The 115,343-nt window shown below is 49.9% G+C and carries 108 protein-coding genes and 2 tRNA genes (2 of these 110 cut by a window edge); 42 read left to right on the top strand and 68 right to left on the bottom strand.

What is annotated here, in order from left to right:
- The 4 genes from SPIBUDDY_RS05145 to SPIBUDDY_RS05130 all read right to left on the bottom strand — a co-directional run.
- Window positions 1–147, bottom strand: the 5' end (the start) of a protein-coding gene (locus SPIBUDDY_RS05145; protein ID WP_013606698.1) for a Gfo/Idh/MocA family protein. 930 nt of this gene lie to the left of the window's left edge; 147 of the gene's 1,077 nt are visible here — the first part of the coding sequence; it begins with the start codon at window positions 145–147; its stop codon lies beyond the left edge, outside the window.
- 10 nt (window positions 148–157) lie between these two features.
- The gene (locus SPIBUDDY_RS05140; protein ID WP_013606697.1) at window positions 158–1,135 is read right to left on the bottom strand and encodes an ABC transporter permease; all 978 of its coding nucleotides are present in this window, start codon (window positions 1,133–1,135) and stop codon (window positions 158–160) included.
- On the bottom strand, window positions 1,132–2,622 hold the full coding sequence (locus SPIBUDDY_RS05135; RefSeq protein WP_245523814.1) for a sugar ABC transporter ATP-binding protein: 1,491 nt from the start codon (window positions 2,620–2,622) through the stop codon (window positions 1,132–1,134). Before SPIBUDDY_RS05135 ends, SPIBUDDY_RS05140 begins: the two co-directional genes overlap by 4 nt.
- A gap of 98 nt (window positions 2,623–2,720) precedes the next feature.
- Window positions 2,721–3,728, bottom strand: coding sequence for a substrate-binding domain-containing protein (locus tag SPIBUDDY_RS05130; RefSeq protein WP_013606695.1), 1,008 nt, complete (start codon window positions 3,726–3,728; stop codon window positions 2,721–2,723).
- Between the two features lie 394 nt (window positions 3,729–4,122).
- Between SPIBUDDY_RS05130 and SPIBUDDY_RS05120 the strand changes: the two genes are divergently transcribed.
- A complete protein-coding gene (locus tag SPIBUDDY_RS05120) occupies window positions 4,123–5,130 on the top strand; it encodes an IS1/IS1595 family N-terminal zinc-binding domain-containing protein (protein ID WP_013606063.1) in 1,008 nt (335 codons plus the stop codon).
- Between the two features lie 6 nt (window positions 5,131–5,136).
- A complete protein-coding gene (locus tag SPIBUDDY_RS05115; RefSeq protein WP_342626410.1) occupies window positions 5,137–6,198 on the top strand; it encodes a LacI family DNA-binding transcriptional regulator in 1,062 nt (353 codons plus the stop codon).
- Here SPIBUDDY_RS05115 and SPIBUDDY_RS05110 read toward each other — a convergent pair.
- From SPIBUDDY_RS05110 to SPIBUDDY_RS05085, 6 genes are all read right to left on the bottom strand, one after another.
- Entirely contained in the window at window positions 6,173–7,042 is an 870-nt protein-coding gene (locus SPIBUDDY_RS05110) for a carbohydrate ABC transporter permease (protein WP_013606692.1), read from the bottom strand. The two genes, SPIBUDDY_RS05115 and SPIBUDDY_RS05110, sit on opposite strands and share 26 nt — an antisense overlap.
- A 1-nt stretch (window position 7,043) precedes the next feature.
- Window positions 7,044–7,967, bottom strand: coding sequence for an ABC transporter permease (locus SPIBUDDY_RS05105; protein WP_013606691.1), 924 nt, complete (start codon window positions 7,965–7,967; stop codon window positions 7,044–7,046).
- A gap of 19 nt (window positions 7,968–7,986) precedes the next feature.
- On the bottom strand, window positions 7,987–9,525 hold the full coding sequence (locus tag SPIBUDDY_RS05100) for an extracellular solute-binding protein (RefSeq protein ID WP_013606690.1): 1,539 nt from the start codon (window positions 9,523–9,525) through the stop codon (window positions 7,987–7,989).
- Window positions 9,526–9,721: 196 nt separating this feature from the next.
- On the bottom strand, window positions 9,722–10,201 hold the full coding sequence (locus SPIBUDDY_RS05095) for a GNAT family N-acetyltransferase (RefSeq protein WP_013606689.1): 480 nt from the start codon (window positions 10,199–10,201) through the stop codon (window positions 9,722–9,724).
- Window positions 10,194–11,741: a beta-N-acetylhexosaminidase gene (gene nagZ / locus SPIBUDDY_RS05090; protein WP_013606688.1), complete on the bottom strand. Its 1,548-nt coding sequence runs from the start codon at window positions 11,739–11,741 to the stop codon at window positions 10,194–10,196. The genes SPIBUDDY_RS05095 and nagZ overlap by 8 nt, the downstream gene beginning before the upstream one ends.
- Window positions 11,731–12,846, bottom strand: a complete 1,116-nt coding sequence (locus SPIBUDDY_RS05085; protein WP_013606687.1) for a DUF1343 domain-containing protein — start codon at window positions 12,844–12,846, stop codon at window positions 11,731–11,733. Before SPIBUDDY_RS05085 ends, nagZ begins: the two co-directional genes overlap by 11 nt.
- A gap of 135 nt (window positions 12,847–12,981) precedes the next feature.
- Between SPIBUDDY_RS05085 and SPIBUDDY_RS05080 the strand changes: the two genes are divergently transcribed.
- Window positions 12,982–13,656, top strand: a complete 675-nt coding sequence (locus tag SPIBUDDY_RS05080; RefSeq protein ID WP_013606686.1) for a DUF4332 domain-containing protein — start codon at window positions 12,982–12,984, stop codon at window positions 13,654–13,656.
- Window positions 13,657–13,728: 72 nt separating this feature from the next.
- On the opposite strand, the gene SPIBUDDY_RS05075 is transcribed toward SPIBUDDY_RS05080, so the two are convergent.
- The 3 genes from SPIBUDDY_RS05075 to SPIBUDDY_RS05065 all read right to left on the bottom strand — a co-directional run bounded on the left by SPIBUDDY_RS05075 (window position 13,729) and on the right by SPIBUDDY_RS05065 (window position 15,860).
- Window positions 13,729–14,274, bottom strand: a complete 546-nt coding sequence (locus SPIBUDDY_RS05075; protein WP_013606685.1) for a glutathione peroxidase — start codon at window positions 14,272–14,274, stop codon at window positions 13,729–13,731.
- A 513-nt stretch (window positions 14,275–14,787) separates the two neighbouring features.
- Window positions 14,788–15,480, bottom strand: a complete 693-nt coding sequence (locus SPIBUDDY_RS05070; protein ID WP_155816065.1) for a transposase — start codon at window positions 15,478–15,480, stop codon at window positions 14,788–14,790.
- Entirely contained in the window at window positions 15,426–15,860 is a 435-nt protein-coding gene (locus SPIBUDDY_RS05065) for a transposase (protein WP_041380587.1), read from the bottom strand. Before SPIBUDDY_RS05065 ends, SPIBUDDY_RS05070 begins: the two co-directional genes overlap by 55 nt.
- 175 nt (window positions 15,861–16,035) lie before the next feature.
- Here SPIBUDDY_RS05065 and SPIBUDDY_RS05060 point away from each other — a divergent pair, with 175 nt between their 5' ends.
- Entirely contained in the window at window positions 16,036–17,451 is a 1,416-nt protein-coding gene (locus SPIBUDDY_RS05060; protein WP_013606684.1) for a Fic family protein, read from the top strand.
- A gap of 32 nt (window positions 17,452–17,483) precedes the next feature.
- Here SPIBUDDY_RS05060 and SPIBUDDY_RS05055 read toward each other — a convergent pair whose 3' ends face one another.
- The 5 genes from SPIBUDDY_RS05055 to SPIBUDDY_RS05035 all read right to left on the bottom strand — a co-directional run bounded on the left by SPIBUDDY_RS05055 (window position 17,484) and on the right by SPIBUDDY_RS05035 (window position 24,323).
- Window positions 17,484–18,029: a glutathione peroxidase gene (locus SPIBUDDY_RS05055; RefSeq protein ID WP_013606683.1), complete on the bottom strand. Its 546-nt coding sequence runs from the start codon at window positions 18,027–18,029 to the stop codon at window positions 17,484–17,486.
- Window positions 18,030–18,084: 55 nt separating this feature from the next.
- On the bottom strand, window positions 18,085–21,231 hold the full coding sequence (locus SPIBUDDY_RS05050) for a glycoside hydrolase family 2 TIM barrel-domain containing protein (RefSeq protein WP_013606682.1): 3,147 nt from the start codon (window positions 21,229–21,231) through the stop codon (window positions 18,085–18,087).
- A gap of 18 nt (window positions 21,232–21,249) precedes the next feature.
- Window positions 21,250–22,062 (bottom strand): carbohydrate ABC transporter permease, encoded by an 813-nt coding sequence (locus tag SPIBUDDY_RS05045; RefSeq protein WP_013606681.1) that lies wholly within the window; start codon window positions 22,060–22,062, stop codon window positions 21,250–21,252.
- A complete protein-coding gene (locus SPIBUDDY_RS05040; RefSeq protein ID WP_013606680.1) occupies window positions 22,059–22,937 on the bottom strand; it encodes a carbohydrate ABC transporter permease in 879 nt (292 codons plus the stop codon). The genes SPIBUDDY_RS05045 and SPIBUDDY_RS05040 overlap by 4 nt, the downstream gene beginning before the upstream one ends.
- A gap of 84 nt (window positions 22,938–23,021) precedes the next feature.
- Window positions 23,022–24,323 (bottom strand): ABC transporter substrate-binding protein, encoded by a 1,302-nt coding sequence (locus SPIBUDDY_RS05035; RefSeq protein ID WP_013606679.1) that lies wholly within the window; start codon window positions 24,321–24,323, stop codon window positions 23,022–23,024.
- A 186-nt stretch (window positions 24,324–24,509) separates the two neighbouring features.
- On the opposite strand from SPIBUDDY_RS05035, the gene SPIBUDDY_RS05030 reads away from it, so the two are divergent.
- From SPIBUDDY_RS05030 to SPIBUDDY_RS05015, 4 genes are all read left to right on the top strand, one after another.
- Window positions 24,510–25,778 carry a sensor histidine kinase gene (locus SPIBUDDY_RS05030; protein WP_013606678.1) on the top strand — a complete coding sequence of 423 codons (1,269 nt, stop codon included), beginning with the start codon at window positions 24,510–24,512 and terminating at the stop codon, window positions 25,776–25,778.
- Window positions 25,756–26,415 (top strand): response regulator transcription factor, encoded by a 660-nt coding sequence (locus SPIBUDDY_RS05025; RefSeq protein ID WP_013606677.1) that lies wholly within the window; start codon window positions 25,756–25,758, stop codon window positions 26,413–26,415. Before SPIBUDDY_RS05030 ends, SPIBUDDY_RS05025 begins: the two co-directional genes overlap by 23 nt.
- 67 nt (window positions 26,416–26,482) lie before the next feature.
- The gene (locus SPIBUDDY_RS05020; RefSeq protein ID WP_013606676.1) at window positions 26,483–27,016 is read left to right on the top strand and encodes a hypothetical protein; all 534 of its coding nucleotides are present in this window, start codon (window positions 26,483–26,485) and stop codon (window positions 27,014–27,016) included.
- 193 nt (window positions 27,017–27,209) lie between these two features.
- Complete coding sequence (locus SPIBUDDY_RS05015) at window positions 27,210–28,655, top strand: sodium:solute symporter family protein (protein ID WP_013606675.1); 1,446 nt, start codon at window positions 27,210–27,212, stop codon at window positions 28,653–28,655.
- A gap of 77 nt (window positions 28,656–28,732) precedes the next feature.
- Here SPIBUDDY_RS05015 and SPIBUDDY_RS05010 read toward each other — a convergent pair whose 3' ends face one another.
- The 7 genes from SPIBUDDY_RS05010 to SPIBUDDY_RS04980 all read right to left on the bottom strand — a co-directional run bounded on the left by SPIBUDDY_RS05010 (window position 28,733) and on the right by SPIBUDDY_RS04980 (window position 34,709).
- Window positions 28,733–29,977 (bottom strand): diaminopropionate ammonia-lyase, encoded by a 1,245-nt coding sequence (locus SPIBUDDY_RS05010; RefSeq protein WP_013606674.1) that lies wholly within the window; start codon window positions 29,975–29,977, stop codon window positions 28,733–28,735.
- Between the two features lie 147 nt (window positions 29,978–30,124).
- Entirely contained in the window at window positions 30,125–30,658 is a 534-nt protein-coding gene (locus tag SPIBUDDY_RS05005; RefSeq protein ID WP_041380585.1) for a hypothetical protein, read from the bottom strand.
- Between the two features lie 46 nt (window positions 30,659–30,704).
- Complete coding sequence (locus tag SPIBUDDY_RS05000) at window positions 30,705–31,751, bottom strand: FAD:protein FMN transferase (RefSeq protein ID WP_013606672.1); 1,047 nt, start codon at window positions 31,749–31,751, stop codon at window positions 30,705–30,707.
- A 102-nt stretch (window positions 31,752–31,853) separates the two neighbouring features.
- Window positions 31,854–32,240, bottom strand: coding sequence for a YegP family protein (locus SPIBUDDY_RS04995; protein WP_013606671.1), 387 nt, complete (start codon window positions 32,238–32,240; stop codon window positions 31,854–31,856).
- Window positions 32,241–32,394: 154 nt separating this feature from the next.
- On the bottom strand, window positions 32,395–33,663 hold the full coding sequence (locus SPIBUDDY_RS04990; RefSeq protein WP_013606670.1) for a condensation domain-containing protein: 1,269 nt from the start codon (window positions 33,661–33,663) through the stop codon (window positions 32,395–32,397).
- Window positions 33,641–34,084: a C-GCAxxG-C-C family protein gene (locus SPIBUDDY_RS04985; RefSeq protein WP_013606669.1), complete on the bottom strand. Its 444-nt coding sequence runs from the start codon at window positions 34,082–34,084 to the stop codon at window positions 33,641–33,643. Before SPIBUDDY_RS04985 ends, SPIBUDDY_RS04990 begins: the two co-directional genes overlap by 23 nt.
- A gap of 73 nt (window positions 34,085–34,157) precedes the next feature.
- Window positions 34,158–34,709, bottom strand: a complete 552-nt coding sequence (locus SPIBUDDY_RS04980; protein ID WP_013606668.1) for a thioredoxin-like domain-containing protein — start codon at window positions 34,707–34,709, stop codon at window positions 34,158–34,160.
- Between the two features lie 190 nt (window positions 34,710–34,899).
- On the opposite strand from SPIBUDDY_RS04980, the gene SPIBUDDY_RS04975 reads away from it, so the two are divergent.
- On the top strand, window positions 34,900–35,178 hold the full coding sequence (locus SPIBUDDY_RS04975; RefSeq protein ID WP_013606667.1) for a metal-sensitive transcriptional regulator: 279 nt from the start codon (window positions 34,900–34,902) through the stop codon (window positions 35,176–35,178).
- 32 nt (window positions 35,179–35,210) lie between these two features.
- On the opposite strand, the gene SPIBUDDY_RS04970 is transcribed toward SPIBUDDY_RS04975, so the two are convergent.
- Window positions 35,211–35,282 (bottom strand) — tRNA-Val (locus SPIBUDDY_RS04970).
- Window positions 35,283–35,381: 99 nt separating this feature from the next.
- Between SPIBUDDY_RS04970 and SPIBUDDY_RS04965 the strand changes: the two genes are divergently transcribed.
- The 3 genes from SPIBUDDY_RS04965 (at window position 35,382) to SPIBUDDY_RS04955 (ending at window position 38,569) form a co-directional block, all read left to right on the top strand.
- Window positions 35,382–35,585, top strand: a complete 204-nt coding sequence (locus SPIBUDDY_RS04965) for a heavy-metal-associated domain-containing protein (protein ID WP_013606666.1) — start codon at window positions 35,382–35,384, stop codon at window positions 35,583–35,585.
- A complete protein-coding gene (locus SPIBUDDY_RS04960; RefSeq protein ID WP_155816063.1) occupies window positions 35,582–37,780 on the top strand; it encodes a heavy metal translocating P-type ATPase in 2,199 nt (732 codons plus the stop codon). Before SPIBUDDY_RS04965 ends, SPIBUDDY_RS04960 begins: the two co-directional genes overlap by 4 nt.
- Before the next feature lie 366 nt (window positions 37,781–38,146).
- A complete protein-coding gene (locus SPIBUDDY_RS04955; protein WP_013606664.1) occupies window positions 38,147–38,569 on the top strand; it encodes a hypothetical protein in 423 nt (140 codons plus the stop codon).
- Between the two features lie 111 nt (window positions 38,570–38,680).
- Here the strand turns inward: SPIBUDDY_RS04955 and SPIBUDDY_RS04950 are convergent, their stop codons facing one another.
- The 4 genes from SPIBUDDY_RS04950 to rsgA form a co-directional block, all read right to left on the bottom strand.
- Window positions 38,681–38,947, bottom strand: a complete 267-nt coding sequence (locus SPIBUDDY_RS04950; protein WP_013606663.1) for an SHOCT domain-containing protein — start codon at window positions 38,945–38,947, stop codon at window positions 38,681–38,683.
- Window positions 38,948–38,958: 11 nt separating this feature from the next.
- A complete protein-coding gene (locus tag SPIBUDDY_RS16145) occupies window positions 38,959–39,132 on the bottom strand; it encodes an SHOCT domain-containing protein (RefSeq protein WP_013606662.1) in 174 nt (57 codons plus the stop codon).
- Window positions 39,133–39,262: 130 nt separating this feature from the next.
- A complete protein-coding gene (locus SPIBUDDY_RS04945; protein WP_013606661.1) occupies window positions 39,263–39,574 on the bottom strand; it encodes an RNHCP domain-containing protein in 312 nt (103 codons plus the stop codon).
- Complete coding sequence (gene rsgA, locus SPIBUDDY_RS04940) at window positions 39,561–40,658, bottom strand: ribosome small subunit-dependent GTPase A (protein ID WP_013606660.1); 1,098 nt, start codon at window positions 40,656–40,658, stop codon at window positions 39,561–39,563. The genes SPIBUDDY_RS04945 and rsgA overlap by 14 nt, the downstream gene beginning before the upstream one ends.
- A gap of 405 nt (window positions 40,659–41,063) precedes the next feature.
- Here rsgA and SPIBUDDY_RS04935 point away from each other — a divergent pair, with 405 nt between their 5' ends.
- Genes SPIBUDDY_RS04935 through SPIBUDDY_RS04910 form a run of 6 tightly spaced genes read left to right on the top strand, consistent with a single transcriptional unit; the run spans window position 41,064 to window position 46,836 of the window.
- A complete protein-coding gene (locus tag SPIBUDDY_RS04935) occupies window positions 41,064–42,323 on the top strand; it encodes an extracellular solute-binding protein (protein ID WP_013606659.1) in 1,260 nt (419 codons plus the stop codon).
- Window positions 42,323–43,198, top strand: a complete 876-nt coding sequence (locus tag SPIBUDDY_RS04930) for a carbohydrate ABC transporter permease (RefSeq protein ID WP_013606658.1) — start codon at window positions 42,323–42,325, stop codon at window positions 43,196–43,198. The genes SPIBUDDY_RS04935 and SPIBUDDY_RS04930 overlap by 1 nt, the downstream gene beginning before the upstream one ends.
- Before the next feature lies 1 nt (window position 43,199).
- Complete coding sequence (locus tag SPIBUDDY_RS04925; protein ID WP_013606657.1) at window positions 43,200–44,048, top strand: carbohydrate ABC transporter permease; 849 nt, start codon at window positions 43,200–43,202, stop codon at window positions 44,046–44,048.
- On the top strand, window positions 44,045–44,929 hold the full coding sequence (locus SPIBUDDY_RS04920) for an ROK family protein (protein ID WP_013606656.1): 885 nt from the start codon (window positions 44,045–44,047) through the stop codon (window positions 44,927–44,929). The genes SPIBUDDY_RS04925 and SPIBUDDY_RS04920 overlap by 4 nt, the downstream gene beginning before the upstream one ends.
- A gap of 2 nt (window positions 44,930–44,931) precedes the next feature.
- Window positions 44,932–45,978 (top strand): SIS domain-containing protein, encoded by a 1,047-nt coding sequence (locus SPIBUDDY_RS04915; RefSeq protein WP_013606655.1) that lies wholly within the window; start codon window positions 44,932–44,934, stop codon window positions 45,976–45,978.
- A gap of 42 nt (window positions 45,979–46,020) precedes the next feature.
- On the top strand, window positions 46,021–46,836 hold the full coding sequence (locus tag SPIBUDDY_RS04910) for a MurR/RpiR family transcriptional regulator (protein WP_013606654.1): 816 nt from the start codon (window positions 46,021–46,023) through the stop codon (window positions 46,834–46,836).
- A gap of 3 nt (window positions 46,837–46,839) precedes the next feature.
- Here the strand turns inward: SPIBUDDY_RS04910 and SPIBUDDY_RS04905 are convergent, their stop codons facing one another.
- From SPIBUDDY_RS04905 to SPIBUDDY_RS04895, 3 genes are all read right to left on the bottom strand, one after another.
- The gene (locus tag SPIBUDDY_RS04905) at window positions 46,840–47,280 is read right to left on the bottom strand and encodes a DUF1801 domain-containing protein (RefSeq protein WP_013606653.1); all 441 of its coding nucleotides are present in this window, start codon (window positions 47,278–47,280) and stop codon (window positions 46,840–46,842) included.
- A gap of 119 nt (window positions 47,281–47,399) precedes the next feature.
- Window positions 47,400–48,818 carry a group II intron reverse transcriptase/maturase gene (ltrA, locus tag SPIBUDDY_RS04900; RefSeq protein ID WP_013606652.1) on the bottom strand — a complete coding sequence of 473 codons (1,419 nt, stop codon included), beginning with the start codon at window positions 48,816–48,818 and terminating at the stop codon, window positions 47,400–47,402.
- 590 nt (window positions 48,819–49,408) lie between these two features.
- On the bottom strand, window positions 49,409–50,473 hold the full coding sequence (locus tag SPIBUDDY_RS04895; RefSeq protein ID WP_013606651.1) for a hypothetical protein: 1,065 nt from the start codon (window positions 50,471–50,473) through the stop codon (window positions 49,409–49,411).
- Between the two features lie 272 nt (window positions 50,474–50,745).
- Here SPIBUDDY_RS04895 and yfcE point away from each other — a divergent pair, with 272 nt between their 5' ends.
- A complete protein-coding gene (gene yfcE, locus SPIBUDDY_RS04890) occupies window positions 50,746–51,285 on the top strand; it encodes a phosphodiesterase (protein ID WP_013606650.1) in 540 nt (179 codons plus the stop codon).
- Here yfcE and SPIBUDDY_RS04885 read toward each other — a convergent pair.
- The 3 genes from SPIBUDDY_RS04885 to SPIBUDDY_RS04875 are packed head-to-tail and all read right to left on the bottom strand — an operon-like array spanning window position 51,275 to window position 54,220.
- On the bottom strand, window positions 51,275–52,768 hold the full coding sequence (locus SPIBUDDY_RS04885) for a sensor histidine kinase (RefSeq protein ID WP_013606649.1): 1,494 nt from the start codon (window positions 52,766–52,768) through the stop codon (window positions 51,275–51,277). The two genes, yfcE and SPIBUDDY_RS04885, sit on opposite strands and share 11 nt — an antisense overlap.
- 3 nt (window positions 52,769–52,771) lie before the next feature.
- Window positions 52,772–53,491: a response regulator transcription factor gene (locus SPIBUDDY_RS04880; protein ID WP_013606648.1), complete on the bottom strand. Its 720-nt coding sequence runs from the start codon at window positions 53,489–53,491 to the stop codon at window positions 52,772–52,774.
- 3 nt (window positions 53,492–53,494) lie between these two features.
- Window positions 53,495–54,220 carry a response regulator transcription factor gene (locus SPIBUDDY_RS04875; protein ID WP_013606647.1) on the bottom strand — a complete coding sequence of 242 codons (726 nt, stop codon included), beginning with the start codon at window positions 54,218–54,220 and terminating at the stop codon, window positions 53,495–53,497.
- A 225-nt stretch (window positions 54,221–54,445) separates the two neighbouring features.
- Between SPIBUDDY_RS04875 and SPIBUDDY_RS04870 the strand changes: the two genes are divergently transcribed.
- From SPIBUDDY_RS04870 to SPIBUDDY_RS04850, 5 genes are all read left to right on the top strand, one after another.
- Entirely contained in the window at window positions 54,446–54,823 is a 378-nt protein-coding gene (locus SPIBUDDY_RS04870) for a NusG domain II-containing protein (protein WP_013606646.1), read from the top strand.
- The gene (locus SPIBUDDY_RS04865) at window positions 54,810–55,919 is read left to right on the top strand and encodes a Gx transporter family protein (RefSeq protein WP_013606645.1); all 1,110 of its coding nucleotides are present in this window, start codon (window positions 54,810–54,812) and stop codon (window positions 55,917–55,919) included. The genes SPIBUDDY_RS04870 and SPIBUDDY_RS04865 overlap by 14 nt, the downstream gene beginning before the upstream one ends.
- A gap of 201 nt (window positions 55,920–56,120) precedes the next feature.
- Complete coding sequence (gene adhE / locus SPIBUDDY_RS04860) at window positions 56,121–58,784, top strand: bifunctional acetaldehyde-CoA/alcohol dehydrogenase (RefSeq protein ID WP_013606644.1); 2,664 nt, start codon at window positions 56,121–56,123, stop codon at window positions 58,782–58,784.
- Between the two features lie 383 nt (window positions 58,785–59,167).
- Entirely contained in the window at window positions 59,168–59,974 is an 807-nt protein-coding gene (locus SPIBUDDY_RS04855) for a Cof-type HAD-IIB family hydrolase (protein ID WP_041381088.1), read from the top strand.
- Window positions 59,971–61,194: an MFS transporter gene (locus tag SPIBUDDY_RS04850; RefSeq protein ID WP_013606642.1), complete on the top strand. Its 1,224-nt coding sequence runs from the start codon at window positions 59,971–59,973 to the stop codon at window positions 61,192–61,194. Before SPIBUDDY_RS04855 ends, SPIBUDDY_RS04850 begins: the two co-directional genes overlap by 4 nt.
- 19 nt (window positions 61,195–61,213) lie before the next feature.
- Here SPIBUDDY_RS04850 and SPIBUDDY_RS04845 read toward each other — a convergent pair whose 3' ends face one another.
- Window positions 61,214–61,699 carry a 4Fe-4S dicluster domain-containing protein gene (locus tag SPIBUDDY_RS04845; protein WP_013606641.1) on the bottom strand — a complete coding sequence of 162 codons (486 nt, stop codon included), beginning with the start codon at window positions 61,697–61,699 and terminating at the stop codon, window positions 61,214–61,216.
- Window positions 61,699–62,169 carry a rubredoxin-like domain-containing protein gene (locus tag SPIBUDDY_RS04840; protein WP_013606640.1) on the bottom strand — a complete coding sequence of 157 codons (471 nt, stop codon included), beginning with the start codon at window positions 62,167–62,169 and terminating at the stop codon, window positions 61,699–61,701. The genes SPIBUDDY_RS04845 and SPIBUDDY_RS04840 overlap by 1 nt, the downstream gene beginning before the upstream one ends.
- 239 nt (window positions 62,170–62,408) lie before the next feature.
- Here SPIBUDDY_RS04840 and SPIBUDDY_RS15995 point away from each other — a divergent pair, with 239 nt between their 5' ends.
- On the top strand, window positions 62,409–62,684 hold the full coding sequence (locus SPIBUDDY_RS15995) for a helix-turn-helix domain-containing protein (protein ID WP_013606639.1): 276 nt from the start codon (window positions 62,409–62,411) through the stop codon (window positions 62,682–62,684).
- Here the strand turns inward: SPIBUDDY_RS15995 and ilvB are convergent.
- The 10 genes from ilvB to SPIBUDDY_RS04785 form a co-directional block, all read right to left on the bottom strand.
- Entirely contained in the window at window positions 62,615–64,297 is a 1,683-nt protein-coding gene (gene ilvB / locus SPIBUDDY_RS04830; RefSeq protein ID WP_013606638.1) for a biosynthetic-type acetolactate synthase large subunit, read from the bottom strand. The two genes, SPIBUDDY_RS15995 and ilvB, sit on opposite strands and share 70 nt — an antisense overlap.
- Window positions 64,298–64,309: 12 nt before the next feature.
- The gene (ilvD, locus tag SPIBUDDY_RS04825) at window positions 64,310–65,995 is read right to left on the bottom strand and encodes a dihydroxy-acid dehydratase (RefSeq protein WP_013606637.1); all 1,686 of its coding nucleotides are present in this window, start codon (window positions 65,993–65,995) and stop codon (window positions 64,310–64,312) included.
- 16 nt (window positions 65,996–66,011) lie between these two features.
- Entirely contained in the window at window positions 66,012–67,070 is a 1,059-nt protein-coding gene (gene leuB / locus SPIBUDDY_RS04820) for a 3-isopropylmalate dehydrogenase (RefSeq protein ID WP_013606636.1), read from the bottom strand.
- A complete protein-coding gene (leuD, locus tag SPIBUDDY_RS04815; protein ID WP_013606635.1) occupies window positions 67,067–67,564 on the bottom strand; it encodes a 3-isopropylmalate dehydratase small subunit in 498 nt (165 codons plus the stop codon). The genes leuB and leuD overlap by 4 nt, the downstream gene beginning before the upstream one ends.
- A gap of 1 nt (window position 67,565) precedes the next feature.
- On the bottom strand, window positions 67,566–68,834 hold the full coding sequence (gene leuC, locus SPIBUDDY_RS04810) for a 3-isopropylmalate dehydratase large subunit (protein ID WP_013606634.1): 1,269 nt from the start codon (window positions 68,832–68,834) through the stop codon (window positions 67,566–67,568).
- Between the two features lie 19 nt (window positions 68,835–68,853).
- Window positions 68,854–70,446, bottom strand: a complete 1,593-nt coding sequence (gene cimA, locus SPIBUDDY_RS04805) for a citramalate synthase (protein ID WP_013606633.1) — start codon at window positions 70,444–70,446, stop codon at window positions 68,854–68,856.
- Window positions 70,439–72,052 carry a 2-isopropylmalate synthase gene (locus tag SPIBUDDY_RS04800; protein ID WP_013606632.1) on the bottom strand — a complete coding sequence of 538 codons (1,614 nt, stop codon included), beginning with the start codon at window positions 72,050–72,052 and terminating at the stop codon, window positions 70,439–70,441. The genes cimA and SPIBUDDY_RS04800 overlap by 8 nt, the downstream gene beginning before the upstream one ends.
- Window positions 72,053–72,084: 32 nt before the next feature.
- The gene (ilvC, locus tag SPIBUDDY_RS04795; protein WP_013606631.1) at window positions 72,085–73,077 is read right to left on the bottom strand and encodes a ketol-acid reductoisomerase; all 993 of its coding nucleotides are present in this window, start codon (window positions 73,075–73,077) and stop codon (window positions 72,085–72,087) included.
- Between the two features lie 59 nt (window positions 73,078–73,136).
- Window positions 73,137–73,667 (bottom strand): acetolactate synthase small subunit, encoded by a 531-nt coding sequence (ilvN, locus tag SPIBUDDY_RS04790; protein WP_013606630.1) that lies wholly within the window; start codon window positions 73,665–73,667, stop codon window positions 73,137–73,139.
- Window positions 73,668–73,778: 111 nt separating this feature from the next.
- Window positions 73,779–73,979, bottom strand: coding sequence for a hypothetical protein (locus SPIBUDDY_RS04785; protein ID WP_013606629.1), 201 nt, complete (start codon window positions 73,977–73,979; stop codon window positions 73,779–73,781).
- A 160-nt stretch (window positions 73,980–74,139) separates the two neighbouring features.
- Between SPIBUDDY_RS04785 and SPIBUDDY_RS04780 the strand changes: the two genes are divergently transcribed.
- Both SPIBUDDY_RS04780 and SPIBUDDY_RS04775 read left to right on the top strand, forming a co-directional pair.
- Entirely contained in the window at window positions 74,140–75,906 is a 1,767-nt protein-coding gene (locus SPIBUDDY_RS04780) for a cache domain-containing sensor histidine kinase (protein WP_041380580.1), read from the top strand.
- Between the two features lie 3 nt (window positions 75,907–75,909).
- Window positions 75,910–76,677, top strand: coding sequence for a response regulator transcription factor (locus SPIBUDDY_RS04775; protein ID WP_013606627.1), 768 nt, complete (start codon window positions 75,910–75,912; stop codon window positions 76,675–76,677).
- Here SPIBUDDY_RS04775 and SPIBUDDY_RS04770 read toward each other — a convergent pair.
- The 5 genes from SPIBUDDY_RS04770 to SPIBUDDY_RS04750 form a co-directional block, all read right to left on the bottom strand.
- On the bottom strand, window positions 76,672–77,523 hold the full coding sequence (locus tag SPIBUDDY_RS04770) for an HAD family hydrolase (protein ID WP_013606626.1): 852 nt from the start codon (window positions 77,521–77,523) through the stop codon (window positions 76,672–76,674). The two genes, SPIBUDDY_RS04775 and SPIBUDDY_RS04770, sit on opposite strands and share 6 nt — an antisense overlap.
- A gap of 2 nt (window positions 77,524–77,525) precedes the next feature.
- Complete coding sequence (locus tag SPIBUDDY_RS04765; RefSeq protein ID WP_013606625.1) at window positions 77,526–78,374, bottom strand: carbohydrate ABC transporter permease; 849 nt, start codon at window positions 78,372–78,374, stop codon at window positions 77,526–77,528.
- Between the two features lie 9 nt (window positions 78,375–78,383).
- A complete protein-coding gene (locus SPIBUDDY_RS04760; RefSeq protein ID WP_013606624.1) occupies window positions 78,384–79,316 on the bottom strand; it encodes a carbohydrate ABC transporter permease in 933 nt (310 codons plus the stop codon).
- 79 nt (window positions 79,317–79,395) lie between these two features.
- Window positions 79,396–80,706, bottom strand: coding sequence for an extracellular solute-binding protein (locus tag SPIBUDDY_RS04755; protein WP_013606623.1), 1,311 nt, complete (start codon window positions 80,704–80,706; stop codon window positions 79,396–79,398).
- Between the two features lie 147 nt (window positions 80,707–80,853).
- The gene (locus SPIBUDDY_RS04750; RefSeq protein ID WP_013606622.1) at window positions 80,854–81,231 is read right to left on the bottom strand and encodes a metal-dependent transcriptional regulator; all 378 of its coding nucleotides are present in this window, start codon (window positions 81,229–81,231) and stop codon (window positions 80,854–80,856) included.
- Window positions 81,232–81,330: 99 nt separating this feature from the next.
- On the opposite strand from SPIBUDDY_RS04750, the gene SPIBUDDY_RS04745 reads away from it, so the two are divergent.
- The 6 genes from SPIBUDDY_RS04745 to SPIBUDDY_RS04725 all read left to right on the top strand — a co-directional run bounded on the left by SPIBUDDY_RS04745 (window position 81,331) and on the right by SPIBUDDY_RS04725 (window position 86,116).
- Entirely contained in the window at window positions 81,331–81,558 is a 228-nt protein-coding gene (locus SPIBUDDY_RS04745) for a FeoA family protein (RefSeq protein ID WP_013606621.1), read from the top strand.
- A 3-nt stretch (window positions 81,559–81,561) separates the two neighbouring features.
- A complete protein-coding gene (gene feoB / locus SPIBUDDY_RS04740) occupies window positions 81,562–83,523 on the top strand; it encodes a ferrous iron transport protein B (protein WP_013606620.1) in 1,962 nt (653 codons plus the stop codon).
- Window positions 83,501–83,701 (top strand): FeoB-associated Cys-rich membrane protein, encoded by a 201-nt coding sequence (locus SPIBUDDY_RS16505; protein ID WP_155816059.1) that lies wholly within the window; start codon window positions 83,501–83,503, stop codon window positions 83,699–83,701. Before feoB ends, SPIBUDDY_RS16505 begins: the two co-directional genes overlap by 23 nt.
- Before the next feature lie 109 nt (window positions 83,702–83,810).
- Window positions 83,811–84,626, top strand: coding sequence for an amino acid ABC transporter substrate-binding protein (locus SPIBUDDY_RS04735; protein ID WP_013606618.1), 816 nt, complete (start codon window positions 83,811–83,813; stop codon window positions 84,624–84,626).
- A gap of 80 nt (window positions 84,627–84,706) precedes the next feature.
- Window positions 84,707–85,342: an amino acid ABC transporter permease gene (locus SPIBUDDY_RS04730; RefSeq protein WP_013606617.1), complete on the top strand. Its 636-nt coding sequence runs from the start codon at window positions 84,707–84,709 to the stop codon at window positions 85,340–85,342.
- Between the two features lie 9 nt (window positions 85,343–85,351).
- Complete coding sequence (locus SPIBUDDY_RS04725; protein WP_013606616.1) at window positions 85,352–86,116, top strand: amino acid ABC transporter ATP-binding protein; 765 nt, start codon at window positions 85,352–85,354, stop codon at window positions 86,114–86,116.
- Here SPIBUDDY_RS04725 and SPIBUDDY_RS04720 read toward each other — a convergent pair.
- Entirely contained in the window at window positions 86,113–87,681 is a 1,569-nt protein-coding gene (locus SPIBUDDY_RS04720) for an N-acyl-D-amino-acid deacylase family protein (RefSeq protein WP_013606615.1), read from the bottom strand. The genes SPIBUDDY_RS04725 and SPIBUDDY_RS04720 overlap by 4 nt on opposite strands.
- A 5-nt stretch (window positions 87,682–87,686) precedes the next feature.
- Complete coding sequence (locus SPIBUDDY_RS16370; protein ID WP_013606614.1) at window positions 87,687–88,580, bottom strand: Fic family protein; 894 nt, start codon at window positions 88,578–88,580, stop codon at window positions 87,687–87,689.
- A gap of 160 nt (window positions 88,581–88,740) precedes the next feature.
- Here SPIBUDDY_RS16370 and SPIBUDDY_RS04710 point away from each other — a divergent pair, with 160 nt between their 5' ends.
- Window positions 88,741–90,024 (top strand): FAD-dependent oxidoreductase, encoded by a 1,284-nt coding sequence (locus tag SPIBUDDY_RS04710; RefSeq protein WP_013606613.1) that lies wholly within the window; start codon window positions 88,741–88,743, stop codon window positions 90,022–90,024.
- Here SPIBUDDY_RS04710 and SPIBUDDY_RS04705 read toward each other — a convergent pair.
- A complete protein-coding gene (locus SPIBUDDY_RS04705; RefSeq protein ID WP_013606612.1) occupies window positions 90,019–90,819 on the bottom strand; it encodes an alpha/beta hydrolase in 801 nt (266 codons plus the stop codon). The genes SPIBUDDY_RS04710 and SPIBUDDY_RS04705 overlap by 6 nt on opposite strands.
- 193 nt (window positions 90,820–91,012) lie before the next feature.
- Here SPIBUDDY_RS04705 and SPIBUDDY_RS04700 point away from each other — a divergent pair, with 193 nt between their 5' ends.
- Window positions 91,013–91,930: a nucleoside hydrolase gene (locus tag SPIBUDDY_RS04700; RefSeq protein ID WP_013606611.1), complete on the top strand. Its 918-nt coding sequence runs from the start codon at window positions 91,013–91,015 to the stop codon at window positions 91,928–91,930.
- Between the two features lies 1 nt (window position 91,931).
- Here the strand turns inward: SPIBUDDY_RS04700 and SPIBUDDY_RS04695 are convergent, their stop codons facing one another.
- The 8 genes from SPIBUDDY_RS04695 to SPIBUDDY_RS04660 all read right to left on the bottom strand — a co-directional run bounded on the left by SPIBUDDY_RS04695 (window position 91,932) and on the right by SPIBUDDY_RS04660 (window position 99,026).
- The gene (locus SPIBUDDY_RS04695; protein ID WP_013606610.1) at window positions 91,932–92,543 is read right to left on the bottom strand and encodes a nitroreductase family protein; all 612 of its coding nucleotides are present in this window, start codon (window positions 92,541–92,543) and stop codon (window positions 91,932–91,934) included.
- 2 nt (window positions 92,544–92,545) lie between these two features.
- Complete coding sequence (gene deoD, locus SPIBUDDY_RS04690) at window positions 92,546–93,262, bottom strand: purine-nucleoside phosphorylase (RefSeq protein WP_013606609.1); 717 nt, start codon at window positions 93,260–93,262, stop codon at window positions 92,546–92,548.
- Window positions 93,262–94,173, bottom strand: a complete 912-nt coding sequence (locus SPIBUDDY_RS04685; RefSeq protein ID WP_013606608.1) for an ABC transporter permease — start codon at window positions 94,171–94,173, stop codon at window positions 93,262–93,264. The genes deoD and SPIBUDDY_RS04685 overlap by 1 nt, the downstream gene beginning before the upstream one ends.
- Window positions 94,170–95,270: an ABC transporter permease gene (locus SPIBUDDY_RS04680; protein WP_013606607.1), complete on the bottom strand. Its 1,101-nt coding sequence runs from the start codon at window positions 95,268–95,270 to the stop codon at window positions 94,170–94,172. Before SPIBUDDY_RS04680 ends, SPIBUDDY_RS04685 begins: the two co-directional genes overlap by 4 nt.
- On the bottom strand, window positions 95,267–96,796 hold the full coding sequence (locus SPIBUDDY_RS04675) for an ABC transporter ATP-binding protein (RefSeq protein ID WP_013606606.1): 1,530 nt from the start codon (window positions 96,794–96,796) through the stop codon (window positions 95,267–95,269). Before SPIBUDDY_RS04675 ends, SPIBUDDY_RS04680 begins: the two co-directional genes overlap by 4 nt.
- Before the next feature lie 90 nt (window positions 96,797–96,886).
- Window positions 96,887–97,987, bottom strand: coding sequence for a BMP family lipoprotein (locus SPIBUDDY_RS04670; RefSeq protein WP_013606605.1), 1,101 nt, complete (start codon window positions 97,985–97,987; stop codon window positions 96,887–96,889).
- Between the two features lie 86 nt (window positions 97,988–98,073).
- Window positions 98,074–98,883 carry a Cof-type HAD-IIB family hydrolase gene (locus SPIBUDDY_RS04665; RefSeq protein ID WP_013606604.1) on the bottom strand — a complete coding sequence of 270 codons (810 nt, stop codon included), beginning with the start codon at window positions 98,881–98,883 and terminating at the stop codon, window positions 98,074–98,076.
- A 70-nt stretch (window positions 98,884–98,953) separates the two neighbouring features.
- A tRNA-Pro gene (locus SPIBUDDY_RS04660) sits at window positions 98,954–99,026 on the bottom strand.
- A gap of 172 nt (window positions 99,027–99,198) precedes the next feature.
- Here SPIBUDDY_RS04660 and SPIBUDDY_RS04655 point away from each other — a divergent pair.
- The 5 genes from SPIBUDDY_RS04655 to SPIBUDDY_RS04635 all read left to right on the top strand — a co-directional run bounded on the left by SPIBUDDY_RS04655 (window position 99,199) and on the right by SPIBUDDY_RS04635 (window position 107,534).
- Window positions 99,199–100,776: a SurA N-terminal domain-containing protein gene (locus SPIBUDDY_RS04655; protein ID WP_245523812.1), complete on the top strand. Its 1,578-nt coding sequence runs from the start codon at window positions 99,199–99,201 to the stop codon at window positions 100,774–100,776.
- A gap of 90 nt (window positions 100,777–100,866) precedes the next feature.
- Window positions 100,867–101,940: a metallophosphoesterase gene (locus SPIBUDDY_RS04650; protein ID WP_013606602.1), complete on the top strand. Its 1,074-nt coding sequence runs from the start codon at window positions 100,867–100,869 to the stop codon at window positions 101,938–101,940.
- Between the two features lie 24 nt (window positions 101,941–101,964).
- Window positions 101,965–103,005, top strand: coding sequence for a DUF2804 domain-containing protein (locus SPIBUDDY_RS04645; RefSeq protein WP_013606601.1), 1,041 nt, complete (start codon window positions 101,965–101,967; stop codon window positions 103,003–103,005).
- A gap of 126 nt (window positions 103,006–103,131) precedes the next feature.
- Window positions 103,132–105,000 carry a DEAD/DEAH box helicase gene (locus SPIBUDDY_RS04640; RefSeq protein WP_013606600.1) on the top strand — a complete coding sequence of 623 codons (1,869 nt, stop codon included), beginning with the start codon at window positions 103,132–103,134 and terminating at the stop codon, window positions 104,998–105,000.
- A gap of 86 nt (window positions 105,001–105,086) precedes the next feature.
- On the top strand, window positions 105,087–107,534 hold the full coding sequence (locus SPIBUDDY_RS04635) for an efflux RND transporter permease subunit (RefSeq protein WP_013606599.1): 2,448 nt from the start codon (window positions 105,087–105,089) through the stop codon (window positions 107,532–107,534).
- Here SPIBUDDY_RS04635 and SPIBUDDY_RS04630 read toward each other — a convergent pair.
- Complete coding sequence (locus SPIBUDDY_RS04630; protein WP_013606598.1) at window positions 107,424–108,644, bottom strand: glycosyltransferase; 1,221 nt, start codon at window positions 108,642–108,644, stop codon at window positions 107,424–107,426. The genes SPIBUDDY_RS04635 and SPIBUDDY_RS04630 overlap by 111 nt on opposite strands.
- A 36-nt stretch (window positions 108,645–108,680) precedes the next feature.
- On the opposite strand from SPIBUDDY_RS04630, the gene SPIBUDDY_RS04625 reads away from it, so the two are divergent.
- Together SPIBUDDY_RS04625 and SPIBUDDY_RS04620 are read left to right on the top strand one after the other, a co-directional pair.
- Window positions 108,681–109,868 (top strand): MGDG synthase family glycosyltransferase, encoded by a 1,188-nt coding sequence (locus tag SPIBUDDY_RS04625; protein WP_245523811.1) that lies wholly within the window; start codon window positions 108,681–108,683, stop codon window positions 109,866–109,868.
- Between the two features lie 24 nt (window positions 109,869–109,892).
- Entirely contained in the window at window positions 109,893–111,041 is a 1,149-nt protein-coding gene (locus SPIBUDDY_RS04620; protein ID WP_013606596.1) for a glycosyltransferase family protein, read from the top strand.
- Between the two features lie 5 nt (window positions 111,042–111,046).
- On the opposite strand, the gene SPIBUDDY_RS04615 is transcribed toward SPIBUDDY_RS04620, so the two are convergent.
- The 3 genes from SPIBUDDY_RS04615 to SPIBUDDY_RS04605 all read right to left on the bottom strand — a co-directional run.
- A complete protein-coding gene (locus SPIBUDDY_RS04615; RefSeq protein WP_013606595.1) occupies window positions 111,047–112,852 on the bottom strand; it encodes a hypothetical protein in 1,806 nt (601 codons plus the stop codon).
- A gap of 189 nt (window positions 112,853–113,041) precedes the next feature.
- Window positions 113,042–115,066: a hypothetical protein gene (locus SPIBUDDY_RS04610; protein ID WP_013606594.1), complete on the bottom strand. Its 2,025-nt coding sequence runs from the start codon at window positions 115,064–115,066 to the stop codon at window positions 113,042–113,044.
- Between the two features lie 10 nt (window positions 115,067–115,076).
- On the bottom strand, window positions 115,077–115,343 hold the 3' portion of the coding sequence (locus tag SPIBUDDY_RS04605; protein ID WP_155816055.1) for a DUF6675 family protein. It continues 564 nt past the right edge of the window; the window shows 267 of its 831 coding nt (coding positions 565–831); the start codon falls outside the window, past its right edge — the gene reads right to left on this strand; the stop codon is at window positions 115,077–115,079.

Here is a 115,343-nt window from a genome sequence, read left to right as displayed (position 1 = left end):
GGTATGCGGTATTCCATACTGGTCTGCAAACCGTCGGGCACGCCCTTCATCGGAATCGGCGACAGCAACTACATCAGCTCCTGCAGCAATAAAACCCTTCACATGATAGGCGGCCATTCCACCGGCTCCAACTATTCCAATCTGCATGGCTCTTCTCCTATTTTCCCTTCTTGTTGCTCTGTGCAAGCACTGCGACAATGATGATGACACCGGTGACCAAACCGTTGAGGAATGGAGGCACATTGGCCATGATCAAGACTGTATTGATGATTCTCAACATCAACACTCCGAGGAACGTGCCGATGATTTTCCCCCGGCCGCCATCCATGCTCGTCCCTCCGATGGCAACGGCGGCAATGGCATCCATCTCATACCCCATTCCAGCACTTGCCGCTTGAATGGAGGTCAACCGGCTTGCAAGTAAGAAGGCCGCCAACCCATAGAGCAATCCTGCATAGGTAAAAATGAGGGTTTTGACACGATTCACATTGATACCACTCAAACGAGCTGCCTGCTGGTTCGAACCAACGGCATACACATAGGTACCGAATTTTGTCTTGGACATAATGAGACCGGTAAGTACGGTTATGAGAATCAGGAACACCATCAGATGAGGAATCGAAAGAATACGACCGGCGGCAATGGCACGGAACGGTGCATACATGTCCTTGTCAACGGTGAAAGGACCGCCCTGTCCCATCTGGTTGATCACGCTGCGCCAGGCACTCATAGTGGCAAGGGTTACAATAAAGGGGGCGATTCGTCCCTTGGTCACAAGCAGACCGTTGATTAAGCCAGCCAGGATTCCTGCTCCCAGACAGAAGAGAAATGCCAGAACAATGGAGTGGGTGGAATTAAGCACCATCACCCCGAATCCGCTGATCAGGGCAACGGTGGACCCAACTGACAAATCAATCATCCCCGCTGAGATGATCAGGCTCATACCCATTGCACAAATGCCAACGATAGTCCCTTGTACGAATTGGTTGGTGATATTGTTCCATGTCAAAAAGGAGGGACTGACAATGACAGCCACCAACAACAATAAAACAAAACTCAACCAATGGCTGTAGTTGCCGGTAATATTTCTCCAGGTGTCCCGCACCTGCTTCTTCGATAGCGTCAAACCATTCAATTGAGCTCCTCCTTTCTGGTTCCGGTCGAATATTCCATGATGGCGGCCTCGGAAATCTCATCACGGCTAAGCACAGCCGCTGTCGATCCCTTGTAGAGAACGAGACAGCGATCCGCCAGCTGGTGGATTTCCGGATATTCACTAGTGAAAACAATGACACCCTTTCCCTGGGCGGCCAATTCCACAATCAATGTGTAGATGGAGAATTTGGCACCTACATCAATGCCTTGGGTTGGATTATCCATGATGTAGACATCGGCATCGATCTCGAGCCATCGGCTGAGAATCACCTTCTGTTGATTCCCTCCCGAGAGGGAAGTGATGGCATCCAAATCACTGCCTACTTTTATTCCCAAGCGCTTTTGGCTTGCATCGAAGCGCTCCTTTTCCTCACGCATAGTGACAAACAAACCCTTATGCTTGGCAACATAGAAAGAAAGGGAGTTGTTGTTTCTGATACTCAAATCCGGCAGGATACCCCGCTCCTTTCGGTTGCGGGGAACCATGGCGATCCCCCGTTTCATCACAGCCTTGATATCATGCATTGCCAGCGGACCGTCGGGTCTTTCAAGCATGCCGGCTTCCAAGTTGGATGCTCCAAACAGAGAAGTAGCCAGTTCATCGGTTCCTGAACCTTGCAAACCGGTGCAGACCAGAATCTCACCACGGTGGAGGTCAAACGAGACATTGCGGAAACTTTGACCCGTCAAGCCTCTGGCTTTCAGCACCACTTCTTCGGTGATGCTTGCGGCAATACCATCCTTGATATGCGCCTGCACAAAGCTTTTTCCAATGAGCAGCTCAGTTGCCTGATGCTCATCAATATCCTTGATCAAACCGCTTTTGATGAATGTCCCATCGCGGAGAACAGTAAAACGGTCGCAAATACTGAAAATTTCCGGCATTTTATGAGAAATATAGATAAAAGAAACTCCCTCGGCCTTGAGGCGCTGCATAATGGAGAACAGCTTCTCTATTTCCCGGTTGTTCAAAGCGGTCGTCGGCTCATCCATAATGATGAGTTCACTGGAAAACAACAGCGCCCTGGCAATTTCGACCATTTGCTTTTGTGCGGTATCGAGCTCACAGACGATTGTGTGCGCATCGATGCCGCTGTTCATTGAATCGAGCACCTTCTGGGCGTGCTCCATCTCCCTCTTTTTGTCGACTTTCCACCGTTGTTTTGTATATTCTTCACCGAGGAACATATTCTGAAAAACCGTTAAGTCGTTGCACAGATTCAACTCCTGGTGAATAAAGCGAATCTTCAGTTCTGCAGCTTTTTTAGGGCTCATGCCCTCGACGATGTTCCCATCGATTTCAATCGTTCCTGCATCAGGACCGAATGTTCCGGCTAGGATGTTCATCAAAGTCGTTTTTCCGGCTCCATTCTCACCAAGCAGACCGTGGATCTCTTTGCTATGGACCGTGAAGGAGACATCCTTCAAGGCCTCAACCGCTCCAAACGACTTCGATATGTTCTTCATCTCAAGGATCATAACAGTCTCCCTACCTATACAAGAGATGCCCAGAGGAGACCGGAAATCCAGCCTCCAGAGGGCACATCCATTGAAAATTCAAACCCTTACAGGCTATAGCGTACCGTGTACAACTTACCCTGCATATAGGTCTTGTAGTTGGTCTTGTCGATCATCTCGGTAGGAACCTTGTAGTTCTTCTCGAGCTTCTCGCCCTGCAACACCTTCAGACCAAGGTCGATGGCATCGCGGACCATGGACGGGGAGAATGTGTAGGTCATGAAATCGACGCCGGCCAAACCGGAGTTCTCAAAGAGATTCATGAACCCTTCACCACCAGAGACGCCGTTAATCAGACGGATGTTGATCTTTGCATTTCCATGATAGTTCTTCAGAGCTTCGACAATACCGAAGACAATTTCATCATCGTGGGTCCAGATTGCCTTGATGGATTCGATTTCAGCCTTGCTCTTGGTATTCAGGAAGCTTTCCATCTGCTCCATGGCAGTCTGCTGACTCCAGTTGGTAACAAAGGATTGCACCAGATTGAAGTTGGGACTTGCAGTGGAGAGGAATCCATTGGTGCGTTCCATAGGAACGGTGGAGCTGTCACCCTTGAATTCGAGGTAGTTTACCTTGCCCTTGGCCAGGTCTTCCTTGAAATACTCATTGAAATATCGTCCAGCACCTTCACCGATAGCTACGTTGTCGCCGCTGATCTCGGCATCGGGAGCGAGGCCGGGGATGAAACGGTCGTAGACGATCAAGGGAACCTTACTGTCCATTACCGACTGGGCTACACTGCGCAGCTCATCACCGTTGACCGGCCAGAGGACCAGTACATCGGGTTTCATGCCGAGAATGGTTTCAACAGCATTGCTCTGTTCACTACTTTCGGCTGCCGTCATGAAGCGGTAGTCAAAACCGTACTGTGCTGAGAGTGCCTTGACCTGGGCTTCACTGTGGCGGATTGACTCTGCGGTGAATCCATGGTCAGCGCTGGGGGTTACAACTCCCATCAACTGCTTCTTTGCACCAGCTTCCTTGGAGCCCTGTGCAAACACGACGCTGGTTGCAACCAGCAGGACAAGAAGGAGTACCAATACCTTTTTCATTACAAACCTCCTACAGGCTCAAGATCTTCGATGCCTGTGTTGCACTTAGTATAAATCTTTCTGAAAATCTGTCAACTTTTTTCGTAATATTGTAAATATACCTACTATTTAGGCAATTTCTGTCCTACTACTGAGATTTTATTTCATAATCTGAAAATTTTTTCATGCTTTTTCAAATTTTGCTTGCTCCACCGCAAAACTGATTCTATAGTGGAAGTAGAGGTACATCCATGGCAGCAGCACCAAAAAAAATAAACCCTCTTTTGCACAGTGTTGGTAAACTGTTAGCAAAATATTGAAATTAGTGGTAAGGTAATAAGGCATTGAGAGGGCGATGGAGCAGAAGATGTGGTAGTCCCTGCCCATTGTTCTCCCAATGCTTAGGACTACCACAATGCCCAAGCATATCACTTCATCCAGGAAGGAGACACCCTGGACCGGCAAGGACGATGCGACCCCGTTGCAATCATTCATTGATGCAATCAATCTGTCCAACTACAAGAAGAAGCATCCCTCAATTTCGGACACCGAAGAAAGTGAGCTTCTCAACTCCTATGCACCCCAGGAGTGCCGGTATTGCCAGAGCCTCAAGATCCAGAAATACGGATTCACGAGCAACCATGTCAGACGTTACCGGTGTTCGGATTGCGAAAGGACTTTCACGGTCACAACGGGCACCATATTCGACAACCACAAGATACCCATAAGCGAATGGGTGGATTATCTGCTCGGCTTGTTCAGGATGCAGAGCTTCAACTCAGTATCGAAATCAAACAGAAACAGCGACACAACAACGAATTACTGGACATCCAAACTCTGCCTTACACTCAGGGGATACCAAGATACTATTGTTCTCAGGGGAAAAGCTTACATCGATGAGACCTTCTACAAGCTGAGGAAAGAAGATATCCAGATGAAGGAGGATGGGCTGCAGTATCGTGGTCTATCACGAAACCAGATCTGCATGGGGATAGGATGCGATCTCTCCGGCCATGTTTTCTGTACCATCGAGGGGAACGGAAAGACATCCTCCAAGAAAACGTTGGAGGCATTCCTTCATCATATCGAGCCAGGGACAACCCTTGTCCATGATAGAGAGAAAAGCCATGACAGTCTGGTGAAAGACCTGCACTTGGTGAGTGAAGCTCATAGCTCGAAGTCGCTCAAAGGCTTGCCTGACAAGGAAAATCCAATGAACGAAATCAACCAGCGCTGTCGACAGCTCAAGCAGTTCCTGAACTCGCATTCCGGTTTTGACAGAGCCAATCTCTCTGATTACTTGAACCTCTTTGCTTTTATTGTCAATCCTCCCAACGACCCGTACAAAAAGATTGAAACTCTACTCAACAGGGTTTTCGAAAACCCTATTTCGCTCAGTTACAGAGAGAAATACTCAAACTAACGCTCTATTTGCAGTTGGCGACCAACACTGTGCAAAAGAGGGTTTAAAAAAATAACCTACTCGGCCATCTCCGAACTCTCAGGCATCTCTATTGCCACCATCAGTAGAGTCATCAACAACAGCCCGAATGTTCGTGAGGAAACACGCAAGATGGTGATAGACGCGATGAAAGCCCTTGGATTCGATACCTCCAGCCTCGAGGCTATAGGCTCCAAATCCAACGACCTGATCATCTTCAACATCCCCAGCCTGGACAACCCTTTCTACAGCCTCATCATCCAAGGGGCAAAGGCTGCCGCCCAGCGCAACGGATACAACATGTTGGTCAATGAAGATCCAATCGATGAAAAATCCTATGACACTTTTACAGATTTGTTGAAAAAAACAAATGCTGCCGGTTTAATAACCACCAACTGCATCAATCGCACAACCCTACTCAAGCTCAGCGCCTTCATCCCGATGGTCCAATGTTGTGAATGCATCAGCAACATGGATATTCCCTTCGTTACCATCGACGATGTATCCGCAGCCCGTAATGCCGTGGAGTACCTTATTTCCCTAGGAAGAAAACGGATAGCCTTCATAAATGGACCCTTGGAGTATAAGTATGCACAGGACAGGCTTAAGGGCTATCTGCAAGCTCTTGAGCAGGCATCCATCAAGAAGGATCCTGAGATTATCATCCAACTCCAGGAGATAAGCTACGATATGGCGGTGTCTGCAGCGTTCCAGCTGCTCAACTCTGACCAGCGGCCCGATGCCTTCTTTGCCTCCAGCGATGTCTACGCTGCAGCTGCAATAAAGGCGGTCAGAAGATCTGGTTTGGAGGTTCCCAAGGATATCGCCATTGTCGGCTTCGACAATATCGAACTCTCCACCATGTGCACGCCTTCCATCACCACGGTAAACCAACCAAAGTTCCAACTGGGGCTCCTCAGTTGTGAAATGCTCATCAAGCGTATCAGCGGGGAGCTCATCCCCATCTCCAGCATGTACATGGATACCGAGCTTATCGTACGGGAGACTACCCAGAAACCCTCTTCTATCCTTTCACTGCCCCGATCATGACACCTTTGACGAAATAACGCTGAAGGAAGGGATAGAGAATAATAATGGGAAGCGTACTGGTAATAATCACTGCACTCTTTATTGAAATGGCAATCGTACTCTTGTCCCCCGATCCTGCAGCATCGCCGACCATGCTGGTGCCGGTCACAATATTGCGCAAAAAGAGCATGACCGGAAATTGGCTGCTTTTGAGGTAGATGAGACCGTGAAACCATTCGTTCCAAAAGAACACCGCTGTATACAGGCCGACGGTAGCCAGGGCGGCTGTGGAAAGCGGCAAGATGATGAGCACCAGGATGCCCTTGTAGTCGAGACCGTCGATAATCGCCGCTTCCTCCAAGTCCAGGGGAATCGACTTGAAAAAGTTGATCAGTAAAATCAGATTGAACTGATTGATGGCAAACGGAATAAGCATTGCCAGCCGTGTATTGGTCAACCCAAGGTACGATACTAGTAAGTAGTTGGGGATCAGCCCGCCTGAGAAAAACATCGAGAAAATGACCAGACGCATAACAAATTTCACACCCTTAAGGCGGGTCTTGCTCAATGGATAGGCGAACAAAATCATGAGCATCAGACTGATTGCCGTCCCTGCAAACGTATAGAAGAATGTATTGCCATAGGCCTTGAAGAAGTTGGGATAGGTAAAAATCTGGATGTAGGATTGCAGGTTCAACCCTTTTGGTATGAGAAAAACCTCATTGTTGATGATCGCTTTCGGACTCGATATGGAGAGGGAGAGCATATAGAGAAAGGGAATGAGGCAGACAGCCAGGGAGAGTACCATTACCAGGTACACCACAAACGAAAAGAAGAGCGAGGATGGGGTTCTATAGGTTTTCATCCTAGTAAATACCCTCCCCGGTAAGCTTTTTGCTCAAAGCATTGGAAGAAGAAACCAGAATGACTCCGATAATGCCGCTGAACAGCCCGATTGCAGTTGCATAGGAGTAGTTCTGATTGGCAAGCCCTGTTCGATAGACCAAGGTATCGATGATGTCACTTACCATGCTGTTGTCCGGAGTATACAATAAAAGGACCTTCTCAAAACCCAGGGAGAGAAGCCTTCCCACACTGATGATCAGCATTACCATGATGGTAGGCATAATGGAAGGGATGGTGACATAAAAAATTTGCTGGGTTCGGCTAGCTCCATCGATGGTGGCAGCCTCGTACAGTTCGGCCGGTATGGCCGTAATGGCGGCAAGGTATATGATGGCCGTCCAACCGGTATACTGCCAGGTGTCTACCAGGATGTAAATCACCCGAAAGAAGCGGGCCTCATTCATGAAATACAGTGCTTCCTTGGAGAACACCTGCTGACGCAGAATGTTGATGATTCCGCTCGAGGGGGAAAGCAGTTCCCCGAGGATGGCTATCACCACCACCGTCGAGATGAAGCGTGGCATGTAGGATACAGTCTGCACCACCTTCTTGAACGGGAGGATGTGCACTTCGTTGAGCAGGATGGCGAACAGAATGGGAATGGGAAAGTTCACCACCAGATTCAAAAGACTCAAGACCAGGGTGTTGCGAAACGCTCTCCAGAATGCAGGGTCCGACCAGAACCGAGAGAAGTAGGTTAACCCTACCCACTCGGTTCCAAACGGACCCATTCCCGGACGGTATCGCCGGAAGGCCAGGACGCTGCCAAGCATGGGAACATACTTGAACACCAAGAAATAGAGCAAGGGAAGCACCATCATGGCATACAGTTGCCAATACCGTGCAACATACGATCCCTTTTGCAGCTGTTTCCCTTGCTTCATCAAGACCCTCCAAAACTATTTACAGGTTGGCGTTGTACAATTCAGTGAACTTCTCAATGCCAAGATTCTTCATTTCCTTGACATAAGCGTCCCAATCCTTCTCAATGCTCTTGCTGCCGGTCAAGAAGGCTGAGTTCCACCGCTCAAAGGCATCAAAAAGCGGAGTTTGCAGCGTTCCTGCTTCCTCGGCCATCCGATCGTCGAACTTGGGAGTGGGAGGAATAGCCTGAATGACATCCCCCATCGCCTCAACCTCGGCATTGATGCGGGCATAGTTCTCGTCGTATTTGGTCATCTCACGGGCATTGACCCATACCATCTGTGTTACATCACTGCCGCAGCCGTACTTGACCTGCAGGCTCTTATAAATGCCTTCACTGGAGTTGCGAATCTCGTCGACAAAGACAACCTTGCCGTTCTGCGTGGTATAGGTGGTCCCTTCAACGCCCAGGCACCAGAGCTTGGCGTTCTCCTCGGAGAAGAACATCTCATCCACAGTCCTGACCAGCTGCTCGAAATCAGCGCGCTTGGCAGTCTTGATCGGGAACAGGATGCCCGACCCGGTCTTGCTCTTGGGCTGGTGGTGAGCACCCTCTGGGCCGGCGAGGGCCGGATACATCTGCAGCTTGAAGCCGTCGATGGTACTGTTAGCCGTCACTCCGCCGAGCTGGTCATAATACGCATAGCTGGCCATGGCCTTGCCGGTGGCAAGTTTTTGCGTCCAGCGATCCCCGTCGATGGGTTCGGCCATCTCCGGGTCGAGCAAGCCTTCAGCATAGAGCTTGTGCATATAGGTGATGTAGCTCTTGTACTGTTCGCTGATAGCACCTGCAAAGTACCGTTTGTTTGCATAATCCCAACTGAGGGTATTGCTTCCGCTTGCACCATTCTTGCCCAAGCTGATGCCCCAGGAAGGCATGGTCATGCGATAGAGCACACGCGGTCCTGCAAGAATTGTCAACGGATAGGAAGTTGGGTTGTGCTGCTTGAATACCTTCAGCACCTGATACAGGTCCTCAAATGTCTTCGGAGCAGAGAGGTTGTACTTCTTCAAAAGGTCTTCACGCAAAATCAAGCCGCCATCATAGAAAGGAACATCAAACAAAGCTGGCAGGAAATACCGTTTGCCATCCTTGAGCTTGAGTGATGCAACATCGTCCTCAAGACCGAATTCCTTGACGCGTGCATTGAAATTGGGAGTCCAAGCCTCGTAATCGCTGATGGGGACAACCGCGCCATTGAGTGAAAGGGCGGCATTCTCACCTTTTGTGGACTGGTAAAGAATTACATCGGGTGCATTGGTCCCGGTATTCAAGGCCAGTGAGACCTTCGTCTGATAATCCACGATCGGGATGATTTCGAACTCTACCTTGGCATTCACTCGTTTCTGAACTTCAGTGACTGTCAACCAATCGCCCTTGAACGGCAGGGTGGCATTGTCCGAATAAAAAACGGAAAATGCAATTGGGCCGCTTGAGGTTTCCTTTACTCCCGCCGCAAAAAGCGAGAACGACAGAAAGACCAACACCAACAGAGCAACCAACAGGGTTTTCTTCATAGTGCCCCTCCTTTTGTATTAGAAACAACCGTAAAACGGTGATTTCGAACTACCTAAGGTGCACAGGTCAACGAGGGTGCAAGTAACAGCAGGTGTACACCACTTGTATAGTATATGCACCAAACCAAGCAACTCGCAACAATATTTTTTACTGAAACTAGAAATCAAACTGAAAATATTTTTTAGTCTTATCCACTCAGCTGCGCGCACCCAAAAAGTGCCTGTAGATACCGGGTGTCGATCCTTCGATCAGGCTGGCATGCACGCACTTCTCATAGAAGGCTGCCGGCCCGACTCCCCCGATAATGGCATACGCATACCCTTCATCCCTGAGTGCTTCCAACGAACGCAGCAACAAAGCCTTCCCGAGGCCCTTGCCTTGCATGCTATCGAGGACCCTTGTCGGTCCAAAGAAGTCCAACGCGGTTGCGTTGTAGCAGGCATACCCGAGAATTTGCTTGTCCTGTACAGCCAGAAAGAGGGAGATGGGATTGCGGGAAAAGCAGACATCCGCCTCGCCTTGGGCTGCAAGGGAGGATTTCTCACCAATCCAGGTGAGAACGCGGACTTTATCCGGTGCCATTGCCCGTTGAATTGAAATCCCTTGCTCTGCCAAGTCAGAGATGACCTGCCGGCTAGAAGGAAGATCATAGAGTTTGACCAGCATATCAGGCATGAATACCTCCTAACGAAACGCTGAGTTTCCCCTGCAGTGTACGATTACCTATGAGCATGGTGGCCAACGCCTCGAACACATCCTTGGTATAGGCATAGGCAGCAATGCTGCGGACAGGAGACTTCACCAAGCCCAAGTCATACGGATTGCGTAGTGCAATACAGAGCACCGGCTTTGACTTGGCCAGGGAATCGACCAACTCGATTTGCCCCGCATAGATATGGCCATTGTAGGTTGCACAGACTACTGACGAAAAACTTTCGATCTGCCCTGAGATCCGCTTGATCTCTTCGCTGTCGGGATTCTCGGTGGTGACAATAGCCGCCCCTCCAAGCAATGCCGCCATTACAGGGGCGAAAAGCAAAGCCTCTTCATCGTTGGAAACATTGGTTGCCCGAAAACAGGGAGGTCCTATGAAGCAGGGATTGCTGCCCAGTTCGAAGGGAGCATCATGCACCAAGGTAAGGCTCCTCTGGTGCAATCTCGCATTCTTTTTCTGATGTTCCAAGCAGTTGACCACCGAAAGAGGAGGCCTCATTTCTTGGGCAAGCATGGCTTTGGCTAAAAGGATATTCTGTGTCGAGAGCTCCAGCTCTTCTTCACTCAACGTTCCGGCCTCCAAGGCTGCCTCCACCGCTTCTACAGCTTCACAACCAAGTCCGACATGGTGACTGATGCAGACCAGATCGACACCAGCCTGCAAAGCAGAAACAGCTCCCTTTACGGTTCCGTAGTGCTTGGCGATAGCATCCATTTCCATGCAATCACTGAAGATAAGGCCTTTGAATCCCAATTCTGTACGCAGCAAACCTGTTATGATGCTGTGACTCATGGTAGCCGGTACGTTGGAATTTTCAAGCCGGGGAAACAGGATGTGACTGGTCATGATTCCCATCACACCTCCAACCACTGCTTGCTTGAAGGGAGCGAGGTGCATTTCCAATTCCTCACGCGTCCGGTCAACAACAGGAAGTGCCACATGACTGTCCAAGTGGGTATCGCCATGGCCGGGAAAGTGTTTGGCTACGGCCATCACTCCCCCGCTTTGTAATCCTTCGATCATGGAAAGGCCAAAGGAGGAGACCACGTCACTGGTATCGCCATAACTTCTTACCCCGATCACCGGATTGCGAGGATTGCTATTCACATCCAGACAGGGAGCAAAATTTACAGTAACCCCGAGGGCTCTGAGTTCCTTTGCTGTAATCAGGCCGGCTTCAAAAGCCGACTGCGTTTTACCGGTGGCAGCAACAGCCATTGCAGACGGAACATTGGTACAATCGCTTGAGAGTCTGGTAACCATACCGCCCTCTTGGTCGATGGTAATGAAGGCAGGATGCCCACACTCTTTTTGTACCAAGTCTTCAATATCTCGGCATAGTTGGAAGAGCTGCTCCTTGTTCGCAATATTACGGGCAAAAAGTATGACATTACCAATTTTGTATCGTCGGACTGCTTCAATGAAGGGCTCATCCATCTCGATTCCGTCAAAGCCGCATACCAAATGCTGCCCGATCATACTGCGTCTCTCAATTCCCATATCGTTCAAAGCTCCTCTTCTGTTTCATGAAAGTTTGTGATTCTTGTTCCGCTTTCTGCAATACTGCAGCAAGCTTGTCGTCCCAAACCGCTTCCGATCCGAAGCCTGCAAGCTTAGAAAAATGTGCATTGAAGGTAAGCGCGTTTGGATACATCCTCTGGATTATGGAAAGCACCCGCAGACAGACACTGAAGGGGCGCAGCAGATGGTAATCCAGAATGTGTGCATACAGGCCGTGACAGAGTTGTCCTTGATACTTGCTTTGGCTGGGGACGAATGAAACCGGAGTAAAGACGACGCCTTGCAATCCTAGTTTTCCGACCTCAGCAGAGAGGCGGTAGGAATCTATGAAAGGTGCTCCAAACACTTCAAAGGGAGCACTGGTTCCCCTTCCCTCACTGAGATTGGTTCCCTCAAGCATGCAAAACCCTGCATACAGGAACACTCCCTGCAAATGGGAAAGGGCGGGACTTGTCATAATCCAGGGCTGAGCAGTATCCAGCCAAAGATCAGAGCGTTTGTAGCCTGAAAGCTCAACGAGAGAGAGTTCACCCGTATAGCCATACTGACTCTGCATCCAAAAGGCAAGCTCCCCGATTGTCAGGCCATACCGGACAGGAAGACCGCTGGGTCCGACAAAACTCTCAAGACGACTCTCAAGAATCGGTCCTTCGACCACCAAGCCTCCCAAGGGATTGGGTCGGTCCAGGACTATCAAAGGCTTGCCAAGCTCAAGCAGCTGCCTAAGCGTTGCTATGTAGGTATAGAACCTAAGTCCTACATCCTGGATGTCGAATATAAGGTAATCGAGATCAGCACATACTGCAGCGTCAACCTTGCCACCATCACTGCCATAGAGGCTGTGTACAACCAAACCGGTTTCACTATCACGCTGGTCAGCAACTTCCTTCCCATCTGCAACGAAGGAGCCAAGTCCATGCTCGGGGGCGAAGAGGTCGGTAATCGGAAGGTTCTTGCAGAGGTAGGATTTCGAGGACTGAAAGTCTGCTGTAAAACTCGCAGCATTGGTTACCAGCCCCAAACGCTTACTTCCCAGGTGCATGCCACCCAGTGCTTCCAAAGCCCTATCCAAACCAGACACCATTGCAGACTTCCCCCTTCAGCCATCCTAGACCACAACCGTGCTCTGAGCAAGCTCAAGCAAGCATGATACCACGCAGGAACTCTTGTCCAGATGCTGAACCTACTGTATACCAAACCTTATACAGGGAGGTTTCTCATGGGCTACTATTTGGATTTCTCAAAGCTTGATCTCCATTTTCTGAAACATCGCCTGAGTGAGGAAAACCTCATCCCCAGTCACCTTTCACTCAGAGAGGCCCTGGACGAGAACTTTCTGAAAATCCACTCCTTGGGAATTACTACACTCGCCGAGCTGAGAGCTCGACTTGGCAATGCTAAAGCAATCGAAAAACTCAGCAAGGAGAGCAGTATCGAAAGTGGCTATCTGAAGTTGCTGAATCGCGTGCTCAATGGCTGCCTGCCAAAACCGGTGCGGCTTATAGAATATGCAAACCAGGAGGCAGGTCCTCTTGCAGCGCTGCAAGCGATAGGGCTCGGCGATAGTTTTTCCTACTGGAATGCAGCACACCTGAAAAAGGAGCGGGAGGTCCTTTCCTCCAAGCTGGGAGTAGGAATGGAGGCACTTACCTCCCTGGCGTGCCTATGCGACCTTTCCCGCATACAATGGGTGAGTCCTCTCTTTGCATGTCTGTTGTTTGAGGGTGGGTATGCCTCAGTTCAAGAGATCTCTAACGCTAAACCGAAACCTTTGGTACAGGCTGTTGCTGAGGCGAATGAAAGGTTACTCCTGTTCAAAGGCAAGATTGGTGAGAAGGATATGGCTAGGCTGATCTATTGTGCAACACTACTCTATGCAGAGCTGGAACGATGAGCAAAAAATCGACGCTGCCCTCTGGCAAAGGCAACGTCGAAAAATGGAGATTTACTGTGTGTGTTTGGAGTGTTACAAAAGTTTCTCGATGGCCTTGGCTACCTTGCCCAGGTCGTAAGAAGGTTCAAAACGGGAAACAACTTCACCGTTGCGGTCAATGAGGAACTTGGTAAAGTTCCACTTGATCTCACTGCTCTTCTCATATTCAGGGTTTGCTTTGCGCAGGATTCCATCAAGAATGGGGGCGATCTTGTGGCTCATGTCGAACCCTGCGAATCCCTTCTTGTCCTTCAGGTATTTGTACAACGGGATTGCACCTTCACCGTTGACATCAACCTTCCCGAACTGGGGAAACTGGGTACCGAACTTCAGCGTACAGATTTCGTGGATCTCCTCAATCGACTCAGGAGCTTGCCCATCGAACTGGTTGCAGGGGAAGTCCAAGATCTCAAAGCCCTTCGCCCTGTATGCTTCATACAATTTCTCAAGCTCAGTGTATTCGGGGGTAAACCCACACTGAGTTGCAGTATTTACGATCAAGAGCACGTTGCCCTTATAGGTGGAGAGTTTTACTTCCTCTCCTTTTCTTCCGCGTACGGTGTAATCATATACACTCATGTGCTCCTCCTTTTATATCGTTTACTATTTAATTTTTCACAACTTATATTTCTATACTACTCACCACCATATAATTTGTCAAGTGTTATAGTATGAATTTTCCCTATCTCTCACATGTATGCATATTCACTGCAAGAAAAATGTAATGATTTTTCATAAAAAGGCATGAATATAATCGTTTTTCAGGTCCAGTAATCGTTTTTCATGAATTCACACTTCCCGAAAGGGGCACCCCGGTCGGATATGCAGCCCTTATCGATGCATACAACCTTCCTTGCCCATTTCCTATAATAAAAATAGCAATTGGAACGAAGCACACCATTGAGGCTCTTGCAAAATGAGGATTCATTGAGAAATTGAATCCATCCGACGATACTAATACCATTGATTAAGAGGAGCGAACCGTCCAATCAAGGGCTTCAAACGAGTAAATACGCCCGGTCCATCGATAATCGAGTGCAAGAAGACACACCTACCCCACGATAGGCTAATGCATCATTGCTCTTTGTGGTGTTACGCAGTTTTCTGGATGCCCGGCAGGATGCAATACTGCAGTATCTTGATTGCAGCAAGGCACAGCACGCCGGTCATCAGGCAGTGGGAGACCTTCTCCGTCCCCCTGACCATGATCTTCGGCGGAATAAGCCAATCCTTCAGGTGGGAGTTGGACCTCTCCACGGTCGAACGGATCCTGAACCGCTGCTTTTCAGAGGGGGAGAGGACCCGTTGCTGCTTGCGCCGCTTGTTCGGGTCGATGATGGGCATCCTGCCGTTTCCGATGATGAAGTCCTTGATGGGCTTTGCATCGTAGGCGCTGTCCATCAGCGAGTACAGGTGTTTGATCCGCTGCCCGGTCATCCGCTCCAAGGGAATCGCCGCTTGGCTGTCATGTACGTTGGCACCCGTGACGATGGTGCTGAACGGGATGCCGCTGTGCGTGACATCCAGGTGAGCTTGTAGCCTTTCCATAGTTGCGGTTGCCCCTGCTGTTGCGCTTGCTCCCCAGCTGCACTGGGGAGTCAATTCCTCGAACTGCTGTTCGGCAGTCTGGCCAAGTTGCTTCTGCAGAACGTTTTGCTTCTTGGTTTTCGACTCAGAGCCTTTCCTGGGCCTGCCGGGTTTCCCCCTCGGGATTACTTCCTTCTTCTGGTTCACGGCCTTCTCGCGCGCCTCGATGGCTGTGGAGTCCCGGCTGACATGACCCACGATGCGGCCGTCCAGATAGAGCTTACCAGGGGGCCCAGCGCCTTCTCCATGAGTTTTTGGCGTGCATGGATGCCAAATTTCCTGCTGAAGGTGGCCTCACTCGGTACGGAGGTGAACCCGCAGACCTGCCGCAGCGACGGATCGCTGAGCAGGCGGTTGCGAAGCGAGGTGACGGTGGGAATCTTGAAAAACTGCTTGGCCAGGGCCGAACGGATCATCGCCGTCTCATCATAGCCTTTGCGCCCAAGCAGGCTTGCCTTGCCGTCGCACGCCGGCAGGAATTCCTCTAGCACCTGCAGCATCTGGATGAACGTACGGTGTTCGGCGGTCACATACCCTTCGAAAACCTCTTGGATGTCGAAAGAAATACCGAATACCATCTGGCAACCGCCGAGGATTTCTGCTATGCTTTTAATGGACCTGCTCTCCTTCTAATTGTTTGTAGTTAATCATATTATAAAGGATTGTCAGGTCCATTTCTATACAAATATCCAAATAACGTGCTTGTTTGCAGCAAGGATGAGCTTCTGAAGCTGCCTCAAGTAGCTCAGAAGAATGAAAATATCAGGCATTTGCTATTTTGCAAGAGCCTCCATTGTAAAAGAGAATGGTTGGCATCTGCTCACGCCTAGGCATCAGCCGGAAAATTCCGTAAAAGGACATCTTGCTTTTGCATTAAAATATGAAGGTGTTGATTTAGGTGTTCTCAAGAAATTATTCGAACTACTTGAACCGGACGAAATACGGAAGATGGTTCAGGAATCAATAACGGGAGCCTATAGCAGACGAATTTGGTTCCTCTATGAATGGTTGATGGGAACACTCCTCGATCTGAGCGATGCACAAAGCGGTAACTATGTACATGTTCTTGATCCTCTGCAGCAGTTGGCTGTAACTGGGGAGAAATCAAAGCGACATCGAGTTGTAAACAATCTGCCAGGAACTCCGGATTTTTGCCCTCTCATACGACGAACCGAGGAATTAGATGCATACATCTCCATGAATCTCAAAGAGAAAGCCCTTCTCATTTCGTCGAATAGTCCCAAGGATGTAGTTGCCCGTGCTGCTGCATTTCTCCTTTTGAAAGATTCACAAGCAAGTTTTGCCATTGAAAATGAAACGCCTCCCCACGATAGAATCATGCGATGGGGCAATGCGATTCGTGAAGCCGGGAAGTCACCCATCACCAATGAAGAACTTGTCCGTCTTCAAAACATTGTAATCGGAAACAGCCGTTTTGTGAAAATTGGGTATAGGGATTCAGGTGGCTTTATTGGTGAACATGATAGAGACTCAGGAATACCTATTGTGGAACATATCAGCGCAAAGAATGAGGATATTGATTCCTTGATACGTGGATTGGTTGCATATAGCAAAAAAGTCACACATCAATTAGACCCTGTCTGTGCTGCTACCGCAATTGCTTTTGGATTTGTCTATATCCACCCATTTGTGGATGGGAATGGACGTGTTCATCGGTACCTTATCCATTATATTCTGGCAGAAAATGGGTATAACCCCCCAGGTATGATATTTCCAGTGTCAAGTTCGATGTTACACCGAATAACTGAATATGGAGCAGTCTTAAGAAGCTATTCACTAGCAATTCTACCCTTCATCAAATGGAAAGCAACGAAAGATTATACTGTACAGGTTCTCAATGATACCATCGACTATTACCGTTACTTTGATGCCACTGAGCACGCTGTCTTTCTCTATCGGTGTGTCAAGGAAACAATAGAGCATGACCTCCCTGAAGAGGCACACTTTCTTGTGCGCTATGATACATTCAGAAAAACAGTACAAGATGGTATCGAAATGCCCGACACTACTGTATTCCTGCTTTACAATTTTCTATCACAAAACGTAGGAAAACTGTCCAAACGGGCACAAGAAAAAGAATTTCATGCTCTATCACAAACCCAGATTGACACTTTCGAGCAACTATACGCCCAACTCTTTGTTGAATAACTATGCAATGTACCCGGTAACAGGCAGGACCATCACAGTAAAGCCTTCACCTTCTCTTCGATCTCACTCATGAACGTAGTCGGCTCAAAGCGCTCAACCACTACACCGCTGCGGTCGATGAGAAACTTGGTGAAGTTCCATTTGATCGAACTATCCTTCTCAAACTCAGGGTCTGCTGCACGCATGCGCTCAGTAAGGCGGGCACTCTTCTCATGCAAAGGATTGAAGCCGGCAAAGCCTTTCTTGGATTTAAGGAACGTAAACAGAGGGTGTTCATACTCCCCATTGACCTCCAATTTTGCAAACCGCTTGAAGGTGGTGCCGAAATTGAGCGAACAGAACTGGTTGATCTCCTCGATACTGCCCGGTGCCTGTTCCTTGAACTGGTTGCAGGGGAAGTCGAGAATTTCCAGACCTTGGTCCTTGTACTGCTTATAGAGTTTTTCCAGCTCGTCATATTGGGGAGTGAAGCCACAGTGGGTCGCAGTATTGATGATCAATAGGACCTTGCCCTGAAACACAGAAAGCTGGACTGCTTTTCCATCCATTGCTGAAACCGTTATATCGTATAGTTGCATGGTCTGTTCCTCTCTTACGTACAGCATCCTGCCTTTTGGGGCAGGATGCAAGTCTTTAGTGGCTGGAACTGATGGTAAATGAAAGTCGGTAGACACCGCTTCGAACACGATACCGTTCCAAGGTATCCGGTCCGCAGGTTGCTGTCCCCACTCCCCGTACCGCGGCATCCAGGTACAGGTGGTTTACACTGCTTCTCTGTAGTTCATCGGCGTGCCACTTCTCCCAAAGTTCTGAAAGTGAATATTTGTGCAAGGAGAATGAGAGTTCGTCATGACTGTGGAGATGTATACCGCCGGTATCACCATCATAGATGTCCAAACATCTGATCTGTGTGCGCACCCCGTGGTCCTGCGGTACAATGTAGGGTACATACAACTCATCGACGGTGGCGTAATAGTCTCCGATTGCAGAGCCTTCACATCGGTCGGGGTAGTTCTCGGCCGGTCCCCTTCCGAACCAGCGAACTGCTGACCAACTCGTATCCAGATCGCATTTCAACCCTACCCTGGGGTACTCCCTGATAGCATCACTGAGACAGAAGGTGCAACTGTAGTACAGCGTATCGAAAGAGAAAATCCAATGTTGGTCAAAGGTACCCAAGTCCAAACCGGCAGGATTCTCCATTCGATGGCGGGTGCATAGCTGGCCGTTCTCCATGTGTTCATCCAAGAGTATCAAAACAGTTTTGTCCAGATCATTGGCAAACCACTGCCCGAAGGCTTTATTGTCGTGGTAGAAGGCATACTCGGGCAGGTCCTTGTTCCCCTGCAGCGTCTTCAGTCCATCGTTTTCGGTAGGACAACGGAAAAGGCTTATGTTCAAGGGAGAGGCCAGCAGTTCCCTCTGGCCGACAAACTTGAGGCTGCTGAGCAGGCCTTCCGAATTGATGGTAGCTTTGTATGCCTCCGTTTCCAAGCAATACCTGCCGTCAGCTTGCTTCTGCAGGTACGCTTCGGGGACGGGAAACGCCCGCTTCACCGGTTTTGAAAGCTCGAATTGGTCCCAAGCCACGACATGGCCGGCTTCAGCCCAACAGGTGTCCTGCTTCAAGTAGGATTCAAACAGCAGAAAAGTCTGATTTGCAGAGATCAGGGTTTTGGCTTCCTCGCTGGAAAGCTGAGCAAGGGTGAAGTCCCAGGTTGTACCGGCTTTGAGGGTTGGCAGCTCGATTTCTCCCTCCAGCGTACCCGCATCCGACTCGCTTATCAGCTTGTATCGAAGACCGATGTTGGCTGTAGTTGTAAAGTCCAGTTCACTGTACAAGGTGAATCGCCCGCTGCCGGGATGCTCGCTTCTGATGTGAAGGGATTGTTGCACCTTCAAGCATTCAGCCATTGCAGGCTTAGGGGTGCGATCGGGAAGTACCAAACCGTTGAGGCAAAAATCGTAATCGGTAGGCTGGTCGCCGAAATCACCGCCATACCGCCAGGCCCTTCCCCCTTGCGTATCTGCAGCAGCGTGGGCATTCATCCCTACCGGATTACCTTTCTCATCGACCAGAATTCCTTGGTCGACCCAGTCCCAGATGAAACCACCCTGAATGCCGCGTGAGCTTCTGATGGCTTTCCAGTAATCGGAAAGACTTCCGTTGGAGTTGCCCATTGCATGGCTGTATTCGCACATGATCAGGGGGCGGTCATCGTCGCAACTCTCGGTGTTGTGGTCCCAAGCTTCAATCAGGGAGATGGGAGGATACATCGGGGAGATGATGTCGGTTGCAGATCGCCCACGCTTGAGACTTTCCAAGGTATGGGGACCCTGCCCCCATTCAGGACGGTTGGCACCTTCATAGTGAATCGGGCGGCTCTGGTCATACCGTCTCAGCCAGCCGGCACAAGCATCCTGATTGTGACCGTAGCCCGCCTCATTGCCCAGTGACCAGACAATGACCGATGGATGGTTGTAATCCCGTCGGACCATTCTCTGCACCCGTTCCAGGAAACAGGAAGCCCACATTTCGTCACGACAGATGCTGTCATAGTTCGCATGGGTTTCGATATTCGCCTCATCCATGACATAGAGGCCGTAACGGTCACATAGTTCATACCAGGTCCGGTCATCCGGATAGTGGCAGGTACGCACTGCATTGAAGTTATGTTGCTTCATCAGGCGGATGTCCTCTACCATGCTCGCCACACTGAGCGTCTTGGCCATGTACTGGTCGTGCTCGTGACGGTTCACGCCTTTGATCAAGACCCGCTTGCCGTTGATCAAGAGCTGTCGCTTGGAAATCTCCACACGCCTGAAACCAATGGGGAGAACCCGATGCTCATCGCCAAGCGAGAGGCTGATATAATAGAGTGTGGGCTGTTCACTGCTCCACAGTTCAGGCGAATCAACAACAATCGAAGAAACGAACCACTTCGCTTGCGCTTGCACCTGCCATGCATTGAGCAAGGCTCCTTGCATGTCATAGAGATTGACAAACAAAGGTTCCGTATCTGCGGTGGTGGATACCCGCACTTCCACCTTGGCTTTTTGCAAGTCCGGCTCAACGGTGACAGTGGCTTTCACGTCGGTCATCGTCACCTGGGGAACACTTGTAAGAGAGATGCTGCGATGAAGGCCCCCGAACCACCACTGGTCCTGGTCCTCCACATAGGAGGCATCGCTGTATCGTACGACTATCAGTGTCAGGGTATTCTCCCCTTGTTGTACAAAGTCAGTCACATCAAAGCTGGCCGCAAGGCGGGTGTCCTTGCTCAATCCGACAAATACTGCGTTGACATACACTTCCAGATAGCTTTCCGCACTGCCGACCTCAAGGATTGTCCTGCGCTTTTTCCAAGTCTCATCAACCGTGAAGGTAGTTCGGTACACTCCGGTGGGATTGTGCTCAGGAGGAAAGGGAGGAGTATTGGCAAAAGGCATGATGACGTTGGTGTAGTGAGGCTTATCATAGCCTTGCACACTCCACGAACCGGGGACCTGGATAGGTTTCCATGCCAGGTCTGCATGTGCATCGAGCACCTTCTCCTCTACCGATAAGGGAGAGTCGTAAAGAAGGAAGGACCAGGTGCCATCCAAACAGGTGTAGAGCGGATTACCTGCCAAATCCCGCTGCACGGGACCCTGCTTGGCGTAATCGAATGCTTGTTCCTTACTTGGGAAAGCTAGGGGAAGCGAATGCATCTCCAGGCGATTCACACTGGTAATGCTCGGTTGCTCCCAAGCGCGATGGTGCAAAAAAAGCGTGCCCATAGAGACTCCTTCGAATAGTTATTTGACTGAACCCAAAACACCCTCGACAAACCGCTTCTGCTGGGTGAAGAAAAGGATCAGGGTGGGTAGGGTCGTGATGGTTACCGAAAGCATCAGGATTCCATAGTCTGTAGTATAGCCGGCGGTGAGGCCTGTGATAAGCAGGGGCATGGTCTGACTGTCCTGACTTTGCATGATAATCAAGGGCCAGAGATAATTGTTCCAGGCTGCCATGAAGGTAACAATGGCAGCGGCTGCAAACGTCGGAGCCATAATCGGAACAAAAATCCTGAAGAAAATCCCCACCTCTCCCAGCCCGTCCACACGGGCCGCCTGCACGGTTTCCAAGGGGAATGACTCGGCACTCTGGCGGAAGAAGAAAATCAAGAAAGCGGTTGAGATAGTCGGAAGAATGAATCCGATGGTCGTATCCAGCAACTTCGCTTGGCTGAAGAGGCGGAACAGCGGAACTATCAGGGCGGCAAAGGGAACCATCATGGAAAGCAGCAACAACCCCATCAGGGTGTCCTTTCCCTTATCGCGATAAATCTGAAAGCCATAACCGGCCAACGAACAAATCAAAAGGCTTACCACCGTGTTGGCCAAGGCATTGCGCATGGAGTTCCAAAAAGCATTGCCCAACCGTACGGTGGAGGCAAGCGTTTTGATATTCTCGAACAGATGGGTGCCAAAGAAAAGCCTTCCTTTGATAATATCCACACTCATGTTGGTCGAGCTGACAATCATGAAATAGAAAGGGAATACCGAGAAGAGACAGATAATGGAAAGAAACACGTAGGCTCCGATTTTTGACACTTTCATTTTTTTCATCGCTTGTCCCCCACTTTAATCTGGATGAAGGAAAGCACAGCCACCATAACCAGAATTGCGTACGACACAGCAGCGGCATAGCCGAACTGCGGATTATACATGAAAGAGAGGTTGTAAATATATTGGCTGATGGACAGCGTCGCAATGCCCGGACCTCCATTGGTGATGTTACGCACCTCGTCGAAGAGTTGCAGGGTACCATTGGTGGACATGATGGTGGTCAACAGGATCACTGGTTTGAGCAGTGGAATGGTTATGTTGAAGAATTGGCGGGACGCTGAGGCTCCATCGATGCGTGCAGCCTCATACACACTACGGTCAATGTTTTGCAGCCCTGCCAGATAGAATACGGTGTTGTAACCGGTCCAACGCCAAGTAATAGTCAGGATGATGACGAATTTGGCCCAGACTGGATGGGTCAACCAGCTCATGGGGCCTTCGAGAAAACCGAGTGAGATGAGTGTGGTATTCACAATCCCATCGATGGAAAAGAACGATTTGAAAATCATGGCCGAGGAGACCAAGCTGGTCGCACACGGCAGGAAAATAAGGGTTCGGAAAATACCCTTGCCCTTAAGTTTCGGATCGTTGAGCATCGAAGCAAGCACGAGCGCCAACAGAAGCATGATGGGAACCTGGATCACCAGGTAGGTGATGACATTTCCCACCGAGGTAAGGAACATCTCATCCTCAAAAAGGCGGGCATAATTCTTAAGCCCGGCGAATTTTAGATTATTCCCCCTCCCCGACTGAAGGGAAAGCAGGAATGCGCTGATCATTGGAAAAAAATTCAGAATAAAAATAAAGAGTGCTGCGGGTATGACAAACAACCAGCCAAACAGGTTGATTTTCTTTGTCAGTGATGTCTTTGCCATGATGCTTTCCCTTCTTCGATGCACAAACAAAACACTCCGGTACCGCCAGTATACAGCGGTATCGGAGCATGCGTTAGTTGATTCCTACTCGCTCATCAAGAATTCTACGTTCTTCTGTGCAGTTGCAAGGGCGGCATCAATGTCTCCACCCTGCATGACTTCACTCAACGCGCGGGCAATGGCATCGCGGGCTTCGTAGTTGAATACACCATATTTAACGTTGGGAACCTTACCTGCATAGTTGACCAGGTCCTCGTAAATCTTCTGACCACCGAAGAACTCGATGGGAGTGGAATATACCGGGCTCTTGGCGGCAGGCAACCATGTTGCGATAGCACCGCTTGCAGGAAGAATGGTCTCATAGAGCGCTACGCTTCCACCGAAGGTCTTTGCCAGGAAGTCGATGGCTACATCGGCCTGCTTGGAGTTGGCCATGACCATCCAACCTGATCCACCCTGGCTGGAATAGTTGACGGAACTGGAAATGTTGGCGAATCTGGGCGTATTGGTTACTGCCCATTTGCCATTCTGGCTCTTCTCCGCCTGAATCGAACCGCTGATCCAGCAGCCGTTGATGGTGGAAGCTACGGTCCCGTTGTTCAGGGTTGCAATATAGGCGTTCCAATCGGGAACGAGAATACAGACGCCACTTTCAACCATTTCCTTGGTGACGCGTAGGGCTTCTTTCAGGACTTTGTTGTCTTTGATGTAGGCTTTTCCTGCATCATCAAACATCCAAGTCCCAGCACTCTGGAGCATCAGCATCGGGAAATCGGGTTCGTTGGCAACGGTGGAAATCATAGCAATACCGGTCTTCTGCTTGACGATTTTGCCAAGCTCGATGAAGCGTTCCCACGTGATGTCGTTGAAGTCGCTGACTTTCAGACCAGCTTTCTCAACAATGTCCCTTCTGAGGAATGTGCCGGTGGCTCCATTGTCAAACGGGACACCGTACTGCTTACCATCGATGGTCCCTACATCTACCTTGAATTGGGCAAACTGGGAGAGATCCATTTTCCCATTAAGCGTTACATAGGCTTCTGGATAGGTCATGACGTTCTTCTGGATGGCGTTGTCCTGCATCAGGATAATGTCCGGAAGGTTTGAGGCAGCATTTGCGGACAAGCTGGTGATAAGCTTCTGCTGCAGGTCATTCCAAGGGGTCTCCACCACGTTGACCGTTACATTGGGATGGTCGACAGCATAGATCTTCGCTGCTTCATTCATCGCAAAGATATTAAACATTGGGTCCCAACACCATACCGTAAGAGTTACGGGAGCATTCGGGTCCACTGCCACTGGAGCACTCTCAGCCTTGCCACCTGCAAATGCAAGAGACGAGACGACCAACAAAAGTGCCAAAACAACACACATGGTCTTTTTCATACCATTTCCTCCTTGTGTTTCTAGAACAAGTTTGCTACTTTTTCTACAATTGTATGATATGCTCCACTTCAGGTGAACAAAAGGGACAGAAATACTGAAAAGTCGTATTTCCACTAGTTTGGATAGTACAAATGTACCGACCATCCTTTGGTGTATGGTATAGTGACGATCAGGGGAGTCAAGAAAGTGCTGAACACAAAAAGGCAATTCGACTATGTCTTTCAGGCATATATAGTACTGTTGCTTGTTCTCGCTCTTGCCTTGTTCATCATTACCTATGGAATCGACGGGGGAACCAGTACCCGGCCCTATGAGTTCTACCGTACCTTTTTCTTCTTCTTCCTCTTCTATTCGCTGTGTATTATCCTGCTGTCGAATACCAATCATCTTTTGGGAATTTTACTGCTCTGTTTTCTGTGCAGTACCGCTCTGTTGGTTCTCGATTATTCGCTGAATGATTTTTTGACCATCCGTCTTCTTCTGTATCTCACGCTGCAGACGGTACTGCTCTCGCACGTAAGTCACCCGTACAACCTAATCGTTCCCATCTTGCTGGCTTTGGGTGCACTTTCTTTGCAGCTATTGCCTCCTTTCTTGGGAGAGAACGACCTCAACCCACAGCTGCGACCCATTGAAGTCGAAGAGCTGGTCGCTTTGTTGGCAATACTTCTCTCTTCTGGGTACCTGCAAATTGCGCTACGGCATTACCATGCGCTGCATGAGAAAGCCAAGGCTCAGATAGAGATTCTCAACACCACCATTACCAAACTCACCATTTTCAGCCAGAGCTTGCAAAGTTATGCAAGGACTGCTGAATTGGAAGCTGCAAAGAAGGAACGTTATCGAATTTCTCGGGAAATACACGATATCAGCGGTTATATGTTCACCAATATCATAGCCATGATGGATGCCATCATTGCCTCAGGCTGCCGGAACAGCGATCAGACCAGCGAGATGTGCAGTGCTGCACGATCCCAAGCCCAGGAGGGTTTGGTGGAAACCCGAAGGGCTCTCCATTTGCTGCGCAAGTCGGATACCGAACGGGAAGTCGGCATGCGTGCAATTTATAAAATCAAGAAAATCTTTGAGAGTACCACCGGAGTACAAGTGGAAATTGAGAGTGGAAACCTCGATGCAACCTTTGGTGATGAACTTGACTTGATCCTCTACCGAATCGTACAAGAAGGCCTTACCAATGCCCTTCGGCACGGTCACGCAACCTGCGTACGCATTCTTTTTTGGATAGTTGAGGATTCGGTGCAGGTAATCATTCTGGACAACGGAACCGGTGCGAAGAAAATCATCAAAGGAATCGGCCTTGCCGGTATGGAAGAGAGAATCAGCAGACTGGGTGGTGTGGTGAGAGCAGAAAACGCTCCGGAGGGAGGCTTCCAACTTACTGTAACCATTCCACTTTTGAAGGAGCAGACCGATGATACGAATTCTCTTGGTTGATGACCAACCTCTCTTTGTGGAGAGCCTGCGCATGAGTCTGGAAAACTATACCGATGACTTTCAAGTTGTCGGCATTGCCAAGAATGGCAGCAGTGCAATAGCAATGGCCGACGAACTTGAACCGGATGTAATCCTCATGGATGTCCACCTCCCCGATATTACCGGGGTGGTGGCAACCAAGAGAATTCTGCAAGAACATAGAGCAATAAAGATTGTCATGCTTTCCACCTACGATGAGGATGAATATGTGCGCGAGGCATTACGTATCGGCTCTTCAGGGTACCTGCTCAAGGATATTTCCCCCACCGAGCTCATTGCCGCAATCCGGGCTCTTCACTCCGGCTTGGTGCAAATCTCACCCAAAATTGCCACCAAGCTTATCAACGCCATGTACGACGGCACCAGTCCAAAGATTCCCGAGGTCTCCAGCCGTTTCGAGTGGTTCGACACCCTCACCGATCGGGAAAAGGAAATCTTCGGACTCATTGCCACCGGCTTCGATAATCAGCAGATCGCCGACCGTCTGCTGTTGGCTGAGCAGACGGTGAGAAACAACATCAGCACCATCTACTCAAAGCTCGAAGTGAAGGATCGGTTTGAGATCATCCGTCTTGCCAATACGATTCAATACCACTAGTCATATTTCTATAATTGTCACAATTCGGCAATTCAGTTGTTATACCTTATAGCCAGGGAGGCTGCCTATGAAACGAATTATGCTTGTAGTTCTCATACTCTTACTAACTGTTGGTTCGCTGACTGCCCGTCCGAGTAGTGTGGCTGTAGGAGCCCAGTTGGGATTTGCCGCCTCAGGCGTGGTCGTGGATGTAGGATTGGGATCGCTGTACCTACAGGCAGGAATTGGGTATCCATTGGGAATTGCATATATCGGTACCGTAGGAGGCGCTGATGATGCGTTTGTTGATGTCGCTACGTTGACTGCCGATGTGAGCCAGGCATTTTCACTGAGTGAGAATTTTGATATCAAGGTTGGAATTGGAACCACTGCATTTACCAATTTCCAACCGATCATCTTCGGCTTGGCTGGACCTGTACTCAAAGGCGAATACTGGGTTCCCAATAAGAATTTCGGACTTACCTTGACGCTGAATGTGCCTATCATGGCCTATGGGTATGTTGAGGATGATGAAATCTTCACGGGAGGATTTGTGTTCGATGCCTTCCTGCCGTTGATGGGCCTGGTAACCTCCACCGTCGGGGTGTTGTATTCTTTCTAGGAGGAGAATCAACTAAAACCTCATACATCCATCATTATCTGTAATTTTATTACCCTATACTGCAATTATTGGCTTTATTATTAGTCTATATTGCAGTTTTTTTAGTATAGATTTTGGATTACATTATTTTAATTGACAAAATTCAAGCTCTGGCGAGATACTACTGTATACACGTAGTAAGGAGTAAGCAGCTATGAATGTTACTATTGTTCTCATCGTAGTATTGTACATGCTCTTGATGCTTGCGATTGGTTTCTACTCTTCCAAGAAGATTAGTACCAATACCGACTTCATGGTGGCGGGAAGACGGCTGGGTCCTCTGTTGATGGCAGGAACCCTTGCAGCAACTGAAATCGGTGGTGGCAGCTCATTGGGAGTTGTTGCCAATGCATACGGCTCTTGGGGTATGAGTGCTTCCTGGTATATTATTGCCATGGGAATTGCCTTCATGATCCTCATCCCGCTTGCCCCGAAGTTTCGATCCTCTGCGGTTAAGACAGTCCCGGAGTATTTCAGACGCAGGTATGACAAGTTTTCGGGTGGGTTCAGCGCCATAGTTATGATGGCCGCCCTTGTCGGCTTGACTGCCGGCCAGTTCAAGGCCTCCGCTTCCATTCTGGAGGTCATGCTGGGTCTGGACTACACGACCAGTCTGATCATTGTCACGCTCGTCATCACGGTCTATGCGGTCATGGGAGGCCTCTGGTCGGTAACACTTACCGACTTTGTGCAAGTCTTTCTCATCGTATTTGGGATGGCCATTGCCATTCCGTTCGCACTGAATCTTGCTGGCGGTTGGGCTACGATCAAACAGACTGTCCCGGCAGAACATTTCAGCCTAACCAAGGGAATAGGCGGTTGGGGTCAGATAGCAGGTTTTGTCATTATGTACGTTGCCACGTTCTCAGTCGGTCAGGAAGCGGTATCCCGCTACTACGCCGCCCGTGACGGAAAGGCTGCAGTGCAAGGTTCGATCATTGCTGCAATCGTTAATTTCGTGTTTGCCTTCATCCCGGTAATTCTTGGCTTGGCAATGCTCAGTCTGTTCAACCAGAATCTGCTCGATCCCAGTGTTGTCGGTGCACTCAAGACCAACACCCGGTATGCACTGCCTGCATTGGCTGTTGCTACCATGCCTGCGGTTGTCACCGGCATCCTGTTTGCCGGTATTATCAGTGCAACAATGAGTTCGGCTGACAGTGATCTGCTGGGCGCAGGCTCGATTTTCGGCAACGACCTGTACAAGATTTTCATCCGCAAGGGAGCCAAGGACAAGGAAGTGATGATGGTAACGAAAATTGCCATGGTCATCGTTGCCCTTTTCAGCTTGGTTACAGCGCTGTACGCCAACAACATCCTCACCCTCTTGGCCTTCTCGTTCACCCTCAGGGCTGCCGGTACGTTCATTCCCTATGTGATGGGCCACTTCTGGAAGAAAGCCTCCAGTGCAGGAAGCATCGCTTCGATCCTGATCGGCAGCGTTGTCTTCTTTTTGATGGATACCAAGGTGCTTCCGTCCATCCCCACGGTAAACAATATCATCCCTGCACTTCTCATAAGTCTTATTGCCTTCTATGTATTCTCACTGATCATGCCTCCAAAGAAAGAGACGCTGGAGCTCTTGTACGAAGAGGACTGATAGGTATAGCCAACTACAGCGAAGAGCCGTCGCATTGTGTGCGACGGCTCTCTCTCTTTCCAATCATAAAAACGCTTTTACAAGTTGATCCAATACTGCTTGGGCACCGGGTTCGCACCCTCCCAGATAATCTGGCGGAAGTGAACGGGATCGGTATTGCCTTCAGTGTTGATGAAAAGCACCTGACTCTCCTTATTCAGTCCCAAGGCATCCTTCAGCTCCTTAAGCTCGGGATATTGCATAATGGAGGCAAACGCTCCAAGGGTGACTGCCCCACTCTCACCGCTGATGATGAACGGGTCTCCATTGAGCGGGGTTGCATACATTCTCATTCCTTTGGCTGCAATGTAGTCGGGCACTTTGATGAATGCATCAGCATCCTCTTTCAGAACTTCCCAAGCTATGGGGCTGGGATCACCACAGGCAAGTCCTGCCATAATGGTATCGAGGGCACCCGTAACGGTATGGGGTTGTCCGTCATTGGCTAAGGCACTCTCATAAATACAGGGGGCTTGGTCAGGCTCCACCACGATGCACTTCGGAGCATTCTGGCCGAACAGGGCATGATAGAATCCGATGACCGATGCGGCAAGAGCACCTACACCGGCTTGGATGAAGAGGTGGGTCGGCTTGACGATACCAACCCCGCTGAACTGTTCCTGAGCTTCCGCAAGCAGGGTAAGGTAGCCTTGCATGATCCAGGTAGGAATCTCAGTGTAGTTGTCCCAGCTGGTGTCGCTGATGATGGTCCAGCCATTCTTCTCAGCATCGATGGCTACCTGACGTACTGCATCGTCATAGTTGCCGTCGATTACGACCACTTTTGCACCATTGCTCTTGATGGCATCTATGCGCCTAACGCTGGTTTCGGAGTGGACGTAAATAACGCACTTGAAGCCCAGGCGCTTGGCCGCCCATGCAATGCCACGGCCATGGTTACCGTCGGTGGCACTGGCGAAAATGAGGTTTCCCACTTTCTCCTTGACTTCATCGCTGGCCAGGTAGGCAAAGGGAGTATCCTCTCCAAGAATGCCGAGTTGCTTTTGCAGATACCGATACAGAGCAAAGGACCCTCCAAGCACCTTGAAGCTGTTCAGTTGCAGGCGGCTGGACTCATCCTTGGTCCAAATGCCTCCCACCCCGAACATGGTGGCAAGGTTGGGCAGCCCCTGCAAGGGGCTCATCCGATACCCAGGCATTTGCTTATGGAAACGTCGGGCGCAATGTGCATGCTTCATGGAAAAGAGTTTCGTAGCCAATTCAACGTTTTTTTCGTGTGGCTCACGAACAATGTAGGAAATTTCCTGTTGTGTACCGGTCATATAATCCTCCAATCGGAAAATTGCTAATTACGAATATTTTTACCCAAATTAACTACCAATATCAGCAATTATTCAAGACCTTATTACCGATATGATGAATTCCTTAGAATGATATCAAAAAACTGGAAGACTGTCTCGCCCTTTTGGTCAGTAGCGATATCTCACTCCGATTTGGGCAAGAAATGCAATATCGAGCATATCTACAAATGTTGAGCCTTCTGCAGTATAAAACACCCCATACCCAAAGGATACAGGAACCGATAGATGACTGAGAAAGACAGGTTCCACTCCGAAGCCTGCACCAAAGCCGATGGATGGAGTAAAGGGACTTTGTATGCCAGAGCCATCCCAGCTTGCCGACCCACCATGATTGAGTCCGACAAACCAGTAGAGATCAGTTTCAAACCAATCCTGATAGGACGAAGAAAAGAACGTTTTCTGGTACTCGACACCAAGTCCGTAGTCAAAATACGAGGTATAACCCGGATAGGAGCTGAGTGACAGGCCAACAGTCGCCTGCAAGGCACTAACAGCATTCAGCTCTTGATAAAAACTGAGGCCTCCACCCGAGAGCCGACCGATTTGGGCACCGATACCTCGGTCGTAGTCTGAAGCAAACAGAACAAAAGACCCTACGGTCAAGAGGACACAAAGGATCAGGAATACTCGATGGTTTTTCATAATGCCAGTGTAGAAGCTCCCAATCCTTATGGGCAAGATGACGACCCTAGTTCTGGATGCGATAAGCTTGGTTGGTGACACTGAACGTCACCAAGCCCTGTTTCACGCCGTCACTTTGGAGAATCTCATGGTCCTCGGTGAAGAAAATTGCCTCCACCCCTTCGAAGGAATTGATCAGGACCATACCCTTCTCATACCCCAAGGCATACACGCTGGTGGAAAGTGCATCGGCAAGCAACGAGCTGTGGGTGATGATGCTGGCACTGGTGAAATCAGAATCGACCGGATATCCGGTTTTGGTGTCCAGAATATGGTGATAGGTTTCCCCTTCAATAATGAGGAATCGCTCATACGGACCGCTGGTGACCAGCGATGTGTCTTGAAGTTGAACGATAATCGCATAGGCTCCCCTGTCCTGCTCGGGGTCTTGCACGCCGATTCGCCACAGGTTTCCATCGGGTTTACGACCCAACACCAACACATTGCCCCCGAGGTTGACAATCGCTTGCTCGACACCAAAAGACCGAAGCACAAGAGCTGCTTGGTCGGCGGCATAGCCTTTGGCAATGCCCCCCAAATCAAGGACCATACCCTTTTTCTTGAGAAAGACCGATCGGTCCTGTTCTTTCAGGACAACCTGACGGTAGTCCACCAACGGCAGCAACGCGTCTATTTCTTCCTGTGAAGGTCGTCTGGGGTTGTCTCCGCCAATATCCCATGCTTGGACCAACGGCCCGATGGTTGGATCAAACGCACCACCACTTGCCTGGGCAATTTCCACTGCCTTCTTGATGACGGCAAAGGTATCCTCGGAAACTGCAACCGACTCGATGCCGGAACTGTGGTTGATCAAGGCAATTTCACTGGATGCGGAATGCAGTGTCATTTTCTGCTCAATTTCCCTAAGCCTTGCAAAGGCAGCCTTGAACGCCTCTTCAGTGGGTTTGTCATAGATGGTGATTTTACATACCGTGCCAAGCATCAAGAAACTTTGGGCTTGTGGCTCGACGGGGCGCTTGGTGCAGGATGAGAGACTTATAATGAGAATCATGCTTATGAAAAGCAAGTGATGTTTGGGTTTGCGGTATTTCATATACAGCTAGGCATTATGGGCATAACAAAAGAGAATTGCAAGATAAAGAGTTAAGAAAGCCCGCCGTTACAACACAGGCGGGCTTTATGCAATGTAATCAGTTTATTGTTCCAGAGCGCTCTCATCGACAGTGGCATCGACCGCTGCTCGGCTGATCGCATCGATACCGTTGAGGCATCCTGATTTGGTAGCATAGCCATCTTCAGCCATGGCAACGTTCTGGCCATTTGAGGCAAGCAGGCGATAGCGGTACTTTCCAGCAGTGTCGAAATAGACCTCATACTTTGGATACTTCAAGGCCTCGGTATTCTTCACGGTCTGGTCCTCTACAGGTGCAAGGGCATTCTTTTTGATAGTTTCCACTCCATCGCGGCAGGTTGCCAGGGATGAGTAATTCTTGCTGGTGAGTACAGTCTGATAGTTAGCAGCCTGCAAGCTGAAACGGAAAAATCCTTTCGGTGTTTTGGTGATCACAAATTTTCCAGGCATAGTTTTCTCCTTTTGTTGTTATGTAAAAAGAATACTCAACAATGAAGTAACACTCAAGCCTTGAGCAATCATATTTTCTGCTATATAAAGTAATTATGTACTACCTTAAGGAAACATTAAGAAACATTTCCACTTTTCATCAGGAAGACCAATCTCACCTGACAAGGTCCACCAGTTCCTGCACAACCCGTTCAAGTGTCGTTTTGATCTCATCCAACGACTCGCTTTGTGAACCAATTAGGGAAAGCTCCATGGACATGCCAAGCGTAGCTACTCCCACAATGGTATCGTTGTTGGGAACCAGAGGGGGTATGAAGCAGAAACGCGAGAGTCGATACGGACCGTACTGAGCCCCGATGGGAAGCACCATCAGATTGGAAAGCCCGATCTGAGTGGGCTTTCCATGGTAGCCAAACATGCTTTGCATTCTCTTGGCAATGGGGTTGTCATACCCATCATAGGCGGCGAAATAAGCTGCATCGATAAGGGTGGGATCGAGGGCTTGGAGAAATCGCAGCAGGAAGTACTTTGCATCGTCGTTCTGGGTTTTCTTCTGAATGAGCCTCTGAATGGTTTGGGCATTCTCAGTAAAGTCCTTGGAGCTTTTGTACGAATAGTGTACAGAGATGCCCGAGGCATAATTTCCCATCCCTTGGTAGCCATCAGGACGAATACTCGCAGCTATTCCCAGCTTTGCCTTCTCACCTTTCACCTTGAACAGGGCAGTGGAAATGATGCTATTGAGCGTCAGTTTGTGGGTTTTAGCGAAATGAAGCAGCTTTTCAAGGGTTTCTCCGTGCATATTCTGACTAGCGATGTGTATTCCTCGGTCAGTCCAATAGGAGTGAACCATGCGTTGGTAATCGGCATAGGAAAAAGCCTTGCCTGTTTTCCTCCATAAACGATTTTGCCTATCAAGAAGAAAACGCGTCACAGGATTCAGGTTGCGTGAATCACCGACAGAATCAGAAGAAAGAAGGGACAGCGGTTTGAACACCAAAGGAGAGCCTGCGAGGGCTTTCATGACATCCTGCACGAAGAGGGCCATGGAAAGGCCATCGCCTACCAAATGGTGGGCGACAAGCAAGAGCTGCAGGTCCGGTTCAGTCTGCACGACAAAGCAATCCAACAGGGGGCCTTCCTCCAGGTTGCATGGCTTGCGATGTGCAGCGGCAACCAAGGTCTCCCACATCTCATCCGATCGGCTCAGCGTATACAGCGGTTTTTCGGTTGGGCGATAGTATGCAGTGCCATCGGAATCAAGACCGATGGTGGAACATAGAATTTCATTGGCAGCTACTGCTTGCCTAATCGCTGATTCCAGCATCGCAAAGCTGACCGCTCCCTCGATGTTCACGACAACAGCAACCTTGATGCTGGGACAGAAAAGATGGGTTCGTTCAGTCAGTAAGGGTGTTTGCATACGCAAAGGCCTCCTTCGAGTGCTGGATGAAATTGCGGGTGAATGCAATTGCTTGCACTGTCAGGCCCTCGCAAGCGTGGGGTGGATCGATTTTCTGAAATCCGTTTGGGCGCAGAACCCTGCATTCCAGCGATGAGAATTCTTCTTTGAATTGCTCTGCATAGGTATAGCAGAGCTTACTTATGGCTTCTTCTTTCAGCCCTTTTTGTGCAAAGAATATTCCCAGGAACATCAAGGCTCCCTCCACCAGTCCGCATTGGGCTCTGAAACCACCTGCCCCATGCATACCGATAGCAGCGTTCAAGGTTTGGGCTTGGAGCGGAATCTTAAAATATGAGGCCAAGTACAACAGCATGGTACGAGCACAATTTGTGTCGTTATCCCAATAGCAATGGTGTACGTGATCTTCTATGCTTCGCATTGCCCGCTCCTTGCCTAAAGCCAGAGGACAGTATAGTGCTATTCATCAAAATATCCGAAGAGCACTACCCTATTTATTTCTGGCAGGAAGCACAGTCCTGCATCAGGAGGCTCTGCAGGTGATACAGGGGACGGTCACGGACATAGTCGTCTTTGCTCTCCCCGTTTGAGGATGCGAGGATATTCCCTTGTGCATCGAGCAACAGAAAGCCGGGAATGTAGAATCGGTTCTCTCCAAGTAACTCCATCACCCCACTCTGTGCTCGTTTATCAAATGGCAGGTACCCAAAGGGATATGAGCCCTGGTCCATAAAGGCCAGGAGCTGGTCGTTGGAGGTATCTTTGATATGACCTACGAAAATGAATTCTACCGAGGAGCCATACAGCTGCTTGAGTTGGCTGTAGGTCTGCTTCAGCTGCTGGGCGTACTCAACGCAATAGGGGCACCACTCGGCCGCATAGTAAAGCAGGATGTACTGGGCATTGATGTCAATTTTCGCTCCATTTCGATCTACTACAGAGTCAGTAAGCACCTCAAAAGGAGTTTGTTCGTTTTGGACGGAAACAGTAGTACAACTTGGTAAAAGAAACAGAAAAAGGACACATACGATGAGCAGGCGTTTCATACTTCCTCCAGACAATGCATTCAGTATATCCAAGCCATAATGACATAGCAAATGGAAATGGAATTCCTTATACCCTCTTGGGGTATATTTTATCTAAAAATATATAATATGAATATAAAAGCTACAATCAAAGTTTTTTAGCATTTTGCACCTCCTTGACAAATACCCTACGGGGGTATATATATAAAGCATGAGAGCGGAAACAAAAGAAAAAATCGATCCCAGGCTTGCCAGGATCGAGGGTCAGGTAAAGGGAATTCGGAATATGGTGCAACAGGATCGGTACTGTGTCGATATTCTTCTGCAATTGTCTGCAGTCATCTCTGCATTGAAGAAGGTCGAGGACCTGGTGATGGAGAACCACCTCAACACCTGCGTGGTGGATGCCATGCGCAGTGACGATGACCAGGAACGTGACAGGAAGATTAAAGAGTTGATGGATGTCATGTCCGACTTCCGCAGGCAATAAAAAAGCAAGCAACCGAATTGGGTGCTTGCTTATAGGCGATGCCAGGATTGAACTGGCGACTTCCACGATGTCAACGTGGCACTCTCCCGCTGAGTTAACCGCCCGCTATTGAGTACATGAGCGATAGTAGCTGAAAAAATTGGCTCTGTCTAGAGTATATGTGAAAAATTTCCCTTCCGAGGGAACAAGGAGAATGAGAGACTATGAAAACTACACTGATCACCGAAGGGATGCATTGCAATGGCTGTGAGACCAGAATGGTCAATGCATTGAATCAGATTGAGGATATACAGAATGCGAAGGCCGATGCAAAAAGCGGCAAAGTAGTAATCAAGCATGCCAAGGAAGAGACCATTGAAGAAGCAAAGCGCTTAATCGTCGAAATTGGATTTGAGGTGAAAGAGTGAAAGAAATACAGGTAGGAATTGGTGGCATGACCTGTGCTTCCTGCTCCTCGGCTGTTGAGCGAACGCTGAACAAGCTACAGGGAGTGGAAAAAGCCCAGGTCAATCTTGCTACGGAAACAGCAACCATTGCCTTCGATGAGTCCAATCTGAATTTGGATGGTATCAAGAAAGCCGTGCAGAAAATTGGCTATTCTGTCGTAGAGGCAGTTGATTATACAACCAAGGAAGAGGAAAAGAAGCGTGATTTGGTTACGCTTGGGCATCGCTTGCTCATTTCAGCCATCCTGACCGGTTTCCTCTTGGTGTTGGCGATGGGACCGATGCTCGGTCTCAAGCTTCCCATCTCCCATCTGACGAATGCGTTGCTGCAGTTGGCCTTTGCCGCAGGTACGATGGTCGCAGGCTCTGCGTTCTTCACCAAGGGATTTACCACCCTGATCAAGCGCGAGCCGAACATGGACAGCCTGGTTGCCATCGGAACGACGGCAAGCTTTCTGTACAGCTTCTGGGGAATATTCGAGATCCTCAGGGGCAACCATATGGTTGCTCACGATCATCTCTACTTCGAGGGAGTGGGAACGATCATCACGTTGGTGATGCTTGGCCGGTATCTTGAACATCGCAGCAAAGGCAGAACGGGAGAGGCTATCCGAAAGCTCATGGAGCTTGCTCCCGCTACCGCCACAGTCCTGCGTGAAGGACAACAGGTTACCATTGATGCAAGCCAGGTTCAGGTCGATGATATTGTCATGGTCAAGCCCGGAGAGAAGCTGCCTGTCGACGGTGTAGTACTCTCCGGCTTCTCGGCAATCGATGAGTCACTGCTTACCGGAGAGAGCCTTCCGGTGGAAAAGAGCCTGGGCAGCGAAGTCTATGCCGCAACGCTCAATACCACAGGAGTATTGCAATATAGGGCGAGCAAGGTAGGTTCTGATACTGCGCTGGCGAATATCATTACCTTGGTGCAACAGGCTCAGGGTTCCAAGGCCCCCATCGCCAGGGTTGCCGACAAAATCTCCGGGGTGTTTGTCCCGATTGTCATGGGCATTTCAGTACTCACCCTCATTGCTTGGATACTCGCAGGAACAGCGATCGACATCGCCATTCTCAGGGCTGTGAGCGTGCTGGTCATTGCCTGTCCATGTTCCTTGGGCCTAGCCACTCCGATAGCCATTATGGTTTCTTCGGGCAAAGGTGCAAGACTGGGGATTCTCTTCCGTCATGCCGCTGCCATTGAACAGCTGAAGCAGGTCGAAACGGTTATGTTCGACAAGACGGGCACGCTGACGGAGGGTAAGCCCAAGGTAACTGACGTTATCGCAACCAACCCAAGGAAGATGCTTCAACTCGCGGCTAGTCTTGAACAGAGCAGCGAGCATCCGCTCTCACGCGCTGTAGTGTCCAAGGCGAAGGAAGAAGGACTCCAACTGACAGAAGTTCAGGAATTTGAGGCTTTGGTCGGTCGCGGTATACAGGGAAAACTCGGCACTTCAATCATACGCATCGGCAATACAGCATTGATGGAGGAGAATGGCATCACAATCAGCAAGGTAAGCACAGAGGAGCTTGCCAAGCTTTCGGACCAGGGTAAGACTCCCCTTCTGGTGGCTAACGATACCGAGTTCATCGGTATCATCGCTGTGGCCGATACGCTTCGAAAGGAGACAAAACAAGCCATTGCCGAGCTTAAGGCACTGGGGATGAAAACCATTATGCTCACCGGGGACAATGAGCGCACGGCTAAGGCTATTGCCAAAGAAGCTGGCGTTGACTCCTACCTTGCCGGCCAACTTCCCGGACAGAAGGAGGAAGCCATAGCGTCTTATGCAAAACAAGGCAAGGTGGCCATGGTTGGAGATGGCATCAACGATGCACCTGCCTTGGCAAAGGCCGATATCGGCATTGCGGTTGGAAGTGCTACCGATGTTGCCAGAGAGACTGCCGATGTGGTGCTGGTTCGCAATAACTTGCAGGATGTCACCAAGGCGATCAAGCTTTCCAAAGCTACCATGCGCAACATCCACCAGAACCTCTTCTGGGCATTCTTCTATAACATTCTGGGCATTCCACTTGCAACTGGAGTATTTACTCTTTTTGGTGGTCCTCAGCTCAGTCCGATGTTTGCTGCCTTTGCCATGTCGATGTCCAGTGTGTGTGTAGTACTCAATGCACTGAGGCTCAATAGGTTCAAGTAACAGAAACAGGCATACGAACAATGAAACCTCTTGGAGCAATCCAAGGGGTTTTTCTTAGTAAAGAGGCTCTCCTCTTGCATTCCTGCCTCCATAATTTATACTACAGATACACGGATGTGTCTGGAGGCAACTATGTACTACATCTTTCCATCCATCGTCACAAGGCATACATAAACCATTCAAAGACAAGGTAATGAAAGCTTTAATGCAACAACCGGAGTAACACGCTTTCAGACCCTCGCCACCGTTTCTCCAAAGGAAAACCATCTTCATAATCCACCTATCTCAATTACCATTTCTTGGTACAAGGACATGGAGGCTGCACATGTGCGTAGCCAAAGATGCATAGCAACGAGGAATTAGGGTATGAAAAAGATAGTACTGGTATTACTAGCAGTTACATTGCTTGGTTTGGCTGTCGGGTGTAAGGATGGTTCATCATTCACGGTTGAGGAGCTAGAAGGCACTTGGAATTTCCCCGACCAAGGAGGATATACGGCAATTACGGCCTTCATTCTCACCGATGCCACCGGTGCTGATATCGGATGGGAAGATGGTACGTATTCGTACTGGTGCTGGGGTGACGGAACCTATCAGGATGGGGTGTTAACTGGAACCTATGATTATAATGCAGATGATTCTTCCATAGATAATAATGACACTTCAGGTTTAGATTTAACAATCACCATTTCATTCACTTTGGACAACAACAAATTGAGTATGACTTGCATAGGAACTGGACCTTTGAACGGCAAAACCTTCACTCAGGGAGTATTCCAACCAATTTGACGAATGCGTCTACCGGAATTACATCTCAACCCAGTCGTATAATAAAGTCCCCTCATTGGCAATGCAAAACAATTGCGTTGCTATGAGGGGACCTAATTTAGTATCTAGCTCTTATAGCAGATCTTTCTTTATTGCCTCATACTCTTCCTTGGTCAACTCGCCTTTGGCATAGCGCTGACCGATAATGGTGAGAGCCTCAGAAGAATTATCCTTCTTCTTGCCCTTGGAAGTTCTGACAATGGCGATAATGGAAAGGACTAGAGCAGCAACCAGGGCAAGCGAGGCTAAGCCCATTACCCATGGCATACCGCCTGACCAACCATACCCAAAACAAGGACCTGCTAATCTTCCGGTATTCCAAAACATAGTGTGAAACATTCTCTATCCTCCTACTCAAATTCTTTAAGCATTACCAAATATTGTTCTCTAGAAATCTCTCCCATGGCATAGCGTCTTTTTAAGATTTCCAACGTAGTCAGTTGTTTCACCGGCACAACAGAATTCCGGTTTTTCATGAAGTAGTACGCGGCAAAGAGAATAAGGACGGTAAAAATCAACATCATACATAAACTCCTACTACCTTTCTAGGGTATATACACAGTATGAGAAGAGAATGACAATAGGTCAATGGTAATGAATAGCAATTCAATAGGCTTTCACAAAACTCCACATATCTTCACATCCAAACAAGCTTTATCCAACAATCCTCGGCAACAGCGCTTGTAAAGCCAGAAGGTTATCATCTCCTGCTGCTCTGTTTGCCTTGATCATCCCGCAGGTTTGACAGCGATGGAGAATCATGAGTTCTCCATCAGCCTTCTGCCACAATGCAATTGGCTGCATCTCCCCTTTACACAAACATGCTCTGTCACCCGGTCTCATATCCACATGCCTGCTATGCAGGCAATGTGGACAATGATTGCGGTGCTTGGTACCCCATGCCAAGCCACTGACAGGCATACCGCAATGAACGCAGATAAAATCATCCGACTCAGTCATACTCATGTGATCCTCTTCGATAGTGATAGAGCAACTTCCCCAAGGCTTTGTCCTTCTGCTTGCGCCTTGCCATAATTTCCTCATAGCTTTGCGCTTCGCCCCGAAGTTCCAAGAAATTGAGGAACCGGTCTTGTTCGATCTCCCCTGCAAGCAGAGCTGCTTGCACTGCACACCCGGGTTCTCCTGTATGCGTGCAGTCGGAGAATTTGCACCCTTGAGCCAATGCATAGATGTCAGAGAAGGATTCTTCTACATCACCTGAGTTGCTGTTCATCCCCACAGCCCTTAGTCCTGGTGTGTCGATAAGAATGGTACCATTGGGGAGTAGATACAGCTGCCTGCTGGTGGTGGTATGCCGCCCTCGTCCATCCTGAGCCCTTACCTCACCAGTCTTGGCTACCATCGCGTTGCTCAGACAGTTGAGCAATGTTGACTTGCCAGCCCCACTCAGGCCGATCAACATGAGGGTTGTAGTGGGCTGAAGATAGGAAAGCAACTGTTGGATGCCAACAGCAGAAAGAGAATCGACAAGGAATACTGGAAGGTCGGGAAACCTGCTAAGCACTCGCGCTCGATAGCTCTCTGGTTCTTCTAGAAGATCAATCTTGGTGAGTATCAGCAGTGGCTGGATTGCTTCAGCATGCAAGAGCGATACAAACCGTTCGATGCGACGCAGATTGAAGTCGTGTACTGCATCCATCACGATAGCACCAAATTCGACATTGGCTACAACAGCCAAAGCTTCCCCTTCTATGCCGTATTGTTCATGCACTACGGGTTTATGAAAGGTAGTCCCTCTTGGAAGCACGGCTTCAATAAGACCACGGTCTGAAGCATATGGCTGTACGGCACACCAATCACCTACTACCGGGGATGGTTGTATACCAAGGTCCTGCATGTTCTGAAAGGTGCCTGAACGTTCGAGAAGCAGTTGCTGCTGCCCATCAGTTCCCCAAAACAAACCACGCCCTTCCCTGTTGATGCGTAGAGGGATGTAGCCTTGGTTTTGATATGGCAAGAAAGCATTTGAGAGATATTCATTCCATCCATAGATGAAAAGAGAAGTTAAAGATTCAAAATTTGTATTCATGGTTATCCGTCCGGCTAAGATATGCAAAACAGCCTACCGCTGTTTGGTAGGATTGCCCCGGAACGGGTGTTGATGGTTCTTTCAGAAAGATTCTTTTCTAGAAGGCTTACACAACACCGTTTACCGGGGTTGCATCACCGAATCCAGATTTGAGTGTAACATCCAAACTCCATGTACGTAATTGACTATGCGCTACTGTAAATCCAATTCCTCAGTTTCGTCAAGCATTCGTCCTATAAGCCAAATGAGTTAACGAGAGAAAACACCTCTAGTCGAAATGTATCTAATATCCACACTTATAATTTTTATGGATATTTTATCCTTGATTTTTCAAGCAACCCGTTCGATACTACAAACAAAAGGAAACGCATAGGAACTATCAATATCCTATGCAAGGAGGAACACATGAGAAAAGGTTTCGTAGTATTGCTCTGCTTATTCTGCCTGCTTCCAATGTTTGGTGCTGGAACCAAAGAGAGTGCCCCAAACGAGATGATTGAACTCAGGTTTTTGGGAATGGCTCAAGCAGCCTACTCTGAACAAAACGTCAATGACATGACTGCAGACTTCATGAAGGCAAACCCGAACGTCAAGGTGTATACGGAGTTTGTTCCGTATGAGGAACTCAGGAATAAGACTCTGCTCGCCTATGGCTCGAACAACTCCTACGATGCAGTACTGGTGGACGATATTTGGTTCACCGAATACGACAGCAAAGGAATGCTCACCGACATCACAGCGAATATTCCTCAGCTCTATCGTGACGGAGTACTTGCCGGCGGATGGAACTTTACTACCAAGAAAGGCAAAGTAGTAGGTCTTCCCTGGTTCTTGGATACCATGTATCTTTTTTATAACCCCACCATGCTGAAAGCTGCTGGGTATGCAAGCGCCCCGAAGAGCGTGGAAGAGATGGTTGAGATGGGTCGTGCTCTGAAGGCAAAGAACATAGTTGAATATCCCTTTGTATTCAGTCTCGCCCAAGCCGAAGCTTTGATTTGCGTGTATTCGAACTTCCTGGAAGCCTTTGGTGGTTCTTTCCAGGATGCTCAAGGTAATTACATTCTTGATACCAGTGGAGTTAAAGCACTTGAGTTCCTCGTTGCACTCAAGCAGGAAGGACTCTTGAATCCCAACTCCCTTGAGTACCTTGAAGAGGATGTACGTCGTGTATTCTCTACTGGTGATGCAGCCTTCACGCTCAACTGGGGCTATATGTATGCCTTGGCCAGTGATCCTGCTGAGAGCAAGCTGAAGAAGGAAGATGTAGCGATCATGGTCCTTCCCGGATCAAAGGGAGTTAAGGATTCTGCTGCAATGAGTGGTTCCATGGGACTCTCGGTGCTATCTAAATCCAAGAATCCCAAGGAAGCGTTGGCATACATTCTGTACCTCTCCAGTAAGGAAGTGCAGGACACCTACTCCAATCTGCAGCTTCCTGTGTGGTCTGCAAGTTATGATGATCCTGCTATCCAAGCTGGACGAACCGATTTGGTGGCAGCAGCAAAGAAAGCTTTCTCCATCATGAATGTCAGGCCAAGCGTTCCAAATTATCAGGAAGTTAGTGCAATCTTCCAGCAGCATATCCAGACTGCATTGTATGGAGAGAAAACACCCAAACAGGCTCTGAGTGATGCTGTACAAATGGTAAAAGGACTCAAGTAATGGCTATCCGGGGAACACGATGGTATTCCCTGTTGCTCGCTCCCATGATTCTTGTCATGGGAGCAGTTATCGGGTGGCCGCTCATACAAACCTTTATACTCAGCTTTACTGATTCCCAGCTGATGGATGTCACAAAACCTATGTTTGTAGGATTTGAGAATTTCATCACCGGCATTAAAACCCAGGGGTTTCTTGATGCATTGAAAGTGTCCGCTCTCTTTGCTTTGGTGGTGGTCTCATCCGAAATGGTTTTAGGAACCAGTGTGGCGCTTTTGCTGAACGAACCCTTTCGAGGAAGGAATCTCGTGCGGGCTCTCTTAATCCTTCCTTGGGCAGTACCCACCACGGTGAATGCCATTATGTGGCGGCTTATCTACAATCCCGAGTATGGGGCCTTGAACTCCCTGTTGTTTCAATTTGGTTTCATCGAGAAATATGTCAGCTGGCTGGGAAGTGCAGACAAGGCATTAGGCTCAGTCATGTTCGCCGATGTCTGGAAAAACTTTTCCTTGGTTGCCATGATCGCACTTGCCTCGCTTCAATCCCTCTCAGACAGCCAAATTGAAGCGGCCAAAATTGATGGAGCGAATGCATGGCAGCGTTTTCGCTACATTACTCTCCCCCATTTGATTCCCTCCCTTCAAGTTGCTTTGGTACTGAGAATCATCGAGGCTGTGAAGGTCTTCGATATTATTTATGTCATGACCAAGGGAGGACCTGCAAACAAGACCCGATCGGGAAGCATATTCGTCTACCAGGAAGCGTTTACGAACTCCCGTATGGGTTCAGGCGCTGCGTATGCAATCATCATGGTCTGTTTGATCATGATTCTCATTGCCTTCTATTTGCGTAACATATCGAGGAAGGAGCGATAATATGCTGAAGCGAAAACCTCTTTATACAACACTCCTCTACCTCGCAGTCATCTGTTTGGTTATATACCTGCTTGCGCCCTTTATTTGGTTGATCATCATGTCCTTCAGTAGTGCAAATGACCTGACCCAAAAGCCCTTGCGGTGGATTCCTTCCAAGGTGGATATTTCCAGTTACAAGGACCTCTTGACGATGGGCATCAACAGCAGAGGAGAGCTTTTTGTGAACGCTTTGCGCAACAGCCTCACCACAGCTTTCGTTGCTGTATTCATTTCCTTGTTGGTAACAGTCCCGGCTTCATGGGTGCTGTCCCGCTATCCGGGAAAGAAAAGTATTGTGCTCACGGTAGCCATATTCACATTCATGCTGCCACCGGTGGCATATGCACTTCCGTTGTATCGTATGCTGACTCGCATGAGTTGGTTGGACAACTCCCTATCCCTTGCGCTTGTATACTGCACCATCGTCCTTCCTTTCTGCGTGTGGCTGATCAAGGAGAATATCGACTCCATACCGTATGAATTGGAGGAGTCTGCGATCATAGACGGGGCGGGAGTAGTCAAACGAATCATGTTGATCGTCATGCCTCTGTTGCTGCCTGCCTTAGGTACGGTAGGTCTACTTGCCTTGATTATGGCGTGGGATGAGTACTTCTATGCACTGCTCTTTACCAGCAGCAAGGAAGCTATCACCCTGCCGGTGGTCATCGCAAACCTTGCTTCAGGTAGGCAATCGAACTACAACCTGGTTGCTGCCGGTGGCGTTATTGCGTCCACTCCTCCTGTTCTTATTGGAATTCTCTTCCAACGTGCCTTAATCAGAGGCTTGGTACAAGGTGGAGTGAAAGAATGAGTGTCTATGTCGGTTTGGATATCGGAGGAACCTCGGTCAAAGTACTTGGCCTGAATGAGGAGGCCCAAATTTGTTTTGAGTCCTCCTTTGCTACAAATTCAGAACGAGGGATCGAAGCTTTTGTAAAAACGTGTGACGATACCATCACAAAACATATCAAAGCATGCAATGCCAATTTGGCTGGTATCGGTATCGGTTGTACCGGTCCCGTAGATTATCGCAGCGGGGTGATTGAGAACCCGTATACGTTACCCGGCTTGGAAGGACATAGTATCAGCGACCTATTGAACAAAGCTTGCAAGGTTCCTGTACTGGTCGACAACGATGCGAATACAGCACATATCGGGGAAGTATTCCAGCACGCTCCTGCACCGGAGAATACGCTTATGATCACCTTTGGGACAGGAGTAGGTGTCTCGGTCCGGATGGAAGGCGAACTATTCAGAATTCCTGGGGGCATCCACCCAGAAATCGGGCATATTACCACCAGCGTTTTTGCCCAAGATTATTGTTATTGTGGCCGAAACAACTGCATGGAGCACATCCTATCCGGCACTGGCATCAATAAACATGCCCTCCTGCAATATGGTTGTACTGCCGAAGAGCTTATGCAAACCAAAGATAGTTTGTTTGCTGATGCATTGGAAACCGCTCTTTGTGACGCAGTCAGCACATTGGCGACGCTTTTCCATCCTACGTGTGTCTATATCGGGGGTGGTATGCAGCGGTTTTTTGAGTCCTATGTACTACAAGCAGTCCAAGAAAGACTCGATGCTTTTCTTCCGGTCTATGGAAGAACCAAGCTCGAACCTTGTATCGCCGGCTCACGGGCAGGCAGTCTTGGTGCTGCATTGATGGCTTATAGAAATGAAGGGAGATGAACATGCGTGCGATGATTGAAAAGTATGCCTGCTTGCTGCAGGACAACAGTGGGGTGCAGGCCATTCTTGCTGAAATGGATAGGCAAGTCGGTGATGCAGTGGAAAGCCTTGATTCAGCCAAGGAAGGTATCAGAGAATTAGCAAAGGCCATTAAGGCCAGTAATGCTTTGTTGTTGTTGGGCATGGGAGCCTCTCATTATGCTAACGAGCTTTTTGCTTTGCAACTGAGAAAGCTTGGTGTTCAAGCGCTTGCAATAAGCGCTTCTGAATACTTGTATGATCCACTTCCCTTCGGAAAGGCTCCCATCCTTCTGACCAGTCAATCGGGAGAGTCAGTCGAAACGGTGAGATGTCTCTCCCTTCTTGAGGGAAATCAACTGTTCAGCATAACTCTTAATGCAAATAGTACCATCGGCAGAAAAACCAATGCCTTGGTTGCTGCAGGCGGGGAGGAAAAAGCGTTTGCAGGAACACGGAGTGTTACATTAACAATTGCTATTATGGCAAGCGCCTGTTCCGCTCTAGGGCTGGGTAGCAAGAAAGATGTCCTGAGAGCCCTCCAGAATAGACCTGAGACGATAGAGTCCCTCGAGAAGGCATTGGGCTTGATTATCCAGGCAGGAAATGTGGTGGCAACAGGAAGAAGTCTCTTCAGTCCACTTGCTCACTTGTTCGCACTTGGCTGTGAGGAACTGAGCCGCAAAGCGGTACTTTGTCTTGAATCAGGACAGTTGCGTCACGGCCCTACAGAAATTTTAAGCTCCGATACTGCCTTGGTACTCTTCCGTCAGGACGGTCCGTTGGGTCAATTATCTAGTAGTTTTGAGGAATTAGCGAAAAGAGCAGGTTTCTCAATCGTGGTATTTGATGCATCTTCCTACAAAGCGCTGGAGAGATCGGTTACAGTGAGATTTCCCAGTGGGGATGACATTCTTGCTGCTTTAGGGATGATGAGTGCCTTTCAGGCTCTCATGATAACCTTTGCATGCTCGAAAAACCCCTATACAGGCATCCCCCGTTATGGTAGTAAGGTAACAACGACTGAATAACCAATACGAATAAACACTACATATTCACAGCAAGGTGTGCGAATGTTAATTACTGACATCATTGAAAGCCAAAGCAACCAGTTTAGTGCTACCGAAAGGAAGCTCATTGCCTATATCCACAACAATCCCAATATCATCTTCAAGACCATTACTGAAGTGATTGAGGAGAGCAAGGTAGGATATGGTTCCATTATTCGATTTTGCAAGAAGATTGGTTGCGAAGGCTTTCAGGATTTCAAAATCCGCCTGGCAACAGAGAATCCAAATGGACAACAAAAATCCGACCTGGAAGAGAATTCTCTTCTAGGTAGTTATAGGAAACTTGTTTTCAAACAGTTGAATGTGACCATGCGCAATATTGATGATCAGACCATCATCGATATTGCTGATGCCATCATACAAGCGAGAAAGATTGTATTGTTGGGCTTTGGAGGCTCCTTTCCTATGGCTGAGGAGTTCGCCTACAGATTACTTAGAATGGGATTCGATAATACCAGCCTCGATGCAGATAATCATATGCAATCCTATCGGGTTTCTCTTCTTAACGAAGAGGATGTAGTCTTTGTATTCTCCTTTTCAGGAACCACAAATGAAATCCTGGATACGGTCAATGTTGCAAAGAAAGTAAAGGCTAAGGTGATTTCCTTCACCAACCATGTAAAATCACCATTGGTGAAGCTCTCTGATTTGTTTCTCATAACAGCTATCAGAATCCCAGCCTTGGAAGCGGAACTGGGTACACGCCTTCCCTTCTATTTCCTGATAGAGGTTCTGACAAATTACCTCTACGATACCTCTCAACAGGTCAGAAATTCGTTAAAAACCACCTACGATTCAGTTTCCAAGAAACAGATGTAGCTATCATCCTCTTGTTTTCTCATAGGCTGCAATGAACGATTCTACTGTATGAGAAGCTATAATGGACCCGATCAGTTCCAGGGGGAGATCTTCTACTTTCTTGAAGCGAATACAAGACTTTCCCATGGAGAGCTTCTTGCCTGCCTTCTCAAAGGCATTCATCAACGTCTGATACACATTCTGATCCATGTAGGCTGGCATGAGATAGAGAGAGTAATACTGCTTCTGTACTGCCAAGCCAATATAGCTTAATGGCTTTTTGTTGTAGGTGTTGGGATACAATTCCAAGGGTATCTCATAGCTAAGCATGCCCCAGTTGATGGTTTCTACAAAGCCTGAGGGGAGATGGGAGAGGATCGTTGAGCGCACAGGGTCGATCACTGAGCGTTGTTCAATTGTCAAGGAAGCTAGAAAGTCTTGGACGGTTGTGGCAGTGGTTGTCATGGGATGCTCCTTGCAATGAGTATACCAGATAGATAATCGGGTAGGCAGAGGCCTCACGGTCCCAACCTCCCACACCAACCGGCATACCGTTCGGTACCGGGCGGTTCAATCAAACGACATTACCAATTGACACATGAATATACGTCCATCAGCAACCTTGTCTCCTGCTCCTCTCCATACTGCCTACACAGGTAGTCATTGAAGACGAGCTCATAGTCACGCTCCATTCTCTTCTTGTGCCATTTTCTGAGGATGCCCTCGAAGTCCCGCAATCCGAAGTACTCTGTCAGCCTCTCGTTAGTAATCAGTCGACCCAACACGAGGCTCATTTTCCAGTAGCTACGTGATGACCATCCTGTTATCGTTTTGATTTGCCGTTCGGGTACTCCGGCTTTCCTGAGGTGTCTTTTCCGACTTTTGCCAGTCTTCCAAATCTTCCACAGGTATTGCCGTATCCTTCTTCTCAGCCAAGGGAGGAGTTCCTTCATCAGCCAAGATAGGATATTTCCCCGTGCATAGTAGGCAAGCCAACCCAACATGGTTTCATTTATTTCCGTGATTACCTGATGTATCGGCACTCCTCGGTTCCTCTTGGTTATCTCCTTGAGTTTCCCCTTGAGACTCTCGGTTTTCTTATCCCTTGGTCTGCACACCCCTCTTCCATTTTCCTTGCTTCCCAGGGTGATGAAGGTGAATCCTAGAAAACAGGACCCTTCAGCTTCTCTGGCTTCTGTCTTTTCGACATTCACCTTCAGCTTCAGCTTGCCTTCCAGATACTTCGTTGCGTTCTTCATCACACGCGCCGCCGCGTAGTCGGATTTGGTGAAAAGTTGGCAATCGTCGGCATAGCGGACGAATCTGAGCCCTCTTTTCTCCATTTCCTTGTCAAACGGCGTCAGGTATACATTTGCCAGCAGTGGGCTCAATGGGTTTCCCTGGCCAACACCTAGCTCGGTTTTCTCCAATTTTCCCCTATCCATCACTCCCGCCTTGAGGAATACGAAGATTAGCCTTCTGATGTCCTTGTCTTCCATGTCCTTGTCCACCAGACCCATGAGGATGTCATGGTCTACGGTATCGAAGAACTGGGAGAGATCGAGATCCACAACGTGGTTGTAGCCCTCGGACATGTAGAGCTGAGCGAGCCTCACCGCATCCTCTGCACTCCGGTTCGGCCTGTAGCCGAAGCTGAAGTCCGAGAATGTCGGCTCGAACACTGGTGTCAGCACCTGTACCATCGCTTGCTGGACTATCCTGTCCCTTACGGTTGGGATGCCCAGCAGTCTCTTCTTGCCGTTTGCCTTGGGTATTTCCACCCTTCTCACAGGACTCGGCTTGTACTTCCTCGTGATAATCTCGCTGACAATCCTTTCCTGGTTCTTCAGCAGGTACGCCAATGCATCTTCGGCCAGTATGCCGTCAACGCCTGGCGCCCCGTTGTTGGACCTGACCTTCTTGGCGGCCTTGGTCAGGTTGTCATCGGAAACGAGCTTCTCACAAAGCGTGGTGTTCGGCGCTGCCATGCCTTCTCTTGTCATAGTTTCCTTCCTCCCCTGTTGTACAAATACAGGTTCCGAGTCGGTCGCTTGGTTTATTTTCCCGCAATCTTCTCTTCCCCCCTTTGCAACGGGTTGGCGTTTTCGCTCTCAAGAGCGTTCAATCGTTCGGTCCTTCACGTCATTCCGATGCCGCTACTATGACCTCTGCTGACTTCTGCGGCCGAACAGCACATGTTGCTTTGACCCTCCATGTGCCTTGTCCCCATCGTCACCGATATTGCAGGCTAGAGGACAGGACGCAGACCTCCCCAGTTAATGGCAATAACTTTCATCCCATGCGGCCACTGGATTTACCTGTTGACTTCGCGGTTGGATTTCGTCACTTTTTCGCGGACTCATCCTGTCAACCGGCCTTGTATCCGGTTTCTGTTCGTTGGCTCGGGACTTTGCCGTCGGCTTCCTTCACACAAGCACTCACATGCTTGCACTTGCCTTGAGCTAGTGGTTCTACCCCTTGGTAGTACCGCACCCACAGTGGACTTTCACCACCTAGTATTGCCCATGCTGGGCAAACGAAAAAGTGACCCATCAACGATGGGCCACTTGTAAGGTAAAGTTGAAATGTTAGCTTAGAAAGAAACCTTTACAGAAGGAGTGAGTGACAGAGCCTTGGCTGCATATTCTGCATCAAGAGCATAGGTCACGCCACCCATGGTGTAATCACCACCAAAGCCGATGGTTGCAGCAGAATTGCTGAGGTCAGCAAGAGTCAGCTTTCCATATACGTTGGCATTCTCGATACCAGCATAGGAAACCTTAGCAATAAGGTTGCTGGTTCCATCAAAGAGCTGATACTCAGCATAAGCTGCGATGTCTTCGTAAGAAGCCTTGACACCAGCGAGCAAGTAGTTCTCTTCAAAACCGAGGAAGTAAGTGTCAATTGCAGATACACTCAAACCAAAGTCGAGGTCAACAAGGGCAGCTACGTCTACAGCAACAGACCCACCGATAGCACCGTCTGCATCAACAGGATTAGTGGTATTATCTGTCTTCGCAACAATAAAACCAGTTGTGGTGTCCAAAGAATAGGAGTTTGCAGCCGCAACTTTTCTGAACTTATTCTCTGCATAGTTGGTGTAAGCAACAGCAGCGGAAATCCCATCAACAGGAGTGGATTTTGCACTAATCTGGAAGGGCTTGTTGGTCTTGTCGGTCGGATCAACAGAAACGCTAGCAGTCAGCATGGAACCATAACCAACCTGAACTTCAGTGGAATAGGCGCCCTTCTGACGTACTCTGTAACCATTGTCACCAACAGAAGCGTTGGGATCGGTATATACATGGAGACCACTTACAGTACTCTTGTTACCAAGAGAAACGGTAAGGGTAAGATCGCCCATGTCAACACCCTGTTCGGCAAGTGCCTTGTCCAGATAGATGCTCACAGTGCCCTTGATAGCATTATCGGTATCGAATGCAAGAGTACCACCGGCAACTGCAACCTTCCAGAAATCACCAGTAACAGAAAGGGCGTCGATGTTAATCTCAGGTGTGTTTGCTGCTACGAATTTAACCGGATCAAAGGTTAAAGTGTAACCAGCTTTAATAGAACCTGTGAATTCAACTGGGAATGCAACTAAGGTAGCTGCAACCATGAGAACCAGCGCCAGAGTCAATACAAACTTTTTCTTCATGACGTAAATCTCCATTTTTTTGCGTGAGAGTTTATTTGTAACATCAGTATGCTGATGCACTTTGTGAGTAGAATGGACAAGCCTTGTAGGAATGATGGATTAGTGTGATGGTAGTGAGTGTTTATTTGAGTACATGTGTGGTTTTTAGGTAAATGTGTGTGGTTTGTGTGCACAAACCCACTTTGTGTGATTGGCGAGAAGGTTACAAAGACAATATCTTTTACTTTGTCAATAACATTGCCGTACATAACCGATTTTAGTATCATATAAGTATGATATACCTTTTTGCTTCAGACATTCATGGAAGTGCATATGCAATGCATAAGCTTCTAGAAGTCTATCGATCATCCAAAGCCACCAAGCTTATACTGCTTGGGGACTTGCTCTATCATGGCCCCCGAAATGACCTTCCCTGTGAGTATAACCCAAAAGAAACGAGTAGGCTACAAAATAGTGTTAAAGAATCGTTAATTTGTGTGAGAGGAAATTGTGAAGCTGAAGTGGATCAAATGGTCCTGGAATTTCCCGTACTTTCAGACAGTGCAATCATGTACTTACAGCAGTTGGATGGGCGTATGATCTACCTTCACCATGGCCACAAACCGCTTCCACCACTCTCTTCAGGGACTATTGTAATAAGTGGGCATACTCATATTCCGGTAGCAGAAGAGAAGGATGGATTGGTATACATAAACCCTGGCTCGGTAGCCATACCAAAAGGCGGCTATCCCGCCTCCTACTGCTTACTAGTAGACAAAACCTTCACAATCTACGACTTTTCAGGTACAGCCCTTATGAGCCTCACCATTTGAGATTTACAATAACCGTATTCTCTCGTTGTTCAATAGTCGCAGAACCAGTATGCAGGCGCATCACCTGCTTGACGATTGGAAGGCCCAATCCGCTTCCCGCAGTACCACGGCTGCTGTCTCCCTTGGTCCAGGGTTCGAAGAAATCGATACCCTCGGCCAAGTGACCCGTATTGGTGAACGTCATACTGTTTTCCCCGATCGCCCACCCTACCGACTCATCGCTTGCCTGCAGGGCATTCAGCAAAAGCGCCTTACACGCATAGGTAAGTAGTCTCTGGTCAGCTATCAGAAGAGCATCATTGGCATCCAGGAATATCCGATCTTTCTGTTCCTCAGAAAAGGTGCCCAGCACCTGTTGGATGAACGAGGAAACATCGAGCTCCCTTTGTGTGGCTTTTGTGTCGGGACTTTGGAGATTTGCATACAGCGAAACTAAAGCTATCCGCTCAGAGAGTGTTTCATTCTCCCTCTTGATTTTGGAAAGCGTCTGCTCATTGGCCGGAAACACTCCATCGGCAATACCATCGAGCAACAACTTCATACTGGCAACCGGAGTATTGAGGTCATGACTGATGCTTCTCAGCCAGGCCTGCCTGCTCACCTTGTTGAGTAGCAAGTTCTCATCCAACTGCTCGATTGAATCATTAATAACCTTCTGTTCATCAATATTGGTTCGTGGAAGCTGGACTCCGTTCTCCCCATTGGAAAGCAACTGAAGAGCTTTCTGGATTCCACTGGTATACCGCTGGCTGCGCCTGGAAACAGAAGCTGCCATCAACAGGGCAATAAGGAAAGCAAACGGCATGGCCCAAAGGAAGGGATAGAGCAAACCCTTGAACATCCGACCGGTATTCTTATAGGTAAAGGGAGTATAGGTCAGCACATCGACTGATCCCAATACCTCATTGTTGTACATAATCACCAAGCTTCCAGCGATATCGTTGGCTTTCACCTGAGGAGGCAACAGAATAGTCTGCTTCTGGCGCTCGGACTGCTTGTTTACCAACAGTGAAGTAACCGAGCCGGACTGAAGAATCTTCACCACATACACATCACTATGCATAACAGAGGAAGTAAAGCCTTGCTCTCCGATCTCCTCCTGGGCAAGAGGCATATCATGATGCATCGGAGGTCTCTCCGGCTCGACATCCCGCTCCCTGGGGATGGGCAGTGAATTGCCAGCGCTGGTATTGCCATAGGCGACGGCTACCGTCCCATCGGGATTACGAATGTACAGGCCGCTGACCCGGTCATCGGCAGAAGCAAGTAAAACCTGTTCAATGGCAATGAACGAGGACGGACGGCTGGAAAGCCCAACCTTCAGATTGGCAGTAAACGTATTCAGGTACTCCTGGAACACCGACTCAGTCCAAGAAGCACGTTGGTTTTGCAGGCTGAACAGCACGACAAAACCCTGTATGCCCAGCACAACGGCTACCACCAATACAAAACTTAGAAATAGTCGGACAAACTGCTTTCTCATACCTTATGTTCTTTCTTTCTCATGGCCGATGAAGCGGTAGCCATAGCCGCGAACCGTCTCGATCCAAGGCCCGTCACCGAGCTTTGATCTGATGTTCTTGATATGGGTGTCTACCACCCGCTCATACGATTCAACCGAATAGTCGAAACACTCTTCCAGAATCTGGGATCGTGAAACCAAGTGATGGGAATTCTGGACCAAATACTCAAGAATTCTCCACTCGGCAGCAGTAAGCACAATTTCTCCATCATCGACAACCAAACGATGGTCCTGCTCATCAAAACTCATCCAATGCTCCCCGACATACAATAGGCCATCGCTGATTTCATAACTGCCGTTACGGTAACGCCTGAGGACTGCCTGCACCCTGAGCACCAGCTCTTTTGGGGAGAACGGCTTGGAAATATAGTCATCGGCACCCAGTTCAAAGCCGAGGATGCGGTCGCTCTCTTCGGTTCGGGCGGTCATGAAAATTACCGGACAATCGGTCTTTTCCTTCAATTGCTTCACAAAAGCAAACCCATCACCATCGGGCAGCATCACATCCTGAATCAATAAGGATGGTGTCTGGGTGGCGAACGCCTCCCTGGCACTCTTCAAATTGGCAAACCCCCGTACTGCATACCCTGAGAGTTCAAGGTACTGACGCACCCCCTCGCGGATAACTTCATGGTCTTCTACTATATAAATCAGCTCAGTGTTCTCTTGTTTCTTGTCTGTCATAGCTTAATCCTGGGCTTCACTGCCCGGCTTGCCGGATGTACTCTTACCGGCGAATCGGTATCCATATCCACGCACCGTCTCGATCCACTGCGAACCAAGAGGCCCCATTTTCGCCCGCATATTCTTCACATGGGTATCGACGATTCTGTCATAGGACTCGAAGCTATAGTCAAAACAGTGCTCCAGAATCTGGGACCGGGTAATGAGAATGCCACTGTTGCTTACCAAATAGCTCATAATCCTCCACTCAGCAGCAGTAAGGGGAACCTGATGCCCATCGACATTGAACAGGTGGGAAACCTCATCGAGCTGCAAAACCGAATTGCCAAGTGTCCAGGTCGAACCGCTACGGAACGCCGAAACACTGACGTCAATCCTACGAAACAGGGCATGCACCCTGAGCACCAGTTCCTTCGAACTGAACGGCTTGCAGACATAGTCATCGGCACCCAGCTCGAACCCAAGAATCCTATCACTCTCAGCAACCCTGCCTGTCACAAAAATTACCGGAAACATGAACGACTGCTTCAACTTTTTCAAAAAGTTGAATCCATCGCCGTCAGGCAACTGTACATCCAACAGAAGCAAGTCAGGGCTCTGGCGGGAAATTGCCATCTGCACCCCGTGCAAATCCTCATAGGCCTGTACCTCATACCCTGATAATTCAAGGTACTGCTTAATCCCTTCCCGATCCTCTACACTGCCATCAACAACATAGATCACTTTCATAAATTACATCACCATACCTTCGTTCGCTTGACAAGCGTTTGTGATTAGTCAACACATTACTACACAGTATCTTCACAATACCTAATCATAATAAGCATAGTGTGAATCAACTGTCAAATTAAACCCATTTCACCCACATACTTCACGGACCACCCATGAGGGTGAAGAAATACTCCTTGCTACCCCATATTGAAAACCACTTCCGTCCACGCTACACTGCATCCCATGAAACGCTCTTTAGCCACGTTGCTCACCGACGCAATCATCCTTGGCCTGTGTATTGCTGCAATCCTGGCGATCAGCAGCAACACCCTTGGCGGCGGCAGTGGATACCTGCAGGTGCAAACCCACGACAGCACCTACCGGTACTCCCTGGCAACCGACCGGGAAATCCACGTCCAAGGCCCGCTTGGTGATACCCATATTCTCATCGAGGACGGCAAAGCCCACATCCATGACTCTGCATGCCCAACCAAGAGCTGCACCCAGCAGAGGCCCATTTTCAGCGAAAGAAGCTGGATCGCATGCCTACCCAACCAAGTCCTTTTGACCATCGTTGGTGAAACAGAAGGGGACAAGGAGGTGGACGATGTCACGAACTGAGCGAAAAATTGCCTTTGTAGCAGCGGTCACCCTGTTGCTCTCCACGTTGGAGTACCTCATACCCAAGCCTCTTCCCTTCCTCAGGCTTGGCCTTGCCAACCTGCCGCTTTTGATCATCCTCGACTCTTTCAGTCTCAAGGCATATTCCATCGTTCTACTACTCAAGGCAATCGGTCAGGGTATGGTTTCTGGAACACTGTTTTCCTACCTCTTCTTCATCTCACTTGCCGGAACCCTCTCAAGCGGCTTGGTCATGAAAGCATTGAAAGTATTGCTCAAGGGCAACGTGTCTTTGGTCGGATGCAGCCTTGCAGGAGCCTTCGTCAGCAATCTTGCCCAGCTGGAGGTGGCATCGCTGGTGGCCTACGGCCCTTCCATTTGGGTCGCTGCCCCGTTGATGCTCACCCTCGGCTTGGTGTCCAGCTTTGTATTGGGCTTGCTCTCCGAGCTGTATCTGCAAAAAGGCAGTCTGCCCAAGGCACTCTCTGATCAGCAGTTTGAACTTGCCATCCCCCTGACCGAGGAGGCAAAACACTACCTTTGGGTAACCGTCGCAAGCCTGCTCTGCGTAGCAGCTGTCATCACAACCGAAGGACTGGCTTTTCTTGCCTTGGTTACGGCTCTGATGTACGTGCTGCAACTACTCTCAGGCAGGAAACTACGGCTGCTACCGCCGGCGATGCTCCTTCTCTCCCTTGTTCTGCTCAGTCTCTTCGAACCCAATGGCAAAGTACTCTTTTCCCTTGGATCTGTCGCCTTCACCGAAGGTTCACTCATCCTTGCCCTGCAGAAAGCCCTGCGTCTGATGAGCCTGCTTGCAGCCAGCCAATGTCTGGTGGCAAGCAATCCAAAAATACGGGGAAAAGCTGGGGCAATTCTGTTGCTCACCCTCGCTTACTTTAGCATCCTCTCCACCTCGTTCCGCGATACCAAAGGGAATTTGACTGAGCGTGTGGACCAAGCTCTCATGCGTGCTGCAATGCGAGAAGAAACCATTACAGTACCCCGCAAGCAAAAAAGAGCAATCAACACATCCCTCTTTTCTTTGGGAACCGTTCTTGTGCTGGTAGTAGCATTAAGTAGCAAGTTCTTGTAGTAATATTACATCTACTATATTTTAAAAGAATTTTAGAATATTAATTAATCATTTTTATCATATTCATTACTTTTAAATGCATTCAATACAGATTGAGTGCATTTCTTTTTTCTTATTTAATCCTGTAATCTTTTAAATCCCCTTGACCTTAATAGATAATTTTTTATACATTTAAGTCATCAAACCACCTAGGAGTGCAACATGGCAGACACACAAATTGGAGAGCTTTTTGCAGGACAAGAAGAACTGCAAGCCCTCATCGAACGGGTAAAACGTGCACAAATCAAATTCTCAACCTATAGCCAAGAACAGGTTGACACCATATTCCGCGCTGCCGCCATTGCGGCTAACGACGAACGCATCAAACTCGCTGTCATGGCTGTCAAGGAGACAGGCATGGGTATAGTCGAGGACAAGGTCATCAAGAACCACTTCTCCGCCGAGTATATCTTCCACAAATACAAGGATGATAAGACGTGTGGTGTGATCGAGACCGATGCAGGGTTCGGTATCAAGAAGATTGCCGAACCAAAGGGAGTCATCTGCGGCATCATCCCTACTACAAACCCCACCAGTACGGCAATATTCAAGAGCCTCATCAGCTTGAAAACCCGCAATGCCATTATTTTCAGCCCCCACCCCCGTGCAAAGGAGTGCACCTGTGAGGCTGCAAGAATCATTCTTGAGGCCGCTGTGAAAGCTGGTGCACCCGAGGATATCATCGCTTGGATCGAAGAACCCTCCATGGAAAAGACCGATTACCTGATGCACAACCCCTTGGTGAACCTTATTCTTGCAACCGGTGGCCCTTCCATGGTCAAGAGTGCCTATTCCTCAGGAATTCCCGCCATCGGGGTGGGACCGGGCAACACCCCGGCTTTGGTGGACAAGAGTGCCGATATAAAAATGGCCGTCAGTTCCATTCTCATGTCCAAAACCTTTGACAACGGTGTGGTTTGTGCTTCCGAACAAGCAGTCATCTGCCATAAGGATATCTATGACGCAGTGAAAGAGGAATTTGTGAACCGGGGAGCCCGCTTTCTCTCTTCTGAAGAAGCCGACCTGCTTCGCAAGGTGATCATCGACCCCAAGCGCAAAACGGTCAATCCTGCAATTGTCGGGCAGAGTGCAACCAAGGTTGCCAGCATTGCCGGCTTTAAGGTTCCCGCTGCAACTAAAGTCCTTATCGGCGAGGTCGATTCCATCGAGGAAAACGAGCCTTTCGCCCACGAAAAGCTCAGCCCCGTCCTTGCCATGTACAAGTGTGACAACTTCGGTGATGGGACGAACAAGGCAGCCAAGCTGGTCGCCCTCGGAGGCTTTGGCCATACCAGTGTCCTCTATATCGATGAAACAGAGACAGAGAAAGTCGAAACCTACAGCAAGACGGTGAAAACCAGCAGAATTCTGGTGAATATGCCAGCAAGCCAAGGTGCCATCGGGGATATCTACAACTTCCGCCTCGAACCTTCTTTGACGTTGGGCTGCGGCAGTTGGGGCAACAACTCCATCAGTGAGAATGTGGGTCCCAAGCACCTGTTGAACATCAAGACTGAAGCTGCAAGGAGAGAGAATATGCTCTGGTTCAAACTACCTCCCAAAATCTATTTCAAATATGGTTCGCTTCCCATCGCTCTGGGAGAACTCAAGGGCAAGAAACGTGCTTTCATCATCACCGATTCTTTTCTTTTTACCAGCGGTATGGTAGAGAAAATCACCGACACGTTGGACAGCCTCGGCATTGAGACGGAGACCTTTCACCAAGTAAAGCCCGACCCCACCCTGGCAACGATTACCGAAGGCATGAAGCTCATCAACGCCTTCAAGCCCGATGTACTCATCGGTTTGGGTGGAGGTTCCCCCATGGATGCAGCGAAAATCATGTGGCTGCTCTATGAGCATCCCGAGGTCAAGTTCGAAGGCCTTGCCTTACGGTTCATGGACATCCAAAAGCGCATCTACGCCTTCCCCGACATGGGTAAGAAGGCAGAGCTGGTATGTATCCCCACCACCAGCGGCACCGGCAGTGAAGTCACCCCGTTTGCCATCATCACCGATGAGAAGACGGGAATGAAGTGGGCGATCGCCGACTATGCCCTCACCCCGAGCATGGCCATTGTGGACAGTGAACTGGCCATGGGCCAACCCAAGGGCTTGACGGCAAGCTGCGGCCTGGATGTTCTGACCCATGCTTTGGAAGCTCTGGCCTCAAGCATGTCCACCGATTACACCAACGGACTGAGCCTTGAAGCTGCCCGCATGATCTTCAAGTACTTGCCGCAGGCCTATCGCAACGGTGATGACAAGAAAGCCCGTGAGAAGGTACATAATGCCTCCACCATCGCCGGTATGGCATTTTCCAATGCATTTTTGGGTGTTTGCCACTCAATGGCCCACAAGCTGGGTGCACAGTTCCATGTACCGCATGGAATGGCCAATGCCTTGTTGCTTTGCAATGTCATCCGCTACAACGCCACCGACAATCCCACCAAGCAGGCAGCCTTCCCTCAGTACGAATACCCGTCTGCTGTGAGTAGGTACGCCAGGGCGGCCGATTACATTGCCATGGCAGTCAATGACCAGGAGAATACACCGTATATCCAGACCACAGTCAGTGATACGCAAGCGATGAGGGTACAAGCATTGGTTGCTGGAATTGAAAAGCTGAAGAAAGAGCTGGATATCCCCTCCTCCATCAAGGAATGGGGCATAAAGGAAGAGGAATTCCTAGCCGTGGTTGACGAGCTCGCCATGAAGGCGTTCGATGACCAATGTACGGGATCCAATCCCCGCTATCCGCTGATCAGCGAGATCAAGCAGCTGTACCTCGACTCCTTCTATGGAAGGGCGTATACAGAAGCGTAAAACAATGGAGAAGGGACTTCGAATACTCGAAGTCCCTTGTGCTCTTGCAAACGTATTCTGTCCATGGCCTACAATCTCTGCTAAAAGTAATACAAACTAGCTGTTTCCCAAAGTACTTGTGTATATTGGCCATAGTTCCATAGTCCTGAGATCTTGGATGTATGGGATTCCATAATTCCAAAATCTCGAGATTATGGAATTATGGAGCGCCAATATGGCTCTCCTACGCCTGGAAGATATCAAGATATCCCTTCCATACAAATACACGATTTCTTGAGTTTCCAATCTGGGTACTCAGCTCAAACGAACAAGCAAGCTTTGCTCAATGCATGCAAAGCGTCAGCTGGCTGTACAAGCCTGAACGCTTGTACTACTATGCTTGCATGTTTGAATGCAAACTCATTTGTACCGATATTGACGGTACCCTGCTCAATAGAGAGCACCAGATAACCGAGCGCACCAAGGAAGCACTCAAGCGTGCCCGCCGCCAAGGCATCATCATTGCCTTGGTCAGTGGACGCATCGGTTCCAGCCTCAGGATTCTGCAACAAGAAATTGGTATCCAAGGACCCCTTGGATGCTTCAACGGCTCCTTGGCCCTCGATGACGATGGCAATGAGCTGGAAGCTCATCCCATCCGTCTCGAACAAGCATTCGAGGTTCTGGATGCAGTGAAGCACACCGATTTGGAATCGTTTGTGTTTACCAATGAGAGCTGGTACACCAAAAAGCGAAGCGCTTGGTACGACATTGAAGTTGAAGCCTCACGTACTGAAGGTCGTGTAGTTCCTTTTGGTGAGTTGGCTTCATCGTTTTATCCTGGAGAAAGGCCATTCAAGGTGCTTTGCATGCACCATGATCCTTCCTACGTACAAGCGATGCAAGCAAAGTTGCAACAGAATTTCGGGACCTCGCTGAATATTCTCAACTCCTCTCCAAAATATATTGAGATTTTGGCCAGGGGAGTCGACAAAGGTCATGCTGTGCGATCATTATGCAATGCCTATAAAATCGATGCCGGTTCTGTGATGGCCGTCGGCGATTACTATAACGACATCGGAATGTTTCGTGCCAGTGGATACTCGGTAGCCATGGGCAATGCACCCTCTGACGTGAAAGAGCACGCCATAGCGGTCACTAAAAGCAACAGCGAGGATGGCCTTGCCCTCGCAATTGAGTCGATTCTATGAAAAGTCCCCTGTCCATCTACCGTGGACTCCCCCAGCCCATCTACGTACTCTTCTTCTCCACCGTCATCAACGCGGTGGGAATTTTTGTCTACCCCTTTCTCACCCTCTATCTCACCCGGCGCCTGGGTTACTCAGCCCTGGAGGCCGGCACCTATATGACCTTTGCCTCAATTCTCTATGTCCCCGGATTCATGATCGGCAGCAAGCTTGCCGACACCATCGGACGAAAACCGGTGCTTGTCATCTTTCAACTGCTCATGGACCTCTGCTTTTTGCTTGCGGGGTTCTTCGAAGGCCAACCCATCATCCCCTATCTGGTCCTGTTGGCTCTGTTCTTCGACGGTATGGTCGACCCGGCCAGGGAAGCAATGAAAACCGACATCACCACCATGGAGAACCGCCAAGTTTCCTTCAGCCTTATCTACCTCGGGCACAACATCGGTTTTGCCATCGGACCGGTGATCGCAGGTTATCTCTTCTACACCTATCCCGGTTGGATTTTCTTCGGGAATGCCATTGCAGGTGTGCTTGCAACCATATTGGTTATGTGCAAGATCAAGGAAAGCAAACCTTCCAAACAGACCATCGAGGAGAGCAAGCGTTGGAAAACCACTGAAAAGGGAGAAGAAGGGGGAATTCTGAAAGCTTTGCTTACCCGTCCACGACTGCTCTTCTTCGCGGTCTCGGCGACCTTCTTCAGCTATGCCTACAGCCAAACCCTTTTCGCACTTCCCCTGTTGACCACCAAGCTGTTCGACCAGCAAGGAGCGGTGCTCTATGGCAGGATGATGGCACTCAACGGCATAGTGGTCGTCATCGGCAACCCCATCATTGTCGCAAAGCTCAGACGCTTCCACCCCTTGGCAAACATCACCGCAAGCGGCCTCTTGTATGCCGTCGGCTTCTCCCTCTTCGCCTTCGCCGTCAGCCCCCTTGCCTTCCTTGCTTTGACAGTCATCTTCACCACCGGCGAGATCATCAACGCCACCAATGAACACTTCTATGTGGCGAACAACACCCCGATCAGCCACCGCTCCCGTTTCTCGGCAATCCTGCCGATCATCATGGGAACCGGACATGCCATGGCCCCGATTATCGGAGGCACCATCATAGAGGCACACTCAATGAATCTGCTGTGGATTTCCACCGGGCTTGCCGCCCTGGTAGGTTCGACCGGCATGTTCATTCTCTACCTGACAGAAAAAAAACCCCGAAACTGAACGCCTCGGGGACTGCTCTCTAGAGCTTGGCCAATAAGGCCACTACTGCATCCTTGGGAAAATCAGAATCATGCTCATGCTTTTGCAGCAACTGCATCAAAAGCTTACGCACCGCATCGCTTTGAGGGAGCATGTATCCAGCTTCCCGAAGACAATCTTCAGCAAGAATGCGATTGCTTATCGCCACCGTATTGCAGAGCTGTCGAAAAATCGGGTCATCGCTCTGCTGTGCCAACTGCAATGCAAGCGCTTCCTGTTCAGCCTTGCTCTTTGCCAAGTCCAACATCACATTTTTCACCTGCTCAGTCTTCGGCTGCGGATTGGGATATGTGGATGGTACCAGATACAGGGCATGGCTGGGACAAGCATCAACACAAAGGCGACAGCCGTCGAGACATTTGGAGAAATCTATCTGCCCATTTTCCGTGTCGGTCGCTCCCGTAGGACAGATGAACAAACAGACGCAATCCTTGGTACACAATGCTATGTTTCTTGCTGCATGCATCAGATTGCCTCCTTTTGGACTGCATGGATTTTGAAACTGGGGACTTTGCAGATGGGACAGACTTGGGGAGGTTGCTCCCCTACATAAACAAAGCCGCAAATTTCGCATACCCAGACACTGGTATTCTCCAAAAGACCTTGCTTTTGTTTTTCATACCGCACCAGCAGGCTCTTCAGCAGCTTGGAAACCTTCTCTGCCCAAACCAAAGCCCTAAGGGCTCCACGGTCCTGTGCCAAACCGGCTAGCTCATTCGCTTGTGCGTAGGCACGGCCGAGGTCCTCGTTGATCCGATTCAGCAATTTTTGGTAGCTGGCATCAGGCTCAGCCTTTCGATGCTGATCATAATACGAAGCAAGCTTACCGAACAAGGCAGCTTCCTCGGTTCGTAATTGCTTGGCACAAGCCTTCTGCAGATTGGAGCACAGCGCACCCAACTCGTCACTTGTCATTACCCGTACGTCGTCTTCCACTGGCAGCCTCCTCTTGAACGTTCACCAACAGTATACCATCAACTGACACATTTTTGGGAATTTGCTGTCTGCGCTCTCCTAGTGATACGACAAGATTAAGGCACATAACCCATTGTTACTTAAGAGACTAAGGAAATAGGCCTTGGCAAAGGCTAGTATTTCTTTTCCTTTAGTATGGTATTTAGCGTGATTATGACACAAATCGGTCATTCACCGTTTTCGAAGTTCATACTCTCTGTATGGAACAGTTACCGATCGGACAAGCCATCAAGGCTCTCAGACTTGCACAGAATATGACCCAGGAAGAACTCATAGAAAGAGCTGACCTCTCGCGAAGCCAGCTCTATTACATAGAATCAGGAAAAAGGACTCCCAGGCTGCCGACTATGCAAAGCATTTGCTCAGCCCTCTCGGTCTCGTTTCTGGAATTCGTCCTCTACTTGGATCAGTATTCACCCACTTCCTGTACACCCAACATATCCTCGATGGAAGCCCCGGGGGCTACCATCGGATAGACCTTGTCGTCAACGGGTATCTCGCATTCGATGACTACAGCCTTTCCCAAATCCAAAGCAGCTTGGAGAATGGGCTTGGGATCGTCTTCCTTACGGATTCTCATGCCTTTGATGCCAAAAGCAGAGGCAAGGGTCACCCAATCGATATCGGTGTCCAGCGTGGTTTCGCTGTAATGCTTGTCAAAGAACAGCGTCTGCCACTGCCTGACCATGCCAAGCGTATGGTTGTTCATCAACAGAATGACCACAGGCAGGTGATAGCGTGCAATGGTGGCAAGCTCGTTGCAATTCATCCTGAACGAACCATCACCGGCTACGTTGACCACCCGGCTTTCCGGGTTGCCTACTTGTGCCCCGATTGCAGCTCCGGTGCCATAGCCCATGGTCCCCAACCCACCGCTGGTGAGGAAGTGACCCGGCTGGACATGCTTGAGGAACTGGGCGGCCCACATCTGATGCTGGCCGACCTCGGTGACAATAAAAAAGTTAGGAGGCAGAACAGCCTGCAAGGCTTTCAGGATTTCCTTGCTGCGTTCACTCTCGCTGTCCACACGCAGGGGGTAGCGCTTCTTGTACTCGGCAACCTGTTCCATCCAGGTTGTGTGGACCATTGGCTTTGCTATGCGTTTATTGAGCTCTTCAAGCACAACCTTCAAATCACCTACCACATGGCAGTAGGTCTTGATGTTCTTGTCGATCTCGGCCGGGTCGACATCGATATGGATGATCTTGGCATTTTTTGCAAACGCACTTGCTTTGCTTACCACGCGGTCGCTGAACCTTGCCCCGATTACAACCAAGAGGTCGCAGGAGGAGACGCACATGTTGGAAACTTTGGTTCCATGCATACCCACCAAACCGGTAAAGCGGGGACTGTATGAGTTCACCGCCCCGCAACCCATCAGGGAGGTACAGGCAGGGCTGTCGATATTCTCCAGGAATTGGGACAAATCCTCACTGGCCTTTGCACGAATCACCCCACCACCGACATAACACATCGGTCGCTCGGCGCCCTTGATCAAGGCAAGCGCAACTTCCATGCTCTGCTCGCTGAGCCGTTCGGTACGCGGGACAAGCTTTTGGGGAACTTCAGGAACAAAATCTGCTGTATGAACGGTCACATCCTTGGGTACATCGATCAGAACCGGGCCGGGTCTGCCCTCCTGGGCGATCTGGAATGCTTTGCGAAGCGTTTTCGCCAAGTTTGCGACATCCTTGACGATGAAGTTGTGCTTGGTGATCGGCATGGTGATGCCGGTAATATCGACTTCCTGAAAACTATCCTTGCCCAAAAGCTGGGTTGTCACGTTTCCGGTAATCGCCACCATCGGCACACTGTCCATATAGGCCGTTGCTATACCGGTTACCAGGTTGGTTGCACCCGGTCCGCTGGTTGCAATGCATACCCCGACCTTTCCGGTACTGCGGGCATACCCGTCGGCAGCATGGCTGGCACCTTGCTCATGGCTCGTCAAAATATGGCGTACTCGGGTTTGATTCTGGTACAGGGCATCGTAGAGGGGAAGCACTGCTCCTCCGGGAAAGCCAAACACGGTATCAACTCCCTGTTCAACCAAACACTCAATGATGATCTGGGCTCCGGTCATCTGCATGGTAGGTACTCCTTATGTTCTGAAAATCGCGCCGGTGGACGCACTGCTCACTTGCTTTGCGTAGCGGGCCAAGTAGCCAGTCTGGATTTCGCTTTCCTTGCATACCCAGACTTTTCTCCGCTTCTCAAGCGTTGCGTCGTCGACCAACAACTCCAATAATCCCTTGGTAATGTCGATTCTGATCCTATCGCCTTCCTCGACCAAGCCGATGGGTCCGCCTTCTGCGGCTTCCGGGCTTACATGGCCGATCGAAGCTCCACGGGTGGCTCCACTGAACCGTCCATCGGTAAGAAGAGCGACATCCTTGTCCAAGCCCATGCCGGCAATGGCACTGGTGGGACTGAGCATCTCACGCATGCCCGGCCCTCCCTTGGGTCCCTCATAGCGGATGACAATGACATCACCGGCCTTGATCTTGCCTGAGAAAATCGCCTTGATGGAAGCCTCCTCGCTGTCAAATACACGGGCAGGCCCTTCATGGACCAGCATTTTCGCATCGACTGCGCTGCGCTTGACCACCGCCCCATCGGGAGCAAGATTGCCACGAAGGACTGCGATGCCGCCCATCTTGGAGAACGGACGCTCGATGGGGCGAATCACCTCATGGTCGTAGACAATCGTGTTCTCATACAATTCACCGATCGACTTACCGCTGACAGTGAGTAGTTTCGGGTTGAGTAGTCCTGCCTTTCCCAGCTCATGCATCACACCAAGCACACCGCCGGCCGCATAGAGGTCTTCAATGTGGTGCTCTCCTGCAGGAGCAAGATGGCAAAGGTTCGGAATCTTCGCACTGATGTCATTCGCCATGAAAATATCCAAGGCAACACCGGACTCATGGGCGATTGCCGGCAGATGAAGCATCGTATTGGTACTGCATCCGAGGGCCATATCCACCGCCAAGGCATTGGCAAAGGCTTCCTTGGTCATGATGTCCAGCGGTCGGATGTTCTTCTTCAGCAGCTCCATGATCTGGTACCCTGCTTCCTTGGCCAGACGGTCGCGGGCGCTGTAGACGGCGGGAATGGTCCCGTTACCCGGAAGGCCCATACCGATGGCTTCGGTCAGGCAGTTCATGCTGTTTGCCGTAAACATACCACTGCACGAACCGCAGGTCGGACAGGCATTGTCCTCATAGGCAAGCAACTCCTCATCGCTGAGCAAGCCTGCTGCATGGGTTCCTACCTTCTCGAACATTACCGAGAGGCTGGTTTTACACGTGTTCTCACCGGGAATTTTGCCGGCAAGCATCGGACCACCGGAAACAAAGATCGAAGGGATGTTGATTCTTGCGGCAGCCATCAGCATGCCCGGTACAATCTTGTCACAGTTGGGGACGAACACCAAAGCATCAAAAGGATGAGCTGTTGCCATGATTTCAATGGAGTCGGCGATAATCTCGCGGCTTGCCAGCGAATACTTCATTCCCGTGTGTCCCATGGCGATACCGTCACAGACTCCAATAACCGGAAACGATACAGGGTTGCCCCCTGCCTGACGCACCCCGGCCTTTACGGCATCGACAATCCTGTTTAGGTGGATATGTCCCGGAATAATCTCATTGGCACCGTTGACGATGCCGATGATCGGCATGTGTATTTCCCGGTCGGTCCATCCAAGGGCTTTCATCAACGACCGGTGGGGACTCCGTTCGGCTCCCTCGGTCATCTGTGCAGAACGTTGCTTTGTAGTGTCCATCCTCTTCCTCCCCCTCTTACAGGGCCTGGGCGATCAACGAACCCATATCGTTCGTACCAACTTTTTTCATACCTGGTGTATAGATGTCGGCAGTACGATACCCTCCATCCAGCACCTTGGAGACAGCTTTCTCGATCGATTCAGCCTCAGCTTGCAAGCCAAAACTGTAGCGCAGCATCATTGCTACCGACAGAATGGTTGCTATCGGGTTGGCAAGGTCCTTGCCTGCGATATCAGGGGCACTACCGTGGATCGGTTCATACATGCCGAAACTGTCTTCCCTGAGGGAAGCTGAAGGAAGCATGCCGATCGAACCGGTAATTTGGCTGGCCTCATCACTGAGAATGTCACCAAACATGTTCTCCGTTACGATTACATCGAACTGCCCCGGATTGCGGACCAGCTGCATGGCTGCATTGTCTACGTACAGATGGCTTACCTCGACATCGGGATACTCAACCTGCACCCGTTTGATCACTTCGCGCCACAGCTGGCTGGTGTTCAGGATGTTTGCCTTGTCCACACTGCACAGCCGCTTCGACCGCTTCTGGGCGATTTCGAATGCCTTGCGAAGTATGCGTTCAATCTCGGTGACCGTATAGGCCATGGTATCGTATGCCGCATCATCGCTTCTTCCCCGCTCACCGAAATAGATGCCACCGGTAAGCTCGCGAACCACCATCAGGTCCAGCCCCTCGCCGATGATCTCAGCTTTCAGCGGGCAAGCATCACTGAGTTGCTTGTAAAGGATTGCGGGACGCAGGTTGCAGAACAATCCCAAGCCCCCGCGCAGGCCGAGCAAGGCTTTCTCGGGTCTGAGATTGCTGGCCAAGGTATCCCACTTCGGACCGCCAACGGCGCCCAGCAGCACGCTGTCGCTGTTTTTGCAGCCTTCGAGGGTCTCCTTCGGCAAGGGAATTCCTACCGCATCAAGGGCGACGCCTCCCGCCAGGTAGCTGGACGTGGTGAAAGTATGGCCGAATTTCGCACCAACGGCACCAAGTACCTTCAAAGCCTCCCGGATAATATCCGGTCCGATTCCATCACCACTTACCACCGCTATATGTTTTTTCATAGGTTTTCCCCCTTCTTGGCGATGTAGCCGGCCAGACCGCCGTTGGCGATCAAATCCTGCATGAACGGAGGGAAGGGCTCACTGTGGAACACTGCCTTGGTTGTCACATTGGTGATGGTGCCACTGGAGAAATCAACCGATACCACATCACCGGCCTTTATTCCGTCACAGGCTTCGGGGCACTCCAGGATGGGAAGGCCGATGTTTATGGCATTGCGATAGAAAATGCGGGCAAACGTACGTGCGATGACGCAGCTTATGCCGCTCTCCTTGATCGCAATAGGAGCATGTTCACGACTTGAGCCGCAGCCAAAGTTCTTGTCTGCGACCATGATATCGCCGCTTTTCACCTGCTTGATGAAATCCTGGTCGATATCCTCCATGCAATGCTGGGCCAGTTCCTTGTGATTGGAGGTATTGAGGTACCTCGCCGGAATGATGACATCGGTGTCAACATTGTCCCCATATCTGAATACAGATCCTTGTACCTGCATCTTACGCCTCCATAACCTTGTTCGGGTCTGCAATATACCCGGCGATAGCACTGGCGGCAGCCACTGCAGGGCTAGCCAGATACACTTCACTCTTCACATGTCCCATTCTTCCCACGAAGTTACGGTTGGTGGTGCTCACCGCCCGCTCGCCGGCGGCAAGGATTCCCATATGTCCGCCCAGGCAAGGGCCGCAGGTGGGAGTGGAGACAGCACAGCCGCTGTCTACAAAAATATCAAAAAGTCCTTCGTTCATCGCCTGCTTCCAGATTTTCTGGGTAGCCGGGAAAATCAGGGCACGTACGTGCTTGGCAACCCTCTTACCCTTGAGTATCGCAGCAGCCTCCCTGAGGTCGCTGATATGGCCGTTGGTGCAGGAACCGATGACAACCTGGTCGATCCTCACCTCTCCCACCTCATCGATGGTTCGGGTATTGGAAGGAAGGTGTGGAAAGCTCACCGTGCTCTTGATGGTGGAAAGGTCGATGTCAAAGACTGTCTCATAGTGTGCATCGTCATCGGCAGTATAGATCACCGGTTCTTTACGGCAATGTTCTTTCAAGTACGCAAGCGTTATGTCATCCACCGGGAAAATCCCATTCTTCGCACCAGCCTCGATAGCCATGTTGGCTACCGTGAAACGGTCGTCGATGGTCAGGTTTGCCACCCCTTCGCCGGTGAACTCCATGCTCTGGTACAAAGCCCCGTCCACACCGATCATGCCGATGATGTGCAGAATCAAATCCTTGCCGGAAACGTAACGGTTGAACTTGCCTTTGAGGTTGAACTTGAGAGCCGAAGGAACCTTGAACCAAGCTTGGCCGGTAGCCATGCCGCAGGCCATATCCGTCGAGCCGACACCGGTGGAAAAAGCACCAAGGGCCCCGTATGTACAGGTATGGCTGTCAGCGCCGATAACAAGGTCTCCAGCACCGACCAAGCCTTTTTCCGGAAGCAAGGCATGCTCGATTCCCATCTGCCCAACATCAAAGTAGTTGGTAATCTCGTGATCATTGGCAAAATCACGCAGGCACTTGCACTGCTCAGCGGCTTTGATATCCTTGTTCGGTGAGAAGTGGTCGGGAACCAAGGCAACCTTGTCCTTGTCAAAAACGGTCTGTTTACCGAACTTCGGGAACTCATTGATCGCCACCGGGGCCGTAATATCGTTGCCGAGCACCATGTCAAGATCAGCCATAATCAACTGACCGGGTCGTACAGACTCCATGTTGGCATGGTGGGCCAGGATCTTCTGTGTCATCGTCATACCCATAGGGAAATTCTCCTTACTCTCATTCGCCCGATGGCTCAACGCCATCTGCGATTAATTTATATTCAATACTATCACTGAGTGCAAACCAGCTTGCCTCGATGATGTCCTTGCTCACCCCGATGGTGGACCAGCTCTGCTTGCCGTCGGAGGATTCAATGAGAACCCTGACCTTTGAAGCGGTGGCACCTGCAGAGTCGAGCACCCGTACTTTGTAGTCCGTAAGGTACACACTCTTGAGCGTCGGATAGAATTGCTCAAGCACTTTTCTCAGTGCCCGGTCCAGTGCGTTGACCGGACCTTCACCCTCGGCGGCTGTGATGGCACTTTCGCCTTTCACCTTCACCTTTACCACTGCAGCATGGGTTGCATCGCTGTGCGGGTCGGCATAGGGACTGCTTCCGATGGTCTGGTAATGCACCAGGCTGAAATAGGGGCGGTACATTTTCAGATGCCTTCTGATCACCAAGTCAAAGGAGCTTTCGGCGCCCTCGAATTGATAGCCTTCTGATTCAAGATGCTTCAGCTCATCCATCAGGCTGACGGTGACCGGATCATCCTTATCCAAATTCGGGGCAATACGGGCAATGCGCTTGAGCATCAGAGCCCTACCGGCCACTTCGCTCATCAAAAGCCTGCGTTCATTGCCGACTTCCATCGGATCAATATGCTCGAAGGAGAGCGGATTCTTCTGCACTCCATCGATATGCATACCGCCTTTGTGGGCGAAAGCACTTTTGCCTATGAAAGGGGAACTACCTGCAATGCGTACATTGGCAACTTCCGCCACCCTGCGGCATACACTTGTCAATCGTTCCAGGTTCTCACCGCACAGGCAGTCGCAGCCCAATTTGGTTCCCAGGATTCCTGCAACCGAAGCAAGGTTGGCATTTCCGCATCGCTCCCCGAAACCCAGCAGGGTGCCCTGCACCTGGACCACACCCGCCTCCACGGCGGCAATCGAGGAAGCTACGGCACAACCAACGTCGTCGTGGGTGTGAATGCCGAAATCAACACCGGGAAACAAAGCCATCGTCTCCTGGGTAATCCGTTTCACCTCGGAGCTGATAAGGCCCCCTCGTGTTTCACAGAGAACCAGCGTCGTAGCACCACCGCGAAGGGCTGCACGAAGGGAATCGAGGGCATACTCCTTGTTGGAAAGGTACCCATCGAAATAGTGCTCTGCATCGAAAAACACCTCAGAACCGCTTTCGGTGATGAATCGGATCGAGTCCTCAATCATCGAAAGGTTTTCCTCAAGCGTGGTACGGATGATATCCGTCACATGAAAGTCCCAGCTCTTGCCGAAAATGGCAACGTAGGAGGTGCCTGCATTGACCAGGCTCTTCAGATTCGGATCTTCCTCGGCTTTGGTATTCCTTCTTCGGGTGGAACCGAAGGCAACCAGTTTGGAGTGCTGCAGCGTCAACTCCTTGGATCGGAAGAAAAACTCCAAATCCTTCGGATTCGAGCCGGGATTTCCCGCCTCGATGTATGCAACACCCAAGGTGTCGAGAGCCTGGACAATCTTGAGCTTGTCCTCAACGGAAAAGCTTATTCCCTCCGCTTGGCTGCCATCGCGCAGGGTGGAGTCAAACAGTGCAATCTTACGCATCGCTTCTCTCCTTTTTCTTGTCGGAGTGCGTGCTGAGCATGTCATTCTCAAAATTCGTAGGACTGGTCGGCTTCAGGCTTCCACTGCTAGGAGCAACCTTTTCGTCAAGCATGCGGTTCACCGCTGCAAGACAGGAAAGGATGGAAGCCTCGATGATGTCGGTACTCACGCCTCTTCCGCGATAGATGCCCCTTCCATCGCTGATCTTCACAAAGACTTCGCCAAGGGCATCGCGATGCTCGGTCACGGCCTGCAGGCTGTAGTCCTCAAGACTGAAGGGATGGCGGATGATTTTCTCCACTGCCCTCAAAGAAGCATACACCGGGCCGGTTCCGCAGGCCACTTCCTGGAACTTTTTCTCACCCTTACGCAGGGTGACGCAGGCGGTACTGGTCATCATATTGCCGCTGTTGACCACAAAACTGTCCAGTTCCCAGATGATCGGTGTGCTCTGGCTTGCGTTCTCCACCAAAGCAATGATGTCGCGATCGGTAATGGTCTTCTTGCGGTCGGCAAGGTTCTTGAATTCGGCGAAGAGGGCTATGGCTTCCTCTTTACCCAGCGTATAGCCAAGGTCTGCAATGCGCTTCTCAAAGGCGTGCTGACCGCTGTGCTTTCCCAGCACCAAACTGGTGTTCATCACACCGACGCTTTCAGGGGTCATGATTTCATAGGTGAGGCTGTTGGCCATCATACCGTGTTGGTGAATACCGCTCTCATGGGCAAAGGCATTGGCACCGACGATGGCTTTTGAAGGATTCGGCTTAACGCCGGTGATCTGGGTGAGCAGGCGTGAGGATCGGATGATTTCCTCGGTCTTGATGTTGTGGCTGTAAGGATACTCATCGCTACGGGTACGGATACCCATCACCAGCTCTTCCAATGCAGCATTTCCCGCCCGTTCACCAATACCACACATCGTGCACTCCGCCTGCCTGGCACCGGCTTTCAATCCGGCAAGGGTATTGGCAACCGCCAAGCCGAGGTCGTTGTGACAGTGTACGGCAATAATGGCCTTGTCGATGTTCGGCACTCTGTTCATAACAGCACTGACCATACGGGTCATGTCATCGGGAGTGGAGTATCCTACAGTATCGGGCAGATTTACTACATTCGCCCCTGCTTGAATGACTGCTTCCACCACCCTGCACATATAGTCCAAATCGGTCCGGGTGGCATCTTCCAGGGAGAATTCAACGTCGTCATTCAGGTTGCGTGCATACGCAACCATTGCCTTTGCTTTTGCAAGGGCATCCTCACGGCTCATCTTCAGCTTGTACTGCAGATGCAGGTCGCTGGTAGCCAGAAAGGTATGAATCCTGGGCCGCTTGGCATACTTGACGGACTCCCACGCAGCATCGATATCCTTTTCCAATGCTCGTGAAAGGGAGGCGACCACCGTCTGCTTGAGCTCCTTGCTGATCGCCTGCACGCTGGCAAAATCGCCGGGGGACGCTATGGCAAACCCAGCTTCCAGGATATCCACGCCCAGGGCCTCTAGCTGTAGGGCCATGCGAATTTTTTCATCAAGGTTCATGCTGTAGCCTGGAGCCTGTTCGCCGTCTCTGAGTGTGGTATCGAAGATATAGATTCTGTCTTTTTCCATAGTGTCCTTCCCGGTAGTGAAAATTTTTTATGTTATTTCTTCAGCCAACTCATCAAAGAACGGAGCTTCTGTCCGGTCTTCTCCAAAAGGCTTTCACTCTCGATCCGCTTCTTTGCATTGAAGTAAGGTCTATTCACCTGATTCTCCAAGAGCCAGTTGCGGGCGAACGTTCCTTCCTGAATATCAGTCAATACGTTCTTCATCGCCTTCTTGGTGTCGTCGGTGATGATCTTGCTGCCGGTAATGTAATCGCCGTACTCAGCGGTATCGCTGATGGAATAGCGCATGTAGGAAAGGCCGCCCTGGTTGATGAGGTCGACAATGAGCTTCATCTCGTGGCAGCACTCAAAGTATGCCATTTCCGGCTGATAACCAGCCTCTACGAGGGTATCGAAACCGGCCTTGATCAGGGCGCTCACACCACCGCAAAGTACAGCCTGCTCGCCGAAGAGGTCGGTTTCGGTCTCTTCCTTGAAGGATGTCTCGAAAATGCCTGCACGACCGGCACCCAAACCCTTTGCATACGCGAGGGCGATGTCACGTGAGTCACCGCTGGGATCCTGATGGATGGCGATCAGGGAGGGAACACCCTTTCCTTCCTGGAACTGGGTGCGAACCGTGTGACCGGGGCCTTTGGGAGCGATCATGATTACGTTCACATCGGCTGGGGGTTTAATCTGGCCGAAATGGATGTTGAAACCGTGTGCGAAGGCAAGGTACTTGCCTGCACTCAGGTTCGCTTCCACGCTCTCGCGGTAGATCTTTGCCTGCTTTTCATCGGGAAGGAGGAGCATGATGACCTGAGCCATGGCACTCGCTTCCTCAACCGTTGCAACCTGTAGTCCAGCTTCTTCTGCAATTGCCCAACTCTTGGAGCCCTTGTACAAGCCGACGACCACATCCACCCCGCTCTCATGCAGGTTCAGTGCGTGTGCATGTCCCTGGCTGCCATATCCGATGATGGCAACCTTCTTTCCATCAAGCTTTTGGAGATCTGCCTGTGAATCATAATACATTGTGCTCATTGCTTCCTTTCCTTCGGCCCAATGGCCTTGTTATGGTAAGCGCCCTTGGGGCGTTGCGTTCAAACTTCATCCTCGCTGTAACTGATCGAACTGAGAGCGCGCGAGCCACGCTCCAGAGCCGTAATACCCGTTCTGGCCATTTCGACAATGCCGTACGGCATCATGAGATCGAGGAAGGATTGGATCTTATCCAAGCTTCCGGTCATCTCCAGGGACACCGTCATAGCGGTGACATCGATGATTTTCGCCTTGAAGATTTGGGCCAGCTCCACTACCTGCGAGCGGCTTTCGCTCTTGGTCGAAACCTTGACCATGACCAATTCACGCTGCAGGCTGCGCGTCTGGGTCATTTCATAGACCCGTTTGACGTCGATAAGCTTGCCCACCTGTTTTTTTATCTGCTCGACTACCGGACGGTCGCCGCTGACCACGATGGTGATTCGGCTGACATCCTCTTTTTCAGTCTCGCCAACCGAAAGGCTGTCGATATTGTAGCCCCTGCGGGAAAAGAGGGAGACGACGCGCATCAACACACCAGGTTGGTTGTTGACCAGGATGGCCAGTGTGTAGCGGTTTTCTGAACTATTCATATGCTGTTGCTCTCCTTCGTATGGTGCTTGGGTATAAACGACTGCTCCCCAGGTTTTGTTTGGGGGCTCTTCGACCACGGTCCATGCAGGTATCTCACTCTGCAGCCGTGGTCAGAGAATAATTAGGCTTACTACGATGAATAGGAGGGTGATGAGAGTAATGAGGGGGAGGAGGTTGATGCGTACAAGAAGCAAGAGGTTGGAGCTTGAAGAATCAGATGTGGCAAAGCAGAACTGAGAGCAGTCCTGTATCTTTCCTTTCCTCTCTGCTGTCCGGTGCATTGATGGCACCTGCTTGGTGAACGCGTTCACGATACTCTCCTCAATGAACGGCGATGGGCCGTTTCTTGTTTGTAGCTCTCTTTTAGGATTTCTGTCAACCCTTTATACAAAAAACAGTATCTTTATGCAGAAAAAATTCCCACAAATAGAAGTTCTTGCTCTCAGTCTGCATTGCAGATACACTACTTTTATGAATAGCAAGCCTTACTTCTGGAGAAACCGAACGCTCTTCGGAAGACTACTCATCTACTTCCTGATCGTCCTCATAGTCCCGCTCGGCCTCTTTTCTGCCTATTATGCACTAATCAGGGGAAGAAACCAAGAGAGGTACCTTACCGAGCAGACAATGAATCTCGTTATCACCGATGCGGCCAAGGTTTCCTCGGTCCTGGAAAGCTACCGACACAAGGCGTATCAACTCTCCACCGACCCTCTCATTGTACGCATCATGGAAGAGGACAAGCTGGATGCAAACTCACATGAAAGCCGAGACCTCTACCAACTGCTGTTCAGCGTCATGCGCGGCGATACCTATCTCGCAAGCGCCAATATTGTCAGCAATGCAGGTCGGGTGCGGGTAAGCACGCACACCTTCCCCGAAGTATATGATCTGCGCTACCACGGAAACGACTGGGATATGAACTCAATCATCAGCCAGAATGCCAATATTTCCCCTACTGCAAGTATCGTCAGCATCCGGGGCCACCGGATGGCAGAGAACGGCAGACAGGTGGTTGCCTCAATTTTACGGCGGATCTATGACAGCGAGGGGACCAACCTTGGATACCTGGTCATTGACATCTTTGCCGAAGCCCTGAGCAGCCTGGTAAATACTGAACGGTTGCTCAGTGATGTGCTTTTGATCGACAACCGAGACTTCTACGCCACAAGCCTTGTACACACCGATCACTATGGGACCTTTGACAAATTCCCCGCCTTATCGCAACTCAAAGGAGATTACTCGCGTAGGACCATGCAGACAGGATCCTCGATAGTTTCCCTACTACCCATCCAAGGGACAAATTTGCATCTGGCAGGAAGTGTCAGTGCCGCCCCCTTCCAGGAAAGTCTGGACCGGCTTCTGTATGCATTCACCCTCACCATGGCAGTAGGAACCCTGCTGGCTATGGGACTTTCCTTCCTCTTCTCGCGCTCAATAGCCCAACCTATCCGGGATCTTGCCTATCGTATGGGAGAGGTGGAACGGGGCAACCTGCAAACCAAGGAAGTCAAGAGCAGGATTTGGGAGTTCGCCCAGCTCGAACACTCCTTCAATATCATGGTCAAGCAGATCGTAAGCCTGCTCGAACTCACCCGTGAAGAGCAGGAAAAACTCAGCGAAGCCGAACGCAAGGCTCTGGAAAGCCAGATGAATCCGCACTTCCTGTTCAATACGCTCAATACCATCAAAGCACTTGCACGACTGCATGGAGAAGAGGACATCTACACCATAACCGTGAAGCTGGGCAAACTGTTGCGTTCCACGATCGACAACCATGAGAGTGAATGCACCCTCGAACAGAGCATGGCCCTCATCGACTCCTACCTTACCATCCAGCGATTGCGTTTTGGCTCGAAACTAAAGGTACAGACGTACCTCGATCCCAGCTGTGCCTCGATCAAGACCCCGAAGCTCATCATCCAACCGTTGGTGGAAAATGCCATCATCCACGGTCTTGAGCCAAAAACCGGAGAGTGGACGCTCTCGGTGCGAATAGTAAAACTCTCCAGCCGTGTTTTCATCACCATCGAGGATAATGGCGTAGGATTTGCTAAGGGAACACTGCCTGACGACCTTGATGAACTTGCCAACTCGACACACGTTGGTGTATACAATGTATATAGGAGATTGTTCCTTACCTATGGTAAGCAGATGACCTTTTCGCTGACCAGCAAGGTCGGTGAAGGTACGACGGTGAACATATCATTCCCGGACGACTCAAAAGAGAGGAAATAAGCGATGAGCTATAGTGTAGTATTTGTAGAAGATGAACAAATCGTCCGTGAGGAAATTGTATCCTCGATCCGCTGGGAACTGCTGGGGCTCACCCTGGTAGGGACCGCCGCCGATGGATTGGAAGGAGAGCAGCTGATCAAGCGTGTCGAACCGGACATCGTTATCACCGACATCCGTCTTCCAGCTCAGGACGGACTTACTATGCTCAGCCATTGTCCGATCAACCACGCAGTCATCCTGACCGGCCATACAGACTTCAACTATATGAAACAGGCTATTCGTCTCGGCGTTTTCGACTACCTGCTCAAGCCTATCGATGATGAGGAACTTGAGGAGACCCTTGCCTCCCTGGTTAAGAAAATCCAGGAAGAGGACAAGGATTTTGAGCAATTGAAAAAGAGTACAAACACGACGAATGAACTTATCGCCCTGCCGCGCAATGTGAACAACCATGTCATCGATGCGACCATTGCCTTCATTGCAGACAACTTTGCAAACCCCGTCGGTCTGCAGGAAGCCGCTTCCTACCTTGAACTGAGCGAGAGCCACCTCTCCCGTTTGTTCAAGGAGGTGACAGGATTGAACTTCCTGCAATACCTCAATGCTTGGAGAGTCAACAAGTCGGTTGAACTGATGAAGGACCCGAAGAAAAATATCGGTGAGATTGCAACCAGTTGCGGCTTCCCCACCCCGGGCTACTTCGCCAAGATCTTCAAGCGGTTCACCACCAAGACTCCGACGCAATTCCGCGACGAGCTGGGTACCTTATAGAAAGGAAGCAAACATAGAAGAGAGGCGTTCTGAAGCCCCTCTTCCACCCTTGTCGGCATAGAGCAGGCTACCAAGGCCGAAGCTTCGGGCCTTGTGGATGTTCGGTTCATGGTCATCGACGAAATAGGCATCCTCAAATCTGCAGCCTTCGCTTTGCAGAATCTGCCGAAAGAAGTATTTCGAGGGCTTGGTGGCATGCATCAGATGCGAAGCATAGACCTTGTCAAACAGGGATAGGGCTCCCATGTCATCGAGGATCCGCCAGTGGGGATCGATGGTGTTGGAAGCACATACCACACGCTTTCCGGCCTTTCGCAGTGCTTTGATCAGAGTGACCATCTCATCATTGAATACAGGCTCGAAAGCATCGTAGAAGGGATCACCTTCCACACTGACTCCAAATACCTCTCGGATATGCTGCCAGTACTCTGCACTGGAGAGAAAGCCTTCCATCAGGGGGAACTCATAATGCAGGTAATCGGAAAAAAACTCCTCACGATCCAGGTCGTAACGCTTTGCAATCTTGCCCAGCATCATGATGTTCTTCACGACAACGTTGCCCATATCGAACAAGAAGAGCGAACAAGAGGCGGGAATTGGAGAGTCGAGCCAGGATGCATGGGCCAAGAGAGACTGTTCACTGAAGTGAGTGTCAAAGAGAATAAAGCCCATCCCTAAACGTTTAGCCTCCTCCAGGGCTGCCTGCTTGTCGGTGACAAGCAGGTAGCGATCCAAAGAGGTTTGATAGCTCTCCAGCGGGAATCGATCCAATCGGTCTGCATACAGACCCAACACCGCTTGGGCGGGGTGGGCAGCATCCAAATCGGTACAGAGTCGGTCGTACATAGTTACCCCTTTCTTGATTCGTAGACGGCAGATCCACCGATAAAATACTTGGTCAGCGACATGAAAAGAATGAACATCGGGATGGAAGCCAATAAGGCAGCCGCCATCATTGCCCCTTCGTCGGTACTGCGTTCGAGAGCGAACGAGGAGATGTACTGGGGAATGGTCTTCATTTTATCACTCTGGCTGACCAAAAGCGGCCACAAGAGGTTGTCCCACTGGCTGCGGAATGAAAGGATTGCCAACGTGGCTATGACCGGCTTGCAGTTGGGAAGTACGATACCCCAATAAATGCCGAACTCTCCCATACCATCCACGCGTGCTGCATCGAGAAACTCGGCAGGGAACGTTGTCAGGTACTGCTTCATCTGAAAAACACCAAAAGCACTTACCATGAAAGGAAGAATCAAGCCTATGTAGGAGTTCTGGATGTGCAGTGTCATAATTACCATATACAGCGGGATCATGATGGCTTCGAAAGGGATCATCATCGTAGCCATAATCATCATGAATACGGTATTGCGACCGCGGAAACGGAACTTGGCAAGCCCATAACCGGTAAGGCTGGCCAAAAGTACCGTTGAAATGGCAACCGAGACGCTCACGATCAACGAGTTGGAGATGTTGCGTACAAAAATGTAGGTTTTGTCGTTGCCTTGGATGGCCTTTGCAAAGTTTTCCCAGGCAATGCCATCGGGAATCCAGGTGTAAGGCATTTTCAGAATCTGGCGGCTGGTCATCATCGATGCGCTGATCATGAACAAAATCGGCATCAACGTGAAGGTCAACATAACCAAGAGGACAAGGTAAATGCCGATTTTCGGCAGGGTGAATCTTTTTTCTATCTGCATCCTGTCCTCCTAGTATTCCACATTCTCGCTCTTGGTGGTCTTGAACTGAAGCAAGGTCAAAAGCAACATCATGATGAACAGGACGACGCTCATTGCGCTGGCCCGACCCAAGTACTGGTCCCGAATACCGGTAACATAAATATTAAAGGTGATTACGTTGATCGGGGCGCGGGGAGCTCCGTTGGTATAGAGCATGTACTGGGTACTGAACGTCTTCAGACACTGCAGCATCGCCATAACCGAAACCAAGACTACGGTCGGCTTCAAGAGCGGCAGGGTGATACGCCAGAATACCTGGCTTTTAGTCGCTCCATCGATGGTGGACGCCTCGTAGATTGTCGGGGGAATGGAGGCGAGACCGGTAATGAAAAGAATGACAAAGTAGCCGATATACTTCCAGAAGTAGATGACCATCGTGGAGACCTGTTCCATTACCGGGTCCACAAGCCATCGTCGGTCGACGCCGGGGGTGTTCATCAGAGCGTTGAGCCACTGGTTTCCCAAGCCGCGGGGGTCGAAGATAATCATCCAGATGGTTGCCGCGACTACGCTGGAAAGAATAGCCGGACAGTAATAGGAAATCTGGAGGAATTTCTTGGTCTTTCCACTGGAAAGATTGCTGATGAAAACTGCCAATATGAGGCTGACAATCAACAGGGGGATGAACGTCCCGAGGGTAAAGACCACCGTGGATTTCAAGCTGTTGAGAAAGGAGAGATCACTGCTGGCCCTGCTGGGGTCAAACAGTCTGATGTAATTACCGAGCCCAAGAAACTTCGGGGGTAACTTGCTCAACGCACGCTTGTCGAAAAAGCTGGTAAAAATGGCATTGATGATCGGATAGAAACTGAACAAGGAGAAAAAGAGCATCGCAGGAATGACAAAGACAAATCCCCATCGAGCTTGCTTTCTCTCGATACCCCGATATTTTTTCGTACCCATACTATTCTCCTGGGATGCATAAGAATTGAAAAGAAAGCGGTCCTGTCTTGCAGGCACAGGACCGCTGAATTGAGAATGCTTACTGCTCGTCGATAATTTCCTGTACCGATGCTTTGAGTGTTGCAAGAGCCTTTTCAGGACTTACTCCGCTGAGCATGACAGATTCAACAGCATTACGGATCTGGGTCTGGATCTGAGCCGAGTTCTCTCCATAATAAATCATGTGAGAGCGGGCCATATCGTCGATGAAGACCTGGCTGTAAGGCATGTTCTTCAGCGTATCAGAGGCAAACAGGGCCTTGGTCGGCTGAATGATGTTTCCACCGCGGGTCAGGTACTCCTCGCCATGGCTGAGCAGGTAGCCCGAAAGCTTCCAAGCTGCCTTCTGTACAGCAGGATCGCTGTCGGCATTCACCATGAAGAAGTGACCATAATAGCATGCTGCAACATCACGAACGGCATCCTTGAAGGTAGGATACGGAATTACCATCCATTCGCCGCTATTGAAGAAGTTCGGATTGTCCTTCTCGATTCTGCCCTGCTGATACAAACCGGTATGGGCCATTGCGATGTCGTTGTTGTCCTGGTTGAACAGGTTGCGGGCATTCTTGTAGGTCGGTGAGCCGAGGTTGCGACCTGACGGTCCCCACTGCTGCATATACGTAAGAGCCTTCAACCAAGCTTCATCACCAATGATGGCTTTCTTGCCATCGGCGCTGAGCAAGTCACCACCAAGCTGTTCCACCATGGGAACGAAGAACGTCAAATAATACGGATAGCGGAAGTCATAACCGCGGCGGATGAGGATGTCGCCATCACGGATGACCAGCTTCTCGGAGATGTCAGCCATCTCTTCCCAAGTCTTGGGATAATCCTTTTCAGGATCGAGGCCGGCGGAGCGGAACACTTTCTTGTTCAGGTAAATGGACCAGTTGGTCAGTTCCAAGGGAAGGCCGTATACCTCACCATCGATGGTTACGGTATCCAATACGCCATCCATGTACTTGTCCAACAGATCTTGTTTGTTGGCATAGCCTGCAGCCTGATAATCGACAGGAGCTACACGACCATTGGTAATGTAGGCATACTGGTTTTCGATCGGCAGGTTGAACATGTCAGGACCCTGATTGGCAGCGAAAGCGGTCTGTACCAGCTCAATCTGCTTGACTGAGGCCTGGGTGGAGCGCACAACGGTGATGTTCGGGTTATCTGCCATGAACTTGGCGATAAGCTCAGTCTCGAGCTGGGTTCGGGCCGGATCCTCATGGGTCCAGTACTGGATGGTTACGGGCTTGCTCTCATCAACAACAGCTTCTTTTGCGCCTTGGGCAAACAGAGAAATAGGCAGCAAAAGAGCGAGGAGCAACACAGCGATGAATGTCTTTTTCATGTGAGACCTCCTAAAGTCTATCTACTTTCAGTCTAGAAGCCTTTTGGAAATCCACAAGAAAAAGGTTTTGTGGTTATGCATGCGATTTTGAGTAGACAAACAAGAATGGTGAGAAGAAAGCAGAATCGGAGTACCTGTATACAAGAACTACGACGACAGCCCTTGATAGGAGCGTAAAAACGAAGCAAGTTTCTCCATGGTTTCACTGGAAATGTCGTGCTCGATAAGGCAGGCATCCTGCTCGGCAATGACGGCATCCACTCCCAGCACATCCTTGAGAAAGCTGGTAAGGGTCGTATGGCGAAAATACACCTGGGAAGCTTTGAGCCTACCCTTCTCTGTAAGATGGATATCTCCATAGGTTTCCTGCGTCACATACCCTTCAGAAGCGAGCACCTTCATAGCCCGGTTCACACTCGGTTTGGAGACACCAAGGCGCAAGGCAACATCGGTTGTCCGCACCTTTTCATGTTCCCGACTGAGAGCCAAAACGGCCTCAAGGTAATCTTCCCCTGACTTCTGCATGCAGTGATGGTATCATGCCTCAAGCGATTTGTCATCGGAAGAGAGAAAAAACCTTGACACAAATGTTTGTAACAGCTAACTTATGGTTGAGGGTAAACTATGATGCAGACAACAATGGATGAACTTACCGTAGGTCAAAAGGGAGCTGTGAAGGCAATCCATGCTCCGACACAGCTTAAGCGAAGACTTATGGATATGGGCTTTACCAAAGGGGTTGGCGTAGAAATTGTTAAACTAGCGCCGATGGGCGATCCGATGGAAGTCTCGTTGCGTGGATATCATCTGTGCCTCAGAAAAGCTGAAGCCCGTGCCATTGAATTAAGATAGCATATGCAAACAATTGCGTTGATCGGAAATCCCAATTGCGGGAAAACTACGCTTTTCAATACCCTGACAGGAACTACTGCCTATGTAGGCAACTGGCCGGGAGTCACTGTTGAAAAGAAGGAAGGAGTGGTCAACGGCCACAAGATTCTCGACCTTCCGGGTATCTATTCCCTTTCCCCTTACTCGCCTGAGGAAAAACTGTCCCGGCGTTACATTCTGGATGAACAACCTGACCTCATCATCGATGTAATCGATGCAACCAATCTTGAACGAAGCCTCTATCTGACCAATCAGCTGGCCGAGTTGGGCAGACCTCTTCTGCTTGTATTGAACATGGAAGACCTGCTGGAAAAAGCGGGAATACGCATCGATGTAAAGCGTCTCTCACAAATGACCGGCTGCCCCGTCGTACAAATATCGGCGAGCAAGGGAACCGGCATCATCGCCTTGCTCCAGGAAATCGAACACAGCCTGAATCAGAAGCGACTGCCCATGCAGCCGCTGTTCTCCAATTTTGTCGAACGGTACATCACCACCATCATCGAAGACGATTATCTGCACACGATTCCCAAGGGAAGGCAGATGCGTTGGGCTGCCATCAAGTTGCTGGAAGCCGACGATCTTTTCATCTCTTCCATGCCCCAGCCACCCCAAGCCTTCCAAACGTATATTGCACAAGCCCGAAAGGAATTGGTCGAGCACTATGACGACGATGTGCAGGCAATTATCATCGACCAACGATATAAGGTAGCAGAGCATATTGCAAAAGACTGCCAGATTAAGACCATACAGGCCAAACAGTTTAATTTTGACAGCATCGCCACCAGCAAGTTCGGAGCCATCCCGCTGTTCATAGCCATTATGGCTGGGGTATTCTACCTCTCCATCGGCTTAGTGGGAGGATATACAACCGGTTGGTTGGAAAACCTCTTTGCCTTTGCCTCCCTGCATATCCAGACGTTTGCCGATGCTGTAGGGGTGCATCCATTGCTTTCCGGCATTCTGGTGGACGGCATCATTGCAGGAGTCGGGGCGGTACTGACCTTTGTTCCCCAACTCTTTGTGCTATTCCTCCTGCTCTCCGTACTGGAAGACTGCGGCTACATGGCCCGAATCGCCTTCATCATGGACAGGCTGATGCGCAGCATGGGTCTTTCCGGCAAATCCATCATCCCCTTGGTGATCGGTACCGGCTGCTCCGTTCCCGCCATTATGAGCAGCAGAACCATCGAACACCAGAAACAGCGGGAATTAACCGTCATCGTGACTCCTTTCATACCCTGCGGGGCAAAAATGCCGGTCTTCGCCCTGATGCTTACCTACTTTTTCCCCGGCAAGTGGTTCATCGCCCCTCTTATGTATCTCCTGGGAATTATTGCGGTCGTGGTAACCGGCCTGCTTGCCCGCGCCTTGGACAAGCATAAGGAAACCAATGCATTCATTTTGGAACTTCCCCGGTATCAGATTCCCGCTGCAAAGAACATTTGGCTGCAAACAAAGGAGCGTACGTTGGGATTCATCCAGAAAGCCGGGACGATCATCCTGCTCTCCTCGATCATCATCTACCTGCTCTCTTCCTATTCCTTCAGCTTGCAAGCCGTGGATGCAGAACTGAGCATGCTTGCCATGCTCGGAAGAATCATTTCACCGCTGTTCATTCCCCTGGGTTTTGGGTTCTGGCAGGCAAGCGTCGCACTGCTTACAGGCATTGCAGCAAAGGAATCAATTGTCAGCACCTTGAGTGTAACCATCGGAACGGCATCCCTGGGTGCATTTTTCACAGCCGACACCGCCCTCTCCTATATGACGTTCATCCTGCTCTCCTCTCCCTGTATTGCCGCTATCAGCGCAATGTTCAAGGAGCTTGGCAGCAAACGTAAACTCCTGTTTGCCGTACTTTGGCAGACGGGATTCGCCTATTTGGCAGCGTTGCTGGTACGCTATGCAACCCTGCTACTCCTGTGAGGTCTGTATGCTTGTAGCAATCATTTCCAATATTCTTGTCGGCCTTGTAATCGTCTTACTGGTGATATTTGCACTAAAAACGTTGCACAAGCAGAGCAAGGAAGAGAGTTGCGCTTCATGCGGCACAAAAAAGAACAGTGCATGCAAAGGGTGCAAATTTGCAGATTCCTGTCACTAATATATACATTAACTGAATATTTATACAGAAAGTCTGGAATTTTCCCTCCATTACGGGTACACTCTCCAAAAAGAGCGTATAATTAGTTTGTAATTGAGGAGAAAGAACAATGAAACGATGCACTGTTGTACTGTTGACCCTATTGTTAGTAAGTGCAAGTCTGTTTGCCGCCGGCACCAAGGAACAAGCCATCGGTGGAGACAGCTCCTTGGATAAGGTAATGAGCAAAGGCCAGTTTGTCATGGGATTAGACGACAACTTCCCTCCGATGGGCTTCCGCAATGAGAAGGGAGAGATCGTTGGCTTTGACGTAGACCTCGCCAAAGAAGTCACCAAGCGCATGGGCGTCACCTTGAAATTACAGCCGATCGACTGGAACGCCAAGGAGCAGGAGCTGAATACCGGCAATATCGATTGCATTTGGAACGGATTCACCATCACCGAAGAGCGCAAGCAGGCCATGACGTTCACCGCTCCTTACATTCACAATGCACAAGTTGTCGTAGTACGCGATGACAGTCCGTATACCACCCTCGCCTCCCTCAGTGGCAAGAGCGTCGGCTACCAGGCAGGATCTTCGGCCTCCAGTGCCATCGACGCTTCTCCTGATTTCAAGAAGTCCATCAAGACTTTCATTGAGTTCAAGGAGAACCTGACCGGCCTCATGGATCTTGAGATCGGCGGTATCGATGCCTTGGTTGTCGACGTAACAGTTGCCAACGACAACATCAAGCGCAGCGGCAAGGCTTTCAGAATCCTTACCGAGGAACTCGCCCCCGAAGACTACGGTATCGGATTCAGAAAGGGTGATCAGAAGCTCGCAGACGCAGTCTGGAGCCAGCTGTTGGCTATGAAGGCCGATGGCACCCTAGCCAAGATTTCCACCACCTGGTTTGGTTCAGACATCACCGTTGTCGGAAAATAAGGAAAACGGTATGATGACGGGGAGCATTGCTCCCCGTTTCTTTTTTTTCTAGGAATCTATCCGTTTTGTAGGAGACTTGCATGGGAAACCTCTTGCTGCAGATGCTGGCGGGAACCGTCACGAGCCTGAAAATATTTGCCCTCACCTTGCTCTTTTCCCTTCCATTGGGCTTGTTGGTAGCCAAAGGGAGGATGTCCAAGAATCCAATCATTTCCAACATGGTCAATATCTACATCATGATCATGCGCGGAACGCCTCTCATTCTGCAGTTGCTGTTTGTCTACTTCGCCCCATACTATATTTTCGGAGCTTCCTATGACCGCTTCACTGCTGTAATTGTAGGCTTTGTCATCAACTATGCCGCCTATTTTGCCGAGATTTACCGAGGAGGAATCCAATCCATCCCCATCGGCCAATATGAGGCATCCTTGGTCCTTGGATTCTCCAAAACCCATACCTTCACCCATGTTGTTGCCCCTCAGGTCGTCAAGAGAATCATCCCTGCGATGGGAAACGAAGTCATCACCCTGGTCAAGGACACAGCCCTTGCACAGACCATCGGCGTTGCCGAGTTGTTCAGGGTTGCACAGAATGCATCAGCAAGACAGTTCTCCACCATGCCCATTTTCATTGCGGGCGTCTTTTACTTCCTCATGAACGCACTCGTATCCCGCTCCTTCGACCTGCTTGAGAAGAAGCTCAACTACTACCACTAGGAGACCTGGATGGAAATCATATCAGTTGCAAACCTGAAAAAAGAGTTCGATGGACTGGGAGTGCTCAAGGGCATCTCCTTCACCCTCAACAAGGGGGAAGTCCTCTCCATCATCGGTCCCTCGGGGAGCGGAAAGAGTACCTTGCTGCGCTGTCTCACCCAGCTTGAACCCATCGACGGGGGTACCATCGAAGTCTGTTCCAAGACAATGGTGAGGACGACAGAAGAGGGCAAGGTCTCCTATGCCAACAAGGAGACCCTCAAAGAGGTGCGCCTGAACCTCGGCCTGGTCTTTCAGAGTTTCAACCTCTTCCCTCACATGAGTGTGCTGAGAAATATCACGGAAGCACAGATGCATGTCCTGGGACGCAGTAAAGAAGAAGCGAATCAGGTCGGAAGAAGCCTTTTGGCAAAAATGGGGCTGGAAGAGAAGGAAAAAGCCTACCCCTGCCAGCTCTCGGGTGGCCAACAGCAACGTGTCAGCATCGCCCGTGCCCTCGCACTCAATCCTGATGTGCTTTGCTTCGACGAGCCGACCAGTGCCCTGGACCCGGAACTGACGGGAGAAATCCTGAAGGTCATCAAGGATCTTGCCAAGGAAAAGATGACTATGATTGTTGTCACCCATGAGATGTCGTTTGCCAGGGACATATCAGACCGTGTCATCTTTATGGATGATGGGTTGATTGTAGAGGAAGGGACTCCCCAACAGCTATTCAACGACCCGACCAATCCCAGAACCAAACGCTTCCTCAACCGTTACGAGCAGAATTAGGCGAGCAATATCTGTCCACTGGTGCTGTCGGTATACCTGCCGTTCTGTAAAGCAATAACCCCATTGACCATAACCAGGTCCAGCCCACAGGCTGGAGTCTCTGGATGAGCCTCGTTTGAACGGTCGCAAAGCCCGATCGGGTCGAACAGGACCAAATCGGCCCTATAGCCCTTGGCTATCATGCCTCGGTCGGACAGGCCCAAGCGCTTTGCACCACAACTGGTCATTTTTGCGATAAGTTGCTCAAGACTGAGAACCGGCTCCTGTTTCCAATACCGGTCAAGCAGATGCAAGGCGGCCTGGTAGCTTCTCGGATGGGCTTTCTTGCCGGCATAGAGTGCATCGGTTCCAAAACACATCAAAGGATGGGAGAGAATTCGTTTGATAGAATCCTGACTTTGGGTCACGTCGGTCATCAAGGCCGATCCCTCTTCCTCGGCAAGCAGGTCAAAGAAAGCCTCATAGGGATCCTGCTCACGCTCGCAGGCAATTTCAGCTATGCTTTTTCCCTCGTAGCGGGGATTGCTTTGCAGCACCAATACCTTGATGGCATCCCACCCGCACAGTGAGGCAATACTGTCCCACCCCTGTCCGAGCTCCATCATTGTCTTGATGGAGGATCGCTCCTGCTTGCAAGCAAGTACCTTCTTAAGCTCACCCCTGTTCAGCCTCAGGTAGGGAGGAGGAAGCAGGCTGAAGAGGCTGGTCGATCCGTACTCATAGGGATATTGGTCGAATTGGACATCCACACCCTGTTGGCGGGCTTGTTCGATGAGAGCAAGCATGGAAGGAACCAGATACTGGTTTTTCCTTCCTATCACCTTCAAATGGCTGATCTGAAGCTTCACCCCACTTTCGCGGGCAAGGTCCAGGACCTCTTCAATGCTGGAAAGGATGTCGGAACCTTCGCAACGCATATGCACGCAAAAGAGCCGGTCGAAAGACTTCACAACAGAAAGCAACGCAAGCAACTCCTTGCGGTCGGCGAACAGGCATGGAGCATAGTAGAGGCCGCTGGAAAGGCCGATACACCCCTCCTGTAAACTCTGTTGGAGATACAGACACATGCGCTTGACTTCTGAATCGGTGGCAAGGCGGTTTGGATTGCCCCCCAAAGCAAGACTTCGCAGTGTGCTGTGTGCCTGCAAAAAAGCCATGTTCGTGCCGCTACCTGTCTGCCTCATCGTATCGAGGTAGGACGTAAAGGAAGGCCATCCGACCTTCGGGTAGCGGCCCAGGACATCACCGGTGAGTTCAGCCAGAAAGGGATTGCCCGCTTCGGCGGGAAACACCCCGATGCCGCAGTTGCCTGCCACCTCGGTGGTAATACCCTGCCCGATCTTCGGCCTCATGGAGGGGTTTCTCAGTACTTCGAGATCGCTATGACCGTGGATGTCCACAAACCCCGGACACAACACGCGATTCGAACAATCGAGCATACTCTCAGATTGTGCGCTCAAAGGCGGCAGAATTGCTTCTATAAGGCCATGCTCAACAAGCACATCAGCCTTGAAGGGGGTAAAAGAGGTGCCATCCACCACCGTTGCATTGGAGAACACAACCATGGTAACTACTCCCTTGTGGTAAGTTTGGAACACTCAAAGAGAAGCATCTGCTCAAGCATGCGCAGTGCATTCTGATAATTACCCCTGCTTCTGGTCAATATCATCGCAGCTTTGAACTCATCAACATGTTCAGCATCGAAAAGCGTTGGCGGATACCCGAAACTGATCAACTCCTGGGCGAACGCAAGACTGGCCAACAGACCATCGTACTTGCCGAATGCCTGTATCCGAAGCAGCTCCCCATAGAGGAAAAGAGCTCGGACTACGGGGTGCAAATGAGCCCAGTCACGATCGTATTGGACAAAGAGGGTTTCCATCTGCTGGACTTTTTCGGTGTTCAGATAGGCAACCGGACCCTCCTCCTCAAGTCCTTGACACATCATCTGGTACAACTCTTTCAGTCGTTGCTCGCTCATGTGCGGTCGGCTTTTGCCCTCGATAGGTCCCAATCCATACTGATACAGCATGCGTATCAGGATCGAGCGCATATTCAGTGCCAACAGTTGCATTGCAAAAGGCAGGGAGGGAACAAAGCAACGATTGTACAGTACAGCCAAATCCTGGGCTTCCACAGCACTATCTTCACTTGCAAACGAAGAGAGGACGAACCGGGTCACCAGCCTGTGGTAGGAACGAATGAACTGTTCGGTTTGGGTGATTCGCTTCAGATTCTGTGCTTCAGCCTCCAAGCGTGAGAAATCCATGCCGCCGATTCTCATGTCATGGTTCTTCATGTGCCGAAGGTGCCGTCCATCCCCCGGTTTCGGAGCATCGGAAGGGATATTCCATGCCCAGGAAGTTCTCAGCACCCCATCGACGCGGCCCTCTGAACAGAGAATGCGTACTCTTCGTTCTGAGATACCCCATTTCTTTGCAGCTTCCTTGGCACTTATGTACATTCTGTCACCTCACAACAACTATTCCTACTTTGGTGTAATACCATGAATACAGGCTCTGTGCAAGGATAGGCACACCAACAAGGGGTTTACGAAACACCCTACAATGGGGATAATTGGTTGGAAAGGGAGACCCTTTCCAATTACACCTGGGAGGGTTTTCATGGACATGTATGATGTTGTCATTGTAGGAAGCGGACCGGCTGGCATGGGAGCCGCCTTCACACTCATCCAAAAGCGACCGGATCTAAAAATCCTGATGATCGACCGCGAGAAGGTTTCGACCGGCGGTATGCGCAATGACTGTAAAATGAACTTCACCTACCCAATTGGGTTTCCTGTAGAATATTGGACACAAGAGGTTGCTGAACACTACCTCAAAGAGGTTATCGATTTCCTTAAACCTTCCTTCTTGGACAAATCGAATATCGGTGTTTACCAGAAGCGTGCAGAACGATTGGGTTGTACACTTTTGGAGATCAAGCAAACCCACTTGGGTACAGACGGCGGCCTGCTTTTGATCAAAGAACTCCTTGCCAGGCTCTCAGAAGCCGGAGTGGACCTTTCCCTAGGCGAAGCAATGGAAAGTGTGAATGCAGAAGCTCAGTTCATTGTAACGGAAAAACGGGAGATCGGTTATAAGAAACTCTTGGTCGCCCCGGGAAGAAAAGGCTTTCACTTCCTGCAGGACCTGATGCGGTCTCTCTCCATTCCCTTCATCGACAATATTGTGGACATCGGACTTCGGGTGGAAACCAGAATCGAGCACTACCCCATCGTCCGTGACTATTATGACCCGAAGTTCTACTTCCCCGAAAAGGTCAGAACCTTTTGTACCAACAGCGGCAACGCCCACGTGGTACGTGAACGCTATGCAACCAACCGCGGCGACCAATGGTACTCAGTCAACGGCCATGCCTTCGCCCCTGACGCCCGTCATGACAATGGACTGGTAAACTTTGCGATCCTCAAGACTGTCCGTTTCACCGCCCCCTTGGCAAGCGGCCAGGCTTTTGCAGAAAACCTGGGCCTTCAGGCGGCTCTCATGGGTGGCGGTCAGCCGCTTATGCAACGCGTCGGAGACTTCCGTCTAGGATCACGCAGCAAGGAAGCAAGCTTCAGCGGCGACCTGTATGACTTTGAACCCACCCTTCGCACCTGTTGCCCCGGTGATATCTCTCTAGCCATTCCGGCAAAAATCCTCAGGGCGATTTGGAAGGCGATGAAGAACCTGGACACCATCGTCCCGGGTTTGCTTCACCCTTCAACCATCATGTACTACCCCGAGATCAAGCTGTATGCAAACAAACCAGCCTACCTCGATGAGTACTTCCGTGTCAAAGAGGATATCTGGTTTGCAGGTGATGGAGCCGGCACCAGCCGCGGTATCACCGGGGCATGGGCCAGCGGAATCAGGTCGGCAGAGGGTATGCTCGCCGCCCTATAAGGTGTGGTGGAAACGACTGTTCAGCCACGTAGAGGCCAAGTCCACCCACTGTCTGCACGCGGGATGGGGAGTTCCTACCTCTTGTGTGCACATGGACAGTCCATGACTTCCCTGTTCAAAGAGATGCAATTCGAACGGCACCTGCTCGCGTCTCAAACTGAGAGCGAGCTGCATGCTGTTTTCCACCGGAACCGAGGCATCGGTAACCGTATGCCAGATAAACATCGGGCTGGTGGATGCAGTCACTTGGTTCTCCAGGCTGAAAAGGGTGCGAAGCTTCTCGTCCCCACCGCTTACCCACTCCAAGCTCTCTTTATGGGCATATTCACCACCGCTGATCACTGGATAACAAAGGATCGCTGCGTCAGGGCGGTTGTTCTCGTCCTTGATCGTCTGCCTGCTGACAACCATCTCGTGGTTGTGCAGGATGGCAAGCGAAGCCGCCAAGTGGCCGCCTGCACTGAAGCCGATGATGGCGATACGGGTGGGGTCGCACATCCAGGCTAGTGCGTGTTCACGAATCTTGATCAGGGCATCACTTGCCTCGAGCAGCGGATTGAGATTCTTCGCTTCTTCCTGTACCGAGTAGTCGAGAATAAAGACATTGTAACTCATGTTCAAGAAGTGAAGCGCAACCGGATCGCGTTCACGCTCGGAACGGTACCGATACGCCCCTCCCGGGCAAATGACAACCGACGGCCTGATGTTGCGAATCCCCCCATCGCTGGTGATGTCCTGTAAATACCCGGTTAGAGGAACCTGATTCGGCCCTACTGCAATTTGTATGATTCTCATAGAGCCAATAGTAGCACATTTTTTCGGTATCGCCTTGTGGATGTATGCTCAATCAACATACCTCCCTATCCAAGCAGGAAAACTTTCATTGCCAGATCCGATAGGAAACTGATACAATTCACACGAGAGCCTGACGGACCTCATTCTCTATCTGTTTTAAGCAGATTCAGATGTCTAGCCAAAGAGGAATTAGATGGAACGGATTATTTTGGATGTCGACACAGGCTTGGATGATGCAGTAGCCCTGTTTCTCGCCGCAGGGTTGGAAGAGATCAGCATTGAGGCAGTCATTGCGACAGCTGGCAATGTCGGTTTGGACAAGACAGTGGAAAATACCTTGAATGTCCTGGAAACGGCAGGAATACGATGCCCTGTGTACAAGGGAGCGGACAAGCCTTTGGTACGAAAGCCGATAGAAGCCGGTGATTTCCATGGAAAAACAGGCCTCGATGGCCCGGTGTTTGCACCAAGGCAGTTCCAGCAGGCGCAAGACAAAGACGGCATTGAAGAGCTCATCAAGTTGGTGAAAGCCAATCCCCATCAACTCAGCATCGTCAGTGTAGGTCCCCTCACCGATCTGGCTCTCGCTTTTGAACAGGACCCTTCGGTGGCAAGACTTTGCAAACAAATAATCATCATGGGAGGGTCGTTCAGTCGGGGCAATGTCACAGAAAGTGCAGAATTCAACACCTTTGCCGATCCCGAGGCAGCCGAACGTGTTTTCTCATCCGGTGCGAAAATGGTGCTCTTTCCCTTGGACTGCACCCGTCAAGTCACCCTCAGCCGAAATCGCCTCTCTGATTTCCAAACCAGAAAAGGATTGAGCAACGCAGTATTCTGTGCCTGCATGGAAAGTTATACCGCCAACTACACAAAACGGGGACAGGGAGAGCCGCAGATGCACGATCCTTTGTGCGTAGCGTACCTAGTCGATCCATCCAAGGTGGAAACTGAGTATTGCACGGTTTCTGTGGACATCAAGGAAGGTCCTACCTACGGAAAAACAACCAAAGTTGCCACCATATCGGAAAATGGCGTCTTGATTGCCAAACGAATCGACATCCCTTGGTTTTGGACCTTGGTCGAGCGTGCCCTGGCCAATCTTCCCTAAATCAATGGTAGACAACCAGTTCATCCAAACTTTCACGAATCTTCGGCCGCTCCTGTTCTGCAGGGTAGCCGAAGGTTGCCAGCAAGGAGACCTGCCACTGATCGGCATTCGCATCCAAAACCCTGAGCACCTTCTTCTCGTCGAAGCCTTCAATTGCACAGCTTTGGATACCCATGGCGGCGGAACCGGTCATCATGTTTGCAATGGCCAAATACCCTTGGCTCCTAAGCCAGCAGTCGAGCCTTCCTTCTGATTTGAGAAACTCGTAATAGGGGCGATAATCATCGATGAATACCGGCAAGGGATCGGGAAATCGCTTACCGCGGGTATGCACCAGATCTCCATCAGGATTGGCAAAGGCAGCGGTACGTACCAAAACTGCAACGGTTACTGCACTGGTTCTGACCGATTCCTGGTCAAAACAGGCATGAAACAACGCCTCTTTTTTCTGGAAACTTTTTACGACATGAAAGGACCAAAGCTCAAGACCGAAGGAAGTGGGAGTGAGCCTTCCGTACTCAAGAATCGTATGAATCTCAAGCTCTTCAAGCATTCGCTGTCGGTCGTACTGCTTACAGGCAAACCGATGCTGCATGGCCTCTAGAAAATCCATTGCTATACCTCCAACGCAACGCCCAGGGCAACTTCAATCATGGGAAACAGACCCTTGCTCCGCATTTCGGGGCCAAAACCTTCCCCGCTTACACAGCTGTCGGTCATAGTCAAAAGCGAAAGGGCGCGCTTCGCCGTCCAAGCCGCAGTTGCATAAAGGGCATAGGTCTCCATATCCTGGGCAAGAGCACCCATGCGTGCCCAAGCCTTCCAACTCTCCTGTCCCAAGGCATTGTAGGAGGAGAACAGGTCGCTGGAGAATACCATGCCTGCATGACAGGGATATCCTAATTGTTTTGCCTGGTCAACGGCTTTGAACAGCAATTCACTGTCACAGCAGGGACTGAGTGTTCCCTTCAGGTTGTATTGATGGGCCCAAGCCGAATCAGTGCTGGCAGTCATGGCACAGACCAAATCCCCTATCCCGATCTGTTTTTGCAGACCTCCGCAGGTACCGATGCGGATGATCGCCTTCACATCGTAGGTGGTGAACAGTTCATAGCTGTAGATGCCGATCGAGGGACCGCCCATGCCGGTTGCCATCACTGTGACCTTTTGTCCCTTGAAAAAACCGGTATAGCCCAACATATTTCTTACATCAGTGACAAGGCGTGCATCACTGAGGAAGTGTTCTGCAACCAACTTGGCACGAAGCGGATCGCCTGGGGCGAGGACAACAGGAGCAATATCTGCCTTATCTGCACGATTGTGGGGTGTCATCAGCTGGCCCCCTTCTCATACGCTTTACCGGCAGCGCTGGGTGCATAATTCTTGCCGCTGAAAAGCACCAAGGCGGCAAGCGTGACTACATAAGGAAGAATGTTGAACACCTCCGAGGGAAGAACCCTGAGGGCGGGGAAGTTGTTTGCAATAATGGCAAACGCCTGGGCGGCTCCAAACAGGAAAGCAGCCCCAGTAACCCCGAGGGGTCTCCACCTACCGAATGAAACGGCAGCCAACGCGATGAAACCACGACCGTTGATGGTGTTTGAAGTATATTGGATGGTTTGGGTAAGGACGACGCATCCACCGGCAAGACCGGCCAACACTCCGCTGGCGATGACGGCAAAGTAGCGCATCTTCTTGACGTTGATGCCCACACTCTCCGCTGCTCCCGGATGTTCTCCGCATGCCCTGAGGTGCACCCCGAAAGGAATCTTATAGAGCAGAAACCAAGAGAAAAGCACCACCGCAATGGCAATATACGCCGTGGGATAGATACCCAGAGCGTCAGTCTGCATACCCATGCGGAACTCACGGGTTCGGTCGGCACTGAAAAGAATCTGGCTTGCGAAAATGGTCACCCCGTTGGCCAATAGGTTAATACCCGTGCCGCTTATGGTCTGGTCGGCATTCAGGTTGATGGCGGCAACCGCATGTACCAACGAAAAGAGACCGCCGACGACAAAGCCCAATGCCAAGGCCAGGAAAAGCGAAAGGTTGGGATTCATTCCCGCGCTCTCCATCAGGACATGGGCGGAAGCCGCAGTGCAAGCACCGATGGCCATCAGTCCTTCGAGTGCAATATTTACGACGCCCGCCTTCTCACAAATCATGCCGCCGATGGCGGTGATGAGAATCGGGGCGACGATCATCAAAATTGAAGGAAGCATTCCCCATAGCATACTCATTTGATTCCTACCTCCTTCTGCAACTGCTTCTTATCCAGGTACTCCTGATAGAGTTTCAAAGCCGAACGCAGGGCGATGAAAATTACGATCAGGCCCTGGATGATGAAGGTAATCTCCTTGGGTATCTGCTTGCCCTGCATCAGGGCTTGGGAGTTCTTCAGAAGGCCGAACAGGAAACCTGCCAAGGTTGTTCCCAGAGCCGTACAGTTACCGACCAAGGCAACGGCAATACCGTCAAAGCCGTAATTGTCCATGCCCGAGAGAACCCGTCCATACTTAAAGGAGCCAAGGGCGACGATTCCGCCTGCCAGACCTGCAAAGGCGCCGCTGATGGCCATGGAAATCGAGATGGATCTGACAACCGGAATTCCGCTGGCCCTTGCAGCCTCCTTATTGAAACCGGTGGCCCGCATACCATAGCCGAGGCTGGTTTTCTCCATGATGAACCAATAGACCAATACCGCAATGACCATCATGAAAATGCCGTTGTTCAAAAGGGAATTGTTGGTAATTTTTTGGAAGAAGGTATTGCCGATCAAAGCCGTCTCGGGAAAGTTGGCCGTCTTGTAGGTGGTGGCACCCGGCAATTGCAGGCAGATGATACGACTCAGGTAGAGAGCCACATAGTTGAGCATGATGGTGGAAACCACTTCACTCACTTCATATTTGGCTTTGAGGATGCCTACAACCCCACCCCAGAGAGAACCGATTACGATGGCACCCAGGATGGCCAGCAGCCAATGCAATACAGGAACCTGGGGCCCAAGCAATGCTATTGCCTGGGCGATGGTCAGACCCATGATGTACTGGCCTTCTCCACCGATGTTGAACAGACCTACCCGCTTTGCAAAGCCCATCGAAAGACCGCAGAGTATAAAGGGAACTGAATAGTTCAACGTCTCTGCAATGTAACGGATATTCATCCGTCCATTGTCGATGTTATACCCGCTTAATGCCTGAAAGAGTGCCTTGTACATGTTCAAGGGGTTCTTTCCCACCAGCGCGACCAAAATGGTACCGACAAGAAAACCAAGCACTACGACAAGAACCGAGACAGCACCATCCGATTGGATGAGTTTTTGACGAGTAAGTTTCATCGTACTGCCTCCTTCTTCGAACCAGCCATCATCAGGCCTATTTCGTATTCAGTAATTTCATTCTGTTTGTTTACCGCTACGATGCTCCCCTTGCTGAGGGTTGCAATGCGGTCACAGAGGTTCATGATCTCATCCAACTCGAAGGAAATCAGCAGGATTGCCCTGCCTTTCCCTCTCTCGGCAATGATTCTTTTTCTGATGTATTCAATTGCACCTACATCCAACCCACGGGTAGGTTGGGCAACTACCAGCACCTTAGGGGAGAGAGAAATCTCTCTGGCTACGATGACCTTCTGCTGATTTCCCCCGGACAGGCTTCCGGTATTGGTCTGTGCTCCCTCGGCGCTGCGGATATCGAACTGCTTGATCAGGTTTTCAGCCTCGTTCTTCATAGCATCAAAATCAAGCACGCCGAAACGCTTCCGATAGGGGCTTAGGTAGTAATTTTTCAGTGCGGTGTTCTCTGCGATGGAGAATTCGCCTACCACCCCGAATTTCTTCCGGTCTTCAGGGATATAGCCGAGGCCCGCCTGGATCCTCTCCCGGATGGAGAGGTTGCCCATGGATTTGCCATCAAGAAGGATTGCCCCCCCTGAAAGGGGCAGCAGACCGATAATGGAACCCAATAATTCACTTTGGCCGTTACCATCGACACCGGCGATACCGACTATCTCCCCTTCATGCACATCAAGACTCAGGTCCTTGACGCGTACGATGCCGCTTTGGTCGGTCACCTGCAGGTTCTGCAGGCTGAGCATTACCTTGCCTACCCGCTGTTCAGGCTTCTCAATTTCAAACTTCACCGCTCGGCCCACCATCATTTCAGCAAGGTCTTGTTCACTGACATCCTTGACTATGACAGTTCCGATGCAACGTCCGCGACGCAGCACCGTACAGCGATCGGCGACTTCCTTGATCTCTTTCAGCTTGTGGGTGATAAGCACTATGGTCTTTCCCTCGGACCGAAGCTTCTTGAGGATGTCCATCAACTCATCAACCTCTTGGGGAGTCAATACAGCGGTAGGTTCGTCAAAGATAATGATGTTTGCATTACGGTAGAGCGTTTTCAGGATCTCTACACGTTGCTGCTGCCCCACGGTAATATCTTCCACCAATGCGTCAGGGTCTACTTTCAATGCGTACTGGTCACTGAGTTTGGCCACGCGCTCTCTGGCACTTTTCATGTCGAGCATCCCACCCTTCGTGGGTTCCATGCCCAATACTATATTTTCGGCAACCGTGTAATTCTGCACCAGTTTGAAATGTTGGTGCACCATCCCTATTCCCAGACTGGTAGCCACATTCGGATTCTTGATATCCCTAGGCTTTTCATCGAGAAGAATGGACCCGCTGTCAGCACTGTACGATCCAAACAATATGGACATCAGAGTCGACTTGCCTGCACCGTTCTCACCCAGCAAAGCGTGTATTTCTTGATGCTTCACCTGCAGGGTCACCATGTCGTTTGCCACCACTCCGGGAAACGTTTTGGTGATGTTCCTCATTTCTATTGCGTATTCGCTCACCATCAGCTCCTTATTGCAAGGCTCTCTGTCTGACCACGCTCTTACATGGGCACACAGAGAGCCGGCAGTTTCCTGCCGGCATTGGGGTAATCAGTCATCCAGTGCTGCAAGCCCTGCCGGAGCAGCACCTGAAGCGAGGGCTTCACGATAGGTCTTATACAGCTTGATCTTGCCGCTGTTGATGTCAGCCTTCGCTGCATCAACCTGCTTGACCACATTCGCGCTGAGTTCAGGATTGGCTGTTGAGTAGCCGACACCGTCGTCGATCATGCCCATCTGCACCACGCCACCTTTATAGGAACCATCTGCTACGGCCTTGAGGACCATCAGAGAGGAGTTCTCCACTCTCTTGAGCATGGAAGTCAGAACCGCACTCTTGGTTCCGGTATAGATGCCATCGGCATACTGGTCGCTATCAACACCGATTGCCCAGACGTTCTTGCCCTGCATCCGATACTCTTTCGCCTGTGCGATGGTTCCGTTTCCGGTTCCGCCGGCTGCACTGAAAATGCAGTAGACACCCATGTCGTACCAGTTCTTGGCCTGTGCCTTTGCGAGCTCGGGCTTGCCCCAGTCGTTGGCATAGTAGTCGTAGATTTGTGCATCGGGGAAAATCGAGCGGATACCCTGAACATAGCCCATCTCAAACTTGGTGATGGTGGCTCCGGGAACGCCACCGATGAAACCGAATTTTGGATTCTTGATGCCGTCTTCCTTCGCCTGCAACGCTGCAGCCATACCTACCAAAAAGGATCCCTGTTCTTCGGAGTAAATGAACTCCAAAACGTTCGGCTGCCCAACCCAGTCAACATCGACAATGGTGTATTTCTGGTCGGGGTACTGGGGAGCAACTTCTCCCAATGCGTCAGCCCAGGTGAAACCCGTGACCATAATCAGGTCATAGCCTTCATCCGATGCCTGTCTGAGGTTCGGAATGTACATGTCCTGGGTCTGTGCAGTCACTACATCGTAGAGTTTGCCGCGGTTGGCGGTATTCTCAACCGTATCACCGTAATATTCGACAATGCCTCTCCACGCTGCTGCGTTGAAGGATTTGTCGTCAATACCGGTTGCGTCGGTCAATAGGCGGATGGTCGGTCTGCCGTCAGAGGCCGCAACTTCCTTGCCGCCTTGGGCGAAGAGCATGGTCGTCATACACACTACAAGTACCAGAATACTCAGTTTTTTCATGGATTACCCTCCTTATGGTTGGTCCGTGATGAATGTACCTGGTATTGTAGCACAACAAAAAGTGTTGTGAATGAAGAGTTTTTGCCCTATTTGGTAAGAATATGGCGTTCTATGGCCAAAGCAACCCCATCTTCGTTGTTTGAAGCGGTAGTGGCATGGGCATGGGTCTTCACCTCATCGCTGGCATTGGCCATGGCCACGGCAAGGCCTGCAATGCCGAACATCGGAACGTCATTCAGGCCGTCTCCGACAACCATGAGATCTTTGGCTGCATGGCCCAAGAGTGAAAGCAACATAGTCAGACTCGATGCCTTGTGCACCCCTTTTGCGGTTATTTCCATGAAGAAGGGGTCGCTGAACCCGAGGTCTGCAGCGTCTCCAACAAGGGGAAGCAAGGCTTTTCTTGCAGCAAGCAATTTCTTCGGCTCCCCTACGATCATCACCTTGGGCATGGGGTGCTGCACCTCTGCAATGAGATCATCCACCTTCCGAATGGGGATGGCATTGTTGTAGGCTTCCAGAAGCACATGCCGATCGGCAGGCATTTCGGTGATGACACCCTCCTTGTCATAGGAAAGGGCCGCAAGGTTCCGTCCCTTTGCATAGGCAAAACAGGTATGGATTGTCTGGACATCCACCGTTTTTTCCCAGAGTACCTCAAGGTTTTTGGTAGAGACCAACTGCCCTCCGTTGTAGGCAAGGATGGTTGCATCCTCACCAAGCAGGCCCAACGTTCTGGCAACCGGTATAATGCCTAAAACCGGCCGGCCGCTGGCAAGTACGATATGCACCCCCCTTTGGTGGGCTTGTTGTACTGCTTCAACGGTAGCAGCGGTTATCTGTTTGGTGCTGGTGGTGAGGGTTCCATCCAAATCCAAGGCCAAGGTGGTATACACTGGATGCTCCTAGTATAAAAGAAACTCCTCATTTCTGTTACGAAATAAGGAGTTATCATGTACTGCTTACTCGGGCAGAGAGGATTTGAACCTCCGACCCCTTGGTCCCGAACCAAGTGCGCTAGCCCCTGCGCTACTACCCGTCAGCTTCACAGCCGAGGTTCAATATACCTATTGGTCCTTTGAATGTCAATACGAATAAAATTGGCTGTTTGTGCTTTTCTACAGCTATTCATTGACAGTAGCTAGGTGAAATGCTATTTTTCATAGGACTGTCCGCACATGCGGAAAATGCACGGGAGAAAGAGGTTTATCATGTCTGCAAACGACAACACAAATGGAAAGAAACCCGAGGATGAGGCAAAAGAGCTCACAATCGGAAAAGCAAAAAAGGATGCGGTAGCGGTAGAGGGCAAAAAAGAAGTTGTTCTCAAGCCGAAACGCAAAATCACCATTGGCTGGGTTTTAGGAATGCTTATCCTAATCCTCATCGCTGTCTCCTTTGTATTGGCTCCCGCAATCGAAGCCTTCGTAGGCAAGAGGACGAGTAATGGAATCGTCTTCGGCAAGTATGGCAAGCAAGAAATAAAGTATGTCTACGGCAATTACTTCTATGACCAAGTCCAGAACTATGCCAACCAGTACAAGTCCAGCGGTACCGACCAGACCCAGGCCCTGTACCAAATCTGGAAGAGTGCGTATGACAGTACTGTGATTTTCACCGCCATCAATGAGCTTGCCACCAAGGCTGGCATTATTGCCGCCGATGATGTAGTAAACCGTGCCATCATCAACAGCGGTGCCTATAACAAGGATGGCAAGTTCGACGTTGAGACCTACCAGAAAGCGAGTGCAGAATCAAAGGCTAACGTTGAGAAGTCAATCCGCCGCTCGCTTCCCTATCAGATTGTGGTCGATGATGTCGGGACGGTTCTCTCTTCCAGTGCCGAGGCAGAATACATTGCCACCATGGCCAGCAAGGGCAGAACATTCCGCTATCTTTCCGTTGACCAGAACCAGTACCCGAACGAGCTTGCTTCCCAGTATGCGCTACAGAACAAGCAACTCTTCTATACCATGGACCTGAGCATTATTTCTGTTGAGACTGCTGAACAGGCCAAGACCGTATACGAATCCATCACCAGCGGGCAGACCACCTTCGAGGCAGCTGCTGTTGCAAACAGCCTGGACAGCTATGCTGCACAGGAAGGCAAGGTTGGACAGCTTTACTACTACGGTATTGTTTCCAATTTCAAGAATGCCGACGAAGCTCTTTCCCTCTTGAGTGCCAAGGATGGCGATGTCATCGGCCCCTTCGAAGCAAATGGCTCATTCACCTTGTACAAAGTCAACAGTGCTGCTGTTGAGAGCGACTATGCAGATGAGACAACCCTTGCTTCCGTAAAGGCCTATCTGGCTGTCAACGATTCTGCTTTGATCGATTCCTATCTCTCCGATCTTGCGAAGAGCTGGGCCGAGACTGCAAAAGCCGAAGGCCTCGACGAGGTAGCTCTCAAGAACAATTTGGAAGTCGTTGCAGTAGGAGCCACCCCATACAACGTCGGAAAGAGCAGCTACATGAGTGATTTCTCCTATACCGATACAGCTGGCATTCTCAGCAGCGCCGCAACCGGCGATGTTGCCAAGCAGATGTATACTGCACAGGCAAACACCCTGCTCGATCCCATCAAGGTGGGAGCCGCTTACCTGTTGCTTGAAGTCGGAGAGGATACCTTGGATGAAGGTATGTCCAGTTATCTTTCAATGTTCTATGACTACTACAGCGGAAGCCAGAACCAACAGGACTTCTCCCAAGCCTTGTATACTTCCGATGCCTTCGAGGACAACTTCCTGACCACCTTCCTTACCGTGGTGCTTGGACAAACCAAATAGGTATTTCTTCTTCCTCCTTGAGAAAGCTGGCATTCGTGCCAGCTTTTTCATATGGAAACGAACCCTGATACGTGCTAGGCTACAGACTATATGAAACGATCAGCCTCTTGGGTTCTTAAAACAGTAGTACTCTCATTGGCCATCCTGCTCATCGCACTAGGGATTGCTACCTATCTGGTTATCATGGGCCTGAACAATACCAGAATCTACCAAGAATTTGATCGACATACCGAGCTTTTTTCTCTTGCCGAGGAAGCTTTCAACCTTGAAACGGCAATCTTTGAACAGAAAGCCTTTTCACTTCCCTACACCAACGATTCGTTTACCATCCTTTGGGGTACCGACTTCCACCTTCGAAGGGGCCCCTTCTCCGGCCGCGATAAAATCTATGCAATGCTGGAAAAAGCCTTCGATGAGACCAACCCTGACTTGACGGTCATCAGCGGAGATCTCCTGTATAGTTTCGACAGCCTGAAAATGCTCACTGAATTTGCCGACTTCATGCAAGAGCACAACCGCGTTTGGGCCTTGAGTTTCGGCAACCATGACGGGCAGCACACGCACGATAAACCGACACTTGCAAACCTTCTGGACGGCTATCCAACAGCCCTCTTCTCTCAAGGGGAAGATTGGGTGGCGGGCAATAGCAATTATCCGATAGTCCTTACCAAGGATGGGCAGGTGGTACAGGCGATAATTCTGTTGGACTCCCAAGACAGCAGGGTCTATGAGGGGGGTGTTATAGCTCCCGATTACCTATATCCCTCCCAGATAGCTTGGTATCGTTGGGTGGAGGATGGCCTTACCAATATTCCACTCTACGCTTTTATGCATATTCCTGTCCCTGAATTCAAGCTTTTATGGGAAAGCGGTACAGCTCTTGGCGTACAGCTTGACAGAAAAGTCAATGTACCGCTTGAAAACTCCGGATTGTTTGAGGCAATGCACGAAATTGGAAATACCGTTGCTATCTTCAGCGGTCACGACCATCTCAACGATTTTTCGGGAACTTGGGAAGGTATCGACCTGAATTATGGAAGAAGTGCAAGCTACGGATCCTACGGTTCAAAGTATCATAGCAAGGGGATCAAAAGCGTCACCCTGTTCTCCGATGGCCGTCCGTATGAGGTCGTCACCTATACGGTTGATACCTGGGGGTTGTAGAATACACAGAAAGGGGGTGTAAGAATGCAGCAACAAATCATCCACGGCCAAGATTTGCTTGACCGGAAAGGGCATATTATCCAAGAAGGCTGGGCCCGCCACCCCTTCTGGCGGTATGAACGCAGCAAAGTCAAAGGCGGCTCTCTCTCCATCAAGGAGTGGGACTACTATGCCATAATCAACCAACAGAAAGGGTATGCTGTTACAGCGACCATCAGCGACTTGGGCTATGCAGCGCTCTTTGCGCTCAGCTATATCGACTTCAATGCCAAGAAGGTCAGCCAGACCGATGCACTGACGTTTTTCCCCCGCGGCTCTATCGGGCTTGCCCCGTCTTCGACACAGGACAGCCAAGTCTCCTGGGCGAATAAAAAACTTCGTCTGGCATTCATCAAACGGGGCTTCGATCGTCATATCATGGTAGCTTGCCCTACGTTGGTGCTGCCCGATGGCACAGTGGGGTTGGATTTCGACATCACCCTCACCCAAGCAGACTCAGCTGACAGTCTGAATATCGCAACCAGTTGGAAGGAACAACGCAAAGCCTTCTATCTCAATGAGAAAATCAATTGTCTCAGCGCAACAGGCAATGTCAGAAGAGGTATGGAAACAGAGCAACTACTCTTAGGTGAAGCTTGGGGGGTTCTTGACTGGGGCAGAGGGAGGTGGACCTACCAAAACACCTGGTATTGGGCAAGTGTATCGGCATTGCTGGAAAATGTACCGTTCGGCCTGAATCTCGGCTATGGTTTTTCCGACCGCTCCCCTGCCAGTGAGAATGCCATACTTTACAACCATGCCATACATAAGCTTGGCGAGGTAGATTTTGTCTTCGATCAGAACAACTATCTTGCACCATGGACCATGCAGGATAAGGAGGGACGGCTCAACCTTGAATTCGAACCCTGTGTCGATCGTTGCTCAAAGACGAATTTTCTGGTAATACAAAGTGACCAGCACCAGGTATTCGGGTATTTCAGTGGAACCTGCATGCTTGACGATGGCACAATGCTGCAACTAAACAGGCTCTTGGGCTTTGCAGAACGGGTCTATAATCGTTGGTAGGCAAATTTCTCTATTTAGGATGTTTCTGTCTTGCAACAAGTTGCGCATTTGTATAGACTGCACTAGCTTATTATGTATATCTCGGTTCACAACCGATAATCCAATCACATATGTATCAGGAGTTCCATGTCAGAGTTAACAAGCTTTGCGGACCTAGGGCTGTCCGCACAAACCATTGCCGCCATTAAAGCGAAAGGTTTCGAAGAACCTACCAAAATTCAGAGCGCATGCATACCTTTGCTCCTCAAGGATCAGGTTGACGTAATTGGCCAGGCACAAACCGGAACCGGTAAAACCGCTGCTTTCGGGCTTCCCATTCTCGAAATCGTAGACCCATCCCTCTACCAGGTCCAAGCACTCATTCTCGCACCTACCCGCGAGCTTGCCGTACAAAACGCAGAAGAGATCAACTCCCTCAAGGGAGATCGAAGACTGGAGATTGCCGCTGTATATGGTGGCGCCTCCATGGAACTACAGCTTCGCAAACTCAGAAGAGGTGTGCATGTTGTAGTTGGTACACCCGGACGTATCCTGGACCACCTCAGACGAGGTTCGTTACACCTTGAGCACCTAAAATTCGTGGTACTCGACGAGGCTGACGAAATGCTCGACATGGGATTCATCGAGGATATCGAGGAAGTACTGAAGCAGACCCCTGCAGAGAAACGTATGCTCTGCTTCTCTGCAACCATGCCCCAGCCTATCCAGCGGTTGGCTGAGCGTTTCATGCATAACGCCCAGGTGGTAAAAATCCAACAGGATACCATGACCAGCAACCTCACCGACCAAATTTATGTTGAGGTGAAGGAGTCGGACAAGTTGGAAGCTCTCACCCGTATCATTGATATGGAAGAGAATTTCTATGGAATAATTTTCTGCCGAACCAAGGTTCAGTGTGACGAAGTGGGCCGAAAGCTCATGGACCGCGGGTACGATGCAGAACCTTTGCACGGCGATCTTTCCCAAAAGCAAAGAGAGCTCATTCTCCACAAAATGAGAGAAAGAAGCATCAGCATCATTGTTGCAACCGACGTTGCGGCACGTGGTATCGATATTTCCGATCTCACCCACGTTATCAACTTCTCACTTCCTGAAGATCCCGATGCCTATATCCACCGTGTAGGAAGAACCGGGCGCGCAGGTAAGACCGGTATTGCCATTACCTTTGTGGCTCCCCGCGAATTTAAGCGGTTCTCCTTCATCAAGAATGTCTCCAAAACCAATATCAGACGCGAATCCGTGCCTGAGGCGAGTGAGATTATCAGGATCAAGCGCGCACGCATCCTCAGTCGGCTCATGGCCATCTCTGATGATGATGCAGAAACCAGTCACTTCCTTCCCATTGCTGAACAGCTGTTGGACGGCAAGAAGCCTGAAATCGTAGTAGCAGCCCTTTTAGATCACTTCTACAAGGATGAGCTCGATGTTTCCAAGTATCAGCACATCACTGGCGGCAGGGATGATCGCAGGGGCGACAGACCCGTACGCGAGGAAGAGAGCGGATTTACCCGTTTGTTCATTGCCCGTGGTCGTAAGGACGGACTGGATAAGCGTCTGCTCGTCGATTATCTCATCGAACAGGTAGGGGCTGAGGACCGGGACATCCAAGATGTTTCAGTTCGTGAGGAGTTCTCCTTCGTCAGTGCTCCCTTGCAGGTTGCAGAGCGCATTCTCAAGACGTTCGGCGAGCAAGGACCGGAAGGCAAGCCCATGATCAGCCGGGCAAAACCGGACAATCCGAACGGGAAGAATCTTTCGGGTAGAACCCGTGATGATAGACGTCCATCCTACTCTGACCGTCCAGCCAGAAGAAGTGACCGTGACGACTACCAGCCGTATGGAAGGGATTCGTACGGTGAAGAACGTTACGAAAGCAGACCTGCAGCCTTGGACGATAGACCAGCACGGGTCCACGGGAAGTATAGTACTTCCAAGACCAAGAAAGGTTCGTTCAGCAAGAAAGGACCCAGCTCCAGACGTCGGTATAACGACTAAAATCATAACCCACTTGGCAATCAAGTGGGTTTTTCTTATGCCAACTCTATGGTATACTTTTTCCCACTATAAGATTTGGGAGTATCATGAAACATAGCCTACTTGTCTTCGCCGGAAAGCACAGCAAATTGACTTTGGCTGTGGTTCTCCTGATAACGGCATTTTTCCTATACCACGCATCTTTTCTGCACCTTGATGCAGATTACAACTCCCTCATGAACGAAACAGGGAAAGGGGTAACCTACACAGGAGGCACGGGGGAGTACAAACCTCAGCAGCAAGCCGATCAGCAAGAGTATAGAGAGGCAATCCCTGAAACAATGGTGCTTGACAGCTCATCCTTGGGGGACTATCTCGTAGCCAGCAACAAGCAAGAAACCATCGCACCTGAAGAAAACCTTGCATACAGCACTTCCTATCTGGTGATGCTGGAAAGCCCGGTCCTCTATGAGGCAGATACGTTGAATCGCATTTCCTCCGTCATGCAAAAACTCAGTGCTACCGGGTATGTGGGTCAGAGCTTTTCCGTGCTTGACTTCGTAACCTTTGAAAAGCGAGGCAGCCGCCTTGTCAGTGTCCCCTTTGCAACCAATTCAGGCCAACAAGCATGGACTGACGAACAAGCCGAGCTTTTGCTCAAGCGTATTGAGAATGATCCGTTGGTGAAGAACTATTTGGTCAGCGAAGATTTGACAAGCATATTGTTCAGCTTTGAATCCTTTGCACTGACCCATCAGATGGAGAATGAACTCTCTGCAATTCTCGATGAGCTGAGGGAAGCCGACATCAAAGTCTCCATCAATGGCGGTGCGATTATTACCAATCGTTTGATGCACTACCTTGGCAGAGACTTGAGCATTCTGCTTACCCTCTGTTTCATTGCCATCCTGACCATTTATTATCTCAGTTTCAAAGCCAAGCGAAGTGTCCTCCTTCCCTTCTCCATGTCAGTTATCGGCATCATTTGGACATTTGGAACGATGCGTTTGCTTGGCTACTCGCTGACCATCGTAAATATTGTCACTCCTTGCATGGTGCTCAACCTAGGGTCCTCGTATGCGATCCATGTCATCGGAGAGTATTATTCTGATTATGCAAAAGGCATGAACCCGGTTCAGTCCACGCAGAAAATCCTGCGTACCATTGTTTTCGCCTGCATGACCACCGTCATAGGCTTTATGAGCCTGCTCTTTTCAAAAACACCAGCGTTGAGAGAATTTGGCATCGCAGTCGGAATCGGGGTCAGCTATTGTGCCGTTCTGGCATCGACGTACCTTCCAGCCATGCTGAACTTGGTGGTTCCTCCCAAACAAGAGCAAATTACAACCTACAAAAAAGGATATCTTGCGCTGTTGGTCATTTCCATCGATCGTGTGGTAAAACGTGCCTGGCCGCTTTTCATTGTGCTGTTCATTCTTATTATCGGTGGGTACGCCCTCACTCGAGACCATATCCCGGTAAACACAAACTACATGTCCTATCTCCCCAAAAAGGATCCCTTAGGCATAACGAGCAGAAATTTCGCTCAAAAAATGGGTGGGGACACCCCCTATCTCATCACAGTGGAAGCTCCACAGGGGGAGAGTCAGTTCTTCTTGAAGAGTGAGAATCTGCAAGATGTGTATGCTTTCGAGCAAGCAATACTACAATCGAGTGACGATGTCCGGCATATCCTTTCCTTTGCTTCCTATGTGGCCTTTGCGAACTCGGTCTACAGCCAGGAGGCAGGTATTCCCGAATCGGATGGCCTGCTCAATCTGCTCAGCCGCATGGTCATTCTTATGAGTCGCCAGGGTCAGGAAGAGATGGGTGCCATCATGAATCCGGAAGGGACCAAACTTACAATAATTTTGCAGAATTATGACGCAAAAGAGCAGGCGCTCGGAACCATCGGCAGTGCCAAACGCATTGAGGATACGGTACTCTCGTATCTGCCCTTGCTGCCCAACGGTACGATTGTGACGCTGGGAGGAGAACCGCATAGAAGCTTGCATTTTTCCAATACCCTGCTTTCGGACCAGTCAAAAAGCACCTACGCAAGCTACCTTCTAGTTTTCTTGGTGGTGCTTTTTGCATTCAAATCTCTTTCTTTCGCCCTGTATGCGTTGATCCCCATTATCAGCGGAGTCATGGCGAACTATATTTTCATGTATTTCTTCCAAATACCCTTCGATATGATCACCGTCAGTTTTGCAGCCATTGCTGTCGGGGCGGGCATCGATGATGCAATCCATTTCTTGATCAGGTATCGGAATAAGCTTGGCATAGACAACCGATCTGTAGAATCACTGCTTTCGGAGACCATTCGGGAGACCGGCAGACCCATCATCCTGACCACGCTCTCTATCGTCGGTGGCATGATGATGTTCCTGTTTGCATCCTACACACCGGTTCGCTATTTCGGCAGCCTCATGAGCATTGCATTATTGAATTGCATGCTGTCTACTCTGTTGATTATGCCTTCGGTCATTCGATTGGTTACCAGGATTCAACGCAGATTCGGTTTGCAGACGGCTACAGATCGAAGAAAGTAAAAAGGCCCATTGTTGTAGATTGAATCGTTCGCTCGCTTCTTTTGCTCTTTCTCCCATTTCCTTGATGCGAGAAGGATTATTGATGAGAGTCGTGAGAATGGATACAAAACGTTTTTCGTCTTGGTAGAGAAATCCACAACCCGAATCCTCAATAGAGAAGCCGAGTGACCCATCCTCACAGAGCAGCACAGGGAGGCCTGAGGCCATCGCCTCTACAAATCCCAAACCCTGTGATTCCCTGATCGAGGAGGAGACAAACAGATCAGAAGCCTGATAATAGCGATGTACCGATTCACAGGGAACCGAACCGGTGAATACAACACGACCTTCCAATCCGAAATCTTTGACCTGCTGTTGTAGACTCTCAAGTTTCGGCCCTCCTCCTACGATGAGAAGACGAGCAGAATCTTCCAATAATGAGAGGAGGAAAAAGGCATCGATGGTGCGATTAACCCGTTTCTCAGGGGCTAGTCGGCAAACGGAAACTAAAACAATATGCTCCTTCTTGAAGAGCAAATCCGAACGCATCCTTGAACGCAGTTCATCGTCAATTCTCAAACCAAACCGCTGTAGGTCGATTCCGCTGGGCAGCACCTCGATAGGCTTTAGTATCCGGTAGCGTTCAAGCATGGCTTTATGTGCTGAGGAAGGACTGATAAGCAAGTCACAATGCTTCACTCTCTGCTTTATGATCAGGGCCATCGCAGTATCCCACAGGGTATGGCGAATACGTTGCTCTGCATCATATCGGGTAAAATCAGTGTGGCAGGTATGCAGCAAGGGTATGTGCAAAGCTTTTGCTATCCGTTTGGCATATCCCATGGAAAAGAACTCATTGTTGGAGTGGACCAGATCGGGTTTCCAAGCAAGAATTTCTTCAAGCAATGGATCCTTGTAGGAGAAGGTCATGTAGGAATCACCAAACGGTTTGAGACGACTCGCTTGCATGTGATACACCCCATCTTGGTAATAGGACTTTTGCCTGTCGCCGATGGTTAAGAGTCGCACTTCATGTCCTTGGAGGGGAAGAGTGGCCATTTCATTCACCACAACCGTGGTCACTCCCGTCGTATAGGGCAAATAGAAATCGGTAGTGATGAGTATCTTCACAACGATTAGCTCCTTGTTGCACTATACTGTGACTTTGTGCAGGATGCAAGAAAGGTAAAAACCCTTGTTGATGGCTTCTTTATTGGGTATGATAGATGCATGCTTGGCACCATGCTCTATGTACATGCGGGGAAAGGCCATTATGTCCCCGCCAAAGCTGTTTCTGACGCAATGGAGCGTGCAGGGCATGAAACATACCTATTGGACATGTTTTCTGTTCTTAAAGCCCCGTTTTGGCAGTGGTTTTGCAAACATGAGTGGCGTTTTATGCTCCAGCATCCACGTTTGGAGCGCATGTATCACCGCTGGATGGATACCCATTTCATAGCATCCCTGATTCGCTTTTTCGCGGTGCGGCTACACACCAAACGTGATTTTTTGCTCTGGTATGAGCAAACCAAGCCGGACTTCATCCTTTGTACCAATTTTCTGGGGGGATCCATCATTGCAGCGATTGCAAAGCAGTCCAATTTGCAGGTTCCAATTTTTATCTATGTTGCCGATGTATTCAACAACCCCAAGGCAGGCTTTCATCAAAAAATAGACCGCATGTTCATCCCGACAAGCTTAGGAGTGAAAAATCTCCTCGCCCAAGGGTACTCAAGTGAGCAGGTTCGCCTTTGCCCCTTCCCGTTGCAGACTTCCATCCAGGCCATGGAAAAACTTACACGCACCCAAGCACGGGAAAAACTCGGCCTTGAGGACCGTTTCACCCTCTTACTCAATCTTGGAGGGGAGGGAATCGGTTCAGCTTCCTTGCTGAAACAGCTGATAAAGAACAAGCTGGCCTGGCAGGTAGTAGTAGTGGGAAATCTGTCGGAAGCGACCAAAAACCGTTTTCAAACCCTTGCAAAGCAACTGCCCCGGATGCGTGTACACACCCCCGGTTTTGTCTCCAATATCGGACTGTACATGCTGGCATGTGATATCCAAGCCGGCAAGGCTGGAGCGAATGCCTTGATGGAATCCCTCTCGCTGCAAAGGCCGTTTATGATCAACGAGCTTCTGCATGCAGCTCGCGACACCAAATCGTTTTTCGATGCATACCAGGTTGGCTGGGTGATCCGAAGCCCTAAAAAACAAATGCTTACCATAAAAACTTTTGCAGAGAGTTCTGTAGCCCAAAACCAGATGCAGGAGCACCTTGCATCACTTCCGTTGCAATTTGACAGCGATCTGTTTGTCAACCTCCTCATCAACGAGGTAAAAGCCCTTGCAGATTGAACCGTTTTCTCCTATTCTTGGTGTATGCATATAGCACTATTGTACGTCGATGCTGGGAAAGGGCATATTACACCGGCAAGGGCACTTTCTGATGCCTTCATTCGCCTTGGCCATACAACGATAATTGAGAATCTGTTCGCCACTGTCGGCGCGCCTATGATAAATTGGATCAGCAAGTACAATTGGCGTCTTCAACTGCATTTCCCGAAAATGGAAGCAAAGGTCAATGCACGAAACGATTCAGTGGCAAATGCCAAGCGTGTGCGCTATGTAGCCACCCACTCCCATGCCGTCAACGATTTCCAGGCCTGGTATGAACAGACCAAGCCTGATGTACTGGTTGTTCCCCACTTTCTTGCTGCTTCCATCATCCAACCGCTCGTTGACTATCTGCATATACCGGTTCCTGTATTTGAGTATGCAGCCGATGTAGTCTTTACCCCGAATCTGGGCATCAACAAGGATCTCGACCGGCTCTATATCTGCACTGAGATCGGTAAGGAGCTTGCCATCCGAGCAGGCCAACCGGAACATACCATCAGGATTTGTCCATTCCCCCTGAAAACTGAATTCATGCTCACCAAGCCCCTTGGCAGAACAGAAGCACGCAGGAAACTCGGGCTGAAGGAATGCTTCACCGTTCTGCTTAATCTGGGTGGGGAAGGTATCGGAACTACCGATTTCCTGGATGAAGTGGTGAAACGCAATTTAAACTGGCAGGTCATCACGGTGGGCGAACTCAGTGCCAGCACCAAGCTGCATTATACTGTCTTTAAGGAAAAGCATCCCGACTTTCCCCTGCATACGCCGGGCTTCGTGAAGAACATCCAAGACTATATGTGTGCGTGCGATGTACAGGCGGGAAAAGCAGGAGCAAATGCGTTGATGGAATCGTTATCCCTGCAACGCCCCTTTCTAATTTCCAGCTTGCTGTACGCAGCCTGGCCGACCAGTATCTTTTTTGAGCGCAGAAAAGTGGGTTGGGTGGAGAACAATGTGGAAAAACAGGTTGATATCCTCCAGGCATACAGCGAAAGCAACGAGCAACAACAAGCAATGCAACTAGCTTTCGACAAGCTGCCGCTCATCTTTGACAGCGATGCGTTTGCCAAGCAGATTCTCTTTGATGCAAAAGAAGTCATGCTAGGTAAGTTCGGCCTCACCCTGAACTAGGGCCACTAGAAATAGAGCTCGAAGCTGACTGACAGTTCCCACTCGACCTGTAACGGCTCCATACGGCCCTGCATTGCTTCATAGACATCAAAGAGGTTCAATCCCAAGGCTACACGCATAGGATGGCTGGGGAAGCGTCTAAGCACACCCCACCCTTCCACACCGGCACTTGCCAGAATGGTACGACCATCCGGTTCTGAAGGATTGCTGAAAACTCCGATATCAAGGAAGGGATTGGCATACGATTTTGCAAATCCGAAATCTATGAAGTCCACGGTCATATTTAAGTTGATGACACCGCCGTAGGAAAGGGCTTCATTTACTTCAACAATTTTGGGTGAGCGTGACAGGTAGCCCCTGAAGTAGTCGGCTACATTCAGGTCTTCATTGGAGGGAAGGAATTTATACTGTACGTTTTCTCCATAGAAACCAGTCAACCGGATGGATGGGTTGAACCGCCATACAATAAACGGAAACCAAGTGGCACTACTTTCCATATACCAATAGGTTTTATGTTCATATTCTGCTTGGGGATACTCACGATAGACATGCTTGAAGGAGAAAATCAGACCTCTTCTGAACTTATGCAGATTGGAGAGGTAGTTGATGCGTCCGCCATTGCTGAGCGTGTTCACATATTCGAAATAGTGCTGGAGGGGATTCTGGCTATAAATAAAGTTTAGAGCTCCTGTGAACGATGTCCCCCAGGTCAAGCCAAACGGCAGGGGAAAACTCGTTCCTACCGTGGAACTAAGCAATACGTTGTCTACATATTCCGATGCTAATGCCTGATTCGTTTCGACTCGTATGTCGAACGAGAGAGGCCGGGTGAAGAGCTTCAGGTCGTGCTGGGAAAGAGTGGTTTCTGTAGTGAAATTGGTGATGTTATTTTCCCATTGCACCAATGAGCTGAGGGTATAGAGGCCTTCGTTCTGATTGAAGGGACCGTAACTGAAGGAAAATCCATAGAGCGTTGGATCGAGTACGGAGAAGTCAGTTGCAGGTTTGAGGTCAGCCCAGGTAGCCAGATTGACATGTGTCCCGAAGAGGTTCAAACCTATCCAACTGACATCATAATTAAAGGTTTGGGCTGAGGCTGTAGGGTCAAAAACACCTTCGGTATAGAAGTTCAGTCTTGTTCCCATCAGATTGATACCCGTCCAGTCAAGGTCGAAGTCATAGGTTCCCATGGGCTTGTCGCGTTTCTGCCGCTCATAGACGAAATTGAGGCTGATGGAAGTGTCAAGGAACGTGAATTTGGAGATGTCGAGTTCAACATGGTCTTCCCGATTATCCCAACTCTCCAGCGTCCCATCATTTTGGGAAATATACCCGGTAAAGTTGAGCTCTCCGAGGGTACCAAGCAAGTTGGTATCCTTTGCTTTCGCACCGAATAGGAACCCAGTATCGTCATTGTCGAATTTCGGGTAAGGAAGCACAATCAGCGTCTTTGAATCTTCCACATAGTAGGTGACCGTATAGTACGCCACCCCATCATTGAAGGATGCCACACGATAGTCATAGCTTACGTTGAGAAACAATTGCTTGTTTACCAGGGTCTGTCGTTTGGCATCGAGGGCTGCAATAAAAGCGGATTCAGACGTATATAAAACATCACCATCAGAAGGGACGATGGCGTTACGAAGGGCATATTTGGTGGTCTTTCCCTTAACGGAGAACTCATAGCCGGCAATTCCGTATCCAGTCACTTGATCGGTTGTAATCAATGGCTCACTGGCAAAAACAACTCCACCAAAGCTAACCAGGAAAACAAGAAAGAAAAAAACAACCTTTTTTCTCAGATTACCCATATATCCTCATTCTGTGTACATACTATTACTATATGGCAAGATATATCACTTCCATTGACATTGTCAACAAAAGAGCAAGCCCTACCAAAATACGAGCACATAGTGATATACAGCATAATCCAAGAAGCAAGCCACTACGTTACAGTTTTAAGCAAAATAGGGAGAATCTTTCAATTCTCCCCTCTTGTTTCAATAAAAAATCTTCACACCCACCTGCACGACATGATTGAAGGTAGGATTCTGCCATGCCCCAAAGACGGTGCCAAGCCCATCAAAGCGTTCAGCTGTGGTACTCTCATCAATCGGTCTTTCCCAGTCTGCAATGAACCGGTAGGAAGCAGACAGAGAGATGGGCATTCCATCCAGTTTCTTAGATGCTGAGGCCAGAACAGAAAGGGTGTGGTTGAATACATGATTCCAGAAATCCTTTTCTGGATACTGGTCATCGATGGCATAGAGCATGAACTGGTCGATCGAGTATCCATATTGGCCGCTGCGTGCCTGATACTTGGCCTGCAGTTGTGTTGTCCAACCCTTGGGGAGTCCAAGATCCAACTGGACAAGGAACTCCTGGGAGTTGGGCTGCAGCGGATACCCAAGGTTCTCACCCTTGTTCACATAGGCGGTTTCTGAATAGGTTTCGTAGATGAGATACTTATCCCCTTCTTTTTCAATCATGGTACGACCGTCTTTGGTCAAGGTATAGGTACCATTACTGTACCATTCTGCACTAGTAAGATTTATAGTTTCTGCATCATCAGGCCCTTTAGCAGCGAGACTAATATTGGTTCCATCATAGGTAACAGTACGACCGGTATCAGTAATTATGACAATTGGCTCAGTAAGATTAGTTACAGGACTACCGTTTTCGTATTTAGTATCCACATACCCCGTCAACTTCCTCAATGGATAGTGCGTATACACAAACGGCCCGATATACGTCCATTGGAATGTCAATGAGGAGAAGGATCCTATGGGAAGAGGCACTACCACACCTGCCTGGAAGGCAAACATATTCCTGGGTGCCTTGAGCATGGTGATGGGGTTGCCTACCACGTTCATTTCATTCATGGCCATCGCACCGTAGATGCGGGCCTTGGAAGGGAGCGTCAATGAAGCATCGACACCGGCAAACAAATCATCGATGTCACCCATGCTGTTCTGCTGGAACATATAAATAGTTGCAGGATTGAGATAACTCAACTCAAAGCGTTTCTGCCACACAGTAGATTCAAAAATTGAGAAGGTAAAGTTCTTACCGAAATCGAGTTCGACACGATGAGCACTGAAATTGTTATCAAAACGATAGTTTACCCTATCTTCCTTCGATCCAAAATAATCAGAGAAAAAGGGAGTGCCATCAATAGTATTAAGTGAGAACTTACCCAAGGAACCATTCATAACCGAGAAACGGAACCAAGGAGTCAGCAGCAATTGCAGCTCTAGTGCATCAAAACTACGGGCATCGGAGGAGAGAATCAAATTGTTCAGTCCCGGACCCCAATCACGCTTGAGCGTGCCCCACCGTAATTGCAAGGCCCCGTCGAAAAAGGAGCCGGTTACCTCAGGCGTAAGCGTAAGGCTTGTATAGAGGTTGTCGAAAGGAATTGACCATGCCGTTCGGCCTCCTTCAAGCATCAATAAGTAGAAACCTTCACCGGGGATAGTAAATTCAGAAGGAAGGAACACTCTGTTGTTCAGGTGGTCGAAAACCATACCGAAATCCATATTGAAGGAGATGCTAGGGCCAATATCACCCTTCAGGAAAGCTACCACCCCATTTCTGGAATCATATTCACCTTTCTGATTCAAGCTGATCGTCTGCTGTGAAGCCAAGGTTATTCCCATAGATGCGCCAAGCTGTTTATCAGCATCATAGGTTCTCAGAAATCCAGTGGAAAAAAGTTTGTCGGCATAGGAAGGAGCTGTCCCATAGGTTTGATTCAACTGGCTAAGAAGCCCTGCAATCTCCTCCGCTTCCCCGCTTTGAAGAGAGCTTGGTTGACTGGCAATCTCTTCAAGCAGGGCGATAACCTTGCTTGCTCTATACGGTTTGACAGCCAGCTGATTGTCTATCAAACCTCTGATTTGTGCTACTTCAAGTATTCGATACACCCTATGGTCGACGGGTACAGACGTATGCATCGCTGCTGAAAGAGAAGAAAGAGTCAAGAACAACAAGCCTAGTACCAAGAAACCGCGAAATCGTTTCATATCTATAATCCTATTCAATTTCAAGAGTATTGAGTTGGCTAATGAACCAGTTCTGTAGCGCAACAATTCGACGTCTGAATGCCGAAGGAAGGTCGACTGTCAGGCCCAGAACGGAAACTTCAGGCTTGCGATCGCGTACACTGGTAAGGGCAACCAGCAAAAGCCCCTCATCCAACTGGTACGTTCCCATATTGATGGACAACTGCCCCGCCTTCACTGCAGTAAACAAGCCAAGTACTTTCAAAGAACTGATATTGCTGATTTCAACAAAAATTTC

The organism is Sphaerochaeta globosa str. Buddy, from assembly GCF_000190435.1.
GTDB lineage: Bacteria > Spirochaetota > Spirochaetia > Sphaerochaetales > Sphaerochaetaceae > Sphaerochaeta > Sphaerochaeta globosa.
The sequence above is the reverse complement of the archived record's forward strand: the minus strand, read 5'-3'. Positions and strand labels throughout refer to the sequence as shown.

Coding starts and splice junctions, on each gene's coding strand:
- cimA (WP_013606633.1), bottom strand. CDS start 70,446: ATGCGTAAGATTGCACTGTTTGACTCCACCCTGCGCGATGGCAGCCAA.
- SPIBUDDY_RS04915 (WP_013606655.1), top strand. CDS start 44,932: ATGCGTGCGATGATTGAAAAGTATGCCTGCTTGCTGCAGGACAACAGT.
- SPIBUDDY_RS04725 (WP_013606616.1), top strand. CDS start 85,352: ATGGAAATCATATCAGTTGCAAACCTGAAAAAAGAGTTCGATGGACTG.
- SPIBUDDY_RS05015 (WP_013606675.1), top strand. CDS start 27,210: ATGAATGTTACTATTGTTCTCATCGTAGTATTGTACATGCTCTTGATG.
- SPIBUDDY_RS04615 (WP_013606595.1), bottom strand. CDS start 112,852: ATGGGTAATCTGAGAAAAAAGGTTGTTTTTTTCTTTCTTGTTTTCCTG.
- SPIBUDDY_RS05105 (WP_013606691.1), bottom strand. CDS start 7,967: ATGAAGCAAGGGAAACAGCTGCAAAAGGGATCGTATGTTGCACGGTAT.
- SPIBUDDY_RS05010 (WP_013606674.1), bottom strand. CDS start 29,977: ATGACCGGTACACAACAGGAAATTTCCTACATTGTTCGTGAGCCACAC.
- SPIBUDDY_RS05045 (WP_013606681.1), bottom strand. CDS start 22,062: ATGAAAAAAATGAAAGTGTCAAAAATCGGAGCCTACGTGTTTCTTTCC.
- SPIBUDDY_RS04875 (WP_013606647.1), bottom strand. CDS start 54,220: ATGAAAGTGATCTATGTTGTTGATGGCAGTGTAGAGGATCGGGAAGGG.
- SPIBUDDY_RS04620 (WP_013606596.1), top strand. CDS start 109,893: ATGCATATAGCACTATTGTACGTCGATGCTGGGAAAGGGCATATTACA.
- SPIBUDDY_RS05025 (WP_013606677.1), top strand. CDS start 25,756: ATGATACGAATTCTCTTGGTTGATGACCAACCTCTCTTTGTGGAGAGC.
- feoB (WP_013606620.1), top strand. CDS start 81,562: ATGCAAACAATTGCGTTGATCGGAAATCCCAATTGCGGGAAAACTACG.
- SPIBUDDY_RS04685 (WP_013606608.1), bottom strand. CDS start 94,173: ATGAGTATGCTATGGGGAATGCTTCCTTCAATTTTGATGATCGTCGCC.
- SPIBUDDY_RS05000 (WP_013606672.1), bottom strand. CDS start 31,751: ATGAAATACCGCAAACCCAAACATCACTTGCTTTTCATAAGCATGATT.
- SPIBUDDY_RS04750 (WP_013606622.1), bottom strand. CDS start 81,231: ATGCAGAAGTCAGGGGAAGATTACCTTGAGGCCGTTTTGGCTCTCAGT.
- SPIBUDDY_RS04755 (WP_013606623.1), bottom strand. CDS start 80,706: ATGAAAAAGACATTCATCGCTGTGTTGCTCCTCGCTCTTTTGCTGCCT.
- SPIBUDDY_RS15995 (WP_013606639.1), top strand. CDS start 62,409: ATGGAACAGTTACCGATCGGACAAGCCATCAAGGCTCTCAGACTTGCA.
- SPIBUDDY_RS04925 (WP_013606657.1), top strand. CDS start 43,200: ATGCTGAAGCGAAAACCTCTTTATACAACACTCCTCTACCTCGCAGTC.
- SPIBUDDY_RS05095 (WP_013606689.1), bottom strand. CDS start 10,201: ATGCCTGATATGCTGGTCAAACTCTATGATCTTCCTTCTAGCCGGCAG.
- SPIBUDDY_RS04645 (WP_013606601.1), top strand. CDS start 101,965: ATGCAGCAACAAATCATCCACGGCCAAGATTTGCTTGACCGGAAAGGG.
- SPIBUDDY_RS05100 (WP_013606690.1), bottom strand. CDS start 9,525: ATGAAGAAAACCCTGTTGGTTGCTCTGTTGGTGTTGGTCTTTCTGTCG.
- SPIBUDDY_RS05080 (WP_013606686.1), top strand. CDS start 12,982: ATGGGCTACTATTTGGATTTCTCAAAGCTTGATCTCCATTTTCTGAAA.
- SPIBUDDY_RS05130 (WP_013606695.1), bottom strand. CDS start 3,728: ATGAAAAAGGTATTGGTACTCCTTCTTGTCCTGCTGGTTGCAACCAGC.
- SPIBUDDY_RS05005 (WP_041380585.1), bottom strand. CDS start 30,658: ATGAAAAACCATCGAGTATTCCTGATCCTTTGTGTCCTCTTGACCGTA.
- SPIBUDDY_RS04730 (WP_013606617.1), top strand. CDS start 84,707: ATGGGAAACCTCTTGCTGCAGATGCTGGCGGGAACCGTCACGAGCCTG.
- adhE (WP_013606644.1), top strand. CDS start 56,121: ATGGCAGACACACAAATTGGAGAGCTTTTTGCAGGACAAGAAGAACTG.
- SPIBUDDY_RS05035 (WP_013606679.1), bottom strand. CDS start 24,323: ATGAAAAAGACCATGTGTGTTGTTTTGGCACTTTTGTTGGTCGTCTCG.
- SPIBUDDY_RS04910 (WP_013606654.1), top strand. CDS start 46,021: ATGTTAATTACTGACATCATTGAAAGCCAAAGCAACCAGTTTAGTGCT.
- SPIBUDDY_RS04965 (WP_013606666.1), top strand. CDS start 35,382: ATGAAAACTACACTGATCACCGAAGGGATGCATTGCAATGGCTGTGAG.
- SPIBUDDY_RS05085 (WP_013606687.1), bottom strand. CDS start 12,846: ATGGTGTCTGGTTTGGATAGGGCTTTGGAAGCACTGGGTGGCATGCAC.
- nagZ (WP_013606688.1), bottom strand. CDS start 11,741: ATGGGAATTGAGAGACGCAGTATGATCGGGCAGCATTTGGTATGCGGC.
- SPIBUDDY_RS04635 (WP_013606599.1), top strand. CDS start 105,087: ATGAAACATAGCCTACTTGTCTTCGCCGGAAAGCACAGCAAATTGACT.
- SPIBUDDY_RS04650 (WP_013606602.1), top strand. CDS start 100,867: ATGAAACGATCAGCCTCTTGGGTTCTTAAAACAGTAGTACTCTCATTG.
- SPIBUDDY_RS04995 (WP_013606671.1), bottom strand. CDS start 32,240: ATGCCTGGAAAATTTGTGATCACCAAAACACCGAAAGGATTTTTCCGT.
- SPIBUDDY_RS04705 (WP_013606612.1), bottom strand. CDS start 90,819: ATGAGAATCATACAAATTGCAGTAGGGCCGAATCAGGTTCCTCTAACC.
- ilvC (WP_013606631.1), bottom strand. CDS start 73,077: ATGAGCACAATGTATTATGATTCACAGGCAGATCTCCAAAAGCTTGAT.
- SPIBUDDY_RS04935 (WP_013606659.1), top strand. CDS start 41,064: ATGAGAAAAGGTTTCGTAGTATTGCTCTGCTTATTCTGCCTGCTTCCA.
- SPIBUDDY_RS16145 (WP_013606662.1), bottom strand. CDS start 39,132: ATGATGTTGATTTTTACCGTCCTTATTCTCTTTGCCGCGTACTACTTC.
- SPIBUDDY_RS05110 (WP_013606692.1), bottom strand. CDS start 7,042: ATGAAAACCTATAGAACCCCATCCTCGCTCTTCTTTTCGTTTGTGGTG.
- leuB (WP_013606636.1), bottom strand. CDS start 67,070: ATGAAAAAACATATAGCGGTGGTAAGTGGTGATGGAATCGGACCGGAT.
- SPIBUDDY_RS05065 (WP_041380587.1), bottom strand. CDS start 15,860: ATGGTATTCGGTATTTCTTTCGACATCCAAGAGGTTTTCGAAGGGTAT.
- ilvB (WP_013606638.1), bottom strand. CDS start 64,297: ATGCAGATGACCGGAGCCCAGATCATCATTGAGTGTTTGGTTGAACAG.
- deoD (WP_013606609.1), bottom strand. CDS start 93,262: ATGACACCCCACAATCGTGCAGATAAGGCAGATATTGCTCCTGTTGTC.
- SPIBUDDY_RS04990 (WP_013606670.1), bottom strand. CDS start 33,663: ATGCAAACACCCTTACTGACTGAACGAACCCATCTTTTCTGTCCCAGC.
- SPIBUDDY_RS04780 (WP_041380580.1), top strand. CDS start 74,140: ATGAATAGCAAGCCTTACTTCTGGAGAAACCGAACGCTCTTCGGAAGA.
- SPIBUDDY_RS04680 (WP_013606607.1), bottom strand. CDS start 95,270: ATGAAACTTACTCGTCAAAAACTCATCCAATCGGATGGTGCTGTCTCG.
- SPIBUDDY_RS05020 (WP_013606676.1), top strand. CDS start 26,483: ATGAAACGAATTATGCTTGTAGTTCTCATACTCTTACTAACTGTTGGT.
- SPIBUDDY_RS16370 (WP_013606614.1), bottom strand. CDS start 88,580: ATGTACATAAGTGCCAAGGAAGCTGCAAAGAAATGGGGTATCTCAGAA.
- SPIBUDDY_RS04945 (WP_013606661.1), bottom strand. CDS start 39,574: ATGAGTATGACTGAGTCGGATGATTTTATCTGCGTTCATTGCGGTATG.
- SPIBUDDY_RS04640 (WP_013606600.1), top strand. CDS start 103,132: ATGTCAGAGTTAACAAGCTTTGCGGACCTAGGGCTGTCCGCACAAACC.
- SPIBUDDY_RS04955 (WP_013606664.1), top strand. CDS start 38,147: ATGAAAAAGATAGTACTGGTATTACTAGCAGTTACATTGCTTGGTTTG.
- SPIBUDDY_RS04870 (WP_013606646.1), top strand. CDS start 54,446: ATGAAACGCTCTTTAGCCACGTTGCTCACCGACGCAATCATCCTTGGC.
- SPIBUDDY_RS04720 (WP_013606615.1), bottom strand. CDS start 87,681: ATGGTTGTGTTCTCCAATGCAACGGTGGTGGATGGCACCTCTTTTACC.
- SPIBUDDY_RS04745 (WP_013606621.1), top strand. CDS start 81,331: ATGATGCAGACAACAATGGATGAACTTACCGTAGGTCAAAAGGGAGCT.
- SPIBUDDY_RS04950 (WP_013606663.1), bottom strand. CDS start 38,947: ATGTTTCACACTATGTTTTGGAATACCGGAAGATTAGCAGGTCCTTGT.
- SPIBUDDY_RS04695 (WP_013606610.1), bottom strand. CDS start 92,543: ATGGATTTTCTAGAGGCCATGCAGCATCGGTTTGCCTGTAAGCAGTAC.
- SPIBUDDY_RS04980 (WP_013606668.1), bottom strand. CDS start 34,709: ATGAAACGCCTGCTCATCGTATGTGTCCTTTTTCTGTTTCTTTTACCA.
- SPIBUDDY_RS04710 (WP_013606613.1), top strand. CDS start 88,741: ATGGACATGTATGATGTTGTCATTGTAGGAAGCGGACCGGCTGGCATG.
- SPIBUDDY_RS04670 (WP_013606605.1), bottom strand. CDS start 97,987: ATGAAAAAACTGAGTATTCTGGTACTTGTAGTGTGTATGACGACCATG.
- SPIBUDDY_RS04655 (WP_245523812.1), top strand. CDS start 99,199: ATGTCTGCAAACGACAACACAAATGGAAAGAAACCCGAGGATGAGGCA.
- SPIBUDDY_RS04920 (WP_013606656.1), top strand. CDS start 44,045: ATGAGTGTCTATGTCGGTTTGGATATCGGAGGAACCTCGGTCAAAGTA.
- SPIBUDDY_RS04905 (WP_013606653.1), bottom strand. CDS start 47,280: ATGACAACCACTGCCACAACCGTCCAAGACTTTCTAGCTTCCTTGACA.
- SPIBUDDY_RS04770 (WP_013606626.1), bottom strand. CDS start 77,523: ATGTACGACCGACTCTGTACCGATTTGGATGCTGCCCACCCCGCCCAA.
- rsgA (WP_013606660.1), bottom strand. CDS start 40,658: ATGAATACAAATTTTGAATCTTTAACTTCTCTTTTCATCTATGGATGG.
- SPIBUDDY_RS04985 (WP_013606669.1), bottom strand. CDS start 34,084: ATGCGAAGCATAGAAGATCACGTACACCATTGCTATTGGGATAACGAC.
- SPIBUDDY_RS04845 (WP_013606641.1), bottom strand. CDS start 61,699: ATGCATGCAGCAAGAAACATAGCATTGTGTACCAAGGATTGCGTCTGT.
- SPIBUDDY_RS04895 (WP_013606651.1), bottom strand. CDS start 50,473: ATGAAGAAAAAGTTTGTATTGACTCTGGCGCTGGTTCTCATGGTTGCA.
- SPIBUDDY_RS05120 (WP_013606063.1), top strand. CDS start 4,123: ATGCCCAAGCATATCACTTCATCCAGGAAGGAGACACCCTGGACCGGC.
- leuC (WP_013606634.1), bottom strand. CDS start 68,834: ATGGGTATGACGATGACACAGAAGATCCTGGCCCACCATGCCAACATG.
- SPIBUDDY_RS04800 (WP_013606632.1), bottom strand. CDS start 72,052: ATGGAAAAAGACAGAATCTATATCTTCGATACCACACTCAGAGACGGC.
- SPIBUDDY_RS05040 (WP_013606680.1), bottom strand. CDS start 22,937: ATGGCAAAGACATCACTGACAAAGAAAATCAACCTGTTTGGCTGGTTG.
- ilvD (WP_013606637.1), bottom strand. CDS start 65,995: ATGGACACTACAAAGCAACGTTCTGCACAGATGACCGAGGGAGCCGAA.
- SPIBUDDY_RS04610 (WP_013606594.1), bottom strand. CDS start 115,066: ATGAAACGATTTCGCGGTTTCTTGGTACTAGGCTTGTTGTTCTTGACT.
- SPIBUDDY_RS04865 (WP_013606645.1), top strand. CDS start 54,810: ATGTCACGAACTGAGCGAAAAATTGCCTTTGTAGCAGCGGTCACCCTG.
- SPIBUDDY_RS04765 (WP_013606625.1), bottom strand. CDS start 78,374: ATGCAGATAGAAAAAAGATTCACCCTGCCGAAAATCGGCATTTACCTT.
- SPIBUDDY_RS04880 (WP_013606648.1), bottom strand. CDS start 53,491: ATGACAGACAAGAAACAAGAGAACACTGAGCTGATTTATATAGTAGAA.
- ilvN (WP_013606630.1), bottom strand. CDS start 73,667: ATGAATAGTTCAGAAAACCGCTACACACTGGCCATCCTGGTCAACAAC.
- SPIBUDDY_RS04855 (WP_041381088.1), top strand. CDS start 59,168: ATGTTTGAATGCAAACTCATTTGTACCGATATTGACGGTACCCTGCTC.
- ltrA (WP_013606652.1), bottom strand. CDS start 48,818: ATGACAAGAGAAGGCATGGCAGCGCCGAACACCACGCTTTGTGAGAAG.
- SPIBUDDY_RS04700 (WP_013606611.1), top strand. CDS start 91,013: ATGGAACGGATTATTTTGGATGTCGACACAGGCTTGGATGATGCAGTA.
- SPIBUDDY_RS16505 (WP_155816059.1), top strand. CDS start 83,501: ATGCAACCCTGCTACTCCTGTGAGGTCTGTATGCTTGTAGCAATCATT.
- SPIBUDDY_RS05050 (WP_013606682.1), bottom strand. CDS start 21,231: ATGGGCACGCTTTTTTTGCACCATCGCGCTTGGGAGCAACCGAGCATT.
- SPIBUDDY_RS04930 (WP_013606658.1), top strand. CDS start 42,323: ATGGCTATCCGGGGAACACGATGGTATTCCCTGTTGCTCGCTCCCATG.
- yfcE (WP_013606650.1), top strand. CDS start 50,746: ATGATATACCTTTTTGCTTCAGACATTCATGGAAGTGCATATGCAATG.
- SPIBUDDY_RS04775 (WP_013606627.1), top strand. CDS start 75,910: ATGAGCTATAGTGTAGTATTTGTAGAAGATGAACAAATCGTCCGTGAG.
- SPIBUDDY_RS05135 (WP_245523814.1), bottom strand. CDS start 2,622: ATGAAGAACATATCGAAGTCGTTTGGAGCGGTTGAGGCCTTGAAGGAT.
- SPIBUDDY_RS05060 (WP_013606684.1), top strand. CDS start 16,036: ATGAAAATATCAGGCATTTGCTATTTTGCAAGAGCCTCCATTGTAAAA.
- SPIBUDDY_RS05055 (WP_013606683.1), bottom strand. CDS start 18,029: ATGCAACTATACGATATAACGGTTTCAGCAATGGATGGAAAAGCAGTC.
- leuD (WP_013606635.1), bottom strand. CDS start 67,564: ATGCAGGTACAAGGATCTGTATTCAGATATGGGGACAATGTTGACACC.
- SPIBUDDY_RS04885 (WP_013606649.1), bottom strand. CDS start 52,768: ATGAGAAAGCAGTTTGTCCGACTATTTCTAAGTTTTGTATTGGTGGTA.
- SPIBUDDY_RS04850 (WP_013606642.1), top strand. CDS start 59,971: ATGAAAAGTCCCCTGTCCATCTACCGTGGACTCCCCCAGCCCATCTAC.
- SPIBUDDY_RS04760 (WP_013606624.1), bottom strand. CDS start 79,316: ATGGGTACGAAAAAATATCGGGGTATCGAGAGAAAGCAAGCTCGATGG.
- SPIBUDDY_RS04975 (WP_013606667.1), top strand. CDS start 34,900: ATGAGAGCGGAAACAAAAGAAAAAATCGATCCCAGGCTTGCCAGGATC.
- SPIBUDDY_RS04735 (WP_013606618.1), top strand. CDS start 83,811: ATGAAACGATGCACTGTTGTACTGTTGACCCTATTGTTAGTAAGTGCA.
- SPIBUDDY_RS05075 (WP_013606685.1), bottom strand. CDS start 14,274: ATGAGTGTATATGATTACACCGTACGCGGAAGAAAAGGAGAGGAAGTA.